Below are 115343 nucleotides of genomic sequence, written 5' to 3'. Positions count from 1 at the left end.
TTTGCTGGGAAAGTGGCGATATAACGCCGCTTCCGAAACGCCGACATTGGCGGCCAGCTTGGCGGTGGTGATACGCTGACTGCCATCGCCCGACTCCAGCATTTGCGCCAGCGCCTGCAAAATCTCTTCGCGACGATTCCGTTTCGCGACTTTTTTTTCTGCCATGACCTTCAACACCCCTGAAATTCACCAAAAACAGGCAATACTGCCTTATCTGCCACAGATAAAGCGGCCTGTGGCGACAAGAAATAAAAAGATGGCTATGCGAAAAGTGAGCGTATTACTGACGGCCAGAGTGACCGAAACCGCCTGCGCCGCGATCGCTGGCGTCAAAATCTTCCACCAGGTTAAATTCGGCCTGCACCACCGGTACAAACACCAGCTGAGCCAGGCGATCGCCAGGCTGCAGCGTGAAGCTATCCTGGCCACGGTTCCACACTGAAACCATCAGCTGGCCCTGATAGTCGGAGTCAATCAGGCCCACCAGGTTACCCAGTACGATGCCGTGTTTGTGACCGAGACCGGAGCGCGGCAGGATGACGGCAGCCAGCGACGGATCGGCAATGTGAATCGCCAGGCCGGTTGGCACCAGCGTGGTCATGCCTGGTGCGATTTCCAGTGCGTCATCAAGGCAGGCGCGCAGATCGAGACCCGCGGAGCCAGAGGTCGCATAGGTGGGTAGTGGGAATTCCTTGCCTACACGCGCATCAAGTATTTTTACGTCGATTTTTTTCATCATAACGGCTGACAATCTCGTCTATTAATTGTTGGCCAAGGAGCGTCTTATCACTGAGCGGTAAGACTTTCTCTCCCTCCTGCCAAAAAAGGTGAAGAGCATTGGTGTCGCTATTGAAGCCCTGCCCGGCCTGCGCCACATCATTGGCGCAAATCAGGTCCAGGTTTTTCCGCACCCGTTTTTGCCGCGCGTATTCTTCCACATTCTGGGTTTCGGCAGCAAATCCCACCACGAAAGGGCGCTGCACTTTGAGCGCCGCGACACCTGCGACAATATCCGGGTTCTTCACCAGCTGCAGCGTGACGTTATCATCGCCACCCTGTTTTTTAATTTTCTCTGCGGCAATGTTTGCCGCCCGGTAGTCTGCCACGGCTGCGCTGGCAATGAAAATATCTTGTTGGCTGATTTGCGCCATCACCGCCGCTTCCATCTCCAGGGCGCTGTTGACATCAATGCGCGTCACGCCGGCGGGCGTGGCTAAGTTCACCGGACCGGAAATCAGCGTCACGTTTGCGCCGCGCTTCGCCGCTGCCGCGGCAACCGCATAGCCCATCTTGCCGGAGCTGTGGTTACTGATATAGCGCACCGGATCCAGCGCTTCACGCGTCGGACCGGCGGTGATCATAATGTTGAGATGTTGCAGATCGTTGACGGGCGCGGCCCACTCCAGCGCATGCGCAACGATGGCCAGCGGGTCCAGCATGCGGCCCGGTCCGATATCACCGCACGCCTGGCTGCCGCTGTCCGGTCCCCAGATCAGCACGCCGCGCTGTGCCAGACGCTGCAGATTCTCCTGCGTTACTGCCGCGCGGTACATCTGCTGGTTCATGGCCGGCACGATGGCGACCGGTGCCGCGCTGGCCAGGCAGGCGGTGGTGACCAGATCGTTTGCCATGCCGGCGGTAATGCGTGCAATCAGATCGGCGGTTGCGGGCGCGAGTACGATCAGGTCGGCCCATTTTGCCAGTTCGATATGGCCCATCGCCGCTTCGGCCGCCGGGTCGAGCAGGTCATCAAACACCGGATAGCCGGAAACCGCCTGCAGGCTGAGCGGCGTAATAAAGGCTTTGGCTGCATCGGTCATCATCACGCGGACATCCGCACCACGGTCACGCAGACGGCGCACCAGTTCCGGTGCTTTATAGGCCGCGATGCCGCCGCTGACGCCCAGCAGAATTTTCTTTCCGGCTAATCCCATCATGTTGTTTGCCTCACTTCAACGCAGAGTGCCGCGCCTGGCGCGACAGATGCAGGCAACTTTATCACAAAATCGGCGACCCGCCTTTTCACTGCCTGCGCCCTTTGCGAGCCGGCTCTGGAATTTGTCACGCGCCGCTGGTGGCCAGCAATGCACCGGCGCAGAATGGCGGCATTGCAGGGAGGGCGGAACGATGACGGAACTGGCACCACGGGAAAAACTGACGCTGCTGGGCGCCGAGGCGCTAAGCGATGCCGAACTGCTGGCGATCTTTTTACGCACCGGCACGCGCGGCAACAGCGTGATGGGGCTGGCGCGGCTGATGCTGAATGAATTCGGTTCGCTGTATCGCATCATGACCGCCAGTAAAGAGGAGCTGGGGCAGATAAAGGGCGTCGGCAGCGCCAAAATGACGCAACTGCACGCCATTGCGGAACTGGGGCGGCGCTTTTTTGCCAGCCAGCTGGCGCGCGAAAATGTGATGGAGAATCCGCAGGTCACGCGCCACTACCTGCAAAGCGTGCTGGCACATCAGGAGCGTGAAATCTTTATGGCGCTGTTTCTGGATAACCAGCACCGCGTTTTGCAGGCGCAGAAGATGTTTTCCGGCTCTATTGCCAGCGTGGAAGTGCATCCGCGTGAAATCGTGCGTGAGGCGCTAAAGCTCAACGCGGCGGCGGTGATACTGGCGCACAATCATCCGTCCGGCATGGCGGAACCGAGCCGTGCCGATCGCGAGATTACCAGCAAGGTGGCGCAGGCCTGCGCGCTGCTGAATATCCGCTTATTAGATCATCTGGTGATTGGTCACGGCGAGTTTACCTCTTTCGCTGAGCGCGGCTGGCTATAATTCGCGGCGTCAACTGGGCAGAAATCCGGCGTTTTTGCGCGATCCGGAGGGATCTTTATCTGTTCGGGACTTGAGCACTTCGGCTTAGCGGCGTATACTACGCCACCTTTGAGAATCTCGGGTTTGGCGTTTGGGCCAGCTTAGCGGGTTCACATGGAACTCGCCTGGGCGGGCTAAGGCCTGACGAGGCGGCCAAAACCTAGTTTTTAAAGCTCGAGCTGATTTGATTTTTGGAGAATAGAAATGTCACGAGTCTGCCAGGTAACTGGAAAGCGTCCGGTGACCGGTAACAACCGTTCCCACGCAATGAACGCGACGAAACGCCGTTTCCTGCCGAACCTGCACTCTCACCGTTTCTGGGTTGAGAGCGAGAAGCGCTTCGTTACTCTGCGTGTATCTGCTAAAGGTATGCGTGTTATTGATAAAAAGGGCATCGATACGGTTCTGGCCGAAATCCGCGCCCGTGGTGAGAAGTACTAAGGAACTGAATCATGGCTAAAGGTATTCGTGAGAAGATCAAGCTGGTTTCCTCTGCTGGTACAGGTCACTTCTATACCACCACGAAGAACAAACGTACTAAACCTGAGAAACTGGAACTGAAAAAGTTCGATCCGGTTGTACGTCAGCACGTGATCTACAAAGAAGCCAAAATTAAGTAATTTTGGTGTTCTTGCGAAAAACCCGGCTCCGGCCGGGTTTTTTGTTTCTGCGCTACGTTGAGGAGATGAGATGCCTGAATTACCTGAGGTAGAAACCAGCCGACGCGGTATAGAACCTCACCTGGTGGGAGAAACCATTCTGCATGCCATTGTGCGCAATCCGCGTCTGCGCTGGCCGGTTTCCCATGAAATCCACGCGCTGAGCGACCAGCCGGTGCTCAGCGTACAGCGCCGCGCCAAGTATCTGCTGCTGGAGCTGCCGCACGGCTGGATCATCATTCATCTTGGCATGTCCGGCAGCCTGCGCGTCCTGCCTGGCGAACTGCCGGCTGCGAAGCACGACCACGTCGATTTGGTGATGAGCAATGGCAAAGTGCTGCGCTATACCGATCCGCGGCGTTTTGGCGCCTGGCTGTGGACTACCGATCCGGAAGGCAGCAGCGTGCTTGCGCACCTTGGTCCGGAACCGTTGAGCGATGCCTTCAGCGGCGGGTATCTGTATGAAAAGTCGCGCGGCAAACGCACGGTGATCAAGCAGTGGCTGATGGATAACAAAGTGGTGGTGGGCGTGGGTAACATCTATGCCAGCGAATCGCTGTTTACCGCCGGGATCTTACCCGATCGTCCGGCGATGAGCCTGAGTGAAGCGGAAGCCGAACTGCTGGCGAACACCATCAAAGCCGTGCTGCTGCGTTCGATTGAGCAGGGCGGCACCACGCTGCGTGATTTCCTGCAGACCGACGGTAAGCCAGGCTATTTTGCGCAGCAGCTGCAGGTGTATGGCCGTACCGGCGAGCCCTGTCGCGCCTGCTGTACGCCGATCCTCAGCGGTAAACACGGTCAGCGCAGCACCTTCTGGTGTCCACGCTGCCAGCGCTGATTACGGCTGCGCCAGCTTCGCCAGCAGCGCCTGATGCACCACGGCAGGCAGAAATGCCTGCACATCGCCCTGATGGCGCGCCACTTCCTTGACCAGCGACGACGAAACAAATGAGAAACCTTCGGACGGCATCAGAAACACGCTCTCCAGCGTGGGCAGCAGATGACGGTTCATGTGCGCCAGCTGCAGCTCATACTCAAAGTCCGATACCGCACGCAGACCGCGCACCAGCACGTTCGCGTTCTGCGCCAGGGCAAAATTCGCCATCAAATCGCTAAAGCCAACCACCTCAACATTTGGCAGATGGGCCGTAACCTGGCGCGCCAGATCGACACGTTCATCAAGGCTAAACAGCGGCTTCTTACCCGGGCTGGCGGCAATCGCCAGCACGATGCGATCAAACATCTGCGCGGCGCGCGTGACGATATCCAGATGGCCCAGCGTCATCGGGTCAAACGTGCCGGGATAAATCGCTTTAGTGCTCATACGCGGCCCTGTGTTGAGGTGTGATGCAGCGCCCAGAGCGCCGAGTATTTGTTAAAGGTGTATTGTGCGTTGACCACCGCCAGAATCCAGCCCTGTTTACCATCGAGAAAACCGGCGCGCAGCAGCAGCGTTTTGAGAAACGCGCCCGCGGTGTGGCCGAAAACAGACAAGACACCGCAGCGCTTGCCGCGCTGAAAGCGCTCCTGCGCCCAGGCTTCGGCATAGTTCATTTGCTTGCGCTGAAACGCGATCAGGTCACGACAGGTCAGGTGCTGCAAATCACCCGGCAGCGCCACCACCGGCGAGCCCTGTGTTTCCAGCGATTCGTGCACCAGATTGTCGTTATAGCCCAGATGGCGCGGATAAAGGCGCAGTACGCGATCGGGATACCAGCCGCTATGGCGCATAAAGCGGCCGAGAAACAGATTACTGCGCCCGAGGCTATAAACCTTATCGCTGGGTGGCTGTGTTAGCACCTGCTCAATGGCACGGCGCAGTTCTGGCGTAACCCGTTCATCGGCATCCAGCATCAGAATCATATCGCCGCTGGCAAAGGCCTGGGCACGCTGACGCTGCTTACCAAAGCCGGCCCAGCCGTCTGCCTGATAGACCTGCGCACCGTGCGCGCGTGCCACCTCTATGGTCGCATCGCTGCTGCCCGAATCCAGTAGAATGATTTCATCTGCCCAGCTGACGGAAGCCAGCGCCTCCGGAAGGAGTTCAGCTTCGTTTTTGGCGATCATCACCACGGAGAGACGTTGGCGTTGCGACATGCGTTAATGAGCTCGTGGAGGCAGATGCGGTTCGAGTAACTGTAGCAGACGCTGCAGTGCGCCCTGATTCTGGTGCAGCACGTCTACCGCGTGGCGGCCGTAGTAGCGGCGATAATCGTCATCCTGCAGCAGGTTCGCCACTTCTTTTTCCAGCGACACCACATCAGTAACGGTAATCAGCCCTTCCGCCTGTTGCAGACGGGCGCAGATATCTTTGAAGTTCCAGATGTGCGGGCCCATCAGCACCGGAATGGCATGCGCAGCGGGCTCGAGCGGATTGTGGCCGCCGCGCTCCACCAGGCTGCCGCCAACAAAGGCCAGATCGGCGATGCCGTACAGCAGCATCAGTTCGCCCATGGTATCGCCAATCACTACCTGCGTAGCGCTGGAGGGGATCTCGCCGCTGCTGCGCAGGGTAAAGCTGAAGCCGCGTTTTTGCGTCAGGTTGCAGGCATCTTTAAAGCGTTCCGGATGGCGCGGCACCAGAATCAGCAGCAGATCCGGGAACTGTTGCAGCAGGCGGCGATGGGCGTCGAGCACGATGGCCTCTTCGCCTTCGTGCGTGCTGGTGGCGATCCACACCGGCCGGCGCGATGCCCACTGGCGGCGCAGTGTCACCGCGCGTGCCGCCAGCTCCGGCGTAACGGAGATATCAAACTTAAGACTGCCGGTCACGGCCAGGTGCGAGCGCTTCAGGCCAAGGCTGAGGAAACGATCGCCGTCCTCAACGTTCTGCGCGGCGATCAGCGTAATGCGCTGCAGCAGGTCACGCATGAAACCGCCGAGCTTTTTATAACCTCTGGCGGAGCGTTCAGACAGGCGCGCATTGGCAATCACCAGCGGAATCTGGCGCTGATGCAGAATGCGAATGATGTTCGGCCACAGCTCGGTTTCCATGATAATCACCAGCCGCGGGTCGACGGTATCGAGGAAACGGTTAATTGAGCCGGGCAAATCGTACGGCAGATAGACGTGGTGCACGTCTTTGCCAAACGCCGACTGAGCACGCTCGGAGCCGGTGGGCGTCATGGTGGTCACGGTAATGGGCAGCGTCGGATAGCGATGACGCAACGCGCGCACCAGCGGCACGGCGGCGAGCGTTTCACCGACCGAAACCGAGTGCAGCACGATGCCGTGCGGTGCCACTTTACCGCTGCAGTAGCCGTAGCGTTCCGCCCAGCGTTTACGATAGGCCGGTGCTTTTCGACCGCGCAGCCACAGGCGCAGCCAGATCAGTGGCTGAATCAGATAAAGCAGGGCTGTATAGAGAGTCGTCATAGTTAAGGTTACGACCAGTTCGCGTCAAAAAACACAGGAAAGGCGGCATGTTAACAGAAACTGACCGCCTGCTCATACCACTTCGTCAACGGGTTTGCAGGACGTGCTGATAAAGCGAAGTCAGCGCCTGCGCCAGTCTTTGCGGACCATAAGGTTCAATTTTGCGACGTGCGGCTTCGCCCAGCGCCGGATTGTGCGAAAGTGCGGGCGTTGCGATTACCGCTTCGTTTAACGCTTTGATATCCAACGCATCGCAGACAAAACCCTCTTCACCGTTGGTGATAAATTCTGCGCCGCCGCAGCCGGTGCTGGTAATGATTGCCAGCCCGCAGGCCATCGCCTCGAGAACCACATTGGGGAACGGATCGTACAGCGTTGGCAACAGCAGCGCATCGGCAGCGTGATAAAACGGCTGAACGTCCTGCTGCACGCCCGCAAAGCGCAGGCGGTCAAGACAGTTAAGCTGGTTCGCCAGCTGCTGATAGCGCGCCAGCTGTTTGTCCTGGCCGACCACCACCAGGTAGCGATCGCTATTAGCGACCGCTTCGATAGCGGCCTTTAGCCCTTTGCGTTCGAAGCCGGAGCCGACGTAGATCATCACCGTGGCGTCCTGCGGCAGGTTGAGTCGCTGACGCGCGGCGTGACGCAGCGTGACGCTGGCAGGCTGAAAACGCTGGCTATCGATGGCATTGTGAATCACGTGGATTTTGCTGGCATCCAGCGCGAAGTGACGCAAAATATCCTGCTTCACCATGTGTGAATTACAAATCACCGCTTTCAGCGAGGGCGCGTTGAACATCTCCGCTTCCGCCTGCAGCACATAGCGATGGTACGGGCTCAGGCTGGCGCTCAGCCGCTGCCACGGCGAAACAATGCGCGCGCGCTGCTCCAGCCATACGCGATGCACGCCGTCGCCGGCGCGGAAAATATCGCAGCCGGCGATGCGCTCGTGGCTCTGTACGATATCGAACTTTTCCCGCTCCCAGCAGGCGCGCGCCGCGCGGGCAAAGCCGCGTTCACGCGAAATGCGGCCGAATTTTGCCGGATTGCAGATGTGCAGGTGCCAGGCCGGGTTCGGCGTGCCCTGCCAGCTGCGGGTAATGATGTTGAGATCGAGCTGCTCGCCGTCCAGCGCTTCCAGCGCGCGTGAGATAAAACGCTCGGCACCGCCGTCCGGCCGGTATTTCTGCCGGACAATCGCCAGCCGTAACTTAGTCATGCAAAAGGCTCCTGGCGGCGGCAAGCACGTCCTCAACCGGGATGGCAGACAGATAGCGCTGCTCGGTATTGGTATTGATCGAATCCGGTGACGGCAGCGGCGCATAGTCGCCCGCCCAGATAACGCGGTTATTGTCGCCCCACGGGCGCCAGTGCTGCAGCTTGGTCGGGCCGAACAGCGCCAGGCACGGCGTCTGCAGCGCCGCGGCCATGTGCATTGGTGCGGAATCGACGCCAATAAACAGCTGTGCCGCGTCGATCAGCGCCGCCAGCTGCGGCAGCGAGAGCTGGCCCGCCAGCGACACCACGTTCGGCGTGCGGCACAGCGACTGGATATGGGCGATCATCGCCAGCTCTTTCTGATCGGGCGCGGCGGTCAGCACCACGCTGCGACCATCAGCGGCCAGTGCATCTATCAGCTGCGCCACCTTTTCATCTTCCCAGCACTTAAAAACCCAGCGCGAGGTGGGCTGCAGCACCACAAACGGGCCGGTAATCGACTGCTGAGCGAGGACATCCTGCACTTTTTGCTGGTCGGCGGTGCTGAAATGCATGGAGGCTGTCGCCCCGGCGGTGGGAATGCCGAGCGGCTGCAGCGCCGTCATGTTTTGTTCCACGGTATGCAGCTGATGGTGACGGTCGGTGGAAACCAGCTGGTTATGACACCAGCGCCAGAACACGTTGTCGCGCTTGCGGTACGCAAAGCCAATACGCACCGGCGCACCAGACAGGCCGGTAATAATGGCGCTGCGCCACTGATCGGCCAGATTAATCACCACATCGTAATGGCAGGCGCGCACCGCCCGCACCAGCGCGACCTCATGGCGAAACTTCTGCCAGCCGCCTTCCTTTTTCCAGTTGCGATCGATGATATGCAGCTGACGGATCGCCGGATGCGCTTCCAGCATCGGGCGCGTCTCTTTATACAGCAGCACATCAATGTTAGCCTGCGGATAGCGCTGGCGCAGCGCATTGATGGCAGGCGTGGTCAGCAGCATATCGCCATGATGACGCAGCTTTATCAGCAAAATATTTTGCGGTGCAAAGTGGGCTGGAATCGGGCTTGCCATACTCAAATCATCTCAAAATTCAGTGAGCTGATTGTAGGGCAAACCCTGGAGGGGTTAAAGCCGCGGCGGGCGCTTATTTATTGCGCCAGCGATAAATGCGGCTCAGCCACAGCAGCAGCTGATACCACTGACGCGCGCCGCGCGCATTGCGCAGCATGCGTTTGTGCGTCTGGCTGCTAAACAGATCGGCGATCATTGCCTGGCGCGCTGCGGCGTCCGGTTCGCGCCGGATAGCGTGGCACACGCTAAGCGCTTCGCGGGTAATCTGCGCGTGGAAGCTCGGGTAAATCTTCACCTTGTGACGATAGCGCGTATTAATCTCTTCCAGCATGCGCGCGATTTTCAGGTAGTGACGCTGATAGTCGACGTTGTGCTGGCCGGTGCGCTTGCGGTTGCTGATCGACGCATCGTGCATGTAGTAGCGATACAGCACCCGATCGGTGTAGCGCACGCGCTGTACGTTGAGCATGAACTCAGTGGTCCACGGGATGTCCTGATGATGCAGACCGGGTTCAAACTGCAGATTAAGCTGTTCGATCAGCTCACGGCGGTAGATACCGAGCCACACGACGTGCAGGTAACGCCGGGTTTTCAGCGCCTTGTCGAGCCACTCCGGCCCGCTTAACACGCCGGTGCTGGTGAGGCGATCCCGCGGAATCATCGGCTTAATTGTCTGGCTGGCCTTGAAAAACCACTCGGCGTTGCACTGCGCAGCGTCCAGACGATCGCGCTCCGCCATGTCGACCAGCGTCTGGTACATCGCCGGGTCCATGGTGTCGTCGGCGTCGGGAAAGCTGACGTATTTACCCCGCGCCACGGCCAGCCCGGCATTACGCGCACGCGACACGCCACCGTTCGGCTGATGAATCACCTGAATATGCTGGTACTGCTGCGCCAGCGCGTCGGCGCGCTCGCCGGAACCGTCGGTGGAGCCATCGTCAACAATGATGATCTCCAGCGACGTCAGGGTTTGCGCCAGCAATGCATTGATACAGCCAGTAAAATCAGCACCAGCGTTAAACATCGGGATAATGAGACTGAGTAGCGGGGATGAGTTATCGGGCTGCGCTGTCATGTTCTTCGTTGTTCCGTCGCGCCAGGCGCTGCTGCTGCCGGGTGCGGATAAAATCATGGATATCATTTAGCTTGCGTTCATCCAGCTCGAACAGCTGTTCAACCGGATGGGCAAATTTGTATTGCGCAGCGAACACAAACGAAGAGGGCGCGATGTGGTTCGGGCCAATTAAGAGCACGTCACCCAGCGGCCTTTGCTCCTCTACGCAGCAGGGACCATAAATTAAAATCACCGGTACCTGTTGCGCGTCGGCAATATACACATTGCCGGAATCCGAGGCGATATAGAAATCCATCTCGTTAATGGCGGCAGGCAGCGCCTCGAGCGGAATTTTACCTACCAGACTCACCAGATTGTTTCGCTGACCGGCAACTTTAAACAACTCCTGAACGCGTGATTGTTCATTCGGTGCGCCGAAAGCAAAAAAAGTGCAGGGGAGATCGCTCAGGTGGTCGAAAAGCCGACACCAGATTAACGGCGGAATGGTTTTGGCCTGATTTCCTGCCGTTACGCTAATACCAATACGGATGCCCGGCGCCTGCGTAATTTCCGCGGGCAGCGTTTCCGGTTGCCACAGTGGCAGGGTGGCATGTTTGGGATAACTCTCTTTGGTAAAAGAGCGATCGGCCAGTTTCAGGTAATTTTCCAGCGTTAAGGTATTTTTCTCGTGATAAACCACGCCGCTGGCCGTTAAATAAAACAGGCCCTGATAGCCTTTGCGCCGATAGCTGGAAAGAAATTGTTTGTTGCTGGCATTGCAGCAGGCGGCAATAAATAAATTGAGATTGGTGGGATGCAGCAAATAAATATTGTCGTAGCGATTGAGCAGCTGCCATACCAGTTTTATTTTTTTCATCAAACCGGAGCGATGATCTTCGATATACCAGATGTGCTCCAGCGTGGCGTCACGTTCAGCCAGCGGGGCGACACTATAGCTCAGCAGGGCATCGCTTTTTCCCAGGTGGGATAATAACGGCGTGATATTAATATAGTCGCCGATTTTAGCGGTTTGTATCACCAGGTTTTTACCGGTGCGGCCATGGACAAACTTCATCACCCATTTGACCGGCGAAAAAAGAATAAACAGTAGTACGTACGTCAAGTAGTCATCCCCATGATTCGGTCACACCGTCATGGGGGACCTGTTAACCTGAAACGTGCTGCGTGGTTGAAAATGACGTCTCCGCCACCTGAATAAGCTGCAGGTATTGCTGGCAAACAACGCTCAAACTATAAATGCTTAAGTCCAGATGTTGCAACCTGGGGGGAGTTGTATAAATTTCTCGCATTTTTTCTGCCAGCGATGTTGCATTCATCTCTGCCAGACCGCGTGACAGTTCGCCGGTGAGGATCGAAACAGGACCGCCCGGACAGCGCGTACTGACCACCGGGGTGCCGCAGCTCAGGGCTTCGACCAGCACATTACCAAAACCTTCACTGTCGGAACTGACCACCAGCAGGCGCGCGTGCCGTATCCAGGGATACGGGTTGCGCTGAAAACCCTCGAAGCGCACGCGCTCCGCAATGCCTGAATTCTGCGCCTGCTCACGCAATTTTTGCGTTATTTTTTCGCTTCCCTGTCCCAGCAAAACCAGCGGCGCGGTGATGCCACTCAGGGCATAGGCTTCGAGCAGGCGGTCATGGCGTTTGGTTTCATGGAAGCGTCCCACGTGCACCAGGAAATCGGTGCCGGCTAACGGGCAGGGTTCAGCGGCCAGCCGGGCGAGGCTGTCAAAATCGAAAGGATTGGCGATCACTTTGGCCTGGCGGGGCTGTACGCCAATGTTTTGCACCATATCGTCGATGACGTACTGCGAAACCCCGACGATTTGGCGATCCTGATAAACGTGACGGATTTTCAGCCGCTTCAGCCACAGCGAGAAGCCGGTTTTACGTGCCAGATACGAAGCAGAAAACACGCCGTGCAGACAGAACCAGGTCCTGTCTCCATCGAGCGCAGGCGTTTGCCTGACAATGCGGTCAGTTTTATGCAGATGAGAGAGGATCAGATCAAATTTGCCGTGACGCGCTTCACTGTCGCGCACCGCACGATCCAGCAGACGCGCGCGGCGCCATGTTTCTGTCAGCTTGCGCCACGGGTGGTTACAGCGATCAAGAATCACCTGGTAATCCACGCCAGCCGGAATAGGGTAATCACATACCTTCCGCAATGAGAAGATCGAAACCTGGTGTCCCTGACTGAGGAAGCCCCCCGCCAGAGTCAGTACGACTTTTTCGGCGCCGCCGCCCGGCAGGCCATCAATCACCATTAAAATGCGTTTCGACAAAATTTTTTACCCCTACATGCCAGTCTGCTGTAAAGACTTAGCTGCTATCATTCCCGGTGCTATCAGGACTTAATATAAGAAAATTCAATTAATTATTTTTATGGCCAGGTAATTTTACACGAACGTGCGCTCGGTTAATTGCTAAAATTCAGGCCAGTGAAGAGTTTAAATTATTCTAGTTTAACTAATCTTATACCGCTATCGACTTCCCCCTGAACCCGTATGGGAAAAGTTTGCGCCCGTCAGGAGCGTTGCGTACCATAGCGATTATAACACTGTAATTCACCGGATAAGTTATGGAAAAACCTGCCTTTTTAATTACCCTTGATACCGAAGGGGATAACCTGTGGCGCAATCGCAGCGGCAAGGTCACTACCCATAACGTCCGGTTTTTACCGCGCTTCCAGGCGCTGTGTTAGAAATACGCTTTTAAACCGACCTGGCTGACCAACTATGAGATGGCCAGTGACCCGGCTTATGTCGAGTTCGGGCGCGATCTGCTGGCGCGCGGTCAGGGCGAAATCGGTATGCATTTACATGCCTGGTACAGTCCACCTGAATATGCGCTGACCGACGATGAGTGGCGTTACCAACCTTATCTGATCGAATATCCTGAAAACGTCCTGCGCGATAAAGTCGCCTATATGACCGATCTGCTGGAGAACGCTTTTCAGCGTAAAATGACCAGCCACCGCGCCGGCCGCTGGGCATTCAATGAAGTGTACGCCCGCGCCTTGATCGATCAGGGCTATCTGGTTGACTGCTCGGTTACGCCGCGCGTGAACTGGCGTAATGCGCAGGGTGCACCGCAGGGACAGGGCGGAACGGATTACAGCCATTTCCCCGATCGCGCTTATTTCCTCGATGAACACGATATTTCCAAACCGGGCAACGGTCCGCTGCTGGAACTGCCGATGAGCATTCAGTATCGCTACGGCACACTGACCAATCAGCTTAAAAAAATGTGGAATGGCATCCGCGGCAGGCAGCGCGGACCGTCAGTGAACTGGCTGCGTCCGGTGGGGGGGAATCTGGCCCAGATGAAACAGGTGGCAGAACAGACGCTCGCACAGGGCAACGACTATGTGGAGTTCATGCTGCATTCATCCGAGTTTATGCCAGATGGCAGCCCCACGTTTAAAACGGAGGCTGATATTGAACGCCTGTATGACGATCTGGAAGGCCTGTTCAGCTGGCTGGCGACCCGGACGCAGGGCATGACGCTCACGGAGTTTGCCCGGCTGAAGCAACAGCAGCGCTAAGCCGCCCAATCGCGTTACAGCGCGATCTCAGCCAGCATGGCCATCACGTCGTCAGGCTGAATGCCTGCCATGCTGCTGCCCTGAGCGGGCCGTAACGCATGCTGATTCCTGCCATAGCCACCAATCAGACCCGGGTCAGTCGGGCCGAACAGGGTGATGTTGGGGCGATCCAGCGCGGCGGTCAGATGGCTCAAACCGGTATCCACTGAGACCACCGCACGGGCGCCCGCCAGCTGCTGCGCCACCTGCTCCAGCGTCAGCTTCGGCAACACCTCTGCATGATCAAACCCTGCTGCCAGCCGCTGCGCGCGCTGGTGCTCGTGTTCGGCGCCCCACGGCAGCCTGACGTGCAGGCCAGTGGGCTGAACCCGCGCGATGAGCTGGCGCCAGTGATCTTCCGGCCAGTGTTTGTTGTCGCGCGTTGTGGCGTGCAGAAACACCAGGTACGGTTGGCTATCCTGCGGTTGCGCCGCGAGAAAATGACCGGCAATGGCATAGTCGCCCTGCGTGGCCGGTTTATCATAGCCCAGACTTTTGGCGAACAGTTCGCGCGTGCGTTCCACGGCGTGCTGCTGCTTACCAATCTCATGACGCTTGTCATACCACCAGCTGGCGAACGGTTCACGTGCGCTGCGGCTGTCCTGACCATGTTTGATGCCTTTGGCGAGGCGCGTCACCAGCGCGGCGCTTTTAATCAGCCCCTGGGCATCAATCACCACGTCGTACTGACGTGATTGCAGCTCGCGTTTGAATTGCACGCGCTCTTCGCGCTGCTGGCTGCCAAACCAGTGTTTGCGCCAGCGACGAATCGCCACCGGCAGGACTTTATCGACGGCCGGATGCCAGCCGGGGATCTGCGCAAAATTCTCTTCCACCACCCAGTCGAAGCGAATGCCGGGAATCGCCTGCATCGCGTCGGTCAGCGCCGGCAACGTGTGCAGCACATCACCCATCGACGAGGTTTTAACAATCAAAACGTGCATGGTTACTCCTGCACCGGATGCAGCAACTCGTTGAGTTCCTGATGCACGCGTGCCGGTTGAATATCAATCAGGCTCTGATGATAGCCCTCTGCGGCATCGCCTTTGCGCACTTTGTGGTAGCCGGTAATCAGGCGAATGATGCGCGCCTGATGGGACAGCGGCGGCGTGAAATCCGGGCTGCTCGGGCCATACAGCGCCACCAGCGGCCGGTTGAGCGCGGCGGCAATGTGCATCAGTCCGGAATCATTGCTGACGACCGCAGCACAGTGGGCGATCAGAATCACCGCCTGCTCCAGCTGCGTTTCGCCCGCCAGATTGCGGCAGTGCGCGCGTGCCGTGTCCGGCAGCGCCTGCAGGATCGCCTCGCCGGTTTCCCGATCTTTAGCCGAGCCAAACAGCAGCACCTGATAGCCTTCAGCAATCAGCTGTTCTGCCAGCGCGGCGTAGTGATAGTGTGGCCAGCGCTTCGCGGGACCAAATTCGGCACCGGGGCAGAAGCCGATGGCCGGGCGATCGGCCGACAGCGCAAACTGCGCTGCGGTCATGCGTTTTTCATCGTCGTCGACGCGCAGCTGCGGCCACAACAGCGGCTGCGGCAACTGTGCTGCCGCCGCAACCGGCTGGTCATAGCCCAGCGCCACATAGCGCTCCACCATTAAGGGAAACGCGGCTTTGTCCAGCACACGCACGTCATTCAGCACGCCATAGCGCATTTCACCGCGCCAGCCGATGCGGCGTTTGATGCCGGCAAAAAACGGCACCAGCGCCGATTTAAACGAGTTTGGCAGCACATAGGCGCGATCGTAACCGCTGGCCCGCAGCGCTTTGCCCAGGCGACGGCGCTCACCCAGCGCCAGCGCACCGTGGCCAAGCGGCATCGCCAGCGCCTGATTCACTTCCGGCATGCGTGACAGCAGCGGCCGGCACCAGGCCGGCGCCATCACATCAATTACCGCCTCAGGGTGCGCCTGTTTCAGCGTGCGATAGAGACTTTGCGACATCATCATATCGCCGACCCAGGAGGGGCCAATAACCAGAATTTTCATCGCCGGTGCCGGTTTCCTTATGCGTGACGGTTCAGCCAGGCCATGTATTCGCCCACGCCCTGCGCAACGGTTTTAAACGGTTTGTCATAGCCCGCGGCGCGCAGTTTGCTGAGATCCGCCTGCGTAAAGGCCTGGTAGCGCCCTTTCAGTTTGTCCGGGAACGGGATGTATTCGATCTGGCCTTGCTGGTGGAACTTCAGCACCGCATCCGCCACTTCCTGAAAAGATTCGGCGCGGCCGGTACCACAGTTATAGATGCCGGAAACGCCGTTTTCCCAGCACCACAGATTGACTGCCACTACATCATCAACGTGGATGAAGTCACGACGGAAGCTGTCGCTGCCCTCGAACAGCTTAGGATTTTCACCGTTGCTGATTTGCGTATTGAGGTGGAACGCGACGCTCGCCATGCTGCCTTTATGGCCTTCACGCGGCCCGTACACGTTGAAATAGCGGAAGCCGCACACTGGCGAATCTGCTTCCGGCAGAATCTGGCGGACATAGTGGTCGAACAGCATTTTTGAGTAGCCGTACACGTTGAGCGGCTGCTCGTACTGGCGCTCTTCAATGAAGTTCTCGTTACGCCCGCCGTAGGTGGCGGCCGATGAGGCATACAGGAACGGAATTTCACGTTCGAGGCAGAAGTGCAGCAGATCTTTTGAGTACTGATAGTTGTTATCCATCATGTACTTACCGTCCCACTCGGTGGTGGCTGAACAGGCACCTTCATGGAACACCGCTTCAATCGGACCCAGATCTTCACCCGACATGATGTAGGTGAGGAACTCCTCTTTATCCATGTAATCCGCGATGTCCAGATCCGCGAGGTTCACGAATTTGGTGCCATCTTTCAGATTATCCACCACCAGGATATCGGTATGACCGCGATCGTTGAGCGCTTTCACAATGTTGCTGCCAATCATGCCCGCGCCGCCGGTTACGATAATCATATGCTTTGCCTTTAAACAGTTGGGGTGAAACAGGAGGTTTCACGCACGAATACCTAACATCATAACATTTCAGCCCGATGCGGACAGCCAGATGACGCCGATCGCGCTGCACAAATCCTGCGCGCCGCGTGAACTATGCTGCAAAACGGAGATTTCCCTGGCTGAATTGTCGTCCATTCGCTTTTCGATCAGTAATATGTGCCAAAATTTTGCTATCTGAGGAGCAGAATCATGTCCGATCAGTTCTATTCACAAATCCGGCAACAGCTTGAGACAACGCGGCAGGACGGATTGTTCAAACAGGAGCGCACCCTGACCTCGGCGCAGCAGGCGGAAATCAACGTCGCCAATAGCCCGCCGGTGATCAACTTCTGCGCCAATAATTATCTCGGCCTTGCGAACCATCCGGCGCTGATTCAGGCCGCCAAAGACGGCATGGACACGCATGGTTTCGGCATGGCGTCGGTGCGTTTTATCTGCGGCACGCAGGACAGCCATCAGCTGCTGGAACGCCGGCTGGCGGAGTTCCTCGGCATGGAAGAGGCCATCCTGTTCTCCTCATGCTTCGACGCCAACGGCGGGCTGTTTGAGACCCTGCTGGGCGCGGAAGACGCGATTATCTCGGATGCGCTCAACCATGCGTCAATCATCGACGGCATCCGCCTGTGCAAAGCCCAGCGCTATCGTTACGCCAACAATGATATGGCTGAGCTGCGCGCGCGCCTGCAGGAGGCCCGTGACAAGGGGGCGCGCCACCTGCTGATTGCCACCGACGGCGTGTTCTCCATGGATGGCGTGATCGCTAACCTGCAGGGCATTTGCGACCTGGCCGATGAGTTTAATGCGCTGGTGATGGTGGATGACTCGCACGCGGTGGGCTTTGTCGGCGCAAGCGGACGCGGCACGCATGAATACTGCGGCGTGATGGATCGCGTGGATATTCTGACCGGCACGCTGGGTAAAGCGCTGGGCGGTGCGTCCGGCGGTTACGTGGCGGCAAAACGCGAGGTGGTTGAATGGCTGCGTCAGCGCTCGCGCCCTTATCTGTTCTCTAACTCGCTGGCACCGGCGATTGTGGCCGCATCGCTGCGCGTGCTGGATCTGCTGAACGAAGGCGATGGGCTGCGGCAGCGGCTGTGGGAAAACGCCCGCTTCTTCCGGGAAAAAATGACCGCCGCGGGCTTTACGCTGGCCGGTGCCGATCACGCCATCATTCCGGTGATGCTGGGCGATGCCAAAGTGGCGCAGCAGTTTGCCAGCCTGCTCCAGCAGGAAGGCATCTACGTTACCGGCTTCTTCTATCCGGTGGTGCCGCAGGGCCAGGCGCGCATTCGCACGCAGATTTCTGCCGGCCACACTCAGGCGCAACTGGAGCACGCGGTGGCGGCCTTCACGCGCATCGGACAACAGTTAGAGGTTATCACTGCAGGAGCCAACGGATGAAAGCATTGGCTAAACTGAAAGCGGAAGAGGGGATCTGGATGGTGCACGACGCGCCGGTGCCGGAGCCCGGTCATAACGATCTGCTGATTAAAATCCGCAAAACCGCCATTTGTGGCACCGATGTGCACATCTATAACTGGGACGACTGGTCGCGCAAAACCATTCCGGTGCCGATGATCACCGGCCACGAATACGTGGGCGAAGTGGTCGGTATCGGTCAGGAAGTGAAGGGGTTCGCCATCGGCGATCGCGTATCGGGTGAAGGTCACATCACCTGCGGCCACTGCCGCAACTGTCGCGCCGGCCGTACCCATTTATGCCGTAATACCGTGGGTGTCGGGGTTAATCGTCAGGGCTGCTTCGCTGAATATCTGGTGATCCCGGCGTTTAACGCGTTCAAAATTCCCGACAATATTTCCGACGAGCTGGCGGCGATTTTCGATCCATTCGGTAACGCGGTGCATACCGCGCTCTCGTTTGATTTGGTGGGAGAAGATGTGCTGATCTCCGGTGCCGGACCGATTGGCATTATGGCGGCATCGGTGTGTAAGCACGTCGGCGCGCGAAACGTGGTGATCACTGACATCAATGAGTATCGCCTCGGGCTGGCGCGTGAAATGGGCGTGACGCGCGCGGTCAACGTGGCGCAGCAGAATCTGCGCGAGGTGATGACGGAACTGGGGATGACCGAAGGCTTTGATGTCGGACTGGAGATGTCCGGCGCGCCGCCGGCGTTTCGTACCCTGCTGGAGACCATGAATCACGGCGGACGCATTGCGCTGCTGGGCATTCCGCCGGGTGAGATGTCGATTGACTGGAATCAGGTTATCTTCAAGGGGCTGTTTATCAAGGGGATTTACGGCCGTGAGATGTTTGAAACCTGGTACAAAATGGCCGCGCTGATTCAGTCCGGCCTCGATCTGACCCCAATCATCACGCATCGCTATCACATCGACGACTTCCAGCAGGGCTTCGACGAGATGCGTTCCGGGCGTTCAGGCAAAGTGGTGCTGAGCTGGGATTAAACGACACACCGGCCTGCGGGCCGGTGACGCTCAGGATTGCTGTTTTTCCGCATCGGTCAGGTAACGCACCTTTCGCGTGTAGTCCTGGCCTTTGAAGCTCAGCGGCTGGTGCGGATCCTGCAAATATTTTTGCCATTCACTTAAGGGAAAGCCGCCATGCGCGCCAATCACCTGCGGTGGAATCACGGCCGACTGACCACCAATGCGTTTCGACACCGGCCAGTTAGCCCATTCGCCCAGATTGACCGTGCGGACATCCAGCAGGTCGAGCAGGGCAGCGAGCGGTAGCTGATCGGTTGGCGGCTGGTCGTCGTTCATCAATTCCCAGGTATCATTAAATAACGTCAGCCACAGCGGACAAATACGCTGCCATGTGCGACGGGAGGCCGCCAGGTAGGCGCCATTCACGTGATCCTGCAAATAAGGGCGAACGGTGTGGTGGTAATAGGCCGGAATATGTTCTTCTGGTGCGCCGGCCAGTTTGGCGATCATCTTGCCCTGACGGAAGCTGCTATACAGATGATGCTCACGCATCGCAATATCCGGCGTTTTCAATAAATTGAGATCGGAATCGATCATCAATATACCTTCACCGGTCGCCTGCAAGGGGGCCTGAAGTTTTATCAGGCGGCTGCGGTAGATCTGTTTATAACGGTAGTTTTCTTCTCGAAACGGCACTTCCAGCGTCACCACGCGCACGCGTGCCGGCAGCGGCGGAAAAGCGCTGGAAGGCTGATCGCTGACGATGACAATTTCGCTGATGGTGTCGGCGCAGCGGCTGGCAAAATAAGCGCTGAGCACCGCTTCTTCAATGTAATCAGCGCCGGTACAGGGAATGACCACAGAACTGACGGCAATTGTGCCCTGCGCATCCGCCTGCGTGGCGGGAATGTTGTGGCGCGAGAGAATATAGCGACGGTGTTTATTTAAAAAATCAAACATGCTTTTTTCTCTCCATGACGTTTTCCAGAATGTTTTCCACGCCCGACACGTAATGTTCAATGCTGTAGCGCTCGCGCACCCGGGCGGCGGCGGCGGCGATTAAACGCTGACGCAGTACAGTATCCTGCCACAGCGCGCTAAGATGCTGACTAAGCTGTTGCGTATTGCCATAGTCAAACAGTAAACCGGTCTCGCGGTGTTGAATTAATTCCGACGTACCGACGACATTCGAACCTATCACCGCCGTATTCACCAGCATCGCTTCCAGCACCACGCGCGGCAGCCCTTCACTGGCTGAGGCGAGAATAAACGTATCGAATGCCGCCAGATAATCCAGCGCGTTATTTTGAAAGCCGGTAAAAATAACCTGCGCGGCAATCCCTTCTTTTTGTGCCAGCTGCTGTAAGTGCTGCTGCTCCGGGCCGGCACCGACGATCACCATTTTCCATTTAGCGGCAGGATGCGCGCGGCTGAATGCACCTAGCGCCTGCAAAATATGATGGTTGGATTTACGCGCAATCAGGGAACCGATGGAGCCGAAAATAAAGGTATCCGCGGGATAATCAAAGCGCTGACGCACCGCCTCACGCACCGGCAGCGGCTGATGAATATCGATAGCGTTGGATACGGTAAAGCAGCGCTGCGCATCAACACCGCTTTCGCTTAAGGTGCGGTGTACGCCCTGTGACACGGCAATCACCGCATCACAATGCCGATTAATCATGTTGACCAGCGCATTATTGAGTAACGGGTCAATGCGGCAGTGCTGAATTAACGCCACGTGAGTCTGTTCAGCGGCGAGATAGCCTTCAACGTTGGTGCTGGGCTGATTATTCATGTACAGCGCATCATAGCCACCGTCGCGTAAAATCGTCGCGATTTGGCGGGCGTTAGGCTGCATGCGCCACTGGCGATCGATGTGGTCGATGGCGCTTTTTTTCACCGCGCGGTTAAAAAACAGCAGGGTGCGCAGCAACTCTTTGGTGATTTTTGCCCAGAGCGGCTGGCGGCGCTGCGCAATAAATAGCACCGGAATGCCGATCGCGTCTAATACCGAGGCAATGGTCTCCTGATTGCCACGCGCATAATTCTGATAAAAACAGCAGGTGATAGCGAAACGCTGGCGATCGATGCGCTTGAGTAATTCCAGCATGCTGTTGGTGCCGCCGCCCCATTCGCGCCCGGTATCCAGCAGCAGAATTTTCTTTCTGGTTGACGTCATCTGTTCCGATATCCTTGCGCGGAAAAGGTGTGGCGTTAAATAAGGCGCAGCCCGCTGCGCCTGATAATCAGAATAGCTGTTTAAGCGACTGCACGAGTGAACTGCCGGTAATGCTCTCTGTCACCACCTCCACCGCACGACTCTGCGGTACGGCAGGCAGCGGCTGGCCCGGCTTACACACGCCAGGCGCGCGGAATACCGGGGTACGCGGTTGCACCGGCGTGCTGGCCGGCGGCGTAGCGCCCTGGCGCAGCGGTTCGTTGAGCAACTGGCTGGGGCGGACGAGGGTGATATCGCCCGGTAGCGTCGGCAACATCTGCTGCAACACCCGTACCGTGGTGGGATGCGGATGGCCAATGGCGATAGCGTAGCCATCACGCTGTGCCAGCTTCACTGCGCGGGTGAACTGGGTGCGAATCGCCGCTTCATTCTGGCTGTCGTCGAGGAATACGCGCCGCTTCAGCACCTTAACCTGCGTGCCCTGCGCGGCCGGAACCGACTGGCTGTTGCCAATGGTCATGCTATCGAGGAAGTAGTAGTTGTAGTGATTGAGCACCTGCATCACTTTCTGCATGCCGGGCAGGCTGGAGGTCATTTTGCTGCCCATATGGTTGTTCAGGCCAACCGCATACGGCACTTTGTTGCTGGCTTCACGCACGATGCGCGCGATCTCTTCGCTGCTCATCTCCGGCGTCAGCGTGTCCTTCTCCAGCGGCTGTTTGCTCAGCGGCGCCATCGGCAGGTGAATCAGCACTTCATGACCGCCCTGATGCGCTTTGGTTGCCATATCACGCGCATGAGGCGCGTTGGGTAGCACCGCTACAGAAATCGCGGCAGGCATCTGCAGCACTTTATTCTCTTCAGCCGGGCGGTAGCCGAAGTCGTCAATGACGATAGCCAGTTTTCCCGCATGGGCGGCAAAGGTGAAAAACAGCCCGCACAGGGCGGCGCTAAGCTTTTGGGACTGAAACAACACTTATCTTCCTAACCACGGCAGTGGGTTGACGGCCTGTCCCTGACGACGAATTTCAAAGTAGAGCGAGGGCGTGCCGCGGCCGCCGCTGGTGCCCACGAGGGCGATAGGCTGTCCTGCCTTCACCTGCGCACCGACGCTCACCAACGCGCTCTGATTGTAGCCATAAAGGCTCATATCGCCTTTACCGTGTTCGACGACCACAACCAGGCCGTAGCCTTGCAGCCAGTCGGCCATCAGCACGCGACCATCAGCAATGGCTTTGACTTCAGTGCCTTCCGGCGCATCAATCACCAGACCTTTCCAGCGCAGTTCGCCCTGCATTGCTTCACCAAAGCGATGTTCAATGCGACCGCGCACTGGCCAGATGGCCTGTCCGCCCGGCCGGCCAAGGCCGCCGGTGCGCGCCATCAGCTCGCGCTCGCTTTGCGTAGGGGAATAGCTGGAGCCTTTGGCTTTTGCCTGGGCCTGACGCTGGCGCACTTTTTCCGCCTCGCGCGCTTCGCGTTGCGCCCGTTCGCGCGCCTCACGTTCGGCTTTAGCGATTTTGTCCTGCAGGCGGCTTTCGTTCTGGCGCATTTCGACCAAATCGGCCTGATCCTTCTCCAGCGCGCTCTCCAGTGCGGACAGCGTTTTCTTGCGTGCGGCGCTGGCGGTTTCCAGCTTGTTCTGTTGCGTCTGCTGCTGCGCTAACAGCGACTTTTGCTGCTCCTGCTTGCCCTGCAGCGCCTGACGCTGCTGCGCCAGCTCCTGCTGAGTCTGCTTAAGCTCGTCGATGTTTTTCTGCCGGGCGGCATTGAGGTAGCCAAAATAGGCCAGAATGCGTTCGCTGCGCTGTGCTTCTTCACCGCCGAGCAGCAGCTGTACGCCGTTGTGCTGGCCCTGACGAAACGCGGCATCCAGCTGCTGCGCCAGCAGTTTTTCCTGCTGCGCCTGCTGCTTTTCCAGCCGGGCAATGGCGGCGGTGGTTTGGGCGATTTCGCCGTTCAGCGCGCTCAGGCTATTGCGGGTTTCACGCAGCTGGCGACTGGCCTGGGCAATCACCTTTTCCTGACTCTGCAGCTGATCGAGCAGCTTACTGCGCTGCAACTTCTGCGCTTTAACGCTTTTCTCTTTTTCGGCGATGTCCTGCTGAATGGACTTAAGCTGCGTTTTGCTGTCATCGGCGCTATGCGCGGCGACGGGCAACAGCAACGCACCCGCACAAAGCAGGCTGAGGGAGATATCGGACCAGCGAAATGACAACGGAGATGCCGGGTCGTTGTAACGGGTCCTTGTGTGTGTAACGGTCGCTTTTCCCTTCATAGTCGATAATTATTCCACGATGAACAGCCGCTTACCAGTTATCCCGGCCGGGTTTTGCTTTACGAAAGATGTCGGCCACAGCTTACCGGGATAAAGATTGTCTCAATTTTGCGATTAGAACACTTTTTTTGGAAAATGACGCACAAATCGTAACTCTGCCCGCTTCGCGACTGTACATGCGAAGTGGCGCAGGTATACTCAGAACCCTTGTTTTAGCTTATTAGCCCCGGTCTGGAGTCGTTACCCCTCATGCAAGAAATTATGCAGTTTGCAAGCAATCACCCCATCCTTAGTCTGGCATGGGTCGCTTTACTTATTCTGGTGATTGTAACCACCGTTAAAGGTATGTTCTCTAAGGTAAAAACCATCAGCCGTGGCGAAGCAACCCACCTGATCAACAAAGAGGACGCGGTGGTGGTAGACGTTCGTTCACGCGACGACTATCGCAAAGGACACATTTCAGGGGCTATTAACATCGCCGCAGCCGATATCAAAAAAGGCAGCTTCGGCGAGCTGGAAAAGCACAAGTCGCAGCCCATAATTGTGGTATGTGCCACCGGCCAGAGCGCCGCAGAACCGGCAGCCACCCTTAGCGCAGCGGGTTTTGACAAAGTGACCGTGCTGAAAGATGGTGTGAGCGGCTGGAGTGGCGAAAACCTGCCGCTGGTTCGCGGTAAATAACTTCCTGAGGTATCACCGCATGGCTAATGTTGAGATTTACACCAAAGTGACCTGTCCTTACTGCCACCGGGCGAAGGCGTTGCTGGATCAAAAAGGCGTGTCATACCAGGAGATTCCCATTGATGGGGACGCGGTAAAGCGCGAAGAGATGATCAAACGCAGCGGCCGCACCACGGTGCCACAGATCTTTATTGACGCGCAGCACATTGGCGGCTGTGACGATCTCTACGCGCTGGACGGGCGTCAGGGACTCGATCCCTTGCTCCGCGCATAACATTTTCGACCGACAATTTTCATTTAAAGGATTCAGTAACATGTCAGAGCATAGCAGCAACGAAATGCAGTTCCAGATTCAACGCGTTTACACCAAAGACGTCTCATATGAAGCGCCAAACGCACCTCAGGTTTTCCAGAAAGAGTGGGAACCGGAAGTGAAGCTGGATCTGGACACCGCCTCTTCTCAGCTGGCGGATGAAGTGTATGAAGTCGTGCTGCGCGTTACTGTCACCGCCACCGTGGGCGAAGACACCGCGTTCCTGTGCGAAGTACAGCAGGCCGGTATCTTCACCATCAGCGGTATCGAAGGCACGCAGATGGCACATTGCCTCGGCGCTTACTGCCCGAACATTCTGTTCCCGTATGCGCGTGAATGTGTCACCAGCCTGGTGTCACGCGGTACCTTCCCTCAGCTCAATCTGGCGCCGGTCAACTTTGATGCGCTGTTCATGAATTATCTGCAGCAGCAGGGTGAAGGCGAAGCGCCACGTCAGGATGCCTGATGACTACACTCAACGCTTCGATTAGCGTCATCGGTGCCGGCTCGTACGGCACCGCACTGGCCATTACGCTGGCCCGTAATGGCCACCCGGTGCTGCTGTGGGGTCATAATCCGCAAAACGTGGCGCAGCTGCAGGCTGACCGATGCAATAGCGCTTTCCTGCCCGATGTTCCTTTCCCCGATAATCTCGTTCCTGAAGCCGATCTGGCCCGCGTCGTCAGCGCCAGCCGCGATCTGCTGGTGGTAGTGCCAAGCCATGTGTTCGGCGACGTGCTGATGCAGCTCAAACCGCTGCTGCGTGCCGACTCACGCATTGTCTGGGCGACCAAAGGACTGGAAAAAGAGACCGGACGGTTGCTGCAGGATGTGGCGCGCGAAATCCTCGGCGACAGTATTCCGCTGGCGGTGATTTCCGGCCCGACCTTTGCCAAAGAGCTGGCGGCCGGTTTGCCGACGGCGATTGCGCTGGCGGCCACTGACGCGCAGTTTGCCGACGATCTGCAGCAAAAGCTGCACTGCGGCAAAAGCTTCCGCGTTTACAACAATCCGGACTTTATCGGCGTGCAGCTGGGCGGCGCAGTGAAAAACGTCATTGCGATTGGTGCCGGGATCTCCGACGGCATTGGCTTTGGTGCCAACGCGCGTACGGCACTCATCACCCGCGGTCTGGCGGAGATGAGCCGTCTCGGTGCTGCGCTGGGTGCCGATCCGACGACCTTTATGGGCATGGCGGGTCTTGGCGATCTGGTGCTGACCTGTACCGATAATCAGTCGCGCAACCGCCGTTTCGGCATGATGCTGGGGCAGGGCGAAAGCGTGGATGAGGCGCAACGCATTATCGGACAAGTTGTAGAAGGCTACAGAAACACCAAAGAAGTCAAAGCGTTAGCTGCGCGTGTGGGCGTGGAAATGCCAATAACCGAGCAAATTTATCAGGTATTATATTGCGAAAAATCGGCGCGAGAGGCAGCATTGAGCCTGCTTGGTCGTACAAGGAAGGACGAGAACAGCCAAAGCTAAAGCAGGACGCTTAAGCATTATCACCTGTAGCGCCTCATCGGGCGCTTTTTTATCGGGAGCAAACAGCAATGTCGTCTGAAGAGTTAGAACTGGTCTGGAACCATATCAAAGCCGAAGCCAGAGCGCTGGCCGATTGTGAACCGATGCTGGCCAGTTTTTACCATGCGACCTTGCTCAAGCACGAAAATCTCGGCAGCGCGCTCAGCTACATGCTGGCTAACAAGCTCGCTAACCCGATCATGCCCGCTATTGCCATCCGCGAAATTGTTGAAGAAGCCTATCGTCAGGATCCTGAGATGATTGTCTCGGCCGCGTACGATATTCAGGCGGTGCGTCAGCGCGATCCGGCGGTCGACAAATATTCCACGCCGTTACTCTATCTGAAAGGCTTCCACGCGCTGCAGGCGTACCGTATTGGTCACTGGCTGTGGAAAGAGGGACGGCGCGCGCTGGCGGTGTATCTGCAAAACGAAATCTCGATCTCATTCGCCGTGGATATTCATCCGGCGGCGCGCATCGGGCGTGGCATCATGCTGGATCACGCCACCGGTATCGTGATTGGTGAAACGGCTGTGGTGGAAAATGACGTCTCCATTCTGCAGTCGGTCACGCTGGGTGGTACGGGTAAAACCAGCGGCGATCGCCATCCGAAGATCCGTGAAGGGGTGATGATTGGCGCAGGGGCCAAAATCCTTGGCAATATTGAAGTCGGGCGCGGTGCCAAAATCGGTGCCGGTTCGGTGGTGTTGCAGCCGGTGCCGCCCCATACCACGGCGGCCGGCGTGCCGGCGCGCATTGTCGGCAAACCAGCCAGCGACAAACCGTCGATGGATATGGATCAGCACTTCACCGGCGCCGGGTTTGAGTACGGCGACGGCATCTAGCCTTTGATCAGCGCGCCCGCATAATCCAGCTGGCGCCACGCCTCATACACCACCACTGAAACCGCATTCGACAGGTTCATGCTGCGGCTCTCCGCGCGCATCGGAATGCGGATCTTCTGTTCTGCCGGTAACGCATTAAGAATTTCTGGCGGTAAGCCACGGCTCTCCGGGCCAAACAGCAGATAGTCGCCCGGCTGATAGCTGACGGCGCTGTGCGCCGGTGTGCCTTTGGTGGTCAGCGCGAATAAGCGCTGTGGCGCTTCTGCCGCCAGAAAAGCGGCATAGCTGGCGTGCTTTTTCAGCGCGGTATATTCATGGTAATCCAGTCCGGCGCGGCGCAGGCGTTTATCATCCCAGGCGAAGCCTAACGGCTCAATCAGGTGCAGCTGAAAGCCGGTATTGGCGCACAGGCGGATGATGTTGCCGGTATTTGGCGGGATTTCAGGTTCAAATAAGACGATGTTTAGCATAAGGCCCCCGGAAACGAGGGCCGCAGCATAGCAAATTATTGCCGGGCGGAGTACAGCGGCAGCCACAGCGTCAGGCGCAGACCGCCTAACGGGCTGTCATCGGCTTTCACCCAGCCGCGGTGCTGTTGCACGGCGGTTTCGACAATCGCCAGCCCGAGCCCGGTGCCGCCGGATTCACGGTCACGCGCTTCATCGGTGCGGTAGAACGGACGGAAAATCTGCTCGCGATCTTCCGGGCTGACGCCGGGACCGTCGTCGTCCACGTGCACGGTAATGCCCTGAATATCCACCGCAAAGCTAACGCTGATGTGCGTGTGTGAATAGCGCAGCGCGTTACGCACAATGTTCTCCAGCGCGCTTTCCAGCGCATGCGGGTTGCCGTACAGCGGCCATGGACCGGGCGGATAGGGCACGTCCATGGTTTTACCCATCTGCTCCGCTTCGAATTTGGCATCTTCCAGCACGCCATTCCACAGCTGGTTGGCCTTCATCGCTTCGCTCACCAGCGCGTTCTTGTGCTGGGTGCGCGACAGTACCAGCAAGTCGTTGATCATGCCGTCCAGACGCTGCGCTTCGGTCTCAATGCGCTCCAGCTCTTTGCCTTCGCCATGACGCCGGCGCAGTAGCGCCGTCGCCAGCTGCAGACGCGTCAGCGGCGTGCGTAATTCATGGCTGATATCCGACAGCAGACGCTGCTGTGCCGTCATCATGCGTTCGAGCGCGCTCACCATCTGGTTGAAACTGGAGCCGGCAGCGAGAAATTCCTGCGGGCCCGATTCCAGTTCCGGATGCTGACGCAAATTTCCGCTAGCCACTTCATCCGCGGCATGTTTTAGTTTGCGTGCCGGACGCGCCAGGCTCCACGCCAGCCACAGCAGCAGCGGTGAGCTGATTAACATCGTGACGATGAGCAGCAGCAGAGGACGGTCAAACAGCAGGTTGACGAAATCGAGCTGGGAACTGGTGGCGGGACGGATCAGATACAGCTGGTAATTGTCTTCGCCGTCGCGCACCGCGAAGGGACCGACCATCTCGACGCGGCCATACTTTTTCTTCTGCGGATGATCGGCATTATCAGACTGGCCGATAAAGTTGCGGATCACCTGCATTTCATTGTGCTGCGCACCGATCACCCGTCCTTCGCTGGTCACCAGCAGCAGGCGCTGACCGGGCGGTGCCCATTTGTCGATGGCGCGAAACAGCCGGCGCCACCACATCAGGTCGTTGGGCGGATCCTGTGACAGCTCCGCCTCAACGTGTTGCTCAATCATGGTACCCTGGCGCTGTTCGCTCTCCATCAGTGAGGTCATCTGGCGCGAATCGAGTTTGGGCACCATCAGTACCAGCATCAACACCAGCGCCAGGGTGAGCCAGAAGATGGCGAAGATGCGGGTAGTCAAACTTCCAATCATGATGCCGAAACCATCAGATAGCCGCGTCCGCGCAGAGTTTTGAACCACGGATGACCATCACGACGTTCCGGCAGCTTACGACGCAGGTTAGAGATGTGCATATCAATAGCGCGGTCAAACGGCGTCAGGCGCTTGCCCAGCACTTCCTGGCTGAGATGCTCGCGTGACACCACCTGGCCAAGATGCTGCGCCAGTAAGTAGAGCAGGGTGAACTCGGTGCCGGTGAGATCCAGCGTTTCGCTGTCGAAGCTGGCTTCCTGACGGCCCGGATTCAGGCGCAGGCAATCCACTTCCAGCGTCGGTGAGCTGTTATCGTGCTGTTGCTGCTGTTCGCTCCAGTTTGAACGGCGCAGAATCGCACGGATACGCGCCACCAGTTCGCGATCGTTGAACGGCTTTGGCAGATAGTCATCCGCGCCCAGTTCCAGGCCCAGAACGCGGTCCAGCTCGCTACCGCGGGCGGTTAGCATGATGACAGGGGTTTGATGTTGCTGGCGTAGCTCTTTTAACGTGTCGATACCGTTCTTCTTCGGCATCATGACATCGAGCAAAAGCAGGTCGACGGTGTTGTCCAGCAGATTGAGCGCCTGCTCGCCATCGCTGGCGACAATCACCTCAAAACCTTCCATTTCAAGCAGTTCTTTAAGCAGCGAAGTCAATTCGCGGTCGTCATCAACCAACAGGATTTTATTCATTTTTTGTTGCCCTCCGCAGGCAAAATACCGTGTTCCTATAGTGGCAATCCAACGCTTTACGTAGTTTTACACCCCCTGACGGATGTTTGCAGCTGTCGCCGTACACTAGCTCTCGTTGAATCGCAAAACGGAACGAACCGGGAGTAAACGATGCGCTACTTAACCGCCGTCGTCTTTGCCTCAGCGATGGTTCTCAGTCACGCCAGCGCAGAAGCAGCAGACACGACGACGATTGACGAGATGCATCATAACGGCGGATTGACGACAGGCAGTATGACGCAAAATCCGCAAAGCCACATGTTCGATGGCATTGAGCTGACTGAACAACAGCGGCAACAGATGCGCGACCTGATGCAGCAAGCGCGCCATGAACGCCCGGTGTTAAGCGTTCAGGACATAGAAACTATGCATGACCTTGTCATTGCAGACAAATTTAACGAATCGGCTATCCGCCAGCAGGCAGAGAAACAGGCCCGCGAGCAGGTAGAACTGCAAATCGAGATGGCCCGGGTTCGTAATCAGATGTATCACCTGCTAACGCCTGCACAGCAAGCGACATTGCAGAAGAATTTTGAGCGGCGCCTGAGTGAAGCGCGTCGGCTCTCCGGATTGCAGCCATCATCACCGCTGCAAGCAGTGAGTAGTACCAGCAGTAACCAGTAACATAGTATCCCTGTTTTCCTTGCCATAGACACCATCCCTGTCTTCCCCGCCATGATGGCGGGGTTTTTTTTGCCCTGAATTCGCGGGCAAACTGCATCCGTTTCGCTATCCTGTCACGCAGTCTGCACGGGACGGTGATAAACTTGAGCCATTTTCCACTGCATGGCGTGCTGCAGCGCCTGACGAGGCAAGGCATGGAACCTTCCTACGCAAAACTGGTAAACCGCGCGGCGCTGGCGGCGACCACGCTGGCAACGCTGTTGCTGATCGTGAAAATTTTCGCCTGGTGGTACACCGGTTCGGTCAGCGTGCTGGCGGCGCTGGTGGATTCGCTGGTCGATATCGCCGCGTCACTGACCAATCTGCTGGTGGTGCGCTATTCACTGCAGCCTGCCGATGACGATCACACCTTTGGTCACGGTAAAGCGGAATCGCTGGCGGCACTGGCGCAAAGCATGTTTATCTCCGGATCGGCGCTGTTTCTGTTTCTTACCGGGCTGCAGCATCTGGCCACGCCGGAAACGCTGCGCGCGCCGCTGGTGGGCGTAGTCGTGACGCTGATCGCCCTCAGCTCCACGCTGGTGCTGGTCGCTTTTCAGCGCTGGGTGGTGCGGCGTACCCGCAGCCAGGCGATTCGCGCGGACATGCTGCATTATCAGTCGGATGTGGTGATGAACGGTGCGATTCTGGTGGCGCTGGGCTTAAGCAGTTATGGTTTTAAGCGTGCGGATGCGCTGTTTGCGCTCGGCATCGGCGTATATATCCTCTATAACGCGCTGCGCATGGGCTATGAAGCGGTGCAGTCGCTGCTGGATCGTGCGTTGCCGGAGCAGGAAAAACAGGCGATTATCGCGCTGGTAAGCCACTGGCCCGGCGTACGCGGTGCCCATGCGTTACGTACGCGGCAGTCCGGCCCGACGCGGTTTATTCAGCTTCATCTGGAGATGGACGATCATCTCCCGCTGGTGCAGGCGCATCAGGTGGCGGATCAAATTGAGCAGGCATTACGGCAAAAATTTCCCGGCTCAGATGTGATCATTCATCAGGACCCCTGTTCTGTCGTGCCGCAAAATCAGCAGGGGTTTTTTCAGTTTTAGCCGTTATAAAACATAGCATTGCGTGAAAAAAATGACGTAACGCTAACAACTCTGTAAAAAATTAGCGAAAACTTGTCTGACCTGAATCAATTCAGCATCAAGCCTTTGATATACTATCTGCAACTATTAAGCCGTGCGATCGCGAGCTGGTCCACACCGATCGACAGGCAGGAATAATCCTTAGTTTTGAACAATCCAGAGGTTGTCATGATCAAAAAAATCGGAGTACTGACCAGCGGCGGCGACGCCCCAGGCATGAACGCAGCCATTCGCGGAGTTGTCCGTTCCGCGCTGAGTGAAGGCCTTGAAGTTTTTGGTATTTATGACGGCTATCTGGGTTTGTACGAAGACCGCATGATCAACCTCGACCGCTACAGCGTGTCGGACATGATTAACCGCGGCGGCACCTTCCTCGGTTCGGCGCGTTTCCCGGAGTTCCGCAACGAAGAAGTGCGTCAGGTCGCGATCGAAAACATGAAAAAGCGCGGCATTGATGCGCTGGTGGTAATCGGCGGTGACGGTTCTTACATGGGTGCCAAACGCCTGACCGAAATGGGTTTCCCGTGCATTGGCCTGCCGGGCACCATCGACAATGACGTCGCCGGTACCGATTACACCATCGGTTATTTCACCGCGCTGGAAACCGTAGTTGAAGCGATTGACCGTCTGCGCGACACCTCTTCTTCGCATCAGCGTATCTCCATCGTAGAAGTGATGGGCCGCTACTGCGGTGACCTGACCTTAGCGGCGGCCATCGCCGGTGGCTGTGAGTTCATCGTGCTGCCTGAAATCCCTTACACGCGCGAAGAGCTGGTGGCAGAAATCCAGGCTGGCATCGCGAAAGGTAAAAAACACGCCATCGTGGCGATCACCGAACACATCTGTGACATCGACGATCTGGCGCACTTTATTGAAGCGGAAACCAAGCGTGAAACCCGTGCCACCGTGCTCGGCCACATCCAGCGCGGCGGTGCGCCATGCGCTTACGACCGCATTCTGGCATCACGCATGGGCGCTTATTCAATTGAGCTGCTGCTGCAGGGCTACGGCGGTCGCTGCGTAGGTATTCAGAACGAGAAGATGGTACATCATGACATCATCGACGCTATCGAAAACATGAAGCGTCCGTTCAAGCGCGACTGGCTGGATACCGCGAAAAAACTCTACTAATCAACGATAAATCGGGCGCGATCGCTTTCGCGCCCTTTTTTATGCCTTGCTATATTCTCCATAGTTATAACAGCTTATTTTTAATTCTTTAATCCATGGATTGCTTTGTGTCAGTCTTGTTCTATAACGACCTCGGGAGAGCAAGCAATGAACAAGTGGAGTATTGGTGTCACCCTGTTACTGGCTTCAACCAGTGTTCTGGCAAAGGATATTCAGCTGTTAAACGTCTCTTACGATCCAACCCGTGAGCTGTACGAGCAGTACAACAAAGCGTTTAGCGCGCACTACAAGCAGGAAACCGGTGACAACGTGGTGATCCGCCAGTCGCACGGCGGTTCGGGTAAGCAGGCGACGTCCGTGATCAATGGCATCCGCGCAGATGTGGTGACGCTGGCGCTGCAGTCCGACGTGGATGCTATTGCTGACCGTGGTCGTATCGATAAAAACTGGATCAAGCGTCTGCCGGACAACTCGGCACCTTATACTTCCACCATCGTGTTCCTGGTACGCAAAGGCAATCCTAAAGGCATTCATGACTGGCCGGATCTGATTAAGCCAGGCGTTTCCGTTATCACGCCAAACCCGAAAACCTCCGGCGGCGCACGCTGGAACTATCTGGCGGCCTGGGGCTGGGCGCTGGACCAGAACCACGGTGACCAGGCCAAAGCGCTGGCTTACGTCCGGGCGCTGTTCAAAAACGTTGAAGTGCAGGATTCCGGTGCACGTGGCGCGACCAACACCTTCGTTGAGCGCGGTATCGGTGATGTGCTGATTGCATGGGAAAACGAAGCCTATCTGGCCGTTGATAAGCTGGGCAAAGACAAGTTTGAAATCGTTACGCCGAGCGAATCGATCCTCGCCGAACCGACGGTCTCCGTGGTCGATAAAGTGGTGGATGAACAGGGCACGCGTAAGGTGGCGGAAGAGTATCTGAAATATCTCTACTCACCGGAAGGCCAGACCATCGCGGCGCAAAACTTCTATCGCCCGCGCGATCCTGAGGTGGCGAAGAAGTTTGCCAGCAGCTTCGCGCCGGTTAAGCTGTTCACCATTGATGACAAGTTTGGCGGCTGGAGCAAAGCGCAGAAAGCACACTTTGCCGACGGTGGCAGCTACGATCAGGTCATGAAACCGTAACCGCGTTTTCATCATGACGAAACGGTCAGCCCTGCGCTGGCCGTTTTGCTTTACGGCGCGGAAAAAGCCGTGACTTTCCGCTGGCGACAGGTGAGGATGCTGACAGCTCATCACTGAGGATCTGGCCATGCAGGCGCGCCGCCGTAGTGTTACGTTGCTGATTATCGCGTTCATCCTTCTGATTGCCGGACTGATCGCCGGTGCGGTGCATTTGCATAAAAACGCCGACGCGCTATGGCAGATTGTCAGCGAAAAGTGCGTACCGGACATGACGCAACGCGGTAATCCTGCCCCCTGTCAGCAGGTCAATCTGGCGCAGGGTTACGTTACGCTCAAAGATCTGAATGGCCCGCTGCAATATCTGCTGATGCCGATAGCAAAAATCACCGGCATGGAGAGCCCAATCCTCCTCGAACCCACCACGCCGAACCTGTTTGCTGCCGCCTGGCAGCAGCGCCGCCTGCTGGCGCAGAAGCGCGGTGCGCCTGTCGACGACCGCGTGCTGTCGCTGGCTATCAACGCGCAGTATGGTCGTACGCAGAATCAGCTGCACATTCATATCTCCTGCCTGCGACCGGATGTGCGTCAGCAGCTGGATACGCTGGCGCCGAAGCTGAATGCGCAGTGGCAGACGGCAACGCTGCTGCGGCATACCTGGCTGATTCGCACGCTGAGCACTGCCGAACTGGCGCAGCAGAGCGTATTTATCCGGCTGGCTGAGGAGGTGCCGCATGCGCGCGGTGAGATGGGCAAATACGGGCTGGCGCTGGCCCGGTTGCCGGATGGACGCCTGGCGCTGCTGGCGCTGGAGCGCAACTGGCTGAAGCTGAATCGCGGTTCGGCGGAAGAACTGCAGGATCACCAGTGCCGTTTGCTGGAGTGAGTGGCACCGCGACCGATTAAGGCAATAAAAAAGGCGGCTCATCAGCCGCCTTTCTCTGCGTGAGAAACTTACGCGTTTTTCGCTGCTGCAGCGGCTTTGACGATCACCGCGAAAGCGTCGGCTTTCAGAGATGCACCGCCCACCAGCGCGCCGTCGATGTCCGGCTGGGTGAACAGTTCTGCGGCGTTTTTGTCGTTAACCGAACCGCCGTACTGAATGATTACCTGCTCAGCGATAGCGGCATCTTTCTTCGCGATGTGGTCGCGAATGAATTTGTGTACTGCCTGCGCCTGCGCTGGGGTCGCTGATTTGCCGGTACCGATGGCCCAGACTGGCTCATAGGCGATAACCGCGTCTTCGAAGGCCGCTGCACCCTGGGTTTCCAGCACGGCGTCGATCTGACGTGCGCACACTTCTTCAGTTTTGCCGGCTTCATTCTCGGCTTCGGTCTCACCGATGCACAGCACCGGTACCAGGCCTGCGGCCTTCAGCACGGCGAATTTCTTCGCGATGAACTCGTCGCTCTCTTTATGGTAGGTGCGGCGCTCAGAGTGGCCGATGATGATGTATTTCGCGCCGATGTCTTTCAGCATCTCGGCAGAGGTTTCACCGGTGAAAGCGCCAGACAGGTTCACGTCAACGTTCTGCGCACCCAGCGCAATCTGGCTGCCGGAAATGGCGTGTTTGGCCTGATCCAGATAGATCGCCGGCGGAGCAATCGCCACACCGCAGCCTTCCACACCTGACAGCTCTTTGCGCAGGCCTTCAATCAGCTCGCCCGCCATGTGCTTGCTGCCATTCAGTTTCCAGTTACCCATAACCAGTGGATGTCGCATTCTTTCCTCCGCATAACGCGATTCATGAAATAGCGCTGCCATCGGGGCAGCGATGTCTGCCAGACAGTATAGAGATCAAATGGGGCGCTGGCTTTGCTTTTCGTCATTTTTGCCGGGGAGATCAGGGGCTAGCGAGCGCCAGTTTAATGGGCTCAACGGCGAAGGTCAGTCCCTTGTCGCCGTTGTCTGCGACCACAAAGCGCAGTGCACCTTCGGTGCGGGAAAAATAGCGTGCGCCCTTGCCGGCGCTGAGCAGGCCATCGAGCTTCTTGTGTCCCTCTTCCGCTGACAAACCGGGCACAAAAAAGCGCAGTAGCGCAGTCATGTAATCCATGGCGCGTGTCTGTGCCGCTTTCATATCCGGGCCCGGCACCGGCAGCCAGGTAATCTGCAGCGTTTTAATCTTGCCGGTGCCCTGTTCCAGCGCGGTAGAGGCATACAGCGTTTCGCTGATTTTGCTGGCGGCACGTGTCAGGTGACTCTTGTCATCGCGGTTATCGATGGCGCGATACTCCTGCAGCGGCAGGTCAGGATTGGCGGCGTTGTACTTTTCGCGGAACTGCGCGATGGTCATATCAAAGGTGGGCGCACCCGCCAGCAGATACGGCGCCGCAGGCAGGTGATCGTTGCGATCCTGCGCGGGCGCGTCCTCCGCCCAGGCGGGAAATGTCAGTGCGACGCTGAGCAGCAGCGCGACTGGCAGATTCTTCATTGCTTCGGCCCTAAATCATTCACTTAGCCCACGATTAGAACGGTTTTTACCGCTGAAAGTCAAAACCCGCGCCGGGAAAAATCTGACATTTTGCTGCCGGCACGATTACCAGTAATGCTCGCTGGTCATGTGACCGGGTTTACGTTTGAAATGCTTACGCATATCGCGGGTCTCTTTCAGCAATTGCTGGGTATCGCGCACCATCTGCGGGTTACCGCACAGCATCACGTGGCTGGTATCGGCGAGCATCGGCAGGCCCACGGCGTTTTCCAGTTCTCCGCTCTCGATCAGCTGCGGTACGCGGCCATGCAGTGAACCGGGCATCTGCTCGCGGCTGACCACCGTCTGAATGTGCAGCTTGCCCTGATAACGCTGCTGTAGCTGCTGCATCAGCGGCAGAAAACTCAGGTCGGCGGCATAGCGCGCAGCGTGTACCAGCACAATGTTGTCGAAGCGTTCCAGCCCTTCGCCCTGTTGCAAAATCGACAGATACGGGCCGATCGCCGTGCCGGTCGCCAGCATCCACAGCGTCTGGCAGTCGGGGATCTCATCCAGCACAAAGAAACCGGCCGCCTCTTTGGTCACCATCACCTGATCGCCGGGCTGCAGCGCCTGCAAACGCGGGCTGAGCTTCCCTTCCGGCACTGTTACCAGATAGAACTCCAGCAGCGGATCCTGCGGCGCGTTAACGTAGGAGTAGGCGCGCTGCACGCGCTCGCCGTCGACTTCCAGCGCCAGCTTGGCAAACTGGCCGGCGGTAAAAGGGTCGATGGGCGCCGTGACGCGCAGGCTGAACAGTGCATCGGTCCAGTTTTTCACTTCTTTTACTTCTGCATTGACCCACTCTGCCATGTCCGCTCCTGATGATTGATAATTGGTCTCTTTCTATCTTCGTCAGCCCGGCACCAGATTTCCAGCCCCGCAGCCGGTAAAGGGCTCTCTGCGACAAATCGTCCGCACACATCAGCAACTGTAGCGGCCACGTTACAGCCTGGTACAGAAGCTTGACGGTGCCTGAGCTATCGCTTTACGCACGCCTCTCGCTTTGTGCGCAATTCCTGATATTTTTGCCGCCATAACTCTCCGGCAGCCCTGTTTAGTGCTGTCATTACTTTGTTTCTCAGGCAGACATTTTGTTCCATGATGATGAGTAATACGCAAAACCGCTTCCTGCTGTTCATGCTGATCGTGCTGGTGGCGGTCGGGCAGATGGCGCAGACCATCTATGTGCCCGCGATGGCGAATATGGCAGAGGCGCTTAACGTACGCAGCGGCGCTATGCAGCAGGTGATGGCGGCCTATCTGATGACCTACGGCGGATCGCAGCTGATCTACGGGCCGCTGTCGGACAGCATTGGCCGGCGTCCGGTGATCCTCGCGGGCATGACGATCTTTGCGGCGGGCGCGCTGATCGCCCTGTTTGCGCCGTCGCTGAGTGTGCTGGTACTGGGCAGTGCGGTGCAGGGACTGGGTACCGGCGTGGCTGGCGTGATGGCGCGCACCATGCCGCGCGATCTTTACTCCGGCATTGCGCTGCGCCAGGCCAACAGCCTGCTTAACATGGGCATTCTGGTCAGCCCGCTGCTGGCGCCGGTAATCGGCGCGCTGCTGACCCATCTGTTTGGCTGGCACGCCTGCTTTGCTTTCCTGCTGCTGCTGTGTGTTGGCGTAACGGCGGCGATGGCCCGCTGGCTCCCGGAGACCCGTCCGGTGGATGCGCCCGCGACACCGTTTCTGCGCCGCTACATCACGCTGCTCAGCGACGGCAACTTTGTGCGTTATCTGCTACTGCTGATCGGCGCGCTGGCGGGCATTGCGGTATTTGAGGCCAGCTGTGGCGTACTGATGGCGGGCGTGCTGGGCCTGGACGGGCTGACGGTGAGTATTTTGTTTATCCTGCCGATTCCGGCGGCGTTTTTTGGTGCCTGGTTTGCCGGCCGCGAGCAGAAATCCTGGCATACGCTGATGTGGTATGGCGTGAACAGCTGCCTGCTGGCGGGACTGCTGATGTGGCTGCCGGCGTGGTTTGGCGTGATGAATATCTGGACGCTGCTGGTACCGGCCGCGCTGTTCTTCTTCGGCGCGGGCATGCTGTTTCCGCTGGCAACTTCTGGCGCGATGGAGCCCTACGCGTGGCTGGCCGGCAGTGCCGGTGCGCTGATTGGGGGGCTGCAGAATCTGGGTTCCGGCGTGGTGGCGTGGCTCTCAGCGCTGCTGCCGCAGCACGATCAGTCGAGCCTCGGCATGCTGATGTTTGTGACGTCGCTGGTGATGCTGCTGTGCTGGTGGCCGCTCTCGCGTCATCCGGAGAGCGGCAAACAGACGGTTACAGGATAAAAGGGTGCAGCGCCGCGTCTTTGCGGTCCAGATAGTGGATCGACTGAATGCGGCGAATGGTGCGCGATTTACCGCGCACCAGCAGCGTTTCGCTGGTGGCGATATTGCCCTGGCGCGTGATGCCCTTTAGCAGATCGCCCGTGGTGATGCCGGTCGCCGCGAAAATCACGTTATCGTTACGCGCCATCTGTTGCAGCGTCAGCACTTCCCCGGCGTTGATACCCATTTCGGCACAGCGCGCCAGCTCCTGCTCACCCAGACGGCGGTTTTCGGCCGAATCTCCTTTGACCTGATGACGAGCCAGCAGGCGCGCCTGCATGTCGCCATCCATGGCGCGGATCACCGCCGCCGACACCACGCCTTCTGGCGCACCGCCGATGCCATACAGCACGTCCACTTCGCTGTCCGGCATACAGGTAAGAATCGAGGCCGCCACGTCGCCGTCCGGGAAAGCAAACACGCGCACGCCCAGCTGCTGCAGCTGCGCGATGACCGCATCGTGACGCGGTTTGGCGAGAATCGACACCGTCAGCTGGCTGAGCGGTTTATTGAGCGCCTGCGCAATCGCCTGCAGATTGGTGGCGAGCGGCAGGTTGAGATCGATAGCGCCGCGCGCGCCCGGACCGACAATCAGCTTTTCCATATACATATCAGGTGCGTGCAGGAAGCTGCCTTTATCGCCCACCGCCAGCACCGCCAGCGCGTTGGCCTGGCCCATCGCAGTCATACGCGTGCCTTCGATAGGATCAACTGCAATGTCCACCGCATCGCCGTGGCCGGTACCGACTTTTTCACCAATGTAGAGCATCGGTGCTTCGTCTATTTCGCCTTCGCCAATCACGATCTGGCCGTCGATATTGATGGTGTTGAGCATAATGCGCATGGCGTTGACAGCGGCGCCGTCGGCGGCATTCTTGTCGCCGCGTCCTAACCAGTGATAGCCCGCTAACGCAGCGGCTTCGGTCACACGGGAAAATTCAATCGCGAGTTCTCGTTTCATGGTCTGCACCTGACAAAAAACAGGCGGGCAGTGTAGCACAGCGGGGCAGGGGGACGGGAAAAACCCGCGGCAGGGCGCCGCGGGTCAGCACAGTGTTACTCTTCTTCTTCCCACGCCTGGGCGCGCGCCACGGCTTTTTTCCAGCCGGCATAGCGCACGTTGCGTTCGGTGGTTTCAATGCTTGGACGGAACTCGCGTTCCACCACAGCTTTAGCACGAACTTCTTCCAGATCGTTCCAGAAGCCGACCGCCAGACCGGCGAGGTAAGCCGCACCCAGCGCAGTCACTTCGCGCACTTCCGGACGCTCCACGCGCGTGCCGAGAATATCGGACTGGAACTGCATCAGGAAGTTGTTGGCCACCGCACCGCCATCCACGCGCAGCGACTGCAGGCGGGTATCGGCATCGTTCTGCATCGCTTCCAGCACATCACGCGTCTGGTAAGCGATGGACTCCAGCGTGGCGCGAATGATGTGGTTGGCATTGGCACCACGGGTCAGGCCGAAGATTGCGCCGCGCGCATACGGGTCCCAGTACGGTGCGCCGAGACCGGTAAAGGCCGGCACCATGTACACGCCATTGGTGTCTTTGACTTTCATCGCGAAGTATTCGGAGTCGCCCGCATCGCTGATCAGCTTCATCTCATCGCGCAGCCACTGAATGGACGCACCACCGATGAACACGGCACCTTCCAGCGCGTAGTTCACCTCGCCGCGTGGACCGCAGGCGATGGTGGTCAGCAGACCGTGAGTAGAAGTAACCGCTTCGGTACCGGTGTTCATCAGCATAAAGCAGCCGGTGCCGTAGGTGTTTTTCGCCATACCAGGCTGCACACACAGCTGACCATACAGCGCAGCCTGCTGGTCACCGGCGATACCGGCGATAGGAATACGCGTGCCGCCCTTACCACCAATGTTGGTCTGGCCGTAGATTTCGGACGATCCTTTCACTTCCGGCAGCATTTCACGCGGAATATCCAGAATCTCCAGCATGCGCGCATCCCACTCCAGCTTGTGGATGTTGTACATCATGGTACGCGATGCGTTGGTGTGATCGGTGATATGCACGCGGCCCTGGGTCATTTTCCACACCAGCCAGGTGTCGACGGTACCGAACAGCAGTTCGCCGCGTTTCGCCCGCTCGCGTGCGCCTTCCACGTGGTCGAGAATCCATTTCACCTTGGTGCCGGAGAAGTACGGGTTAATCACCAGACCGGTGGTGTGCTGGATGTACTCTTCCAGACCCTCTTTCTTCAGCTTGTTACAGTAGTCGGCGGTACGCGGATCCTGCCAGACGATGGCGTTGTAAATCGGTTTGCCGGTCTCTTTGTCCCAGACAATCGCGGTTTCACGCTGGTTGGTGATACCGATGGCGGCGATCTGGTCAGAACGGATATCAGCGTGCGCCAGCACTTCCACCAGCGTGGAGCTCTGTGAGGCCCAGATGTCCATCGGATCGTGTTCAACCCAGCCGGCTTTCGGGTAGATCTGGGTGAATTCGCGCTGTGAGACGGCGACGATGTTGGCGTCATGATCGAGCACCACGGCACGTGAGCTGGTTGTGCCCTGATCGAGCGCGACAATATATTTTTTATCAGTCGTAGTCATTATGGTTTCCTGATGATTAACGATGAAACTTACGCTTTACGCTGCTCAGCGCGCGCGACCGGTTTTTCTGTTTTACTGGTTTCTGCAAGGTTGCCCGGCAGGTGACGGCCAATCAGCGCACGGTAACCGAAGGCTCCGAGGCAGGCACCGACCAGCGGGCCAAAAATTGGCACCAGGAAGTAAGGAATATCTTTACCACCGGTGAACGCCACGTTACCCCAGCCCGCGAAGAAGGCGAACAGCTTCGGACCGAAGTCACGCGCCGGGTTCAGGGCGAAGCCGGTCAGCGGACCCATGGAACCGCCAATCACCGCCACCAGCAGACCAATCAGCAGCGGCGCCAGCGGGCCACGCGGTACGCCGTTGCCATCGTCGGTCAGCGCCATGATCACCGCCATCAGCACGGCAGTAATCACCATTTCTACCAGGAACGCCTGCGCCACGGTGATGTGCGGGTTCGGATAGGTGGAGAAGATACCGGCCAGATCGAGGCTTTGCACGCTGCCGCGTACCATCTGGTGGCTGGCTTCGTAATCAAAGAACAGATTGTAGTAAAGACCGTAGACCAGCGCCGCCGCACAGAACGCGCCAGCGATTTGCGACACAATATAAGGTAAAACTTTGCGGCCTTCGAAGTTGGCGAACAGGCACAGGGCAACCGTGACTGCCGGATTGAGGTGAGCGCCGGATACGCCTGCGCTCAGATAAACCGCCATGGAGACAGCAAGACCCCAGATGATACAAATTTCCCACTGGCCGAATGCGGCACCGGCCAGCTTCAGCGCCGCCACACAGCCGGCACCAAAAAAGATGATCAAACCGGTACCGAGAAACTCGGCGATGCACTGACCTTTGAGTGTGTTCGTTGTCTGACTCATAATGGAATTCCTGAAGCGAGGTTAAATTTTATCAGTTTTTGTTCTCAATCCTTGAGTCGCCCAGCTCTAATGTAGGGTTGATGTGAATTTATCGTTAACGAGCATAAACGAGAAATAGCGAAATCGAATTTTGTGTGCCGTGTCATAAAAATGCGCGTTTTCGCGTCTTTTGCCTGTGTTTAGGGCCAAAAACCCCCGCTGCGCTGCACCCCGCGCGTGTGACCGCGCGCAAAATGCGCGAAGTTGCGCGTTTTCCAGGTATAAACTGAAAAGTGTTACAGACTTCCCTCGCAGGCCTTGTGCTGCTGGACTTGCCGGGTGTGGCTACATACAATCGGGACATCGTGGCTGGACGCACTATTTTAAGGCACGCCCGGTCTATCAACGCCTTGCACGATTTAGGAGAGGTCAGAAAGATGTCATTTGAAGTATTCGAGAAACTGGAAGCGAAAGTACAGCAGGCGATTGATACCATCACCCTGCTGCAGATGGAAATTGAAGAGCTGAAAGAGCAGAACAATAACCTGAAAAATGAAATGAGCCAGGCATCCGGCAATCACGAAGCGCTGGCGCGTGAAAATCAGCACCTGAAAGAAGAGCAGCATGTATGGCAGGAGCGCCTGCGTGCACTGCTGGGAAAAATGGAAGAAGTTTAAGCCTCAGCGCTTAAACCAACGGGTGCCGCGGCACCCGTTTTTGTTTGTCGCTTACTCGATGTCGAGCGCGTCTTCAGACAGGATCATACCGGTGTTGTCGGCGTAGAGATGATCGCCGGAGAAGAAGGTGACGCCGCCGAAGTTAACCCGCACGTCGCTCTCGCCGATGCCTTCGCCTGCGGCGCCAGCCGGAATGGCTGCAATCGCCTGAATGCCGATCTCCAGCTCTTCCAGCTCATCGACCTGGCGAACCGAGCCGTACACCACGATGCCTTCCCACTCGTTTTGCGCCGCCAGTCTTGCTAACTGTGCGTCAACCAGCGCGCGCCGCACTGAGCCGCCACCATCGACCAGCAGCACGCGACCGCGACCGTTCTCTTCGAGCAGGTCATACAGCAGGCCGTTGTCTTCGAAACATTTCACTGTGGTAATTTGACCACCGAATGAGGTGCGCCCACCAAAGTTCGAAAAAAGCGGTTCAACAACGTTCACTTCTTCATGGTAGATGTCGCAGAGTTCAGATGTATCGTATTTCATAGGGATGTCGTCTGTTTGCCACAGGAGGGGTAAGTATATCGCTATCTGACGATTGTTGGCAAAATCATCAACCGCCAAAAAAAGCGCTGCATCAATATCCTGCGTAATATTTTGTCTGCGGCGGAGAGAACAGCGGCGCGTGGCGACAGCGCCGCAGGGGAAGCGTTACACGGCGGGCTTCTTGAAGGCCTGTTTGTGCGAGATACGGGAAATCAGCTCGGTCAGCGACAGCACCATGGTGGAGCGCACCATCTGCAGGTAGCGCTGCTGCTGCATGGCGCGCAGCGCGGCGTCGTCGCGGGTGAAATCGGGTTGCGGCGGCCAGGCCAGCACGCAGTGCAGTTCGCCGAACGGGCCGAGTATTTCATCGTCGGTAAAGCGGTAGTCGCTGGTGTCGTGATTCAGCTCCTCACGCAGCGCCAGCAGCAGCTCGCAGTCTTCGTATTCGTGGCGATTGATCACCCCCAGGCCGTAGATGAGCTTCAGGCGTACCGAGAGCTCGCCCAGCGGGCCGTCGCCCAGCAGCAGCGGTTCCACCGCATATTTCACCGCGTAGTCGTCTTTGCGAAAGACCTGCAGCACCAGCAGATTGACTGCTTCCGCCAGCAGTTCGACAGCGGCGATCAGGAAGCTTCTCACCGAACGACCGGCGTTCAGCCGCTCAAGCACCCGGTTTTCAAAAGCCTGCTTCTCTTCCATTATTGCCTGCATCATTCAGCTACCGTCGACGGGCACGCGGCTGCCGTGCCCGAATTGACCACTAAAGGGCGCGCATTATGCCATAGCGTGGTAAGCGCTCACCACTGAGCTCACCACTTCGCTATTGGCATCAAGGCCAGAAATCTCCGCCAGCGCCGCCTGTGGGCCTTTCTGCGCGATCAGTGACGCCAGCTCCTGCGCCTGCGGATCGGCTTCGCTGCGATAGTGCATCGCGGCGGCAATGCCCTGCACCAGGCTGGCGTGCGGCAGCTGATACTCCAGCGTGCCCAGCGTCGGCTTGATCAGGCGATCGCCGGCGCTCAGCTTGCGCAGCGGCTGACGACCCACGCGCTCGACGTCATCTTTCAGGTACGGGTTTTCGAAACGCGTGAGGATTTTCTGGATATACGCGGCATGTTTCTCTGCATCGAAACCATAACGCTTGATCAGCACCGCGCCGCTCTCCTGCATCGCGCCCTGCACCACGGCACGCACTTTCTGGTCGAGAATGGCTTCGCGAATGGTGGCGTGACCGGCGAGCTGGCCGAGATAAGCGGTAATGGCGTGGCCGGTGTTGAGGGTAAACAGCTTGCGCTCGACGAACGCCATCAGGTTATCGGTCAGCTCCATGCCAGGAATGTCCGGCAGCGCGCCTTTAAACTGGGTTTTGTCGACGATCCACTCGCTGAAGGTTTCTACGGTAACTTCCAGCGGATCGGTGCTGCCGGCTTCAGATGGCGGCACGATGCGGTCAACTGCCGAATCAACAAAGCCAACATGTTCTTCAACCCACGCATGATACTGCTGCGGCAGCGCCTTCAGTACGTGCTGCTTCAGCTGGCTGGTGCCGCGCACCATGTTTTCACAGGCGATGATATTCAGCGGACGGACATTACCGTTGTCACTGCGTTTGGCCAGACCCTGCGCCACGCTGCCCGCGATGCGCTCAAGGATCTGCGGACCAACCGCCGTGGTAACGATATCAACCTCAGCGATCAGCGTGACGATGTCGTCGCTGGTGCTGTTCACCGCGCTGACGCCGGTAACGATTTCAACCTGCGCCTGCTCGCCCACCACGTGAACCGGATACTCATGACGGGCGTTAAGGGCATCAAGCACCACCTGATTCACATCAGCAAACACCAGTTCGATACCGGCATCCGCCAGCAGCTTACCGATAAATCCACGGCCGATGTTACCTGCTCCAAAATGTAACGCTTTCATAAATTTGACCCATATCAAATGACGAAGGGGCGGGCATGTCCGCCCCGGAAAGTGGGGACGGGCTTGCCCGCCCCAGGGAAGTTAAAACCGCGAATTACGCGTTGGCAGTGCTGCCAGACAGCAGATCCAGCACATCCTGCACGCTGGTGGTGTTCGCCAGCTTCTCAATTACGCTGTCGTCGTCGAGCGCATTGGTCAGGCTGGTGATCACCTGAATGTGTTCGTTATTGCGTGCGGCAATACCAATCACCAGTCGCGCAACTTCGTCCGGCTCATCGCCAAACTGCACGCCGGCCGGATACTGGCAGAATACCACGCCGGTTTTCAGCACGCGGTCTTTGGCTTCGACGGTGCCGTGCGGCACAGCGATGGATTCACCGAGGTAGGTTGGCGTCAGCTGCTCGCGCGCCAGCATCGCTTCAACGTATTCCGGCTGCACGTAGCCGCCTTTCACCAACTGCTCGCCGGCGAAGCGAATCGCCTGCTCTTTATTGCTGGCGCTCAGGCCGAGGAATACGTTATCAGCGCCCAGTTTAAACAAGTGCGCGCTGCCGTCGTCATAGCTGTCTGCCAGCGCGGTCTGCACCGTTTCACGGTGGGCTTCGCTGCGGTTCGCCGCCACCAGACGCTCGGTAAGGTTGGTGTACAGCGCGCTGTCGAGGAAGTTGTTCAGCGAGATGTGCTGCGCCTGTGGCGCCTGACGCATCGCACGTTCGGTCAGATCGCGGTGAGTAATCACCAGATCAACATCGCCCGGCAGCGAGTTAATCGCGCTGTTGGTCACAGAGATATTGCTCAGGCCCGCATCCTGCACCTTCTTGCGCAGCACGCCTGCGCCCATCGCGCTGGAGCCCATACCGGCATCACAGGCGACGATGATTTTGCGCACGTGGCTGACGTCAACGCTGCTGGCATCGGCTACCACCGGTGAACCGGCAACGGCCTGGCCTTTTGACTGCGCTTTCATGTCTTTCATGCGCTGGGTCGCCGCTTCGATGTCGTCTTCTTCTTTTACTTTGCTGGTTTTCAGCAGAATCGAGGAGACCACGAAGGAGACGGCGAAAGCCGCAACGATAGCCGCGATATTAGCGAAGTAAGCGCCTTTTGGCGTCATCGCCAGTACGGCCAGAATCGAACCTGGTGAGGCCGGTGATACCAGACCGCCGTTCAGCAGCGTCAGGGTGAACACGCCGGTCATACCGCCGAGGATTACTGCCAGCAGCAGGCGCGGCGCCATCAGCACGTACGGGAAGTAGATTTCGTGGATACCGCCAAGGAAGTGGATGATCGCTGCGCCGCCCGCAGACTGCTTGGCGCTGCCGCGGCCGAAGATCATATAAGCAACCAGCACGCCCATACCCGGACCCGGGTTCGCTTCAATCAGGAAGAAGATCGATTTGCCCGCTTCGCTGGCCTGCTGGATACCCAGCGGCGAGAAGATACCGTGGTTGATGGCGTTATTGAGGAACAGGATTTTCGCCGGTTCAACAAAGATTGAGGTCAGCGGCAGCAGGTTGTTCTGCACCATCAGGTTTACGCCGGCGGCGAGAATGTGCGACAGACCTTCTACCAGCGGACCGATAGCGAGGAAGGCCAGCAGCGCCAGCAGCATACCGATAATACCGGCCGAGAAGTTGTTAACCAGCATCTCGAAGCCGCTTTTGATTTTGCCGTCAACCGCGCGGTCAAACGACTTGATCGCCCAGCCGCCCAGCGGACCGGCAATCATCGAGCCAAGGAACATCGGCATATCGGCACCGACGATCACGCCCATGGTGGTGATGGCACCGACCACGCCGCCGCGATCGCCACCCACCAGACGACCACCGGTGAAGCCGATGAGCAACGGCAGCAGGTAGGTAATCATCGGGCCGACCAGTTTGGCCAGCGTTTCGTTAGGAATCCATCCGGTTGGAATGAACAGTGCTGTGATGATACCCCAGGCGATAAACGCACCGATGTTTGGCATCACCATATTACTTAGAAAGCGACCAAAGCTCTGAACCTTGACCTTGACTGATGAGGACATAAACCCACCCCTTATTGAGACGCGCTGCAATAAGAGAGCGCGTTTGTTTTTGTTAAGACGTTACGGCGGGGGCCGTGGCATTACTGTATGCACGCGGACTCTAGCACTAGTTGATTACACTGCGTAGCGTCAGGAAAAAGTGTGATACATATCACGCTAAGTTGGGGTGGGCAGGGGGATTAAAGGTGACTTTGATCACAAAAATACCCTGTAAGAAAGCAACGCCGGCGAAAAAATGCGCGCAACAGCGGTAGAAATGTGACAAAAATCACCTTTCACCTGGGCCGATTTGTTTCACAAATGTGATTGAGATCACAAACTATTTTTGGTTGAAAATGCGCCAGATCACACTCTGTGCTGACAGAAAAAGTCGATGTAAGGAAGTGACGAAAATCTGAAAAAGCGGGCAGGGGAGAACTGCCCGCTGAGCGGCTTACTGCAAACCACCCTGTACGGCATTTTGTGCCTGGGTCAGCGCCTGCGTGTTGCTGGCGAGATTGCTCATCAGCGTGTTGTATTGCGTGGCCTGCTCCTGGGTCGGGAACTGAACGCCGCCGTCATTGAAGCTGACGCGTGCGCCCTGCGACTGCAGATAATCGCCGGCCTGAACTGCCGACTGGCTCAGCGCCTGCAGCTGCGGCAGCAGCGGGATCAGCGTGCTGGCTGGCTGCGTCACCACTTTGGCGTACACGCTGTCGTACACTTTCTTCAAATCGTCCGGCTGCTTCAGCGTGGCTTTGCTGCTGTCGGCCTGCATTTTGGCGCTCTGAATCTGCTGCGTCAGCACGCTCAGATTGCCGCTCGCCTGGCGCAGGCTGTCGCGGCGCGTCAGATAATCCTGCGGCACGCGAATGGCCGCCAGCTCATCAACCACCGGGCGCATGCCCTGATCCACCGCCTGATTCACCTGCTGCGAGAAGCCATACAGGATGGCGTAATCACTGGCGTAGTTACCGAAGGTTTGCTTCTGGTTTTCGCTCAGGCTGGGCAGATGTTCACCGCTGCGCATCACGGTGTTTTGCAGAAAATCAGTAAAGGCTTTGCGCTGATCGCCCTCTTTATCGCCGCAGGCGGTAAGCTGCAGCACAAGTAGCACGCCGGTCAGCAGCATGCCGCTACGCATCCAGATGCGGGAAATTCCTGACGCCATAATTCAACTCCTGTTGTGACGATGGCTAAATTCGATTCGCTGGGAAAGGTCCTAAAGAATAGTGCAATGGCACCGGCTGTACAACGGCTGGTCTGCAGTGCTTCACGCTGGTGCGTGCCTGCTGCACAATTGTGCAGCGCAGCCTGCCTGCAAGCGCAGCGCTGTGCAATAACGCATGTAATTCAGGCTGATAGCAACCTGGCATTGATATTGCCTGCTTTCTGGCAGATGCAGGAGCGATCGCGGGCAACCGACGTCGCCACACAATTTGCAATGGGTCACTAGGGTTCCGATCGCGAGATGCTGGTCCGAGAGTGACCGACCGTCCTCTGACGGTTACACGGCGGGAAAAAAGCCCGGGAGGAAAGCGAGAACGTTGCTCGCCGCCTCCTGCCTGATTTTCGTCCGTTAACGCCAGAGGAATCATCATGATTAAAGCCTGTCTGCGCCTGCTGCTGATTTGCAGCGTCGCCCTGTTCAGCGTTCCGTCGCTGGCCGCCGCTAAACCTTCCTTTAAGCTTTGCTGGTCCATCTACGCTGGCTGGATGCCGTGGGATTACGCCCAGCAAAGCGGCATTGTGAAAAAGTGGGCCGATAAGTACGGCATCGATATTCAGTTTGTGCAGGTTAATGACTATATCGAGTCGGTCAATCAGTACACCGCAGGTGGCTTTGACGGCTGCACCATGACCAACATGGATGCGCTGACCATTCCGGCCACTGGCGGCGTCGACAGCACCGCGCTGATTGTCGGCGACTACTCCAACGGCAACGACGGCATTCTGCTTAAAGGCGCGGACAGCGTCAGCGCGCTGAAAGGCAAACCCATCAACCTCGTCGAACTCTCGGTCTCACACTATCTGCTGGCGCGCGCGCTGGAGAAATCCGGCATGAGCGAGAAAGACGTCAGGGTGGTTAACACCGCCGATGCCGATCTGGTGGCGGCGTTTGGCACTGCTGACGTTAACGCCATCGTCACGTGGAATCCGCTGCTGGCGGAAGCAGAGAAGCAGCCGGACAGCCATCTGGTGTTCTCCTCAGCGCAGATCCCGGGCGAAATCCTCGACCTGCTGGTGGTCAACACCGCCACGCTCAACAAATATCCTCAGCTCGGCAAAGCGCTGACCGGCGCCTGGTACGAGACGCTGCACAGCATGGCCGGACAGAGCGACAGTGCCAAAGCGGCGCGCACGCAGATGGCGCAGGCATCCGGTACCGATCTGGCCGGTTTTGATCAGCAGCTTGCCGCGACACACCTGTTCAGCGATGCCAAAACCACGCTGGATTTTGTCGACAGCCCGCAGCTGAAAGCCACGATGCAGCTGGTGGCCGAATTCTCCTTTAAACACGGCCTGCTGGGCGAAGGCGCGCCGGGGGCCGATGCGGTAGGGGTCGCTACCCCGGCCGGTAACTGGGGCGATGCCGGCAACATCAAACTGCGCTTTACCGACACCTTCACCAAACTGGCCGCTGCCGGTCAGCTGTAAGCGAGGCGCTGCCGATGCGTAAATTGATCAACTACCAACCGCTGCCGCTCGGCCGCCTGCTGCTTGGCATTCTGCCGCTGCTGGCGGTGCTGCTGGTCTATCTGTTCGCGTCGGATGCGCGCCTCAGCCTGAACGCGGCAGACAAGCTGCTGCCGGGATTCAACGCCATGGGCGAGGCCATCAGCCGGATGGCGTTTCAGCCCAGCCCGCGCACCGGCGAATATCTGCTGTGGAGCGATACCGCCGCCAGCCTGCTGCGTTTGCTGAGTGGTGTCGCTATCAGCGCGCTGCTGGCGCTGGCAATTGGCCTGTTCACCGGCGCGCTACCGGTGGTGCGCGCGGTGCTGGCGCCGCTGGTGACGCTGTTTGCGCTGGTGCCGCCGCTGGCGATTCTGCCCATTCTCTTTATCTGCTTTGGCCTTGGCGAAGTCTCCAAAGTGGTGCTGATCGTTATCGGCATCACGCCGCTGATCGCCCGCGATCTGCAACTGCAGGTGCAGAAAATCCCGCAGGAGCAGCTGGTCAAAGCGCAGACGCTGGGTGCGCATAGCGCACAGATTCTGTGGCGGGTGATTCTGCCGCAGCTGATGCCGCGCCTGTGCGATGCGGTGCGGCTGTCGCTCTGTTCGGCGTGGCTGTTCCTGATTGCTGCCGAAGCGATTGCGGCCACGGAAGGCCTCGGTTACCGCATCTTCCTGATGCGCCGCTATCTGGCCATGGATGTGATTCTGCCGTACGTGGCGTGGATTACCCTGCTGGCCTTTGCCCTCGACCTGCTGCTGCGGCTCGTCAGCCGACGCTGCTGGCCGTGGTATCACGCCAAATAAGGAGCGTGCGATGCCCTTACTGCAACTGAAAAATCTGGAAAAACACTACGGCGATCAGGTGGTGCTGGAGCGGCTGAATATGCAGGTCGAGCGCGGCGAGTTCGTGGCGATTGTCGGCGCCTCAGGCTGCGGCAAAACCACGTTTCTGAATATGCTGCTCGGCACCGAAGTGCCGACCAAAGGCGAGCTGCTGCTGGATGGCGCACCGATTCCCGACGAGCCGGATGCCCATCGCGGCGTGGTGTTTCAGCGCTACTCGGTGTTTCCGCATCTGACGGTGCTGGGCAACGTAATGCTGGCTGACGAGTTCAGCAGCGCACGCTGGCTGGGACGCGTCTGGGGACGCAAACGTCAGGCGATTCGCCAGCGCGCGCAGGCAATGCTGGCGCAGGTCGGACTGGAACAGGCGCAGAGCAAATATCCGCATCAGCTGTCGGGCGGCATGCAGCAGCGTCTGGCCCTGGCGCAGGCGCTGATGAAACAGCCGCGCATTCTGCTGCTGGATGAACCTTTTGGCGCGCTCGATCCCGGTATTCGCAGCGAGATGCATCAGCTGATCACACAGCTGTGGCAGCAGCATCAGCTGACCATTTTCATGATCACCCACGATCTGAAAGAGGGCTTCAGCCTCGCGTCACGCCTGCTGGTGTTCGACAAACTGCGCCACGATCCGCACGCGCCGCAAGCCTGGGGCGCCACTATCACTTACGACCTGCCGCTGGATCGCACTCAGCCCGCCGCTGAAGTGCTGTCCGCAACGCAGGTGGCTTAAAGGAGAGCACGATGCAGCCATACCAAACCCTGCTGCCCGCCGGGGCGCACTGGTCTTTTGTCATGCGCAGCGGCAGCGCGCTGACGCTGACCGATGTGCAGGGCGGCGCCAGCGCCAGCCTGCTGTTTTATAACCCGGAAAACCTGCTCGAGCGCTATAACGCGCCGGATACGCTCAAGTGCCAGCACACTTTCCGGCTCACTGCCGGCCACTGTCTCTACTCGGACATGGGGCGCATTTTCTGCGGCATTGAACACGACAGTTTCGGCTGGCACGAGAGCGTGTGCGGCACGCTGAACGCGGCACAAACGACCGCGCGCTATGGGGTCAGCGACTATCAGCAGGCGCGCAACCTGCGCCATCAAAACGGCTACGACAGCTTCCTGGTCGAGCTGGCGAAATATGGACTTGGCCAGCGCGACATGGCGGCCTGCCTCAATCTGTTTGCGCAGGTACGCGCCGATGACAGCGGCCGCTTAACGCTGGAGCGGCAGGGCGAAGCCGGCGCGCAGGTTCGGCTGCGTTTCGCCATGGACACGCTGGTGCTGCTGCACACCTGTCCGCACCCGCTCAGCCCGGCAAGCGATTATCCGCGTCAGCCGCTGCAGCTGACGCTGGATGCGCAGCGCGCGCCGCTGCCGGAAATCTGTCTGCAGCGCGCGGAAAACCAGCGCGGCCTGCGCAATAACGCCCTCTATCAACTGCAGGGAGAAGTGTGATGATCAAAGAGAGTGAACGAAACCCGGCGCAGGCGCGTCTGCAGCAGCAGATCGACGCCGGTGATTACTGGCTGCAGCGCATTGCCGCCGGAGAAACGCTGCGCATTACCGATCTGGAAGGCAATCAGGCGGCGGATACGCTGTTTTTCAACGCCGACGATACCGCCGAGCGCTACAGCATGAGCGAGACGCTGCGCGGCCAGCACAACGTGTTTCTCACGGCCGGCAGCGTGCTGCGTTCTAATCTTGATCGGCCGATGCTGACCATCACCGCCGATACCTGTGGCCGTCACGATACGCTCGGCGGCGCCTGCTCGTGCGAGAGTAATACGGTGCGTTATGACCTCGAAAAGCGTCACATGCACTCCTGCCGCGACAGCTGGATGCTGGCGGTCGCCGCGCATCCGGAGTCTGGCCTGACGCGCCGCGATATCACGCACAACATTAACTTCTTTATGAATGTGCCGGTGACCCACGACGGCGGCCTGACGTTTGCCGATGGCATCTCCGCGCCGGGTAAGTATGTTGAGATGGTGGCGCAGATGAACATTCTGGTGCTGATCTCCAACTGTCCGCAGCTCAACAATCCCTGTAACGGTTACAACCCGACGCCGATTGCCGTCAGCGTGTGGTGATTCTCTGACGCAACGGGACGACCCGTTTTACGCCGTCACAGCTGGTGCAGGACGACCTGCCGCAATAAGAGTATTCAGTCATGATTGATCGCGTATTGATTGCCAACCGTGGCGCGATTGCCGTGCGTATCATCCGTACCCTGCAGGCCATGAATATCCGGGCGATTGCCGTCTATGCCGAAGCCGACCGCCATGCGCGCCACGTGCGGCTGGCCGATGAAGCCTGGTCGCTGGGCGAGGGCCAGGTGCGCGACACCTATCTCAACCAGGACAAACTGCTGGCGATTGCCGCGCAGAGCGGCGCACAGGCGCTGCATCCGGGCTATGGCTTTCTCAGTGAAAAACCGGAGTTCGTCACGCGCTGCGAAGCGGCGGGCCTGCATTTTCTCGGGCCGGATGCGGCGCAGATGCGGGCGTTTGGCCTGAAACATCGCGCGCGCGAACTGGCTGAGCAGAACGCGGTGCCACTGCTGCCGGGCAGCGGCCTGCTGACCTCCCTGCAGCAGGCACAGGCCGCCGCGCAACAGATTGGCTATCCGGTGATGCTGAAAAGCACCGCCGGCGGGGGCGGCATTGGGATGCAGCGCTGCAACAGCGCGGACGAGCTGGAGGAAGCCTTTACCCGCGTGAAGCGGCTGGCAGGTAACAACTTCGCCGACGATGGCGTCTTCTTAGAGAAATTTATCGCCCGGGCGCGGCATATCGAAGTACAGATTTTTGGCGATGGCCAGGGCGACGTGATTGCGCTGGGCGAACGCGACTGCTCGGCGCAGCGCCGTAATCAGAAGGTGCTGGAGGAAACACCCGCGCCGCGGCTCAGCGATGTGGTGCGCGCGCAGTTGCAGGCCACCGCCGTACGGCTGGCGCGCGCGGTTAACTATCGCAGCGCCGGCACGGTGGAGTATGTCTACGATGAGGTCAGCCAGCAATTCTGGTTCCTCGAAGTGAATACCCGCCTGCAGGTCGAGCATGGCGTCACTGAACTGGTATACGGCGTGGATCTGGTGCGCTGGATGGTCGAACTGGCGCAGCAGCGCCTGCCGCCGCTGGCGACGCTGCAACCGGTGGCGCAGGGCCATGCTATTCAGGTACGGCTGTACGCTGAGGATCCGGCGAAGCAGTTTCAGCCGAGCGCCGGACTGCTCAGCCACGTGCAGTTCCCGACGGCGCTCGATCACGCCACGCTGCGCATCGACAGCAGCGTAGAGAGCGGCATGGAGGTTTCACCGTTTTACGATCCGATGCTGGCGAAGATCCTCGTGCACGCGGCCGATCGCCAGCGCGCGCTCGACGGCATGATCGCGGCGCTGGCGCAGAGTGAGCTGTATGGCATCGAGACCAACCTGCGCTGGCTGCGTCAGCTCTGTACGCTGCCGGACGTGCAGCAGGGGCGCATCATTACCGCCACGCTCGGCAGCGTGGCGTGGCAGCCGCCGACGCTGGATATCCTCAGCGGCGGTACCCTCACCACGGTGCAGGATGCGCCGGGCCGCGTCGGCTACTGGCACGTCGGCGTACCGCCTTCCGGGCCGTTCGACAGCCGCGCCTTCCAGCTCGGCAATCGCCTGCTGGGTAATGAGGCCCAGGCGGCCGGGCTGGAAATCACGTTGCGCGGCCCGACGCTGCGCTTTAATCAGGCATGCAGCTTTGTACTGAGCGGCGCGCCGCTGGCGGCCACCCTCGACAGCCAGCCGCTGGCGATGCATCAGGTGCTGCATGCGCAGGCCGGGCAAACCCTGACGCTGGGCGACGTGCGCGACGGCTGCCGCAGCTATCTGCTGCTGGCGGGCGGGCTGGATACGCCGCGCTATCTGGGCAGCCGCAGTACCTTTACGCTGGGTAAGTTTGGCGGTCACGCCGGGCGGGCGCTGCGCGCCGGCGACGTGCTGCAGCTGGCCGCGCCGCGTCAGGCTGCGGCGGCGCGCCTGCCTGAGACACTGCTGCCGCCGCTTAACGGTGAATGGCAGCTGCGCGTTATTTATGGTCCGCACGGCGCGCCCGCCTTTTTTACCGATGACGATATAAGCGAATTTTTCGCTGCCGAGTGGCAGGTGCACTACAACTCCAGCCGCACCGGGATTCGGCTGATCGGCCCGAAACCTGACTGGGCGCGCAGCGACGGCGGCGAGGCGGGCATGCATCCGTCCAATATTCACGACAACGCCTATGCCTTTGGCACGGTGGATTTTACCGGTGATATGCCGGTGATCCTTGGTCCGGACGGCCCTTCGCTGGGCGGCTTTGTCTGTCCGGCGACGGTGATCGACGCCGATCTGTGGAAGCTGGGTCAGCTGAAAGCGGGCGATCGACTGCGCTTTGTGCCGATCGCCCTTGCTGATGCCGATCGTCTGGCGCAGGCGCAGCGTCACGAGATCGCGCATCTGCAACCGGAAGCGGTGTGCGTGGCGCCAGCACTGCCGCTGATCGATCCGATTTTGCACCAGCATGCAGCAACCGCCGGGCGGCCTGCACTGTGCGTGCGCGCCGCGGGAGACCGTTTTCTGCTGGTGGAGTATGGCGCGCTGACGCTGGACATTGCGCTGCGTTTCCGCGTTCACGCTCTCATGCAGTGGCTGGAGGCGCATCCGCTGGCGGGTCAGCTGGAGCTGACGCCCGGCATCCGCTCGTTACAGGTGCATTATGATGCGCAGCAGTGCGCAAGAAGTGAGCTGTTGGCGCAAATTTTGCACGCTGATAATCTGCTGGGCGACCTCGCCGACGCGGCTGTGCCATCGCGCACTGTGTGGCTGCCGCTCAGCTGGGATGATGCCGCCTGCCGTGAAGCCGTGACACGCTATAGCCAGTCGGTGCGTCCGAATGCGCCCTGGTGCCCGAGCAACATTGAGTTTATCCGGCGCATCAACGGGCTCGAAAGCGTGGAGGCGGTGAAACAGATTGTGTTCAGCGCCTCGTATCTGGTGATGGGGCTGGGCGATGTCTATCTCGGCGCACCGGTGGCGACGCCACTCGATCCGCGACACCGCCTGGTGACCACCAAATACAATCCGGCGCGCACCTGGACAGCGGAAAACTCGGTGGGCATCGGCGGCGCGTATCTGTGTGTTTATGGCATGGAAGGGCCGGGCGGCTATCAGTTCGTCGGACGTACGCTGCAGATGTGGAATCGCGATCGCCGCACCAGCGCCTTTACCCAGCCGTGGCTGCTGCGTTTCTTCGACCAAATCCGTTTTTATCCGGTCAGTGCCGACGAACTGCTGCAAATCCGCGAACGTTTCCCGTGGGGCGATTATCCGCTGCGCGTGGAAGCCGGTGAGTTCCGGCTCGCCGAGTATCAGGCGCTGCTGACTGCCCAGGCGACGGAGATCGACGCGTTCCAGCAGCAGCGTCAGCAGGCGTTTGACGCCGAGCTGGCACGCTGGCGCGCCGATGGCCAGTTCACCTTCGACAGCCAGCTGCAGGCGCAGAGCAGCGAGGAAGTGGTGGTGCCGGCGGGCTGCCACAGCGTCGAGAGCCAGGTGGCGGGCAGCGTGTGGCAATGGCTGGTGGCGGAAGGCAGTGATGTGACCGCGGGTGCCACGGTAGGCATTCTCGAATCCATGAAGATGGAAATCCCGATCGTGGCGCCGGTCAGTGGCAAAATCCACAGCCTGCAACGTCAGGCCGGGCAGCAAGTGCAGGCGGGTCAGTTACTTATGGTGATCGATCCGTTTGCAGTATAAGAAAGAAGAAAAAATAATCAGGAAACAGGCAGCAAAGCCGGGGATCTGACCCATACTTAGAGACCCGGTTCAATGTTGCATTGCCCTGACATCTTTTCGCAGTGTGCAACAGGCTGTGTCCCGTAACGGTTTCATTAAAACACTATTTTCGCCCTGATAAGGAAAAACTGTTTCGGGATACAGCCTGATAAGGCCGGTTTCAGCGCCTGGTGGCGCTTACCTCTCTACTTTCACGTGCTTCATAGTGAGTTTTAAGGAGTTCTCTATGGAAATAAAAGATCCAATGGTCGAATTACTCAGCAGTCTTGAGCAAATTGTTTTGACACGTGATGCACAGACTCCCGTATCAGAAATTGCACTCAATACCGTTTCCGTTCCCGAACCGCAGCGTTTACGCGAGATGACCGGCATGCAGGTGGATGAATTCGCCCGCGTGATGGGGGTGAGCGTCTCGTCAGTAAAAAGCTGGGAAGCGCAACGTACGCGCCCATCCGCCACGGCTCGCAAACTGATGAAACTGCTGCAGGCCAATCCGTATCTGGGCCGACAGCTGCTGGAATAACGCCGACTATCGGTTCTCTGTGACCCGCCTGCATGGCGGGTTTTTTTCAGCTTAAGCCACCGTATTTCGCCGCCTGTTTGACAAACCAGCTCTCCGGCACGCTGTACGGCGGTTTTGCCAGCTGCGCGATGCCCTGTTCAATGATGTGATTCGCCTGCTGCCACAAACGCCGATCGCCCTGCTGTAACAGCTGAATCTGAATCTGTTTCTCGACCAGGTAAACCCGGGCAAAGTTGGGATCGAACTGCACGATGGCACGGGTGTTATCGATGATATCGGCCAGCTTGATGGTTTGCGCCTCGGGCGAGGCTTCGGCAGTGTGGCGAAAGTGTGCCAGCTTACGGGCGGTACGGTTTTTCGCCTGCGGCTGGGCGCTGTCGGTAAGCATGTCCACCAGGTGTGCAACGCGCGCACCAAAGTGTTCTTCAATATCCTGTAAGGTACTGGCGGTGTCCTCCACCGTGTCGTGCAGCCAGGCGGCAGCGATCATCGCTTCGTCATCGCTTACGCTGCGCACCAGCTCCGCGACGGCAGCCGGATGCACAATATAGGGTTCGTCGGTGTATTTGCGACGCTGGCCCGCATCGGCATGTGCCTGAGTGGCATAACGGCGCGCCTGCTCTTCCAGTGAATCACGCATCTTCACACTCCAGGAAAAAGTTGCTTGCAATTATCTAGCGCGCTATCTATATTGAGTCGCATGAACAGTAATCAAGATGACAAAAAAGTGAAGCCTGCGCCACTCCAGCTTGATCAGCATCTGTGTTTCGCGCTCTATTCGGCGAACCTGGCGATGCATAAAGTCTATCGTCAACTGCTGGCGGCGCTGGAGATCACCTATCCGCAATATCTGGTGATGCTGGTGCTGTGGCATCAGGATGATCTGACGGTATCGGAGATTGGTGAAAAGCTGTTTCTCGATTCGGCCACCCTGACGCCACTGCTGAAACGACTGGAGAGCGCTGGTCTGCTGCGCCGCCAGCGTTCGCGTCAGGATGAGCGCCAGGTCGTGGTCACGCTGACCGACCAGGGGCGCGCGCTGCAGGAAAAAGCCGCCAGCATTCCGGAAGCGGTACAGTGTGCGACCGCCTGCGATACCGACACTATGGCGGCGCTGAAACAGCAGCTGGACGATCTGCGCGGCCACCTGAATCGCGCCACCTGAGCATCAGGGATGTCGCTGCGGCGGCATCCTGAGAGTGAAGTTTTCCCTTGTGCCTTATAAATAGCACGCGATTGTATAGCGAATAGTGAGGTTATGATGTCTTTAGAAAAAGTGATTTACACCGCCAAAGCCAAAGCAACCGGTGGCCGCGATGGCCGCGCCACCTCGTCTGATAACGTGCTGGACGTGAAGCTGGGCGTGCCAAAAGAGATGGGCGGCGCGGGCGGCGAGGTGACGAACCCGGAGCAGCTGTTTGCTGCCGGCTACTCTGCCTGCTTCCTAGGCGCGATGAAATTTGTCGCCGGCCGCGACAAAATCGCCATGCCAAAAGACGCGTGGATTGAGGGCGAAGTGGGGATTGGTCCTATCCCAACCGGTTTTGGCATTGAAGCAAAACTGAATATCCATCTGCCAGAGATGGACGCGGCGGAAGCGCAGAAGCTGGTTGATGCGGCACACATTGTTTGTCCGTACTCAAACGCGACGCGCGGCAACATCGACGTGACGCTGAATATCATCAACTAAGTTGATGCCTGCATAAAAGGCTCCTGCGGGAGCCTTTTTTATCACGAACACCATCCCGCATCCCACCGAACTAAAGAATTTTCTGGTCTTACCATTGGTTAAATGTTCTACTGCTGCGCTCCGTGCATCATCGTAATTATTTGGGTTCAGATTCGTCCCGATCCTACTCGCCAGGTCACGCTTTTCTGCTACGCAAGCGAACCTTACGCTCTTTGCACAGTCACATTTACGGTTGAAGCATCGACACCAGGTCGGGAACAGAAATTTATATGAATTACATTAAAAGTTTAACGCAGCAAAAGTTGTCGCTTTTGCTGGCGCTCTATCTTGGCATCTTATTGAATTTGCCAATCTTTTATCGCCGTTTTGACGGCTTCTTAACGAAATCCACCGTCACCAACTGGTTATCCGCCGCGGCGGAAGTGACCGCGGCCGTACTGCTGACCTTCTTCCTGATGCGACTGCTGTCGCTGGGTGGCAAATGGTTTTATCGCGTGATCGCCAGCCTGCTGGTGGTGATTTCGGTGGCCGCCGCCTATTACATGGCGTTCTTTAACGTGGTGATCGGTTACGGCATCGTGGCGTCGGTCATGACCACCGATGTCGATCTCTCTAAAGAGGTTATCGGGCTGCACTTTGTGCTGTGGATGGTGCTGGTGAGCGCACTGCCGCTGCTGCTGATCTGGCGCAATAACCTGAGCCTGACGCTGATTGAACAGCTGAAAACCCCCGGTCAGCGCCTGAAACCTACAGTGATCCTGTTGCTGAGCGTGGCGCTGGTATGGCTGCCGATTCGCTACTTCGACAAGCTGCAAAAAGCCAATGAAGAGCTCACCAATATCGATCTGCCAAGCTATGGCGGCGTAGTGGCGCACTCTTATCTGCCTTCGAACTGGATCGCGGCGCTAGGCCTGTTCGCCTGGACTAAGGTGGACGAGAAGCTGGACAGCCAGGAGTTGCTCGATCCGGCGAAGAAGTTTACCTATGTGGCGCCGCCTGGCATTGACGATACCTATGTAGTGTTTGTGATTGGCGAGACCACGCGCTGGGATCACATGGGCATGCTGGGCTATAACCGCGATACCACGCCGAAGCTGTCGAAAGAGAAGAATCTGGTGGCATTCCGCGGTGAATCCTGTGATACCGCCACCAAGCTGTCGCTGCGCTGCATGTTTGTGCGCGAGGGCGGCACGATGGATAACCCTGGCCGTACGCTGAAAGAGCAGAACATTTTTGCGGTGATGAAAGAGCTGGGCTTCACCTCCGAGCTGTTCGCCATGCAGAGCGAAGTGTGGTTCTACGACAACGCCGATGTGAATAACTTCTCGTTCCGCGAGCAGATTGGTTCTGAGAAGCGCAATCAGGGCAAAGCGGTGGACGATATGCTGCTGGTGCCGGAACTGCAGGCTTCACTGCAGCGCTTCCCGAAAGGCAAGCATCTGGTGGTGTTGCACACGAAAGGTTCGCACTATCTCTATTCGCAGCGTTATCCGCGCGAGTTTGCCCGCTATCAGCCTGAGTGTATTGGCGTGGACGATAAGTGCAGCAAAGCCCAGCTGATTAACGCCTATGACAACTCGATTCTGTATGTTGATACCATGCTGGACAGCGTGCTGGATCAGCTGCGTGATAAGAAAGCGATTGTGTTCTATGCCGCCGACCACGGCGAGTCGATCAGCGAAAATATGCACCTGCACGGTACGCCGCGCGAGATGGCGCCGCCGGAGCAGTTCCGCGTGCCGATGATTGTCTGGGCGTCCGATAAGTATTTGCAGGACCCGACTAACCGCAGCAACTTTGAGCGCTTACAGGCGCAGCAGCGCGTCGGCAAAACCCATCGTCACGTTGAGCTGTTCGACACCATTTTAGGGTGTCTGGGTTATACCTCGCCGGATGGCGGTATTAAAGCAGCGAATAACTGGTGCCAGGCACCTGCCACTGCCAGCAGTGCGAAAGCGCTGTAATTCGTGCCTGGATCTTATTGAGCAGGCAGGTGTTTAAGGCACTGCTTGCTTTCCAGGCAATCAGGCGGATTTTCGGGAAAAGGGATTGACGCTCTAAAGTCACGGCAGTAATATTCGCCCCCATCGGCGAGTAGCGCAGCTTGGTAGCGCAACTGGTTTGGGACCAGTGGGTCGGAGGTTCGAATCCTCTCTCGCCGACCATATTCGAAAAGCCCGCTTTGCAAAAAGCGGGCTTTTTTCGTTCGCAGCAAAAGAGGATGAGAACCTCCGAAGGAGGTTTGAGCCGAGCGAAGCGAGACAACGTTGCGTCAGCAACGGCCCGCAGGGCGCTTCTCGCAGAGAAGCGTAATCCTCTCTCGCCGACCATCATTCAAGAAACCTGCTTTGCAAAAAGCAGGTTTTTTTTCGTCTGTCGTTTTTGCAGTTTCAGGGTGAAATACGCGACCGCTCCGTAAAGACGCTGTCTCGTCCCTGATCGCTCGGCACACGCCATCCATGGCGTGTGACGCTTTACTCCACGGCCCCGCATTCCACCCTTTATCCGGCTTCGGTGATGACTGAAGGTTTACTGACTGCCGTGCACATCCCCCAGGTGCGTATAAATACGCACCCTACAAAAGTGCATAATCCTGTAGGGGCGCCATTCATGGCGACCGGACGGCCAAGCCGGAACCCACGCCCATCATTCATGGCGATCTGATGGCTTTCCCTGAACCAGACTCACATCCCGGCAGCGATCAAGCAAAGTCATCAATTTACGCGTTCCATTAATCATCACCGGGATAAACCGTATTATCCTTCAACACCGCTCTTCATCCCTTGCTGCATCAAAGCACCTCTCTTAATTCGCGACACATTCTGCTTATGACCGGCTTTTGCTTTTTGCTGATTTCTTATGCCATTACGCCAGCATATTTCGCTGCCTGAACGTCATAACGCACGGGGAATCGTTCAGATATTCAACATTTACCGACAACTTTAAGACGTTTTTTAACGGTGATAATCACTGTCATTAGGCGCTATTGCCAGAGAATCACACGGCATTGCGCGCTTTATCACCTTTTTAAATTTTGGCTTAGCGTGCAAACACTGTTTTTTATCGTTGCTTGCACTTACTCACACTCTGTGTAAATAACCCCACGTTGTATTGACGTTCATTGCAACTGTTGACAAATTGATGCGTCAATAAGATGCAGAGACGGCCAGCGCTGGCAGGTTCCACGGCGTCAGCGCTACAACAATAACCGCTCGCATTTTGGTCATTACATAACTGACCTGCCCGAACCGCATAAAAAAATCAGAGGTCGGGCGACGCACACAACATCACATCACAATGGAGCAAAACATGATCAACTCCCTGGCCAAATCCAGGATGCTGAAGGTCGGTCTTAGCCTGATTGCTATGACCGTGGCCGCGGGCGTTCAGGCGAAAACCCTCGTTTACTGTTCAGAAGGTTCGCCGGAAGGCTTCAACCCGCAGCTGTTCACATCCGGCACCACTTACGATGCCAGCTCAGTACCGATCTACAACCGTCTGGTTGAATTCAAAACCGGTACCACTGAGCTGCAGCCGGGCCTGGCAGAAAAATGGGACGTCAGCGAAGATGGTAAAACCTATACCTTCCATCTGCGTCATGGCGTGAAGTGGCAAACCACCAAAGACTTCAAGCCGACCCGCACCTTCAACGCTGATGACGTCGTGTTCTCCTTCGAGCGCCAGCTCGATAAAAACAACAAGTACCATGGTGTCTCTGGCGGCAGCTACGAATACTTCGAAGGCATGGACATGCCGAAGCTGATCGCCAAAATCGAAAAAGTGGATGACTACACCGTACGCTTCACGCTGACCCGTCCGGAAGCGCCGTTCCTCGCCGACCTTGGCATGGACTTCGCATCAATCCTGTCGAAAGAGTACGCCGACAACATGCTGAAAGCCGGCACGCCAGAAAAACTGGACCTCAATCCGGTGGGTACCGGTCCGTTCGTGCTGCAGCAGTACCAGAAAGACTCACGTATTCTGTACAAAGCCAACCCGGACTTCTGGGGCACCAAGCCAAAAATCGATCGCCTGGTGTTCTCCATCACGCCAGATGCTTCAGTGCGCTACGCCAAACTGCAAAAAGGCGAGTGTCAGGTGATGCCGTATCCCAACCCGGCTGATATCGCCAGCATGAAGAAAGACACCAAAATCAACCTGATGGAACAGCCAGGGCTGAACGTCGGTTACCTGTCTTTCAACACCGAGAAAAAACCGCTGGATAACGTCAAAGTGCGTCAGGCACTGACCATGGCGGTGAACAAACAAGCGATCATTGATGCGGTCTATCAGGGCGCCGGTCAGGCAGCGAAAAACCTGATCCCACCAACCATGTGGGGCTACAACAATGACGTCAAAGACTACGCTTACGATCCGGCCAAAGCCAAAGAGCTGCTGAAAGAAGCGGGCATGCCGGATGGCTTCAGCATTGACCTGTGGGCGATGCCGGTACAGCGTCCGTACAACCCGAACGCCCGTCGCATGGCGGAAATGGTTCAGGCTGACTGGGCGAAAATCGGCGTGAAAGCCAAAATCGTTACCTTCGAGTGGGGCGAGTACCTGAAGCGTGCTAAAGCCGGTGAACACCAGACCGTGATGATGGGCTGGACCGGTGATAACGGGGATCCGGATAACTTCTTCGCCACCCTGTTCAGCTGCGCGGCAGCGAAAGACGGTTCCAACTACTCACGCTGGTGCTACAAGCCGTTTGAAGATCTGATTCAGCCAGCGCGTGCTGAAGCCGATCACAACAAACGTATTGAGCTCTATAAGCAGGCGCAGGTGGTGATGCACGACCAGGCGCCAGCACTGATCATCGCGCACTCAACCGTGTACGAGCCAGTGAGCAAGAAAGTGAGTGGCTATGTGGTTGATCCATTAGGTAAACATCACTTCGAAAACGTCGACATCCAGGAATAACCTTTCGGATTATCGCGGTCAGGGCCAGCATGGCTGGCCCTCGGGCGGCACCTTCGCCGCCCGTACTCCGCACTTTATTTCCGGCTAATTTCTTATAAACCCTCAATACCTTGCGCTGATGCAGCGTGAAGTATGACGGGGATTTTGAAGCGCTTCTTGCGTCGCGTCCGGCTATGCCGGCTGCGGATTGTGAGCAATGTAGTCCATGGCGTTAGCGCCACGGAAAATGACTGAGAATCCGGCTTATGCTGCAATTCATACTCCGACGTCTGGGCCTTGTCATCCCGACGTTCATCGGTATTACATTATTGACCTTTGCCTTCGTTCACCTGATCCCCGGCGACCCGGTGCTGATCATGGCCGGTGAACGCGGCATCTCCCCCGAACGTCATGCGCAGCTGATGGCCCAGTTTGGTCTCGATCAGCCGATGTGGAAACAGTACATCACTTACATCAACGGCGTGCTGCATGGCGACCTCGGCATCTCGCTGAAAAGCCGCATCCCGGTGTGGGATGAGTTCGTGCCGCGCTTTAAAGCCACGCTTGAGCTGGGCATTTGCGCCATGATCTTCGCCGTTGCCGTGGGTATTCCGGTCGGCGTGCTGGCGGCGGTGAAACGCGGCTCAATTTTCGATCACACCGCCGTGGGCATCTCGCTGACCGGCTACTCAATGCCGATCTTCTGGTGGGGCATCATGCTGATCATGCTGGTGTCGGTGCAGCTCAACCTGACGCCGGTCTCCGGCCGCGTCAGCGACACCATCTTCCTTGACGACAGCCATCCGCTCACCGGCTTTATGCTGATTGATACGCTGCTGTGGGGCGAAGAGGGTGATTTCAAAGATGCGGTGATGCACATGATCCTGCCGGCCATCGTGCTGGGCACCATTCCGCTGGCGGTGATTGTGCGTATGACGCGCTCCTCGATGCTGGAAGTGCTGGGTGAAGATTACATCCGCACCGCGCGCGCCAAAGGCCTGACGCGCATGCGCGTGATCGTGGTGCATGCGCTGCGTAACGCCATGCTGCCGGTGGTCACGGTGATCGGTCTGCAGGTGGGCACGCTGCTGGCGGGCGCCATCCTCACCGAAACCATCTTCTCCTGGCCGGGACTCGGCCGCTGGCTGATCGAAGCACTGCAGCGCCGTGATTATCCGGTGGTGCAGGGCGGCGTGCTGCTGGTGGCAATCCTGATCATTCTGGTCAACCTGCTGGTTGATCTGTTGTACGGCGTGGTGAATCCGCGCATCCGTCATAAGAAATAAGGGGGAATCATGTCTGCTGTTGATCCCGCAAGCGTCACCGCTGCACCGAAGCCGATGACCCCGATTCAGGAATTCTGGCACTATTTTAAACGTAACAAAGGCGCGGTTATCGGCCTGGTTTACATCATTCTGATGCTGCTGATCGCCATCTTCGCCGATGTGCTGGCACCGCATGCCCCGGCTGAGCAGTTCCGCGATGCGCTGTTGCACCCGCCGGTGTGGCAGGAGGGCGGTAGCTGGAAATTTATTCTGGGCACCGATGACGTCGGCCGTGACATCCTGTCGCGCCTGATGTTTGGTGCGCGCCTGTCGCTGCTGGTGGGCTGCATGGTGGTAGTGCTGTCGCTGATTCTGGGCGTGATTTTCGGCCTGATGGCCGGTTATCTCGGCGGCGTGGTGGATGCAGTGATCATGCGCCTCGTCGACATCATGCTGGCGCTGCCAAGCCTGCTGCTGGCGCTGGTGCTGGTGGCCATCTTTGGCCCGTCGATTGTCAACGCCTCGCTGGCGATCACCTTCGTCGCGCTGCCGCACTACATTCGCCTGACGCGCGCAGCGGTGCTGGTGGAAGTCAATCGCGACTACGTAACCGCCTCCAGCGTGGCCGGTGCCGGTACGCTGCGCCAGATGTTCATCAATATTCTGCCTAACTGCCTGGCACCGCTGATCGTGCAGGCGTCGTTAGGTTTCTCCAACGCCATCCTGGATATGGCCGCGTTGGGCTTTCTCGGTATGGGGGCGCAGCCGCCGACGCCGGAGTGGGGCACCATGCTCTCCGACGTGTTGCAGTATGCGCAGAGTGCCTGGTGGGTCGTGACCTTCCCCGGAGTGGTCATCCTGCTGACGGTTCTGGCCTTTAACCTCATGGGCGATGGTTTGCGTGATGCACTCGACCCGAAACTCAAGCAGTAAAGAGGCACCGAGATGGCGTTATTAAATGTAGAAAAACTGTCGGTGCATTTCGGCGACGAAAAGGCACCGTTCCGTGCGGTTGACCGCATCAGCTACCAGGTAGAACAGGGCCAGGTCGTCGGGATTGTCGGCGAGTCCGGCTCCGGTAAATCGGTCAGCTCGCTGGCGATCATGGGGCTGATTGACTATCCCGGTCGCGTGAAAGCAGAGAAGCTGGAGTTCAATCAGCGCGACCTGCAGCGCATCTCCGAAAAAGAGCGCCGCCAGCTGGTGGGCGCAGAAGTGGCGATGATCTTCCAGGACCCGATGACCAGCCTCAACCCGTGTTACACCGTGGGCTACCAGATCATGGAAGCGCTGAAAGTGCATCAGGGCGGCAGCAAGCGCACGCGGCGTCAGCGTGCCATCGACCTGCTGGAGCAGGTGGGCATTCCCGATCCGGCATCGCGGCTCGATGTCTATCCGCATCAGCTGTCCGGCGGTATGAGCCAGCGCGTGATGATCGCCATGGCCATTGCCTGTAAGCCGAAGCTGCTGATTGCCGATGAGCCAACCACGGCGCTCGACGTGACCATTCAGGCGCAAATCATCGAACTGCTGCTGGAGTTACAGAAGCAGGAGAACATGGCGCTGATCCTGATCACGCACGATCTGGCGCTGGTGGCCGAAGCGGCGCAGCACATCATCGTGATGTACGCCGGTCAGGTGGTGGAGAGCGGCAAAGCGGTGGATATCTTTAAAGCGCCGCGTCACCCGTATACGCAGGCGCTGCTGCGTGCGCTGCCGGAGTTTGCCGCCGACAAAGCGCGGCTGGCGTCGCTGCCGGGCGTGGTGCCGGGCAAGTATGACCGCCCTAACGGCTGTCTGCTCAATCCGCGCTGCCCGTACGTGACCGACCGCTGCCGTACTGAAGAACCTGAGCTGCGCGATATTCCGGGCCGCCAGTCCAAATGTCACTTCCCACTGGATGATGCCGGGAGACCGACTTATGAGTCTTGATAACACGAAGCAGGATTACCTTCTGCAGGCGATTGACCTGAAAAAACACTATCCGGTGAAAAAGGGCCTGTTCGGCCAGGAGCGCCTGGTGAAGGCGCTGGACGGCGTCTCCTTTAACCTCGAGCGTGGCAAAACGCTGGCGGTTGTGGGCGAATCCGGCTGCGGTAAATCCACGCTGGGTCGCCTGCTGACGATGATTGAAACGCCGACCGCCGGCGAGTTGTACTGGCACGGGCAGGATCTGCTGAAACACGATCCGCAGGCGCAAAAGCTGCGCCGGCAGAAAATCCAGATTGTGTTCCAGAACCCGTATGGCTCGCTCAATCCGCGTAAGAAAATCAGCCAGATTCTGGAAGAGCCGCTGGTGATCAACACCGCGCTGAGCAAAGCGGAACGGCGGGAAAAAACGCTGGAGATGATGGCCAAAGTGGGCCTGAAAACCGAGCACTACGATCGCTATCCGCACATGTTCTCCGGCGGTCAGCGCCAGCGTATCGCTATTGCGCGCGGCCTGATGCTCGATCCGGACGTGCTGATTGCCGATGAGCCGGTCTCGGCGCTCGACGTCTCGGTGCGCGCTCAGGTGCTCAACCTGATGATGGATTTACAGCAGGATCTCGGCCTGTCCTATGTGTTCATCTCGCATGACCTGTCGGTGGTGGAGCACATCGCCGACGAAGTCATGGTGATGTACCTCGGACGCTGTGTGGAGAAGGGCAGCAAAGAGGCGATCTTCAGCAACCCGCGCCATCCGTATACCCAGGCGCTGCTGTCAGCCACGCCACGCCTCAATCCGGACGAACGCCGCGAGCGCATCAAACTGACCGGTGAGCTGCCGAGCCCGCTGAATCCGCCGCCGGGCTGCGCGTTCAACGCACGCTGCCGCCGTCGTTTCGGTACCTGCGTGCAGCTGCAGCCGAAACTGAAGCAGTATGGTGAGCAGCAAATCGCCTGCTTCGCCGCCGACCAGGATGAGAATCAGCCGGTGGCGACGCCGTAATTACGGCCAGCCAGTGCGAAAGGCTCCTGCGGGAGCCTTTGTTATTGGTGGCCTGATACATGAGTAAAATTAACCTGACGTGTCTTAATCGCCTGCGATGGCAGAAATGTATTACGCGACTGAATCTTTAAATCGCTGGTCCTGAACCACAGCGAAAAGGTTAAGGCAAATTCTGAATCCGTGCCGCATTGTGTGAGCGCCGTCACGGCCAGAGATAACTGCACATTTCAATGGTAAGTTGTTTATTATCAGTGCATTACTTTAATTATCTCCCGGCTGCTATTTCCGTTAATCGATTTTTATTAATCCTGCTCAATTAATCAGTGCATGCTTTTTGCATCTGTATATTTTCAATCTTTCAGATAAAACTCTTTTGTCGAATCTGCGGTTTTAATAATCAGAATTCTCTCACCGTGTCTTAACGTGTGTGTTATATTCGCGGAAATTACCCCTCCGCTTTAACAGGCTCTGATCATGAAGAACTACGACGATCTGCAGCGTTTCCAGGAAAAAACGCAAACGCTGGACATTGCTTTTAAGGATATGTCCGGGCAATCGCTGGAAGCCGATCACAGCCAGTGGGCGATCATCCGTCAGCTGGCGACGGATGATGAGCCGGAGCTGGGTAGCGGCCAGCGCGTCGATCTGCCGCAGCCGCAGCCGATTCGCGGCGATGAGTTTGTCGCGCCGCCGCAGGCTCTTAATCCGGCGCCCGTCGCCCGCAGTGAAAAGGCATCGCTGCTGCAGAGCCTTGCCGCCAGCGCGCCGGCACCCGACACAGAAACACCGCGCAGCGCGCTGTTTCCACCGGCAAGCAGCGCGCCCACTGCCGCGTCCGTGTCGTCGCTGGCACCGGCAGCCACGCACGTAGCGCGTCAGGCGGCCACTTCACTGTTCCCACCGCCGCCGGTCAGCGCGCCGGTCGCTGAACAGGCTGTTGCCCCTGCTGCCGCAGCACCGGCCACTGCGCCCGCCGTGGCGCAGCCGGAGCCTGCTACGCCCTCGCGCTTTGGCGCACTGTTCCGCTCGCGTGCGGCGGAACCGGTTCATTTATCTAAAGAAACACTGCTCAAACCGTTACTGGAGAAGATCGCGCTATGCCATTAGTTTGTGTGTGCTCGCCAAAAGGGGGAGTAGGAAAAACCACCATGGCGGCCAACCTGGCCTGGAGTCTGGCGCGTGCCGGCAGCAAAGTGCTGGCGATCGATTTTGACGTACAAAATGCGCTGCGCCTGCATTTTGGCGTACCGCTGCACGACAGCCGCGGCTTTGTGGCGCGCTCGGAAGAGCAGGCTGACTGGAGTCAGTCAATCCTTACCACCGGCAGCAACATCTTTGTCATGCCTTACGGTGAAGTGACCGAAGCGCAGCGTGAGCGCTTCGAACACAACCTGGCGCACGATGCCCATTTCTTAAAACGCGGCCTGGATACCGTCCTGAATTATCCGGGTCTGGTGATTATTGCGGATTTTCCGCCAGGGCCCGGTCCGGCGCTGAAAGCCATGCAGGCGCTGGCCGATATGCATTTAGTGGTGATGCTGGCGGATACCGCCTCGGTGGCGCTGCTGCCGCAAATTGAAAACCATCGCATGATTGGCCAGCCATTAAATAATCAGCACGGTCATTATTTCGTGCTCAACCAAAGTGATAATCGCCGGAATATCAGCCGTGAAGTGACCGCATTTATGCAGCAGCGGCTGGGCGATAATTTACTCGGCGTGGTGCACCGCGATGAAAGCGTGGCTGAGGCCAATGCCTCGCAGCAGTCAATCTATGATTTCAGCCCGGCTTCGGCAGCGGCGTTTGATATTGAACTGGTGGCAAAAAGGGTGGCGAATATCCTGAATATCAACGTAGGCAACGGCGAAGTTCAGGCACCGATCCGCAGTCATTATTAACAAGCCCGGCCGCCAGCGGCCTGGTTCAAATAATAACAACACAGCTTCTTCAGGGTGAATCATGAGTAAACTCGGGTTTTACCTGCTGCTGCTGGTGCTTGCACCGGTCGCTGCGGTAATCGTCATCACGCCTATGGATAGCCAGAAACAGTATATTTTTGGTTTGATCAGTATTGGCATGATGTTTTTACTGGGCTTCAGTAAAAGCCGTAAAATAACCATTGTGATGGTTTTTCTTTCCGCGCTGATGTCGACCCGATATATCTGGTGGCGCACCACGGAGACGCTGCAGTTTAATTCCGAGATTGAAGCAATTCTCGGTATCGGCTTATATCTGGCCGAGCTGTACGTGTGGCTGATCTTAATTCTCGGCTTCCTGCAAACCAGCTGGCCATTAAAACGCACCATCGAACCGCTGCCGGATGATACCCGCTTGTGGCCGACGGTCGATGTCTACGTGCCGACCTATAACGAAAGCCTCGACGTGGTGCGGGATACCGTGCTGGCGGCGCAGTGTATCGACTACCCGCGCGATAAGATCAAAGTTTACCTGCTGGATGATGGCAAACGCAGCGAGTTCGCGGTATTTGCCGCCGACGTTGGCGTCGGCTATATCACCCGCGACGATAACCGCCACGCCAAAGCCGGCAACCTCAATCACGCCATGAAAATCACCAAAGGCGAGCTGATTTGCGTGTTTGACTGCGACCACGTGGCGACGCGCACGTTCCTGCAGGCTACCGTCGGTCCGTTCCTGAAAGATCCGAAGCTGGCGCTGCTGCAGACGCCGCACTACTTTTACTCGCCGGATCCGTTCGAACGTAACCTGCGCGCTGCGCGCAGCATCCCGAATGAGGGCTCGCTGTTTTACGGCCCGGTGCAGCAGGGCAACGACAACTGGAACGCCACGTTCTTCTGCGGCTCCTGTGCGGTGATCCGCCGCAGCGCGCTGGAACAGATTGGCGGCTTCGCGGTGGAAACCGTCACCGAGGATGCGCATACCGCGCTGAAAATGCAGCGTCTCGGCTGGGGCTCGGCGTTCCTGGCAATTCCGCTGGCGGCGGGACTGGCGACCGAACGTCTGGGTCTGCACGTGATTCAGCGTACCCGCTGGGCGCGCGGCATGACGCAGATTTTCCGCGTCGACAATCCGCTGCTGGGCCGTGGGCTTAAGTGGCAGCAGCGTCTGTGCTACCTCAACGCCATGCTGCACTTCCAGTTCGGCCTGCCGCGCGTGGCGTTCCTCACTGCGCCGCTGGCTTACCTGCTGTTTAACCTGAATATTATCCACTCGTCGGCGTCACTCATCTTCGCTTACGTGCTACCGCATCTGGTGATGTCGCTGTACGTCAACTCGCGCATGAACGGCAAATTCCGCTACACCTTCTGGGGTGAAATCTACGAAACCGTGATGTGCTTCCACCTGGTGATTCCGACGCTGCTGACCCTGCTGTCGCCAAAGCACGGCAAATTCAACGTGACGGATAAAGGCGGTCTGCTGGACCAGGGCTTCTTTGACTTCCACATCGTGCGGCCTCACGTCATCGTTGCCGCGCTGCTGTCGATTGGCATCGTGGCCGGCGTGGTGCGCGCCGTGGCGCATGATTACTTCGGGGTGGACCCGTATGTGATTGCGCTCAACGTCGGCTGGGCGGTGTTCAGCCTGATCATCCTGATGGCGGCGATTGCCGTGGCGCGTGAAACCAAACAGGTGCGTAAAACCATTCGTATCGAGGTGCAGATCCCGGCGGTGATTCACTATGCCAGCGGCATCTCTTCGCGCACGCAAACCAGCGATCTATCGATGGGCGGCGCGCAGCTGGATGCGCCGGACAACCGGCATGAGCACGATGAAATCGAAGAGATCGATCTGCTGCTGAAATCGGGTGCCATCACCATTCCGGTGAGCAAGATCTCCGGTGATGAGGAGACCATTCGCCTGCGCTTTGGCGCGATGCCGCTGGCGCGCCGCCGTGAACTGGTGCGCGTGGTGCTGGCGCGGGCCGATGCGTGGATCCAGCCGGAATATAAGCAGGACAATCCGCTGGTGTCGCTCGGCACCATCATCCGTACCGTCTTTGAGCTGTTCTGGCTGAGCTGGAAAGATCGCCGTGAGGCGCGCAAGCGTGATGGCCAGGCAACGGCCAAAGAGGACAGCGCAGCATGAAAACATTGACGTACACGCTGCTGGCCAGCGCGCTGACCACCACGCTGCTGCTCGCCCCGGCCTGGGCAGAGACGCCGGCGGTAACCCAGGACAGCGCCGCGCTCTCTGAGGTACCGCCGCCGCAGGGGCTGGATGGCAGTGCCGATCCGCAGCTGAAGCAGGCGGCGGGCGACGCGCCGTACACGCCGGGCGATGCAGCGCCGCTGCAGGAAAATACAGCACCCGCACAGCCGGCAGAGTCAGCACCGCCGGCAGAGGCAGCACCGCCAGCAGCATCGGCTGCGCCTGACATCGCCATTCCGCAGGTGGCTGCGGAGGCACCGGCTGCCGCTGAGCCCGCTGGCGCGCTGTTAAACCAGCCGGTGAGCAGCACCATTTCGGTGGCGCAGATGGGGCAGCCGCGCGGCATCACCCTGACCGGCGGCCAGCTGCAGTCCGGTATTCTGTTTACCCTGCCGGGCGATGAGGTGATCACTAATGCGCGGCTCAACCTGTCGCTGCGCGTCTCTGCCGCGCTGGCGGCGCGCAACACGTCGCTGCAGCTGATGCTCAACGGCCAGCCGCTCGGCACGCTGCCGCTGGGTGCCAGCGACAGCGATGTCAGCGACTATCAGCTGGATATTCCGGCGGCGATGGTGGTTTCCAGTAATAACCTCAGCTTTAAAATTAACGATGCCGACAAGCTGCTGTGCGAAAAAGAGAGCGCGCAGCAGTATCAGGTCACCATTCTGCCGAAAACCACGCTCAGCCTTGAAGGCCAGCAGCTCAACATCGGCACCAGCCTGCGCAACTTCCCGCGTCCGTTTATTGATGTGCAGCGCATGACGCCCGCCAGCGTGACCTTTGGTTTTGCCGCTAACGTTTCGCCGGATAGCGTCAGCGCCGCCGCGCTGGTGGCTTCCTGGCTCGGCATTCAGTCGGATTATCGTGGCATCCGTTTCCCGGTGGTGCGCGGCGATCTGCCCGAGCACAACGGTATCCTGATCGGCCATCCGGGTGACAAAATCGGCAGCGTGACGCTGCCCGCAGCCCGTGGTCCGCTGCTGCAGGTGATCGATAACCCCAACAATCCGGTGTACAAACTGCTGCTGGTGGTCGGTGCAGATGATGCCCAGCTGCGTCAGGCGGCCAACCGGCTGACCACGCAGCCGCTGGCCACCGATGCCAGCAGCCTGAACGTACCGCCGCAGCCGATTGGCACGCGCAAACCGTACGACGCACCGCGCTGGATCAACACCAGCCGCCCGGTGCGCCTCAGCGAGCTGCTGCGTAAAGATCAGAGCCTGACCACCACCGGTATCTGGCACGATGCGCTGCGGGTTAACTTCCGCGCGGCGCCGGATCTGTTCCTGTGGGACGGCGACGCGATTCCGGTCAATCTGCATTACCGTTTCCCGTCGGAAAGCTGGATCGATGAAAACAATTCGTTCCTCAACGTCACGCTGAACGGCACTTTCCTGCGCAACCTGACGGTGAACAAAGTCGGGCTGCTGGAGAGCGCCTGGCACCGGCTGGGCGGGGATGCACGCCAGGAGCAGTACACGCTGAAGCTGGAGCCATACCTGATTTACGGCGACAACCAGCTGGCGCTCTACTTCAACATCAAGCCAAAGGCGGATGCGCCGTGCGGCGTGCTGCTCAACAACAATATCAAGAGCCGTATCGAAGAGGATTCGTGGATCGATCTGAGCCACACGCGCCACTTCACCATGCTGCCGAACCTGTCGTACTTCGTCGGTGCTTCGTTCCCGTTCTCGCGGCTGGCGGATTTTTCGCAGACCACGCTGCTGCTGCCGGAGGCGCCCGGTGATGCCGAGATCGCTACGCTGCTGGACATGGCCGCGCGCGCCGGTAACGCCACCGGCGTGCCGCTGGTGCAGAACCAGGTGTTGTTTGGTCTGCCGAACGGCGGCACCAATCTGACGCGCCTGCAGCACAGCGATGTGCTGGCAGTGAGCACCATGCAGCACAGCGCCTTCACGCAGCAGATGCTGGCCGGCACCGCTTACCAGACCAGCGGCAACACGCTGGGCGTAAAAGAGCCGACCACCGTCGATAAGCTGCGCGGCTGGCTGACCGGTGACTGGTCTCGCCAGCAGCTGGATGCCGATCGCTACTTCTCCTCAAATGAAGCGTGGCGCGGCTTTGTCAGCTATCGCTCACCGTGGAGCGCCGATCGTCTGGTGGTGATGACGGTCGCCACCAGCGATCAGCAGCTGCTGCGTTTGCACGATGATTTGAATTCGGCGCGCATCAACGCCGGCATCCGCGGTGATACCGCCATCATCACCGATGAGAACGGCATCCGCAGCTTCCGCGTCGGGCCGCAGTTCCCGAGCGGTGAAATGCCGTGGTACATGATGGTGGTGTGGTATGCCAACCAGCACTCGGTACTGATGGCGCTGGCGGCGCTGCTGCTGTCGGCGCTGATCGGCAGTGCGGCCTGGGTGATGCTGAAGCGCCACGCGTGGCGCCGTCTCCACCCGCAAGACGATAGCCACTCCGGCCGGAAGTAAGGATAAAAATAATGAAAAAACAGCTGATAAGTGCCGGTATTCGTCAGGCGTTGCTGCTGGGCGGCGCGCTGACCTTCTCACAGCCGCTGCTGGCGGCGGAGAGCACCAATCCGGCGTTACAGGCACTGTTCGACCAGGCGGCCTACTGGCATCAGAAAGCGCATGACGATCTGGCGAAAGCCTCGCTGCAAAAAATCCTGATGGTGGAGCCGAACAATACCCAGGCGCTGTATCTGCTGGCGCTCTATTCACAGCAAAGCGGCAGCGCGGCTGATGCGGCACAGTGGCGCGCCCGCCTGAGTGCGGTATCGCCCAACGATCCGCATCTGACGGAGCTGGACAACGCCCGGCAGCTGCAGAGCATACCGCAGGCGCAGCTGTCGCTGGCGCGTCAGCAGGCGCGCAGCGGTAACATCGCCGCCGCGCTGCAAACCTGGCGCAACACCTTCAGCGGCAACGAGCCGCCACCGAGCGTGGCGGCAGAATATTATCTGACCATGGCCGGCGACCGCACGCTGCTGCCCCAGGCGGTGGAGGCGCTGCGGCAGTTTGCCGCTGATCATCCGCAGGATACCGGCGCTCAGCTGGCGCTGGGCAAAGCGCTGACCTATCAGGAAGCGACGCGCCGCCAGGGCATTGATGTGCTGGCCAGCATGGCGGACGGTAATAAAGAGGCCGATCGCTCGCTGCGTCAGGCGCTGCTGTGGCTGGCGCCGCAGGCGTCGGACGCCGCGCTGTACCAGACCTGGCAGCAGCGCCATCCGCAGGACAGCGCCGTGGTGGATTACTACCGCAAAAATGTCGGCGGCGCGGAGAAGGGCGCGGGCTTTAGCGCGCTGAACAGCGGCGACGTCAGCGGTGCGCAGAATAACTTTGAAAAAGTGCTGCAGGCCAACCCGCAGGACGCCGATGCGCTGGCCGGTATGGGCTACGTGGCGCAGCGCGCCGGACGCTACGCCGAAGCCGCCGATTATCTGACGCGCGCCGCACAGCTGGGCGGCGATCAGAGCCAGCAGCGTCAGCAGCAGGCGGCCGACGCCCGCTTTTACGCGCAGCTGGCGAATGCCCAGCAGGCGCTGAAAAACGGTGACAGCGCGCAGGCGCTGGCGCTGAGTGAGCCGCTGACGCAGGCTGAGGGCGAAAAAGGTATATCGGCGAAGCTGTTCCGCGCTGATGTGCTGCGCCGCAGCAATCAGCTGCAGCAGGCGGAGCAAACCTACCGGGCCATTCTGCAGAGCGATGCCGATAACCGCAGCGCCAAAGAGGGGCTGTTTTACGTGCTGCGCCAGCAAAACCGCAGCGCCGAAGCCAATACCCTGCTGGCATCATTGCCCGACAGCGTGCGCCAGAGCGTGGCACCGCGCGGTAACAGCAGCGATCCGCTGCGTGCGCAGGCAAAACGCGAGCTGGCGGCAGGCAACCGCAGTGCGGCCATCGCCACGCTGAACAGCGCCATTCAGCGCTATCCCAGCGACGGCTGGCTGCGACTCGATCTGGCGCGCATCTACCGCGCGCAGGGCGATAGTTTACTGGCCGCCAACGTCATGCAACCGACCCTGCGCAGCGGTGCCAGCACCAGCGAGCTGTACGCCGGTGCGCTTAACGCCAGCGAGAGCGGTGCCTGGCAGCAGGCCAGCCAGCTGCTGGCGCGCATTCCCAACGGCAGCAAGAACAGCGAGATGCGCGAACTGGCGCAGCGCGTGAATTTCAATCTGCAAATGGCCACCGCCGATCGCTATCTGGCGCAGGGTTCTGACGCGGCAGCGGCCAATACGCTGCGCGCGCTGGCCGCCACGCCGCCAGCCAATCCGGTCGATGCCGGTAATCTGGCGCAGAAACTGGCCAAAGCCGGCGATCTCACCACGGCGGTGACGGTGGTGCGCGGCAACATGCAGCGTGGCGTGCAGGGCAACGCCGGTGATTACGCCGCGCAGGTGGCGGTGCTGAATCAGGCGGGACTGACGACCGAAGCGCAGAGCTTCCTCAGCAGTCCGGAGCTGCAGGCGCGCAGTACGCCCACGCAGCTGGCCGGCATCCGCAACGGTTATGTCATCAATGAAGTCGATCGCCTGCGCGAGCAGAAGCAGTACGCCGCCGCCTATGACAAGCTGGTGGGTGCGCTGCAGCACGATCCGCAGAACCGCGATCTGATGTTTGCCATGGCGCGTCTGTATCAGTCCGGCAAGATGAACAAAGAAGCGGGCGTGGTGTATGACTATCTGCTGACGCAGGATACGCCCACTCAGGATGCGCGCACCGGTGCTATTGATGTGGCGCTGGCGCAGAACGACGTCGACAAAGCGAACACCTTAACCCGCGGCCTGCGCAATGAGCAGACGCCGGATCGCCTGTTACTGCTGGCGCGCGTGGCGGAAGCCAACGGCGAGCACAGCCAGGCGATGAGCTACCTGCGCAGCGCGCGCGGCCAGCTGATTGGTCTGCAGGGCGCACAGAGCGGCAGCGTGCCGACCGTTGGCGGTCTGGCGCTGGCGGACAATCCGTTTATCAACCGCAGCACCTCGCCGGTGTCCGGTTCGCCTTCCAGCTATGGCACGGTAATGCCGTGGCAAACGGCACCGGCCACCAGCAGCAGCGCGCAGGACGTCACGCTGGCGAGCACCACGCCGGAGGTCCGGCAGAGCCAGACGCTGCGCCAGATTGACGAGATGATGGACAATCTGCAGGAGAAAACCGGCACTTGGGTACAGGGGCAGATGCAGGTGCGCGGACGCGACGGCGAATCGGGGCTCAGCAAGCTGACCGAAGCCAAAGCGCCGCTGACCTTCTCGACCGTGCCGTTCGGCGAGTCGCGCTTCGACTTTACGATGACGCCGGTGTCGCTCACCGCTGGCAGTGCGGCCGGTGATGCGTGGCGTCGCTTCGGCAGCAACGCGCTGGTGCAGGGCAATGTGGTGGCATCCGGCGCGGCGAAAATAGACGACACGCCGTCTTCGTCGACCGATTCGCAAAAGGCCACCGGCGTGGAACTGAATATGGCGCTGAAGGGCGACAGCTACAAAATCGACCTCGGCAGCACGCCGCTCGGCCAGGATCTCAGTACGCTGGTGGGCGGCGTGCAGTGGTCGCCGAAGCTGACCGATTTCCTGACGCTGATCCTCACCGGTGAACGCCGCGCCATGACTGACAGCCTGCTGTCGTACGTTGGCGTGGAGGACAAGACCAGCGGCAAGCGCTGGGGGCGCGTCACCAAAAACGGCGGCAACGCCATGCTGAGCTTCGATAACGGCGACGCGGGTTTCTACGTCGGCGGCGGCGCTTACAGCTATCTGGGCGAGAACGTGGCGAGCAACAACAGCGTGCAGGCCACGGCGGGCGCTTACGTGCGGCCTTACCACTACGACGACCGCGAGCTGAAGGTCGGCATGAGCCTGTCGTGGATGGATTTCTCCAAAAACCTGAGTTACTTCAGCTACGGTCAGGGCGGCTATTTCAGTCCGCAGAATTATGCCGCGGTGTCGTTCCCTGTCGACTTCAGCCGCAAGTTTGATGACCTGAAAGTCAACGTTGGCGGTTCGGTCGGCTATCAGTCGTACAGCCAGGACAAGAGCGCGTATTTCCCCAACGATCCGTCGCTGCAGTCCCAGCTGCAAAGCCTCGCCGATCAGGGCTTTGTCAAAAGCGCCTACTACAGCGGTGAGAGCAAAAACGGCATCGGCTATAACCTGCACGCCGGTGCCGATTATAAGATTAATAAAGATGTCACCATCGGCGGCCAGCTCGGCTATGACACCTTTGGCGATTACAACGAAAGCACAGCCAATCTGTACTTCCGTTATCAGTTTGGAGACAACTAATGAGTGAGCAACCGGGCGCACGCATCAGCCATCCGTATCAGCCGGGCTGGTTTGATCTGGTCAGCGTGATGATTGAGAGCATGCTGGACAACGCTGGCGCGGAGGCGGAAGCCTTCCTCAACGGCGTGGGCGAATTGCTGGCAACGCGCTATCCTTTGCCGGAGGCGCGCACCGTGCAGGATCTGGAGCGCGAAATTAATCTCCAGCTGGCGCGCTTTAACTGGGGCTTTGTTCAGCTACAGCCGCAGCAGAACGCGATTATGCTTGAGCACCATGCACTGCCGCAGGGTGACAGCCAGCTTGATGCAGAACGCTGGCAGCTGGCGCTGAGCGCAGTGCTGGCCGGCGTGTACGCGCAGTGGCTACGTGCGCAGGGTGGTAGCGCGGCGGTACCGCTGACGCTGGAAAAAATCGACGGCGGCACGCTGCATTATCGATACCAATAGGAAGCTGTGATGAGAGTGATGCGGTTCTGGCGTCAGTGGATGCTGTGTTTCATGGTGATATTTTTCAGTGCTCAGGCGGCCGCTGATGGCTGGAGCAGTTACAAAAGCCGCTTTATGAGCAGCGACGGCCGCATCAGCGATACGGCCAATAACAACGTCAGCCACACCGAAGGTCAGGGCTACGGCATGCTGCTGGCGGTGGCGTATAACGATCGCGCCACCTTTGATTTGCTGTGGCAGTGGACGCGTACCCATCTGCGCAATCCGCAGAATGACCTGTTCTACTGGCGCTATACGCCAGGCGCAGCCGATCCCATCGCCGATAAAAATGATGCTTCGGACGGGGATGTGCTGATCGCCTGGGCGCTGCAGCGCGCGGCGCAGAAGTGGGGCGGTGATTATCAGCAGGCGTCGGATCGCATTCAGCGCGCGGTCATCAAGCTAACGGTGATCGACTACGCCGGCCGCAAGGTGATGCTGCCGGGCGCGCAGGGCTTCAATAAAACCAGCTATGTGGTGCTTAACCCTTCCTATTTCCTGTTCGCCGCATGGCAGGAGTTTGCGCAGCACAGCCATCTGCGCGTGTGGAACACGCTGATTGATGATGGCCTTGCGCTGCTGGGCGACATGCAGTTTGGCAAAACCGGCCTGCCGCTGGACTGGGTGGCGCTGAACGCCGATGGCTCCGTCGCGCCGGCGGTCGGCTATTCCAACCGCTTCAGCTATGACGCGATTCGTATTCCGCTTAATATCTGGTGGTACGATCCGCAAAGCCTGCGGCTGGTGCCATTCCAGCGCGTCTGGCAGGGCTACGCGCGCGACACCACGCCAGCGTGGTTTGATGTGCTGGCCAATACCCCGGCACCTTACAATATGGAAGGTGGCCTGACCGCGGTGCGCGACCTGACGCTCAACCAAACCGGCTACCTCAGCGACCGCCTGGCGCCGGAGCAAAACTATTTCTCCGCCAGCCTGCAACTGCTGACCTGGCTGGCTTATCAGGAGAAGCGATAGCCGAACGCTACCTGCACCCGTCGGGATTTATACCGGAGCGCATCAAAGCGCACCCTGTAAAAACCACGCAACTATCTTGTAGGGTCGCCATTTATGGCGACCTTTTCATTTTCGTGTGCTTATTTAAAATCCGCATACGGTTCCAGTGGCTGTGGTGGCATATCCATGTCGCCGTTCCAGCCGGCCATTGAGTAGCGCACATACAGCAGCCCGTGGCTTGGGGTGTAATCTTTCGCCTGCTGAATGTCCATGGCTAAACCCAGCGACCAGTGCGGCGTGATGCGCCGCTCTACCAGCGCCTGCAGTGTATAACCGAAACCGCGCCCTGAACTGCTATCCGATGGCGGATTGCTGGCCAGCGTAAAGCCGGGATTCACCGGGTAGCGCGCCTGAGCGTTAGTGGTTGACTGTGACCACGACACCGAGCCACCGAGTTCATACGACCAGTTTTCGGTGCGCTGACGCCAGGTCAGCGGCACCGCCAACGAGAAGTAGCGCTGCGGGCTGTAATAGCCGCCCTGGCCAAAGGTGTAGTCGCTCAAATCTTTCTGATAGTGCCACAGCATACTGTTCAGGCCGATGGTGGCGCGCTGGTTGTCGCTATTGATCAGCTTGTAGTAATAGCCTGCCATCAGCCGTTCGCGGCTGTTGTCCGCCACGTTTTCACCGCTGATTTGATGGGCGCTGAGATCGGCCCACACCCCGTGCGCGCCGCCCCGATCGTAACTCAGGCCGATGCCGCCGCCGGTCGCGACGACGCCGCCCCAGTTTCTGCCGCCGTTGGTGGTCGGATCGCGCGCGCCGGCGTAAGCCAGCAGCGAACTGGAGATCGGGCGACGTGAAGCGGTAAAGGTCACCCCGAGATCGTCGATGTCAGTTTTCCAGCTTACGCCGCCGACCCAGTTAGTGACGGTAAAACCGAGCGGCGTGGTGCCGATATCGGCTGACCAGCGATCGTTGTGCCAGCCGACGCCCAGCGCGGTGCCTTCGTCCCGCTGGGTGAAATCGCGCCGGCAGCCCCCGGCGTTGGCGTCGTTACAGCTGCCGAACAGTTCACTGTGGCTGCCATCCGTGGTGGAAAACGTCCCGGCAGACACCTGTACGTGATCAACGCGCACAAAGCTGCGGCCATCGGCCAGCGGGGTTTCCGCCTGCAGCATGGTGGTATGGGCGGTAAAGTCAGAGGTGCCTCCGTTGCCCTTATCGCGCGAGTAGTCCTGTTCCAGCGTCACAGTGGTGTCCTGCTGGCGATACAGATCAGCGGCGTCGCTGCGAATGCTGCGCTTCAGCCAGTCGTCCTGTGCCTGCGTGCGCGTCAGCCGGGTATAGCGGGCGTTATCGTCTGGCAGCGCAGGGGTGATGCCGCTGGCGACCATCGCCGCGCGGTAATCCTGCTGTGCCAGCGCGGGCTGGCGCTGCTGTCTCTCCAGCCGCGCGGCATCACGCAGCACCAGCGCTTTTTCCTGTGACGGCGCGACAGCGGCGGCGCGGGTTTTCAGCGCGCTGAACAGCTGCTGCGCTTTGAAGAGATCGCCGCTGTTTTGCCAGGCGAGCGCCACGCGCCGGCCGCTGTTCAGGCTCTGCTGCGCCACGCTGTCTGGCAGGCTGTGCAGCGCTGCGCGCGCTTCGGTGGTGCGCTGCAGCGCCAGCAGCGCCTCGATGCGGCCGAGCGCGGCATCGTTGTTGCTGGCGTCCTGCTGCAGCACCTGCTGATAACCGGCCAGCGCTGTTGTGGCATCGCCCCGCTCCAGCGCCCAGTCGGCCAGCGTAATGTCGCGGCGCGGCGAGGCCGGCTGCTGTTGCAGCAAGCGGATGGCGGCGGCTTCATCACCGCGGGCGCGTAGCTCCCCGGCACGCCCGAACGCCTGGTTTTGCGCCAGGCGATCCGCCAGTTCATGCATGTTGCTGTCCCAGCGGGCGGTGGGTAAACGGTGCAGCGTGGCCAGCGCGGCGGCATCGTCGTCGCCGGATGACTGCCACAGTGCCGTGGCATACAGCGCGGCTGGCTGCTGCGGCTGCTGGCGCACCATCGCGGCCATTACCGCCGCGCCTGCCTGGTTGTCACCGCTGCTGCGTAGCGCATTGGCCAGCCGCCAGGCCAGCCAGACATCATCCGGTCGCGCCTGAGCCGCCTCACGGTATTTCGCTACCGCCTGCGGCCATTGCTGCTGCTGCGCCAGCGTATCTGCGTCGGCCAGCAGGCTCTCAATACGTAAATTGCTCAGGCGCTGCTGCGCCGTGCCGTTACTGCGGTCAAGGCGCAGCGCCTGCTGCCAGTACTGTCGGGCTAACGCGCTGTTTTTACGCGCCTGCGCCACATCACCGAGGCCGATGAGCGCCCAGCTGTCATTGCTGTCGATGGCCTGCGCGCTGCGGTACTGCCGCTCAGCGCCGGACAAATCCCCCTGCTTCAGCGCCGCGTCGCCGCTGTCGATAGCCAGCCAGTAACGATTGGTCTGTAACAGGGACTGCCACTTGCCGATTTGCGTGCTGGCCTGGCCCGCCTGAATCGCTTTCTGTAGCCAGCTGATGGCGGCGGCGCGGTGACCGGCACGCGCCTGTGCCTGGCCCATAGCACCGAGCAGTTCGGCGTCGTCCGGATTGGCCTTCAGCGCCGCCTGTAATGCGCCGATTGCCGCCGCGCCGCCGCCAGCTTCGACCAGCGCCAGGCCGCGCATGCGCTGGCGGAAGGCCGGATCGGCCAGCATTTTTTGCTGACGCGCCAGCTCATCCGCTCCGCGCTGTTGCGCATCGCCGCTGGTGAACACCTGCAGATACTGCTGCAGGCTGGCAACGCTGCGCTCGCTCACCGGCTGGTTCTGGATCTGCTGCAGCCACAATTCAGACGCGGCATCGCGGCCGCCGTCGCGGTTGGCCAGCTGACGCAGCTGGGTCACCGCCTGATCCGGCTGATTATTATCAAACGCCATGCGCGCCAGCTGTAGCTCGACGCCGATATTGCCCGGATAACGCTGCTCCAGCGCCTGCAACTGACGCCAGGCGAGCGGCTGCTGGCCCGGCAGGCGCGCCACCAGTCGCCAGTACTCCAGTTCGGTGTTTACATCGGGAAAGACGCCGTGAAATAGCGCATCCCACGCTGCTTTGGCCTCCGGCAGCCGTCCGGCGGTGGCCAGCAGCCGCGCCTGCTGCAGCTGCTGACGTCCTTCGGGGCTCATCAGGCGCAAACCTGCCGCAGATTCGCGTGTGGCTGCGTCATCCGGCGCAGCCTTTTGCAGCGCATCGAACAGCTGCTGCGCTTTGGCCTGATCGCCCTGACGCAGCGCCATACGAATGCGTGCCGCCAGCACCTGCGGGTTATCCGGATCGATTTTTTCCAGCCGGTACAGCGACTGCTGCACCAAATCGTATTTGTTGGTGGATTCGCCGGTACGAATCTGCATCAGCAGCCACGCTACCGGCGCCACCTGCGGACCGGGCGCGGCCGCCACGCTGCCGGCCAGCGCACTGGCGATCAGCAGCGCAAGCGGTAACTTATTCATCGTCATCCAGCTCAGCCAGGCGACGACGGCTTACCATGCGCATCAGGCGCCAGGCCATCAGGGCGAACAGGATCACCACCAGCACGGCACACACGGCCAGCCATACCGGATGGGTGGCCAGCAGATTCCACAGCCGCTCCCACCACGGCAGATGCCCGACAAAGTAGGTATCGCCCACGCGCACGCTGTTGACGCCGGACTCCCGGACGATGCTGACAGAACCGAACATCGCCGCGCGTTTGCCGCTGTCGCGCAGCGCTGCATTCAGCAAATCCCAGCCGTGCGGGCTGTCAGCCAGCAGCGCCACCACGCTGCGCTGATCGTGGAACGGCGACTGGAAGCCAACCAGGGCGCCGATCGGACCGCGCGAACTGATGCCGGTCTGGCTTTCGGCAGTGCGCTCGCTGGCTGACAGTGGCACGTTGGGCGCGCTGCCCGGGCGCGATGGCATGTTGAGGGTGCTGCGCGTGCGATCCACCAGCAGATTGATCGCCGTGTCCGCCTGCAGATCCGGCGGAATGCTGCCGATCAGCAGCAGATCGGCATCGTGGTCTTTCGCGTTGCGCCAGTCATCGCTCATCTGCACGCGCAGTGCCGGATAGCCGGTCTGGGCGCCGATCGCCCCCAGCGCGTCAAGCAGCGTACTGACTTCGCCGCTCTCCGGTTTTGCCGGCACCAGCACCAGGGTTTGCGCCAGATCGGCGAAGCGGCTGAACGGGAAGCCAGCGCTGGCAAACGCGCCGAGCGAGGGCATTTCGATGTAGTGACGATAGCCGGAGAAATCGATGCTGGAGCGATCGTCGATCACCACATGATGCGCGACGGGGGTGACGGTCTCACAGCGGCCATCTGCAGTGCCGCCGATAAAGGTATTGGCGTAGTCAAAATCAAAGCGCAGCTGGTTCACCACACCGAGACGCAGTGCCGGAATGGTCAGCTGACGGCTGTTGTCCTGCAGGCCCTGCATCAGCGGAATGCGCATCAGCTGCTGGCCCGCGCCATCTTTACTGGTCAGCGGATAATCCTGCATGAACTGGTTATTGAGATGCACCGCCAGCCGTGAGCCGTCCTGCTGCACCGGTGAGGTGTAGCGATAGATCAGGTCCATATCAATGCCGCGTGCGCGCACCAGGAACAGATCCGGCGGCAGGTTGAGCGTCAGGCTAATCGGGTTGGGTTGCAGGCCATCAGCCTGCAGCTGGTTCTGATACTGCGTCAGTTCACCAAAGGTGGTGCGGCGATCGGTGCGAACCCAGTTTGGCGCATCGTACGGCTGGCGCGGGGCCAGCAGTTTCACGCTGTCGATGGTGGCGCGCTCGCCGCGCAGCAGCAGTTCACCCTGCGCAATGCCCTCTACTGCGGTGATCAGATCGTTATCGTCGCGGCCGAGAATCAGCAGCATCTTCTGATAGGGATTGTCCGGCTGGCTGACCATTTCCACGGTGGGTTTGTCCACCGGCGGCAGCGTTTGCAGGAAGTCAGGCCGGCGATCGTTGGTGGCGAACACCACCGCATGCTGCCCTTCCGGCAGCTGGTTATACAGCACCGGGAAGGACTGGCCGCGCCACTGCGCCTGGCTACCGAACCACGAGGCCAGCAGGCCTGCCGCACGCTGTTGCTGCACATCCGGCTGGCCGCTGAACACCATCGGCAGCTGCAGCGGCCGGTTGTCGCGCGCGTCAAAGAATGGCTCCGGGAAATGGGAGAGATCGTTTTTCAGCGGCAGCTTCTGCAGCGTCAGGTCCAGTTTGCTCGCTTTACCGATATCCAGCCAGATGGTGCTGTTGGCCGGATTTTCACACACGTTGGCGTAGTGGCCGACCAGTTCCAGGCGGATGCGGTTGAAATCGCTAATGTAGCGCGGGTCGATCGCCAGCTGCGTCTGGTTCTCTTTGCCGAGCTGATCGGCGGTGACGGTGACCAGGCCCACCAGTTCATCGTTGAGATACACCTTGAGCTGCGACTGCGTCGGCAGCAGCGCCGGCGAAGGCCGGTAGTTGAGCGTCAGCAGCGCGCGCGTGACCACTTCGTCGCTGCGCACGCCGAACTCAATCTGGCTGGTGGGGACGGTGCCGCGCAGCGTCATGCTACCCGGCGGCGGTGCCACCTGGGTAAACAGCAGCTGGCTATCGCGCAGCGGGGCGCTGGCATCGAGCGGTTGGTTCACGTCGGGCAGCGGCGCAGAGGTTGCCGCAGGCGGTGCATCAGGAAGTGCCGCCTGCGCCAGAGACGCCGTGCCCAGCAGCAGGGCGGTGAACCAACTCAGTTTTCTCGTCATGGTCATATCATCAGCTTAGGTAAAATCAGTGTTGAGCGTTGCCGGTCGCGGACGGACGTTGTGCGGCAACAGCGTTGCCAGCCAGTGCAGTCCGGCGGTCAGGCCACGGAACAGGCGGCGCAGCGGTGCCGGACCATACTCCGCCAGCCGCAAATAGCCTTTGAAGCCGAGCAGCATAATGTCCGCCAGGCTCTGCACCGGTTTATCCTCCGGAAAACCGTCCTGCCACAGCGCCCAGGTATCGGCGCGCGCAAAGGTGCACTGAATAAATTCGATGTGCTGGCGGGTGGAGAGCTGGTGCAGGCGGATACCCGCGCGGCGGCCAAATACGCGCTGTACCTGGCACGGGAAGCTGAACTCCTGCTGTCCGCGCCGCAGCAGCAGCGAGACGCTTTCGTTCTCGCGCAGTGCATCCGGCTCGCGCAGTTCGACGCCCACGCCGCCGTCAGAGTAGTCGCGCAGCGTGCACGGCAGCATGTGACCATCGGCGCGTGCCAGCGCCGCCGGCATGGCGATCTCCACGCGGTGCGCTTCACGGATTTGACGCGCTTCCACCGATACCGCCACCGCGCCGCCGAGAATAATCATGTTGTAAACCACCCACACCAGACTGACCCAGATGGTGAGCAGCTCATTGGCCGGGCCGTGCGCCATGCGCCAGAAGCCCATGCCGATACCGGCAATGTTCAGCAGCACCAGCAGCATATAGGGTTTGGTGATCACCCAGTCGAGATGGCGCTCTTCTACCAGGCCCCCTTTGGCGGTCACGTTGAATTTGCCTTTGTGCGGATTAAACAGCGCGACCGTGGTGGGGCGGGCGATGTACCAGGCGAGCACGGTTTCATACACCTCGCTCCAGAACGAGTGGCGCCAGCGCCCCTGGATGCGCGAGTTGGTCAGACTGGTATGCACCATGTGCGGCAGCACGTAGATGGCGATGGCCAGCGCGGGCGCATAGATGATGTAGGCATGGCACAGCAGAAACGCCAGCGGCGCCAGCAGAAAGATCAGCCGGGGAATACCGGCAAGAAAGTGCAGCATGGCGTTGGCGTAACACAGCCGCTGTACCAGCTTCAGCCCTTTGCCAAACAGCGGATTATCGAGACGGAAGATCTGCACCATGCCGCGCGCCCAGCGGATGCGCTGGCCAATATGCGCTGACAGACTTTCGGTCGCCAGCCCGGCAGCCTGAGGAATGCGGATGTAGGCCGAGGTGTATCCGCGGCGGTGCAGTCGCAGCGAGGTGTGCGCATCTTCGGTAACGGTCTCTACCGCGATGCCGCCAATCTCATCCAGCGCGCTGCGGCGCAGCACTGCGCAGGAGCCGCAGAAAAAGGCGGCATCCCAGGTGTCGTTACCATCCTGCACCAGACCGTAAAACAGCGAGCCTTCATTCGGCGTCTGGCGGAAACGGCCGAGGTTGCGCTCAAACGGGTCTGGCGAGAAGAAGTGGTGCGGTGTCTGCAGCATGCCCAGCCGGTGATCTTTCAGGAACCAGCCCATGGTGAGCTGCAGGAATGAGCGCGTCGGCACGTGGTCGCAGTCAAAAATCGCCACGTATTCGCTGCGGCAGGTGGTTTTCAGCGCATGGTTGATGTTGCCGGCCTTGGCGTGTTCGTGGCTGGGGCGCACCACGTAATTGACGCCCACGCTGGCGGCAAACTCGCGAAACTCCTCGCGCGTGCCGTCATCAAGAATATAGATGTTGAGTTTATCCTGCGGCCAGTCGATACCCAGCGCAGCATAGATGGTGGGTTTGACCACGCTGAGCGGCTCGTTGTAGGTCGGCACCAGAATATCGACGCTGGGCCAGCTGGCGATCTCCGGCGGCATGGAGACCGGCTGGCGGTTGAGCGGCCACAGCGTCTGGAAATAGCCCAGCACCAGTACCGTCCACGCGTAGGTTTCCGCGCCAATCAACAGCAGGCCAAACGTCAGGCTGAGCGGATCGTCCCAGTTAAGGGTTTCCGTATAGCGCCACCACAGATAGCGGCAGGAGATGGTGAGCGACAGCACGATCAGCATGATGGTCACCAGCCGGCCCGGCATACGGCGCACCAGCATGGCCAGCGCCCACAGCAGCAGCACAAACACAAACTGCGTGGTGATATCAAACGGCTGCGAGATGCACAGCAGCGCCAGCAGGCTGGCGGCGATCGCCACTACGATGAACAGCAACTGACGCACGCGCCGTGGCAGGCGCTGCAGCCAGCGTTCGCTGCGCTGCGGTACGCCGCTGTGCTCCAGCCGCGCCGGCAGCTGCGCCAGCCATTGATACAGCTGCTGGCGCCAGCGGAACAGCGAGCCAAAGGCGTTAAAACGTTTACGCTCGCTGCGCGCGCTGCCGTCCAGCGGCAGCATGATAAGCAGCCACAGGCTCTGGAGTGCATAGCGCACAATATCCAGCGGACGCGGGCGCAGCGGAGAGATATGCGGGAAGTAGCGCTGACGCTGCTGCAGCACGCGCCGCCACGCCGGCGTTTCCAGCCGCAGCAGCGACCAGGCGAGCACGCACCACAGCAGATGCAGCGCGACCGTTAACCGCCCGGCGCCGTGCTGACGCGCCAGGTGCGCGCGCTGCTGCAATGCCTGCGAGGCCTGCGGCACCAGCAGCCAGCGCAGCGCATTCATGCGCCACCTCCGGCGACATGCAGCAGCAGCCAGTTGGCCAGCGTATTGATCTCTTCGCTGGCCAGCGCATGCGGACGCCAGGCGCCCACCGGCTGTTTCATCATCAGCGCTTCCGCCAGCGCTTCATCGCGATGAATAACCTGTGGAATCAGGTTCTTAAGCGAGCGCAGCCACAGCTGATGCAGATCCTGCTGCAGCTGGCTGTTGGCGTTGAACTGGTTAATCAGAAACAGCGTCTGCGGCGAAAAGTGCGCGCGGTGCAGGCGCAGCTGGCAGTTGGCATCCAGCGTTAACAGCTGAAGCAGCCGATCGGCGGCCGGGATGAACGCCAGCTGCCACGGCAGCAGATCCGCCGGAAGGTCGAAAATAATCCACTGATAGCGCTGTTTCAGGGCCGGCAAAGCCTTAAGCAGCGGTTGTGCAATTTCCGCTGTCGCTGCGTTTAAGGATAAGGTCTGCTGATGCGTGAGCGTGCCAGACGGCAGAAAATCCAGCCCCGGCTGATAGCGCAGCGCGCTGTGCTGCCACGGCTGGTTATCCAGCTGCGCACGCAGCCAGCCGTGCGGCGTGTCGAGCGGCAGATTAAAGTGGGCCGCCAGTTGATTGGCTGGCGAAAGGTCGATAAGCAGCACCGACTGCTGCAGCGCGTTTAGCGCCCAGCCCAGCGCGGCACTGAGTGCCGTCGCGCCGCACCCGCCGCGCAGCCCCTGTAAGGCGAGAACCGGCATTAGCGTGGTGACTCCGGTCCCTGCGTGCATTCCTGCAACAACGGCCAGCGCGACAGCAATTGTTGCAGACGCGCTTCACGGGCAATATCAATATAGCGAAACGCCTTCAGTGAAAAGGCGTCACTCAGGGCGTTAATATCATCCTGATCTTCGCTGCCGACAGCGATCAGTGAAAAAGCATTTTCAGTTTTCATTACTTTTTTGCCACCAAAGAAACGACAACGGATAAAGAGGGGTGATATTTTTCTTGTCGCGTATAAAACCGCAGCCAGCGATTTCTGACCCGGCAAAGTCAAACAGTCTGGCGCGTGCGCAGCTTTTTTTATTTCAGCAGTTCCAATCGTTGCCGTCTATATTAAACTAGCCTGGATTGTACAGATCGCGACGCTAATATGAAAAATCTTTATACGCTTGGCCTGCAGCAGGTACAACAGGAATTAATCGCCCTGCAGTCGCCGGGATTTTACTGGATAACCTGCCAGCGGCCCGAAGACGCACGAACGCTGTTACGTCAGGTGGTTAGCCAGCAAAAGGCGGCCACGCTGGTGAGCGCGGATGCATCCCCGCAGACGCTGTTAACGCCCGATCCGCCCGGCGGTCCGGCACGTATTCCCTTATTTTCGCTGCCTGCCAATAAAGCCAGCCTGCAACATCTGGCCAGCGATATGGCGCGCGTAATGAATAAACGTAGCGGTCTGGTCATGTTTTATAGTCAGGCGGCGCTGTGGAACAAATTATCCCCGGATGAACTGACCGTGTGGATAAAAGGCTTGCGCCGGGTTCTGTTAAAAAAACAAATGACGCTGCTAATGATCACCTGCGGAACCGCAATTATTCCCCTGCGAAATCATCTGCAGCGTTATTTTCGTCAGCTTGATGGTGTCGCTCATTTAGAATTTCAGCAGGATAGCTGGCAATATCGAATTAACTGGTGGTACTCCGCCGATAAATTGCTGGCCGACCGCGCTATCCGCCTGAACTGTATTGATAATCAGTTTATTGCGCAGGCTGAAGCCGCCGCGTCGCAGCCGCTGAGCCTCAATGATGAAAACCAGTTTCTGGCCCAGCAGGATGTACTGGAAGGGGCGCCGCCGCTTTCTGCGCAGTGGCAACTGTTCAGCGATAACGAGAGCGTGTATGCGCGCGGGCAGCAGGCTAACGCCGCCACGGTCATCTTTAGCCTGGCCCACAATCAGGATGTACCGACTCTGGCGAGCATGGTCCATGGTTTGCGGCGATCGCGCGGCAACGCGCTGAAAATCGTGGTGCGGGAACTCGGTACCAGCCTGCGCTACAGTGATGAACGTTTGCTGCTGGCGTGCGGCGTTAACAGCATTGTCCCAACGGCGGCGCCGCTGTCGCGCTTGCTGACCGCGCTGGAAGGCGTGCAGGGCCAGCAGTTTACCCGCCACGTGCCGGCCGATCTGCCGGCGCTGGTGCAGGCGCTACAGCCGCTGCAGCAGAAAGGCTATTTGCCGCTGGAGCGTTTCTGTGCGGCGGTACAGCAGTTGATGAACAATACGCTGCTGCCGGAAAACGACAAAGGGCTGATGGTGGCGCTGCGCCCGGTGCCGCAGCTGTCGCCGCCGCAGGTGCTGACGCTGTGTAAACCACGTCGTTTTGGCGACCTGGTGACGCTGGTTGACGATCGGCTCTATTTATTCCTCTCTTCCTGCCGCTTTAACGACCTGGACATTGCCCTGAAATCGATATTTTCCCTGCCGCACGACGAGCTGTTCAGCAACCGCATGGTGTGGTTTGCCGACAATCAGATTTTGTCGGAGGTGAATAAAGTGCGGCAGCTGACGCCGGTGGCGCAGTTCGAACCGCTCAGGGTACCGGCCGCTGCGCAACCAGCCGCGCCGGCAGCGGCCGCGCCGCGCAGCCCTCAGACGCCGCAGCCAATCATCATAGATCTCGGGGAACCGCACGTATGACGCTGATGGATGGTGTGCAGGTGGCGATCCTGCTGTTACTGATTTTGCTGTTCCTGAAATCGCTGTGGCGACGCTGGCTGCCGCAGCGCAGCACCAGCCTGCTGATGCGCCTGTTACCTGCCCGCGCCCTCAAATCGGAAGGGCAGTGGCAACGCCAATCGACCAAAACGGATAAACATGGATAACACACCTTCGACGCTGCACGCGGCGCGCTGGCGCGGCCTCGGCGGCTGGAACTTTTACTTTCTGATCAAATTTGGTCTGTTGTGGTACGGCTATCTCAACTTCCATGCACTGAGTAATCTGGTGTTTCTGGCGTGGCTGCTGTTTCCGCTGCCGTCAGCGCGGCTGCATCGTCTGCGCCAGTGGGTTTCGCTGCCGATTGGCTTCGCGCTGTTCTGGCACGATACCTGGCTGCCGGGTCTGAACTCGCTGCTCAGCCAGGGCAGCCAGGTGGCGGGATTCTCGCCGGCCTATCTGCTGGATTTGCTGCAGCGCTTTATTAACTGGGAGATGATCGGCGCGGCCTTTGTGCTGCTGGTGATTTACCTGTTCGTGGCGCAGTGGATTCGCGTCACCGTGCTGGTGTCGCTGGCGCTGATCTGGCTGAACGTGCTGACGCTCGCCGGCCCGGCGGTCAGCCTGCTGCCCAGCAAAGCCGCCGCACCGCCGGTGGCGCTGAACGACAAACCGGCCGCCAGCCCGGCCGCGGCGGGACTCGATCAAAGCGCACCGCCCACCAGCGCCAACCTCACCGCGTGGCTGAATCGCTTTTACGACAGCGAACGCCAGCGCGTCACGCACTTCCCGGATGCGCTGCCCGCCGATTCCCAGCCGTTCGATATTCTGGTGATCAACATCTGTTCGCTGGCGTGGTCGGACATTGATGTGGCGCAGCTGCGCGACCATCCGCTGTGGAAGCACTTTGATATCGTGCTGAACAACTACAACTCTGCCACCGGCTACAGCGGTCCGGCCGGTATTCGCCTGCTGCGTGCCAGCTGCGGCCAGACCTCACACAGTAACCTGTATAAAGCCACCGACCAGCGCTGCTATCTGTTTGATAATCTGGCGAAGCTTGGCTTTAAGCAGCAGCTGATGATGGACCATACCGGCGTGTTCGGTAACTACCTGAAAGAGCTGCGCGAGGACGGCAACATGCAGGCGCCGCTGATGTCGCAGGCCGGGATTGCGCCAGAGCTGACGTCTTTTGATGGTTCGCCGGTGTACAACGACGGGCAGCTGATGCAGCGCTGGCTTGATGATCGCAGCAAAAGCAGCGATGCGCGCAGCGCCACCTTCTACAACCTGATTCCGCTGCACGACGGTACGCGCGAGCTGGGCAGCACCCGCACCGCCGAGTGGCAGCCGCGCGCACGGGTGCTGTTCGACCAGCTCGATACCTTCCTGACCAATCTGGAGAAGTCGGGACGCCGGGTGATGGTGCTGGTGGTGCCGGAGCACGGTGCGGCACTGCAGGGGGATAAAATGCAGATGTCCGGGCTGCGCGACATTCCGAGCCCGGGCATCACCCACGTGCCGGTTGGCATTAAATTTGTTGGCATGAAAGCGCCGCATCAGGGCCAGCCGCTGACCATCGATACGCCTGTCAGCCTGCTGGCGATTTCCGAGCTGGTGTCGCGGGTGGTGGACGGTCAGGTGTTTAACGCACCGAACGTCAACATGTCGGTGCTGGCGGATAACCTGCCGCAGACGCCGGTGGTGTCGGAAAATGATAACGCCGTCGTGATGATGTACCAGGGCAAACCGTGGATTCGCCTTAACGGCGGCGACTGGGTAGCCTATCCGCAGTAAAACCTGAGCGGCAAACGGTGCGGGCTGGCGCGCACCGTTTTGTCTCTGCGCCGCTAATGGCTGACAAAATGCTGAAACCGCGCGTAAAGCGGGGCAGTTGCGTGATTTTCGCCTTTATCCCGGCGCAAAAAAATGCTGACCTGGGATATACTTGCTGCGCATTCCGGCAACTGTCACGGCCCCCGGCGGCCAGGAGAGGTTTTGTTGCGCGTCAGTCGTTCGTTAACGATAAAGCAGATGGCCACCGTGTCCGCCGTGGCGCTGGTCACCATCTGTATTTTTATCGTCATCCAGTTATTCCATTTTGTGCAGCAGCGCAGGGTGGATTACGCCCAGCAGATGGAGAACGTCGCGCATACCGTGCGCCAGCCGCTGTCCGAAGCGGTGCTCAAAGCCGATATCCCGCAGGCCGAACGCATTCTGAATACCCTTAAGCCGGCGGGCATTCTGTCGCGCGCCGATGTGGTGCTGCCGAACGCCTTCCAGGCGCTGCACGCCGACTTCGCGCCGGAGAAGCCGGTGCCGCGCTTTGTCGCCCGGCTATTCGAACTGCCGGTGCAGATTACGCTGCCGCTCTATTCGGTCGAGCGCAGCGGGCTGCCGAAGCCGATTGCCTATCTGGTGCTGCAGGCTGATTCGTCGCGCGTTTATCAGTTCCTGCTCAGCACGCTGTCCACCATGATCACCACCTATCTGCTGCTGGCGCTGATTCTGTCCGTGGCGATCAGCTGGTGTATCAACCGGCTGATCGTGCATCCGCTGCGTAATATTTCGCGTGAGCTGCAGGAGCTGCCGCCGCCCGCCATTCTCACTCATAAGCTGGCGCTGCCGCACAATCATCGCGACGATGAGATCGGCATGCTGATTCGCAGCTACAACCGCAATCAGCAGGTGCTGGAGTCGATTCACGATGAGATGAGCCGGCTGACCACCCATTTCGCGGTGACCGATTTGCCCAACCGCGCGCTGTTTCTGGCGCTGCTTGATCAGCACATCCGCCATCGCCACAGCCAGCAGCCGTGGGGGCTGATGGTGATCCGCATCGAAACCCTGCAGGAAGCCAATGGCGTCCTGAGCGATGAGCAGCGCGATACGCTGATGCTGACGCTGGTGGAAAAAATCCGCAGTACCATTGATGACCATACCCTGCTGGCACAGACCGGACCGAGCGACTTTGCGCTACTGATGAAGCGTGCGCACAACCCGTTTCGCGCCATGCGGCTGGCGCGCAACCTGATGCTACGCATCAACCAGCCGGTGAACCTGTATCAGCTGCAGCTGCGCCCCAACGCCAGCATTGGTCTGGCGCTGCATGATGACAACACCGTGTCCGCTGGCGAACAGCTGGCGCGCGCCACGTCGGCGATGATGTCGGCGCGCCATCAGGGTAAAAACCAGATTCTGTTCTTTGACCCGGCGCTGACCGAGCGGGCGCAGAAGCGCTTAACCCAGGAGCACGACATCCTGCAGGGCCTGCAGGATGGCCAGTTTGCGCTCTATCTGCAGCCGCAAATCAATATGGCCACTGGCGAGCTGGCCGGCGCAGAAGCGCTGCTGCGCATGCGTATGCCGGACGGCAGCTACGGGTTATCCGAAGAGTTCATCGCCAGCGCCGAAGAGATTGGCGTCATCTCCGCGCTCGGCCGCTGGGTTTTTGAAGAGGCGTGCCGCATTATCGCTGGCTGGCAGCGCCACGGCATCAATCTGCCGCTCAGCGTGAATATCTCCGCAGTACAGCTGCGCGATGCCAGCGTGGTGAGCCACCTGCAGGGGCTACTGGAGCGCCACCGCATTGCGCCGGGTAACTTCGTGCTGGAGATCACCGAAACCGCGCAGATTGGCGATGCTGAACAGGCGATGGCGCTGCTGCGCTCGCTGCAGCAAACCGGGGTGGCGGTCGCGCTGGATGATTTCGGCATGGGCTATTCCAATCTCAACTACCTGCATCAGTTCAAAGCGCTGCCGGTCAATAAGCTAAAAATGGATCGCAGCTTTGTCGCCGCGCTGCCGGATGATGACACCATGGTGCGCATCGTGGCGGCGATTGCCGATATCATCCACCTCGACGTGATAGCCGAAGGCGTCGAAACCGCCGAGCAGCGCGACTGGCTGCTGGCGCGCGGAATTACCATCGGGCAGGGCTACTTATATGCTGAAGCCCTGCCGTTATCGGTGTTTAACCAGCGCTGGCTGGCCAGCTCGTCACCGTCTGAATAATCACCTTATTTATTGATTTTCCTTGCAGAATTGCACCGTTATGGGGTGCTGAAGCGTTTCAGTTCATAGTTAGAGTTTTGTAACTTTTGTAAGGAATGTAAGGGTATACTAATCCTGTTAACAGAGTGTTATTTTCCTCGCCATCGGTAAGGTCATACGCTTCCAGGCGGCTTGCCGCATGCGTTTCTCCATAACAATGGCGGTGAATGCCGTCTATACCTGGACACCTGTTATGAAACTGTTCAAAAGCCTCTACTTTCAGGTGCTGGTTGCCATCGGCATCGGCGTCCTGTTAGGCCACTACTACCCTGAGTTAGGCGCGCAAATGAAGCCGCTTGGCGATGGCTTCGTTAAGCTGATCAAGATGATCATCGCCCCCGTGATTTTCTGTACGGTGGTGACCGGTATTGCCGGCATGGAGAGCATGAAAGCAGTTGGACGGACCGGCGCAGTAGCGCTGCTCTATTTCGAAATTGTCAGCACCATCGCGCTGATTATCGGTCTGGTGGTGGTCAACGTGATCCAGCCGGGCGCGGGAATGAACGTCGATCCGGCGACGCTGGATGCCAAAGCGGTTGCGGTCTACGCGCAGCAGGCTGAGCAGCAGGGCGTGATTGCCTTCCTGCTGGACGTGATCCCGAACAGCGTGGTCGGTGCCTTCGCCAGCGGTAACATCCTGCAGGTGCTGCTGTTCGCTATCCTGTTTGGCTTTGCGCTGCATCGCCTCGGTAACGCCGGCACCGTGATGTTCAACGTCATCGAGAGCTTCTCGAAGGTGATTTTTGGCGTGATCAACATGATCATGCGTCTGGCGCCGATTGGTGCGTTCGGCGCCATGGCGTTCACCATCGGTAAATATGGTGTCGGATCGCTGGTGCAGCTCGGTCAGCTGATCATCTGCTTCTACATCACCTGCGTACTGTTCGTGGTGATTGTGCTGGGCATTATTGCCCGCTGGGCCGGCTTCAACATCTTCAAGTTTGTTGCCTACATCAAAGAAGAGCTGCTGATTGTACTGGGAACGTCTTCGTCCGAGTCGGCGCTGCCGCGCATGCTGGACAAGATGGAGAAGCTGGGCTGTAAGAAATCGGTGGTCGGGCTGGTGATTCCAACTGGCTACTCGTTCAACCTCGATGGCACGTCGATTTACCTGACCATGGCGGCGGTGTTTATCGCTCAGGCGACCAACGCCCACATGGATGTCTTCCACCAGATCACGCTGTTAGTGGTGCTGCTGCTCTCCTCCAAAGGCGCGGCAGGGGTGACCGGCAGTGGCTTTATCGTGCTGGCGGCTACGCTGTCGGCGGTGGGACATCTGCCGGTGGCCGGTCTGGCGCTGATTCTCGGCATTGACCGCTTCATGTCGGAAGCCCGTGCGCTCACCAACCTGGTGGGTAACGGTGTGGCGACTGTGGTGGTGGCGAAGTGGGTCGGCCAGCTCGATGAAGCGCAGATGAAAGCGACGCTTTCTTCAGCGAAAAAGGTCAATAACGCTTCACAGACCAGCGCGTAATCCTCTATTTGCGTTAATTTGTCGTGAAATGCCCGCTGTCGCTTGCCCTGACAGCGGGCATTTGCATAATAACCCCATTGATTTTTTTCCCGATTTTTTTCCTCGTCGCGCGACATCCTGGCCTTCCTGTGGTCAAAGAGTCTGTCGTTGTATAAACGTGGCGGCAGCCTGCCGCCGTGGTTCGCTGAAAAGCGACCGCCTATGGCGCGCACGAGCGTTTATCTGTTTGAGTAGGGGTTCACATGCAGGGCACCAGAATTCGGCTTTTGGTTGGCGGATGGCTGCTTGCGGCATCTGGCTTCGGCGTCCACGCCGAAACACTTCAGCCTGATCCCGCCTGGCAGGAAGGCAAACTGGACAATGGTTTCAGCTGGCAGCTGCTGACCACACCACAACGTCCGAGCGATCGCATCGAGCTGCGCCTGATAGTTAATACCGGTTCGCTGGTGGAAAGCGCCCAGCAAACCGGGTTCAGCCATCTTTTACCGCGTCTGGCGATGGTACATAACACCGCGCTGGATACCAATCAGCAGCGCGCACTGTGGCAACAGGCGATGGATCCACAGCGACCGCTGCCGCCGGCCATCTCGTCTTATGATTTCACCCAATACAATCTCAGCCTGCCGAACAACCGGCCGGAGCTGCTGAAAGAGGCGCTCAGCTGGCTGGCGGCCACCGCCGGTAAAATGACCATCAATGAGCAGGTGGTGTCGACCGCGCTGACCGCCACCGATCCCATCGCGACCTGGCCGCCCAATACGCAGGATGTGTGGTGGCGCTATCGTCTGAAAGGGTCGACCATGCTAGCGCATGATCCGGGCGAACAGCCGCGCGCGCCGGTGGATATCGCGCAGCTTAATGCCTTTTACCAGCAGTGGTACACGCCGGACGGCATGACGCTGTACGTGGTGGGCAACGTGGATAGCCGCAGCATGGCGGAGCAGATCAACAAAGCGTTCTCGCCACTGCAAGGCAAACGGGTGGCGCCCGCGGCGCTGCCCACGCTGTCGCCGCTGCCGCATCAGCCAATCAACCTGGTTAACGGCGGCATGATGCAGGATCGCCTGTCGCTGGTGTGGGATACGCCATGGCAGCCGATCCGCGACTCGCAGAATCTGCAGCGCTACTGGCAGAGCGATCTGGCGCGCGAAGCGCTGTTCTGGCACGTCCAGCGCGCGCTGGCCGACAGCAAAGCGCAAAGCGTGCAGGTTGGCTTCGACTGTCGCGTGCTGTATCAGCGTGCGCAGTGCGCCATTAACATGGATTCGCCTAACGCGTCGCTGGCGCAGAACCTGAACCAGGTGGCGCGTGAGCTGGCCACCGTGCGTGACAAAGGTCTGCCGCAGGAGGAGTTTGATGCGCTGATGGCGCAAAAGCTGCTGGAACTGAACAAACTGTTTGCCACCTACGCGCGCACCGACACCGATATTCTGATGGGGCAACGTCTGCGCTCGCAGCAGAATTCCGTGGTGGATATCGCGCCGGAGCAGTACCAGAAACTGCGTCAGGCGTTTCTCAGCGAGTTAACGCGCGACCAGCTCAACCAGGAGTTGCGTCAGCAGTTAACGCAGGAGCTCACCATGGTGCTGATTCAGCCGCAGGGTGAGCCCGAAACCAACGTCAGGATGCTGCAGGACAGCTGGGACAAGGTGATGAAGGTTCCGGATGCGCCTGCCGCCGCCGCTACCCCGGATGAGGCTAAACCCGAAAATAATGGCAGCGCGAGCGCGACCGATCAGGCTCAACCCTCGTCATGACCCAGGGCGCATGAATCCCCGCAATAAGGTGCGCTGCAGTAAGGCGGCACGGGTGTCATCCTCAGAAGCTTACGTAAGCGACCGGGATGAACGCGCGCCGCCAGCGCCGCTGCGGTTCAAAGTAGCAGGGGCATCAGGTCTTTGCGCGCAGCCATTCGGTCACCAGCATCGGCCAGCTGGCCAGCGGCAGATCCGCCACGCCACGAATCCCAAAGCCGTGGCCGCCTTTCTGATAAAAGTGAATTTCCGCCGGCACCTTGTGCTCCCGCAGGGCACTAAAAAACACCATGCTGTTATTAACGGAAACCGTCTCATCGTCAGCGGCGTGGATCAGCAGCGTCGGCGGCGTCTGGCCGTGCACGCGCGTCTCCAGCGAATAAGCATCAATGCTTTTCTGATCCGGCCACGCGCCCAGCAGGCGGGTGCGTGAACTTTCATGCGCCAGACCGTCGCGCATGCTGATGACCGGATAGAGCAGCACCATTGCATCAGGCCGCGGTGACAGGCTGTCGGCCTGATCCTGCAGCGGATAGATTTTTTCGCCAAAGCGGGTGCCGAGGCTGGCGGCCACGTGTCCGCCGGCGGAAAAGCCCATCATCACGATGTACTTACCGTTCAGGCCGCGCTGTGAGCGCTCGCGCAGCACGCGCACCGCACGCTGGGCATCGGCCAGCGGCGCATCCGGTCCTTCATGATGGCCGTCGTACGGCAGGCGATAGGTCATTACCGCCAGCGTGTAACCCATCGAGGTGAAAAAGGTGGCGAGGGCGCTGCCTTCGCGGTCGATCAGTACGCGCTGATACCCGCCGCCCGGTGCCACCAGCAGGGTGATACCGTTTGAGGTTTCCGGATGCCAGATCGCCATCTCCGGGCAGCGCACACCGGTGGCGGCGCGGTCGTAAGGTTCGAACTCTCTGGCCAAATCGACGATCTGCGGCTGAGCGCGCGAGTCACTCGCGCCTGGCGCGTCGCCGTGCGGCCAGATATTGATAATTTCTGTGTGCATAAATCTGTCCTGAGCGAGTCATGTTGTCGTTATTGTGTTCGCGGTCGACCTGACAGCTTCCTGCTGTGGTTGATTAAAACATGGTCTTTTTTCGCGCGATCGTCCAGCCGAAAACCGCCGGCGTCGCCAGTTTCGGACTATGCCTGGCGGTCGGGTTTATCGTCGTAATGCATTGAATTTAAATCAGTCTGATTAGCGGCATTTAAGTGGTGAGCGTCAGGCAGAGAGGAGGCTGGATGGCGTGCGTCGTTAGTAAAAATTGCCCGGTGAATCTGCGTCATTAAGCCAAATTTTCGCGGTGATATTTTTCAGCGTAATAATCAATTTCTCGTCAGGGCAGAGGGGAAATTGTCGCGACGCGCAGCAGGCAGCGCGGCGCGACAATCGTGTGCGGTGTTAAACGGTTTTTGGCATCGCGCTGTGCGGAATAATCGCGCCGCGATGCTGGATCACCGTACTGGCGGTGAGATGGCCGCGCGCTGCGGCCTGCTCCACGCTGCCACCCGCGAGGCGCACGGCCAGATAACCGGCGCTGAAGGAGTCACCTGCGGCGGTGGTATCGACAATCTGCGCCGGAGCCAGTTTGATGGCCGCAACATCCCGCAGCGGCTCGTCGCCGTGCGCCACCAGGCAGGAGTCGGCACCACGTTTGATCACAATCTCCTGCACGCCGGCGGCGCGCGTGCGCGCAATCACGTCCGCCAGCGGCTGTTCGCCCCACAGCAGGTGTTCATCATCCAGCGTCAGAAAGGCGATATCGGTGTGGCGTAGCATCGCCGCATACGCCTGCTGCGCACTGGCGCTATCCGCCCACAGACGCGGCCGATAGTTGTTGTCAAAAATCACGGTGCCACCGTTTTGCCGGCAGGCATTGAGCAGCGCCATCAGCTTTTCGCGGCTGGCCTCAGGCAGGATCGCCAGGCTGATGCCGCTCAGGTAGAGATAGTCGTAATGCGCCAGCTGCTGACAGATGGCCCCGGCCTGCGGGCTATCCAGCCAGAAGCGCGCGGCAGCATCGCTGCGCCAGTACCAAAAGGTGCGCTCGCCGTGGGCATCGGTTTCGATGAAGTAAAGCCCGGGCATTTTGTCCGGCAGGCGCTGCACCAGCTGCGTGTGCACCTGCTCCTGCTGCCAGGCCGCGATCATCTGGTCGCTGAAGCTGTCGGTGCCAAGTGCGGTGACATACTCCACACGCAGCTGGCTGGGATCGCTCTGCCGTGCCAGATAGACTGCGGTATTCAGCGTATCGCCGCCAAAGCCGCGTTTGATGTTCTCACCTTTTTCGGACAGCTCAATCATGCATTCGCCAATAATGGCGATGGTTTTCTGCGTCATGGTGTTTGGCCTGTAGTGAATGCTGCGCTCTAGTCTCGCGTCTGGTATGGCAGTCGTCAATGCTTTTTAAAACGCTGTTTTAATTTGCCTTAAGGCGTAAAACCGCGCTTCTGCACCGATTTAGCGGCCAAACCGGGGGTTGTTTTGCCGATTAAGCCGCAGACACGCTGCTAGACTCAACAGCTCGTGTGGCTGCGCAGACCAATAAAGTTATCCAGGGGAGAGCCGATACTTGCCACTGAGATGCTATTTGCAGGCACTCAATACCAACCAGGAAAACACCATGGTGATGAAGAATTTGAGTCATCGGCTGCCTTTTTCTCCCGAACTTGAGCAACAACAGGAAACCCGTCTCTACTGGCAGCAGTGCCAACGGTGCTACACTTTCCAGCCGATTTACCAGGTTTCTGGCCGCTTACTGGCTATTGAACTGCTTACCGCCGTGGTGCATCCCGCCGCACCGGAGCAAAACGTGTCACCCGAAGACTATTTCGAGGCGCTGACCATTGCCCAGCGTCTCGACATCGTCCAGGAGCAGCTTGAACTGTTATTACAGTGGGCTTCCTTCTTCAGCCAGCGTCAGCTGGTGGCCTCCGTCAATATTGATGGTCCCACGTTACTGGCCATTCAGCAGCATGCGCCCGTGCGCGCGCTGATCGTCCAGCTGCCGTGGGTGCGCTTCGAACTGACCGAACATCACGCGCTGCCGCAGGAAGAGATGGTGGCGCAGATGCCGGAGCTGGGCCCGCTGTGGCTGGATGACTTTGGGTCCGGCATGGCCAACTTCTCCGCGCTGACCGAACTGCGCTACGACTACATCAAGCTTTCGCGCGAGCTGTTTATGCTGCTGCGCGCCAGTGATGAAGGGCGCTCGCTGTTCTCCATGCTGCTGGCGCTGATCAACCGTTACTGTAACGGCGTGATCGTCGAAGGGGTGGAAAACGAGGAGGAGTGGCAGCAGGTACGCAACTCGCCCGCCATGGCCGCACAGGGCTATTATTTTTCACGTCCGCTGCCGTTTAACCAGCTGGAAAACCTGGTACTTGAGCTTCCGTAATTCCGTTCTGCCACGTCTCGACTATCTTTAAGGAGACGTGGAAGGGCAAGGAGGAGGCAAAATGTCGCGTACAGGAAAAATAATTAGCTGGGTGGTCGGGATTTTATTGTTGCTGGTTGTGGTGGTCGTGGTGATTATCGCCACCTTTGACTGGAACCGCCTGAAGCCAACCATCAACCAGAAAGTCTCGGCAGAACTGAACCGACCGTTCGCTATTCGCGGCGATCTTGGCGTGGCCTGGGTGCGCAATCGCGAAGAGCCAGGCTGGCGCAGCTGGGTACCGTGGCCGCAGGTGCACGCTGACGATGTTATGCTCGGTAATCCGCCCAGCGTGCCGGAAGTGACGATGGTGCATTTGCAGCGGGTGGAAGCCACGCTGGCGCCGCTGGCGCTGCTGCACAAAGAGATTTACCTGCCGTGGATTAAGATGCAGCAGCCGGATGCGCGACTGGTGCAGACCGCCGATAAGAAAAATAACTGGACCTTCAACCTCGCCAGCAGCGAAAACAGTGACCCCAACGCGCCGCCTTCGGCATGGTCATTCCGCCTTGATAATATCCTGTTCGATCAGGGACAGCTGCGCTATCGCGACGCCATCAACAAAGCCGATGTCACGGTGAAGATCAATCCGCTGGGTAAACCGGTGCCGTACGCGCAGGTCGCGGGCGGTAACGACCAGCAAAAAGGGGCCGGCGATTTTGTGTTTGGCTGGCAGGCAAGCGGGACCTACAACAACCAGAAACTCGATGGCGACGGTAAGATTGGCGGTATGTTGTCGCTGCGCAGCAAAACCACGCCGTTTCCGTTACAGCTCGACGTACGCAACGGCACCACACGTGTGCGCGTGGATGGCACCCTGCAGGATCCGCTCAATCTCGGCGGGCTGGATGTGCGGCTGCGTTTCTCCGGCGACACGCTGGCAAATCTGTACGGCTTAACCGGCGTGCTGCTGCCGGACACGCCACCGTATGAAACTGACGGCCATCTGATTGCGCGTTTCAATGAAGAGAAAGGGCCGCTGTTCCGCTACGAAAAATTCAACGGTCATATTGGTGACAGCGATATTCACGGCTCGCTCAGCTATCGTCAGGGCAAACCGCGTCCGACGCTGAGCGGCGAGCTGACGTCGAACCAGCTGCGTATGGCGGACCTTGGGCCGCTGATTGGGGTTAACTCCGGCAAGGGCAGTGAAAAAACGGCGCAGGCCAAAGCGCAGCGCGGTGAGGCCAGCACCCAGCCGGCGGATCGCGTGTTGCCACATGACAAGTTCGATACCAAAAACTGGGATGTGATGGACGCTGACGTGAAGTTCAGCGGCAAGCGTATCGAGCACAGCAGCAAGCTGCCGCTCAGCGATCTCTATACCCATCTGCAGCTGAAAAATGGCGACCTGCTGCTGGATCCGCTGCGCTTCGGCATGGCCGGCGGCAGCATTAATTCGACCATCCATCTGGAGGGCGATCGCTCACCGATGCGCGGCCGCGCCGACCTGCATGCGCGCAAGCTGCAGCTGCGTCAGCTGTTCCCGGATGTCACCGCCATGCAGCGTAGTCTCGGCCAGCTCAACGGGGATGCCAGCCTGACCGGCACCGGCAATTCGGTGGCCGACCTGCTGGGCACCAGCAATGGCGAGCTGAAACTGTTGATGAACGATGGCCTGATCAGCCGCAGCCTGATGGAGATTGCCGGGCTGAACGTTGGTAACTATGTGGTGGGTAAACTGTTTGGCGACGATGAGGTGCGCATCAACTGTGCCGCGACCGACCTGAATATCCGTCAGGGACTGGCGACGCCGCGGCTGTTCGTGTTCGATACCGAGAACGCGGTGATCAACGTTACCGGCAACGCTAACTTTGCTAATGAGCGCTTGGATCTGTCGATCAATCCGGAGAGCAAGGGCATTCGTATCATTACGCTGCGTTCGCCGCTGTATGTGCGCGGCACCTTCAAAAACCCGGATGCCGGAGTCAAAGCCGGTCCGCTGCTGGCGCGCGGTGCCGCAGCCGTCGCGCTGGGGGCCGTGGTCGCGCCGGCGGCCGCACTGCTGGCGCTGATTTCGCCGAGCGACACCGATGATAATCAGTGCAGCAACGTGCTCCAGCAGATGAAAAGCAAAAAGTGATCAGTTACGCCACAGCACTTTGATGATGTGGTAGCCAAAAGCGGTTTTCACCGGTCCGTAAGGTTGCAGCAGCGGGCAAGTGAACACCGCTTTATCAAACGCCGGCACCATCTGCCCTTTGCGAAACTCCCCCAGATCGCCCCCGTTACGCCCGGACGGGCAGGTCGAGTGTTTTTTTGCCAGTTGCTGAAAGTTCGCGCCCTTTTCCAGCTGCGCCAGCAGCGCTTTCGCCTGCGCTTCCTGTTTCACCAGGATATGTAAAGCCGCCGCGGTTTTCGCCATGATGGTGTTCCCGTTATGTATAATGTGCGACGCATTATAGCGTAGTGCGCTTCAGTTGTAGGGTCGCCATTGATGGCGACCTTTGCGCTCAGGTGCGCATCAATGCGCACCCTACGGCGCGATGTAAATCTTCCTGTCTGATTAAATTGAGTGATGTTTTTCTATGCGTCTTAATCCCGGCCAACAACGTGCTGTCGAATTTGTCACCGGTCCCTGTCTGGTGCTGGCCGGTGCGGGTTCCGGTAAAACCCGCGTGATCACCAATAAAATCGCCCATCTGATCCGTGAATGCGGCTATCAGGCGCGTCATATCGCGGCGGTGACCTTCACCAATAAGGCGTCGCGCGAAATGAAAGAGCGCGTGGCGCAAACGCTGGGACGCAAAGAGGCGCGCGGCCTGATGATCTCAACCTTCCACACGCTGGGCCTGGAGATCATCAAGCGCGAATACAAGGCGCTCGGCATGAAATCGACCTTCTCGCTGTTCGACGATCAGGATCAGCTGGCGCTGCTTAAGGACCTGACCAAACAGTGGCTGGAAGAAGATAAAACCCTGTTGCAGCAGCTGATTTCCACCATCTCCAACTGGAAAAACGACCTCGTTGACCCGCAGGGCGCGGCCGGCCTCGCCAAATCACAGCGCGACCAGATTTTTGCCCACTGCTACGCGCTGTACGATCAGCATCTGAAAGCCTGTAACGTGCTGGATTTCGACGATCTGATTCTGCTGCCGACCCTGCTGCTGCAGCGGAATCAGGAGGTGCGCGAACGCTGGCAACAGCGCATCCGCTATCTGCTGGTGGATGAGTATCAGGACACCAACACCAGCCAGTATGAGCTGGTGAAGTTGCTGGTCGGCGCCCGGGCGCGCTTTACCGTGGTCGGCGATGACGATCAGTCTATCTACTCGTGGCGCGGCGCGCGGCCGCAGAACCTGGTGCTGCTGAAAGAGGATTTCCCGGCGCTGGAAGTGGTGAAGCTGGAGCAGAACTACCGCTCGACGCAGCGTATTCTTAAATGCGCCAATATCCTCATCGCCAACAATCCGCACGTGTTTGAAAAGCGGCTGTTCTCTGAGCTGGGCGAGGGCAGCGAGCTGAAAGTGCTGAGCGCCAACAACGAAGATCACGAAGCCGAGCGCGTGGCGGGCGAGCTGATTGCCCATCACTTTATTAATAAAACCCAGTACAAAGATTACGCCATTCTTTATCGCGGTAACCATCAGTCGCGCGTATTTGAAAAGCTGCTGATGCAAAACCGTATTCCTTATCGCATCTCCGGCGGCACGTCGTTCTTCTCGCGGCCGGAAATCAAAGATTTGCTGGCCTATCTGCGCGTGCTGACCAATCCGGAAGATGACAGCGCGTTTCTGCGCATCGTGAACACGCCACGCCGCGAGATCGGCCCGGCAACGCTACAGAAGCTGGGTGAGTGGGCCAATCTGCGCAACAAAAGCCTGTTTAACGCCAGCTTTGATATGGGGCTGGAACAGACGCTTTCCGGGCGCGGGCTGGAGCATCTGCAGCGCTTTACCCACTGGCTGAATGAAATCGTTCAGCTCACCGAGCGTGAACCGGTGAATGCGGTGCGCGACCTGATTCGCGGCATCGACTACGAAAGCTGGCTGTTCGAAACCTCCCCCAGCCCGAAAGCGGCGGAAATGCGCATGAAGAACGTCAATACGCTGTTTCAGTGGATGACCGAAATGCTGGAGGGCGACGAACTTAACGAGCCGATGACGCTGGCGCAGGTGGTGACGCGCTTTACCCTGCGCGACATGATGGAGCGCGGTGAGAGCGACGAAGAGCTCGATCAGGTCCAGCTGATGACGCTGCACGCCTCGAAAGGCCTGGAGTTCCCCTATGTCTATCTGGTGGGCATGGAAGAGGGGCTGCTGCCGCATCAGAGCAGTATCGATGAGAACAATATCGAAGAGGAGCGTCGCCTGGCCTACGTGGGCATCACCCGCGCGCAGAAAGAGCTGACTTTTACCCTGTGCCGCGAGCGCCGTCAGTACGGCGAGCTGGTGCGTCCGGAACCAAGCCGCTTCCTGCTGGAATTGCCGCAGGATGATGTGGCGTGGGAGCGTGAGAAAAAGGTGATCAGCGCAGAAGAGCGAGTGAAAACCGGGCAAACGCGCGTCGCCGGCTTACGTGCGATGCTGGAGAACGCGAAGAAGGGGTAATGGTTTCGTCACAGCCGCAAGCCTGGCCTGTGGCGAAATCTGTTGCGCGCGCCGCAGAGGCAAAGCGCCCGGCAAAGCAAAGTTCACTCGCGTAAAAGCGCAGTTGCCGGGCGTTTTTCAATGCAGCAGCAGGTTCGATCAGGAAATCGTCAGCAGCCAGTGCACATACGACTGGTAATGGCTCTCCTGCTCCAGCAGCTCGGCGCGCAGCGGATGCGCAGCCAGCCAGCCTGCCGGCAGCGTCAGATGCAGCGCATCATCATCCGCCTGCAGACGCACCGCCGGCAGCGTGTCGTCGCGCCGCCGGCTGGAGAAGATGATTGCCAGCCGCAGCAGACGGCTCAGCCGCTCTGCCATGCGCGGCGGCACGGCGTTTTGCTGCGTCAGCAGCGCCAGATCAATGCTGCCGCTCTGGTTCTGCAGCAGGCAGGCCAGCATTTTTTTCTGTGCGGGGGTGAAACCAGGAAGATCGAGATGGCGAATCAGATACGCGGCGTGCTGCGGTGCCTGGCGGAAATCGACGCTCAGGCCAATTTCGTGGATTGAACAGGCGCTGAGGAGTAAATCGCGACATCGCTGATCCAGCTTCCAGCTGCTGCTCACCTGACGGAAAAAGCTCTCTGCCAGCTGGCGCACGCGGCCCGCCTGCTCAACATCAATGGCGAAACGACGCTGAACGTTCTGCAGCGTGCGGCTGCGAATATCGCGGTCAATCGGCAGATGCAGCATGCCGTACACCAGCCCTTCGCGCAGTGCGCCGCCGGCCAGCGTCATGCTCTCAATGCTCAGCTCGTGGAAAATGGCGATCAGAATCGACAGGCCGCTGGGAAACACCAGCGCGCGCTCCAGCGTCAGCCCTTCAATCTCCAGCTCCTCCAGCTTGCCGCACTGAATGGCACGCTGCTTGAGCTGCTGCAGTTTGCTCAGGGTGATGCGCTCATCCATGCCCTGCGCCACCATGATCTCCTGCAGTGCCTGGACGGTGCCGGACGCGCCCACGCAAATCTGCCAGCCTTTCTCTCGCAGTGCCGGCGCAATCGGACGGATCATTTCACGTGCGGCCTGTTCGGCCTGGGCAAAGTTCTCTTTGGCGAGATGACGATCGCTGAAGAAGCGCTCCAGCCAGGTCACACAGCCCATCGACAGGCTAAACAGCGTCGTGGCGTGCGCACCTTCGCCGGTCACCAGCTCGGTGCTGCCGCCGCCGATATCGACCACCAGCCGCTGGTCAGAGCCGCCGGTGGTGTGCGCAACACCCTGATAGATCAGGCGCGCTTCTTCCTCACCGCTGATGACGTTCACCGCGCAGCCGAGAATCTGTTCCGCCTGAGTCAGGAAATCCTGCGCGTTACTGGCAATGCGCAGCGTGGCGGTTGCCACCACGCGGATTTGTTCCGGGGGAATGTCCTGCAACTGCTCGGAGAACAGACGCAGGCACTGCCAGCCGCGCTGCATCGCCTCAGCCGAGAGATGGTTGGCCGCATCAAGACCTGCCGCCAGACGCACCTTGCGTTTAATTCGCGCGACGGTCTGAATACTGCCGGACACTTCGCGCACCACCAACATATGAAAGCTGTTAGAACCTAAATCAATCGCAGCATAAAGTGACGATGCGCTTAGCATGTGTGCTTAACCCGAACGTTTACGGTTGTTGTTGCGCGGGGCACCGCCGCGACGGTTGCTGTTGTTGCCACCGCGACGTGGACCGTTGCCCGAGCGGTTACGCTGCAGGCGTTTCGGTGGCGGCAGGTCGCTCAGCAGGGCGTCGCTGTTGTACTTGCTCACCGGAATACCGTGACCGATGTACTCTTCAATCGCCGGCAGGTTGAGCGCGTACTCTTCACAGGCCAGGCTGATGGAGTGACCGCTGGCGCCAGCACGACCGGTACGGCCAATGCGGTGCACGTAATCTTCGCGATCGTCCGGCAGGTCGTAGTTGAAGACGTGCGTAACTGCCGGGATGTGCAGGCCGCGCGCGGCGACGTCGGTGGCAACGAGGATATCCACATCACCTTTGGTGAAGTCGTCCAGAATGCGCAGGCGTTTTTTCTGCGCCACGTCGCCGGTCAGCAGGCCTACGCGGTGACCATCGGCAGCCAGGTGGCCCCAGATATCTTCACAGCGGTGCTTGGTGTTGGCGAAGACGATGGCGCGATCCGGCCACTCTTCTTCCAGCAGGGTCTGCAGCAGACGCATCTTCTCTTCGTTCGAAGGGTAGAACAGCTCTTCTTTAATACGGTGGCCGGTTTTCTGCTCGGGCTCAACTTCAACATATTCGGCGTTGTTCATGTGCTCGAACGCCAGTTCACGTACGCGATAAGAAAGCGTGGCCGAGAACAGCATACTCAGGCGCTGGGTGGCCGGCGGCATGCGGCGGAACAGCCAGCGAATGTCTTTAATGAAGCCGAGATCGAACATGCGATCCGCTTCATCCAGTACCACGACCTGAATGGCGCCGAGGTTGATGTGATTTTGTTTGGCGTAGTCAATCAGGCGTCCGGTGGTGCCCACCAGAATATCGACGCCGTCTGCCAGCACTTTCAGCTGCTTGTCATAGCCATCGCCGCCATAGGCGAGGCCCAGCTTCAGACCGGTGGCCTGCGCCAGCGGCTCGGCATCGGCATGAATCTGCACCGCAAGCTCACGCGTCGGTGCCATGATCAACGCGCGTGGCTGATTAACCTGGCGGCCTTCAGCAGCAGGATGAGAAAGAAGATAATGAAACGTTGACGTCAGGAACGCCATCGTTTTGCCGGTACCGGTTTGCGCCTGACCCGCGACATCACGCCCTGAAAGCGCAAAAGGCAACGCGAGCGCCTGAATCGGCGTGCAGTTATGAAAGCCTTTCTTATCAAGGGCTTCCACTACCTGTGGGTGCAGGGCGAAGTCGGAAAACTTCTGTTCTGTTAAGTGTGTTTTGCTCATAGTGTGGTAGAATATCAGCTTACTATCGCTTTACGAAAGCGTATCCGATGAAATAAAGTCAACCTACGTTGGTATATTTTACGCCAATTCGCCAGGCATAATCTTTGGAGTTAAACATGAGCAGCGATAAAATCGTTCACCTGACCGATGACAGTTTCGACACTGACGTGCTGAAAGCCGACGGTGTGACGCTGGTAGATTTCTGGGCTGAATGGTGTGGTCCTTGCAAAATGATCGCCCCGATTCTCGACGAAGTCGCAGAAGAGTACGACGGTAAGCTTACCATCGCCAAGCTGAACATTGATGAAAACCCAGGTACTGCGCCAAAATACGGTATTCGCGGTATCCCGACCCTGCTGCTGTTCAAGAACGGCGAAGTGGCGGCGACCAAAGTGGGTGCGCTGTCTAAAGGTCAGCTGAAAGAGTTCCTGAACGCTAACCTGGCCTAAGCCCGGCGCGGTGTTTGTTCGGCAGTGGTGAATTTTTTCGCCACTGCTGGACGTCTCCCTTCAGGCGTGTTAAGTTGACCTCACTGCATTACGCACTTACCTTGTAGTTTGCATCTAAAGTTTTCCCTTGTCAGACCCAGCTCGCATTGAACGTTTTCGTGGTTTGGCAATCTGACGGCTAGCACATTCGGCATCACCTTTCGACCGTCTCCTCGCTTCCTATCGCCACATCTGACGATAACCGTCGAGCAGCGTTGAAAAAGAGCCATTAACAGGCATGGAATTTTTGCCATACCATTCACGACAAACATTTCGAGAATTACCCCGAGTTTAAGAACCCATCACTATGAATCTTACCGAATTAAAGAATACGCCGGTTTCTGAGCTGATTACTCTCGGCGAAAATATGGGGCTGGAAAACCTGGCGCGTATGCGCAAACAGGACATTATTTTCGCCATCCTGAAACAACACGCGAAGAGCGGCGAAGACATCTTCGGTGATGGTGTGCTGGAGATACTGCAGGATGGATTTGGTTTCCTCCGCTCCGGAGACAGCTCCTACCTCGCCGGTCCCGATGATATCTACGTTTCTCCCAGCCAAATCCGCCGCTTCAACCTCCGCACTGGTGACACCATTTCTGGCAAAATCCGCCCACCGAAAGAAGGTGAACGCTATTTTGCGCTGCTGAAAGTTAACGAAGTTAACTACGACAAGCCAGAAAACGCCCGTAGCAAGATTCTGTTTGAAAACCTGACGCCGCTGCACGCGAACAACCGTCTGCGCATGGAGCGTGGTAACGGTTCGACCGAAGACCTGACGGCGCGCGTGCTGGATCTGGCATCGCCAATCGGTCGTGGTCAGCGTGGTCTGATCGTCGCACCGCCGAAAGCCGGTAAAACCATGCTGCTGCAGAACATCGCGCAGAGCATCGCGTACAACTATCCTGACTGCGTGCTGATGGTGCTGCTGATTGACGAGCGTCCGGAAGAAGTAACCGAAATGCAGCGTCTGGTGAAAGGCGAAGTTATCGCGTCTACCTTTGACGAACCGGCCTCGCGTCACGTGCAGGTTGCAGAGATGGTGATCGAGAAGGCTAAGCGCCTGGTCGAGCACAAAAAAGACGTTATCATCCTGCTGGACTCCATCACCCGTCTGGCGCGCGCCTACAACACCGTAGTGCCGGCGTCGGGTAAAGTCCTGACCGGTGGTGTTGACGCCAACGCCCTGCATCGTCCGAAGCGTTTCTTCGGTGCGGCACGTAACGTGGAAGAGGGCGGCAGCCTGACCATCATCGCCACCGCGCTGGTTGATACCGGTTCGAAGATGGACGAAGTGATTTACGAAGAGTTTAAAGGTACAGGTAACATGGAACTGCACCTGTCACGTAAAATCGCTGAGAAGCGCGTGTTCCCGGCTATCGATTACAACCGTTCCGGTACGCGTAAAGAAGAGCTGCTCACCTCTCAGGAAGAGCTGCAGAAGATGTGGATCCTGCGCAAAATCATCCATCCGATGGGTGAAATTGATGCAATGGAGTTCCTCATCAATAAACTGGCAATGACCAAAACCAACGACGAATTCTTCGATATGATGAAACGCTCGTAATCTGTTGCCGCCGGTAACGGCCTGAGCCAGCCGGCTAACGGCACAAAATGCCAGGATTTATGACTAACGCCACGTCTTAACGTGGCGTTTTTCATTTGTGGGCATTAGGATTATGCCTGTCAGGAAGCAGACATATTGACTGAGGCAGCAAAGCGGCGGTTTTTTCAGCAAACGCACGCGCTGCGACAGAATTCAGACCAGGGATATACAGCAATGGCGGGAAAATTGCTTATTGTTGTCCATGATTTTAGCTGAGAGCGTTAACGTGAATTTACTCACTATGAGTACTGAGCTTGGTTTAGTTTTTCTTTTTTCTTTAGCGTTCCTGTTTTTTGCTCGTAAAGCGGCTAAAAAAATTGGGCTTGTGGACACGCCGAATTCCAGAAAACGACACCATGGCGCCATTCCGTTAGTCGGCGGTATCTCCGTGTATGCGGGGATTTGCTTCGCCTTTGCCATCTCAAATTATTATCTGCCGCACGCCGTACTGTACCTTTTCTGCGCCGGGGTACTGGTGCTGGTCGGCGCGCTCGATGACCGCTTTGATATCAGCGTCAAAATCCGTGCCGTGGTTCAGGCGGCGATCGCCATCGTGATGATGGTCGGGGCAAAACTCTATTTACTGAGCCTGGGGTTTATCATAGGTCCGGTCGAGCTGATCGTCGGGCCTTTCGGCTATGTGCTGACGCTGTTCGCGGTATGGGCAGCGATCAATGCTTTCAATATGGTGGACGGTATTGATGGTCTGCTGGGTGGCTTATCCTGCGTCACCTTCGCCGCGATGGGCATCATCCTCTATTTTGACGGACAGACCAGCCTGGCGATGTGGTGCTTCGCGATGATCGCCGCCACCATTCCCTACATTCTGCTTAATCTCGGCTTTTTAGGCCGCCGTTATAAAGTGTTTATGGGTGATGCCGGCAGTACCATGATCGGCTTCACTATCATCTGGATTCTGCTGGAAACGACGCAGGGCCTCAGCCATCCCATCACGCCAGTCACCGCCCTGTGGCTGATTGCTATTCCGCTGATGGACATGGTGGCGATCATGTATCGTCGCCTGCGCAAGGGCATGAGCCCGTTCTCGGCCGATCGTCAGCATATCCATCACCTGATCATGCGGGCCGGTTTTACCTCCCGGCAGGCATTTTTATTGATTACCGTGGCCGCCGCGCTGCTGGCCGGGATTGGCGTGCTGGGCGAATATCTGGCATTTATTCCCGAGTGGGTCATGCTGGCGCTGTTCCTCGCTGCTTTCCTCCTTTACGGTTATTGCCTGAAACATGCATGGCGCGTCGCGCGCAAAATCCGTCGTATCAAACGTCGCTGGCAAAGCAGCGGCGAAGAGAAAAAATAATTACCCAGATAAGTACCCGGATAAGGACACTTTTGTTATGACCTCTGTCGTTGTGGAGAACGAACTGGATGTACGCGGCCTCGGCTGCACGCTGTGGCGCGGCAAAGGCTGGATTATTGGCCTGGCGCTGCTGTTTGCGCTGCTGGCGTGGCTGGCTTCCATGTTAATGAAGCAATCCTGGAGCGCCACGGCGGTGACCGATCGGCCGACGGTGAATATGCTGGGCGCATTCTTTGTGCAGCAGCAGTTCCTCAATAATCTGGATGTGCGCAACGAGACCGTCAGCCTGAATACGCCTGCGCCGACGGTGATGGATGAGGTCTATCAGGAGTTCACCATGCAGCTGGCGTCGTGGGATACGCGTCGCGATTTCTGGCTGCAGACTGATTACTATAAGAGCCGCAAAAGCGGTAATGCGCACAATGATGCCGCGCTGCTCGACGATCTGATCACCAACATTCAGTTCACCCCGGCCGATGCCACTCACAATACGCTGGATAACATTAAGCTGATTGCGGAGACTGCCGGCGACGCCAACAATCTGCTGCGGCAGTACATTGCCTATGCCAGCGAACGCGCCGCGCGCCATCTCAACGATGAGCTCAAAGGTGCGTGGCAGGCGCGCAGCGTGCAGCTGCAGGCGCAGGTCAGTCGTCAGCAGGAAGTGGCGCAGGCGGTGTTTGATCGCCGCCGCCAGCGCATTGAGCAGGCGCTGAAAGTGGCCAGCCAGCAGGGCATTAAAGAGAACCGCGCGCCGGTCAGCGGAGAAGCGCTGCCGGACAGCGATCGCTTCCTGCTGGGGCAGCAGATGCTGCAGGCGCAACTGGATACCCTGCAAGCCAGCGGACCTGCTTACGATTTAAGCTATGATCAAAACAGGGCGATGCTCAACACACTGCAGGCCGGGCCGCGTCTGGATAAACCGTTCCAGACCTACCGTTACCTGCGCACGCCGGAAGAGCCGGTCAGCCGCGATAGCCCACGTCGTCTGTTTATGATGGTGATGTGGGGCGCGATCGGTGCGCTGGTGGGTGCCGGCGTAGCGCTGGTGCGTCGTCCGCGTGCAACATTCGCCAACCGTCACTAAGAGAATCTGCGTGAAAGTTCTGACTGTATTTGGCACGCGCCCTGAAGCGATCAAAATGGCTCCGCTGGTGCAGGCACTGGCGCAGGATGCTGCCTTCGAATCGCGCCTGTGCGTGACGGCACAGCATCGTGAAATGCTTGACCAGGTACTGCGCCTGTTCCGGCTGCAGCCCGACTATGACCTCAATATTATGCGGCCCGAACAGGGGCTGACCGAGATCACCAGCCGCATTTTGCAGGGCATGAAAACCGTGCTGGCGGACTTCCAGCCAGACGTCGTGCTGGTACACGGCGATACCACTACTACCTTTGCCGCCAGCCTGGCCGCGTTTTACCATCAGATTCCGGTGGGCCACGTTGAGGCGGGTCTGCGGACCGGTAACCTGATGTCGCCGTGGCCGGAGGAGGCCAACCGCACCCTGACCGGTCATCTCGCCAGCTATCACTTCACGCCGACAGAAAATTCGCGGCAAAACCTGCTGCGCGAAAATCTGCCTGATGCGCGCATTTTCGTCACCGGCAATACGGTGATCGACGCGTTGCTGTGGGTACGCGATCGCGTGCTGGATGATGCCGATCTCAATGCCCGCCTGGCGGCGCGTTACCCGTTCCTTGAGGCCGACAAAAAGCTGATTCTGGTTACCGGCCATCGGCGCGAAAGCTTTGGCGAAGGCTTTGAACGCATCTGCAGCGCGCTGGCGCAGCTGGCGCGTCAGCATCCGCAGCTGCAAATCGTCTATCCGGTGCACCTCAACCCTAACGTCAGCGAGCCGGTGAACCGTATTCTGAGTGGTATCAACAACATCATTCTGATTGAGCCGCAGGAGTACCTGCCGTTTGTCTGGCTGATGAATCGCGCCTGGCTGATTCTTACCGATTCCGGTGGCATCCAGGAAGAGGCGCCGTCGCTGGGCAAACCGGTGCTGGTGATGCGCGAAACCACCGAGCGGCCGGAAGCGGTCGCGGCCGGTACGGTGAAGCTGGTCGGCACCGACGTGAATAAAATTGTTGCTGAAGTCAGCCTGCTATTGCAGGACGACGAGGCGTGGCAGGCGATGAGTCGCGCGCACAATCCGTATGGCGACGGCCATGCCTGCGCGCGCATCCTGCAGGCACTTAAACAACACAGAGTTTAACTATGCGTTTTTCAACCATTTCCGTTATCGGACTGGGCTACATTGGGCTGCCGACGGCAGCCGTTTTTGCTTCGCACGGGAAACAGGTCATCGGCGTGGATATCAATGCGCGCGCGGTGGAAACCATTAATCGCGGCGAAATTCATATCGTCGAGCCTGAGCTGGGCGACGTAGTACGTGCAGCGGTGCACAACGGCAACCTGCGCGCCACCACCCAGCCTGCAGCTGCCGACGCCTTTCTGATTGCCGTGCCGACGCCGTTTGTCGGCGATCATCAGCCGGATCTCAGCTACGTACAGGCGGCTGCGCTGTCGATTGCGCCGGTGCTGAAGGCCGGCGATCTGGTGATCCTCGAATCAACCTCGCCGGTGGGCGCTACTGAACAGATGGCGCAATGGCTGGCGGCGGCGCGCCCGGATCTGCGCTTCCCGCAGCACGGCGAGCAACCTGACGTGTTTATCGCTTATTGCCCGGAGCGCGTGCTGCCGGGGAAAGTGATGGTCGAGTTGCTGGAAAATGACCGCGTGATTGGCGGCATGACGCCGGCCTGTTCAGCGCGCGCCAGCGAACTGTATCGCATTTTCCTGCGCGGCGAGTGCGTGGAGACCAACGCGCGCACCGCAGAGATGTGCAAGCTGACGGAAAACAGTTTCCGCGATGTGAACATCGCCTTTGCCAACGAACTGTCGCTGATCTGCGCCGAACAGGGGATCAACGTATGGGAACTGATTGCGCTGGCGAACCGCCATCCGCGCGTCAATATCCTGCAGCCGGGACCGGGCGTTGGCGGGCACTGCATTGCGGTCGACCCGTGGTTTATCGTGGCGCAAAACCCGCAGCAGGCACGGCTGATCCGGACCGCGCGTGAGGTTAACGATGC

At 58.8% G+C, this 115343-nt stretch carries 98 protein-coding genes, 1 tRNA gene, 1 other RNA gene, 1 pseudogene and 1 riboswitch (2 of these 102 running past the window's edge); of the genes and pseudogenes, 58 read left to right on the top strand and 43 right to left on the bottom strand.

Going from position 1 to position 115343, the window contains the following annotated elements:
* The 3 genes from slmA to coaBC form a co-directional block, all read right to left on the bottom strand.
* On the bottom strand, positions 1-165 hold the beginning of the coding sequence (slmA, locus tag AC6I8F_RS19070; RefSeq protein WP_021507079.1) for a nucleoid occlusion factor SlmA. Its footprint begins 432 nt before the window's first position; only the first 165 of its 597 coding nucleotides appear in the window; the start codon lies at positions 163-165; its stop codon lies off the left edge, out of view.
* A gap of 115 nt (positions 166-280) precedes the next feature.
* Positions 281-739, bottom strand: a complete 459-nt coding sequence (gene dut / locus AC6I8F_RS19065; protein ID WP_031279631.1) for a dUTP diphosphatase — start codon at positions 737-739, stop codon at positions 281-283.
* Positions 708-1937 carry a bifunctional phosphopantothenoylcysteine decarboxylase/phosphopantothenate--cysteine ligase CoaBC gene (coaBC, locus tag AC6I8F_RS19060; RefSeq protein WP_497998099.1) on the bottom strand — a complete coding sequence of 410 codons (1230 nt, stop codon included), beginning with the start codon at positions 1935-1937 and terminating at the stop codon, positions 708-710. Before coaBC ends, dut begins: the two co-directional genes overlap by 32 nt.
* Positions 1938-2127: 190 nt before the next feature.
* On the opposite strand from coaBC, the gene radC reads away from it, so the two are divergent.
* From radC to mutM, 4 genes are all read left to right on the top strand, one after another.
* Entirely contained in the window at positions 2128-2784 is a 657-nt protein-coding gene (gene radC / locus AC6I8F_RS19055) for a RadC family protein (RefSeq protein ID WP_021507076.1), read from the top strand.
* A 243-nt stretch (positions 2785-3027) separates the two neighbouring features.
* The gene (gene rpmB / locus AC6I8F_RS19050; protein ID WP_010616494.1) at positions 3028-3264 is read left to right on the top strand and encodes a 50S ribosomal protein L28; all 237 of its coding nucleotides are present in this window, start codon (positions 3028-3030) and stop codon (positions 3262-3264) included.
* Between the two features lie 11 nt (positions 3265-3275).
* A complete protein-coding gene (gene rpmG / locus AC6I8F_RS19045) occupies positions 3276-3443 on the top strand; it encodes a 50S ribosomal protein L33 (RefSeq protein ID WP_001051798.1) in 168 nt (55 codons plus the stop codon).
* A gap of 70 nt (positions 3444-3513) precedes the next feature.
* Positions 3514-4323 carry a bifunctional DNA-formamidopyrimidine glycosylase/DNA-(apurinic or apyrimidinic site) lyase gene (gene mutM, locus AC6I8F_RS19040; protein ID WP_498028355.1) on the top strand — a complete coding sequence of 270 codons (810 nt, stop codon included), beginning with the start codon at positions 3514-3516 and terminating at the stop codon, positions 4321-4323.
* Here mutM and coaD read toward each other — a convergent pair whose 3' ends face one another.
* The 8 genes from coaD to AC6I8F_RS19000 form a co-directional block, all read right to left on the bottom strand.
* The gene (gene coaD / locus AC6I8F_RS19035; RefSeq protein ID WP_498028354.1) at positions 4324-4809 is read right to left on the bottom strand and encodes a pantetheine-phosphate adenylyltransferase; all 486 of its coding nucleotides are present in this window, start codon (positions 4807-4809) and stop codon (positions 4324-4326) included.
* Positions 4806-5582, bottom strand: coding sequence for a glycosyltransferase family 2 protein (locus AC6I8F_RS19030; RefSeq protein WP_498028353.1), 777 nt, complete (start codon positions 5580-5582; stop codon positions 4806-4808). The genes coaD and AC6I8F_RS19030 overlap by 4 nt, the downstream gene beginning before the upstream one ends.
* A 3-nt stretch (positions 5583-5585) precedes the next feature.
* On the bottom strand, positions 5586-6860 hold the full coding sequence (gene waaA / locus AC6I8F_RS19025; protein WP_021507071.1) for a lipid IV(A) 3-deoxy-D-manno-octulosonic acid transferase: 1275 nt from the start codon (positions 6858-6860) through the stop codon (positions 5586-5588).
* An 85-nt stretch (positions 6861-6945) separates the two neighbouring features.
* Entirely contained in the window at positions 6946-8079 is a 1134-nt protein-coding gene (locus AC6I8F_RS19020; RefSeq protein ID WP_413676076.1) for a glycosyltransferase family 4 protein, read from the bottom strand.
* Positions 8072-9148 (bottom strand): putative lipopolysaccharide heptosyltransferase III, encoded by a 1077-nt coding sequence (gene rfaQ, locus AC6I8F_RS19015; RefSeq protein WP_166712395.1) that lies wholly within the window; start codon positions 9146-9148, stop codon positions 8072-8074. Before rfaQ ends, AC6I8F_RS19020 begins: the two co-directional genes overlap by 8 nt.
* Before the next feature lie 73 nt (positions 9149-9221).
* Positions 9222-10223 carry a glycosyltransferase gene (locus AC6I8F_RS19010; RefSeq protein WP_343464616.1) on the bottom strand — a complete coding sequence of 334 codons (1002 nt, stop codon included), beginning with the start codon at positions 10221-10223 and terminating at the stop codon, positions 9222-9224.
* Positions 10204-11325 (bottom strand): glycosyltransferase family 9 protein, encoded by a 1122-nt coding sequence (locus AC6I8F_RS19005; protein WP_058759423.1) that lies wholly within the window; start codon positions 11323-11325, stop codon positions 10204-10206. Before AC6I8F_RS19005 ends, AC6I8F_RS19010 begins: the two co-directional genes overlap by 20 nt.
* Before the next feature lie 43 nt (positions 11326-11368).
* Positions 11369-12493: a glycosyltransferase gene (locus AC6I8F_RS19000; RefSeq protein ID WP_058759422.1), complete on the bottom strand. Its 1125-nt coding sequence runs from the start codon at positions 12491-12493 to the stop codon at positions 11369-11371.
* Between the two features lie 314 nt (positions 12494-12807).
* Here AC6I8F_RS19000 and AC6I8F_RS18995 point away from each other — a divergent pair.
* Positions 12808-13773, top strand: a pseudogene (locus AC6I8F_RS18995) (polysaccharide deacetylase family protein).
* Positions 13774-13787: 14 nt separating this feature from the next.
* Here the strand turns inward: AC6I8F_RS18995 and rfaC are convergent.
* The 3 genes from rfaC to rfaD are packed head-to-tail and all read right to left on the bottom strand — an operon-like array spanning position 13788 to position 16752.
* Positions 13788-14756 (bottom strand): lipopolysaccharide heptosyltransferase RfaC, encoded by a 969-nt coding sequence (gene rfaC, locus AC6I8F_RS18990; RefSeq protein ID WP_166712389.1) that lies wholly within the window; start codon positions 14754-14756, stop codon positions 13788-13790.
* Between the two features lie 2 nt (positions 14757-14758).
* Positions 14759-15802, bottom strand: coding sequence for an ADP-heptose--LPS heptosyltransferase RfaF (rfaF, locus tag AC6I8F_RS18985; protein WP_058781669.1), 1044 nt, complete (start codon positions 15800-15802; stop codon positions 14759-14761).
* A 17-nt stretch (positions 15803-15819) separates the two neighbouring features.
* A complete protein-coding gene (gene rfaD / locus AC6I8F_RS18980) occupies positions 15820-16752 on the bottom strand; it encodes an ADP-glyceromanno-heptose 6-epimerase (RefSeq protein WP_021507062.1) in 933 nt (310 codons plus the stop codon).
* A gap of 231 nt (positions 16753-16983) precedes the next feature.
* On the opposite strand from rfaD, the gene AC6I8F_RS18975 reads away from it, so the two are divergent.
* Complete coding sequence (locus AC6I8F_RS18975; protein ID WP_021507061.1) at positions 16984-18195, top strand: glycine C-acetyltransferase; 1212 nt, start codon at positions 16984-16986, stop codon at positions 18193-18195.
* Positions 18192-19220, top strand: a complete 1029-nt coding sequence (gene tdh, locus AC6I8F_RS18970) for an L-threonine 3-dehydrogenase (RefSeq protein ID WP_021507060.1) — start codon at positions 18192-18194, stop codon at positions 19218-19220. The genes AC6I8F_RS18975 and tdh overlap by 4 nt, the downstream gene beginning before the upstream one ends.
* 30 nt (positions 19221-19250) lie before the next feature.
* Here tdh and AC6I8F_RS18965 read toward each other — a convergent pair whose 3' ends face one another.
* From AC6I8F_RS18965 to envC, 4 genes are all read right to left on the bottom strand, one after another.
* Entirely contained in the window at positions 19251-20162 is a 912-nt protein-coding gene (locus AC6I8F_RS18965) for a hypothetical protein (RefSeq protein ID WP_021507059.1), read from the bottom strand.
* Positions 20155-21384 (bottom strand): glycosyltransferase, encoded by a 1230-nt coding sequence (locus AC6I8F_RS18960; RefSeq protein ID WP_136546190.1) that lies wholly within the window; start codon positions 21382-21384, stop codon positions 20155-20157. Before AC6I8F_RS18960 ends, AC6I8F_RS18965 begins: the two co-directional genes overlap by 8 nt.
* A gap of 67 nt (positions 21385-21451) precedes the next feature.
* Positions 21452-22357, bottom strand: a complete 906-nt coding sequence (locus AC6I8F_RS18955) for a divergent polysaccharide deacetylase family protein (RefSeq protein WP_498028809.1) — start codon at positions 22355-22357, stop codon at positions 21452-21454.
* A gap of 3 nt (positions 22358-22360) precedes the next feature.
* Positions 22361-23662 (bottom strand): murein hydrolase activator EnvC, encoded by a 1302-nt coding sequence (gene envC / locus AC6I8F_RS18950; RefSeq protein ID WP_031279626.1) that lies wholly within the window; start codon positions 23660-23662, stop codon positions 22361-22363.
* Positions 23663-23911: 249 nt separating this feature from the next.
* Between envC and AC6I8F_RS18945 the strand changes: the two genes are divergently transcribed.
* The 5 genes from AC6I8F_RS18945 (at position 23912) to cysE (ending at position 27025) form a co-directional block, all read left to right on the top strand.
* Positions 23912-24343 (top strand): rhodanese-like domain-containing protein, encoded by a 432-nt coding sequence (locus AC6I8F_RS18945; RefSeq protein ID WP_058759412.1) that lies wholly within the window; start codon positions 23912-23914, stop codon positions 24341-24343.
* A gap of 19 nt (positions 24344-24362) precedes the next feature.
* On the top strand, positions 24363-24617 hold the full coding sequence (grxC, locus tag AC6I8F_RS18940; protein ID WP_010616518.1) for a glutaredoxin 3: 255 nt from the start codon (positions 24363-24365) through the stop codon (positions 24615-24617).
* A gap of 40 nt (positions 24618-24657) precedes the next feature.
* Positions 24658-25122, top strand: coding sequence for a protein-export chaperone SecB (gene secB, locus AC6I8F_RS18935; RefSeq protein ID WP_498028352.1), 465 nt, complete (start codon positions 24658-24660; stop codon positions 25120-25122).
* Entirely contained in the window at positions 25122-26141 is a 1020-nt protein-coding gene (gpsA, locus tag AC6I8F_RS18930) for an NAD(P)H-dependent glycerol-3-phosphate dehydrogenase (protein ID WP_215800491.1), read from the top strand. Before secB ends, gpsA begins: the two co-directional genes overlap by 1 nt.
* Before the next feature lie 68 nt (positions 26142-26209).
* Positions 26210-27025 carry a serine O-acetyltransferase gene (gene cysE / locus AC6I8F_RS18925; protein WP_498028351.1) on the top strand — a complete coding sequence of 272 codons (816 nt, stop codon included), beginning with the start codon at positions 26210-26212 and terminating at the stop codon, positions 27023-27025.
* On the opposite strand, the gene trmL is transcribed toward cysE, so the two are convergent.
* The 3 genes from trmL to cpxR are packed head-to-tail and all read right to left on the bottom strand — an operon-like array spanning position 27022 to position 29602.
* Positions 27022-27495 (bottom strand): tRNA (uridine(34)/cytosine(34)/5-carboxymethylaminomethyluridine(34)-2'-O)-methyltransferase TrmL, encoded by a 474-nt coding sequence (gene trmL, locus AC6I8F_RS18920; RefSeq protein WP_021507051.1) that lies wholly within the window; start codon positions 27493-27495, stop codon positions 27022-27024. The two genes, cysE and trmL, sit on opposite strands and share 4 nt — an antisense overlap.
* Before the next feature lie 35 nt (positions 27496-27530).
* The gene (gene cpxA / locus AC6I8F_RS18915) at positions 27531-28907 is read right to left on the bottom strand and encodes an envelope stress sensor histidine kinase CpxA (protein WP_031279625.1); all 1377 of its coding nucleotides are present in this window, start codon (positions 28905-28907) and stop codon (positions 27531-27533) included.
* A complete protein-coding gene (gene cpxR / locus AC6I8F_RS18910; protein WP_007885339.1) occupies positions 28904-29602 on the bottom strand; it encodes an envelope stress response regulator transcription factor CpxR in 699 nt (232 codons plus the stop codon). The genes cpxA and cpxR overlap by 4 nt, the downstream gene beginning before the upstream one ends.
* A 150-nt stretch (positions 29603-29752) precedes the next feature.
* On the opposite strand from cpxR, the gene cpxP reads away from it, so the two are divergent.
* The 5 genes from cpxP to AC6I8F_RS18885 all read left to right on the top strand — a co-directional run bounded on the left by cpxP (position 29753) and on the right by AC6I8F_RS18885 (position 34552).
* Positions 29753-30265 (top strand): cell-envelope stress modulator CpxP, encoded by a 513-nt coding sequence (gene cpxP, locus AC6I8F_RS18905; RefSeq protein WP_260641753.1) that lies wholly within the window; start codon positions 29753-29755, stop codon positions 30263-30265.
* Between the two features lie 194 nt (positions 30266-30459).
* Positions 30460-31362: a CDF family cation-efflux transporter FieF gene (gene fieF / locus AC6I8F_RS18900; RefSeq protein WP_058775485.1), complete on the top strand. Its 903-nt coding sequence runs from the start codon at positions 30460-30462 to the stop codon at positions 31360-31362.
* A 207-nt stretch (positions 31363-31569) separates the two neighbouring features.
* Positions 31570-32532 carry a 6-phosphofructokinase gene (gene pfkA, locus AC6I8F_RS18895; RefSeq protein ID WP_021507047.1) on the top strand — a complete coding sequence of 321 codons (963 nt, stop codon included), beginning with the start codon at positions 31570-31572 and terminating at the stop codon, positions 32530-32532.
* A gap of 147 nt (positions 32533-32679) precedes the next feature.
* Entirely contained in the window at positions 32680-33669 is a 990-nt protein-coding gene (locus tag AC6I8F_RS18890; protein WP_021507046.1) for a sulfate ABC transporter substrate-binding protein, read from the top strand.
* A gap of 127 nt (positions 33670-33796) precedes the next feature.
* Complete coding sequence (locus tag AC6I8F_RS18885; protein ID WP_058771029.1) at positions 33797-34552, top strand: CDP-diacylglycerol diphosphatase; 756 nt, start codon at positions 33797-33799, stop codon at positions 34550-34552.
* A gap of 68 nt (positions 34553-34620) precedes the next feature.
* On the opposite strand, the gene tpiA is transcribed toward AC6I8F_RS18885, so the two are convergent.
* From tpiA to fpr, 3 genes are all read right to left on the bottom strand, one after another.
* Positions 34621-35388, bottom strand: a complete 768-nt coding sequence (tpiA, locus tag AC6I8F_RS18880; protein ID WP_058771030.1) for a triose-phosphate isomerase — start codon at positions 35386-35388, stop codon at positions 34621-34623.
* A 121-nt stretch (positions 35389-35509) separates the two neighbouring features.
* A complete protein-coding gene (locus AC6I8F_RS18875) occupies positions 35510-36100 on the bottom strand; it encodes a YiiQ family protein (RefSeq protein WP_058771031.1) in 591 nt (196 codons plus the stop codon).
* Positions 36101-36205: 105 nt separating this feature from the next.
* Positions 36206-36952, bottom strand: coding sequence for a ferredoxin--NADP(+) reductase (fpr, locus tag AC6I8F_RS18870; RefSeq protein WP_021507043.1), 747 nt, complete (start codon positions 36950-36952; stop codon positions 36206-36208).
* Between the two features lie 291 nt (positions 36953-37243).
* On the opposite strand from fpr, the gene emrD reads away from it, so the two are divergent.
* Positions 37244-38437, top strand: a complete 1194-nt coding sequence (gene emrD, locus AC6I8F_RS18865; protein ID WP_274526771.1) for a multidrug efflux MFS transporter EmrD — start codon at positions 37244-37246, stop codon at positions 38435-38437.
* Here the strand turns inward: emrD and glpX are convergent.
* The 3 genes from glpX to AC6I8F_RS18850 form a co-directional block, all read right to left on the bottom strand.
* Complete coding sequence (glpX, locus tag AC6I8F_RS18860) at positions 38427-39437, bottom strand: class II fructose-bisphosphatase (RefSeq protein ID WP_021507041.1); 1011 nt, start codon at positions 39435-39437, stop codon at positions 38427-38429. The genes emrD and glpX overlap by 11 nt on opposite strands.
* 95 nt (positions 39438-39532) lie before the next feature.
* Positions 39533-41044: a glycerol kinase GlpK gene (gene glpK, locus AC6I8F_RS18855; RefSeq protein ID WP_021507040.1), complete on the bottom strand. Its 1512-nt coding sequence runs from the start codon at positions 41042-41044 to the stop codon at positions 39533-39535.
* A 29-nt stretch (positions 41045-41073) separates the two neighbouring features.
* Positions 41074-41922: an MIP/aquaporin family protein gene (locus tag AC6I8F_RS18850; RefSeq protein ID WP_021507039.1), complete on the bottom strand. Its 849-nt coding sequence runs from the start codon at positions 41920-41922 to the stop codon at positions 41074-41076.
* 416 nt (positions 41923-42338) lie between these two features.
* Here AC6I8F_RS18850 and zapB point away from each other — a divergent pair, with 416 nt between their 5' ends.
* Positions 42339-42578, top strand: a complete 240-nt coding sequence (gene zapB / locus AC6I8F_RS18845; RefSeq protein WP_021507038.1) for a cell division protein ZapB — start codon at positions 42339-42341, stop codon at positions 42576-42578.
* Between the two features lie 51 nt (positions 42579-42629).
* Here the strand turns inward: zapB and rraA are convergent, their stop codons facing one another.
* From rraA to AC6I8F_RS18820, 5 genes are all read right to left on the bottom strand, one after another.
* Complete coding sequence (rraA, locus tag AC6I8F_RS18840) at positions 42630-43115, bottom strand: ribonuclease E activity regulator RraA (RefSeq protein ID WP_021507037.1); 486 nt, start codon at positions 43113-43115, stop codon at positions 42630-42632.
* Positions 43116-43280: 165 nt separating this feature from the next.
* Positions 43281-43829, bottom strand: coding sequence for a mannitol operon repressor MtlR (gene mtlR, locus AC6I8F_RS18835; protein WP_193717991.1), 549 nt, complete (start codon positions 43827-43829; stop codon positions 43281-43283).
* 60 nt (positions 43830-43889) lie between these two features.
* Positions 43890-45038, bottom strand: coding sequence for a mannitol-1-phosphate 5-dehydrogenase (gene mtlD, locus AC6I8F_RS18830; protein WP_021507035.1), 1149 nt, complete (start codon positions 45036-45038; stop codon positions 43890-43892).
* A 94-nt stretch (positions 45039-45132) separates the two neighbouring features.
* Positions 45133-47067: a PTS mannitol transporter subunit IICBA gene (locus AC6I8F_RS18825; RefSeq protein WP_058771034.1), complete on the bottom strand. Its 1935-nt coding sequence runs from the start codon at positions 47065-47067 to the stop codon at positions 45133-45135.
* 433 nt (positions 47068-47500) lie between these two features.
* Positions 47501-48217, bottom strand: a complete 717-nt coding sequence (locus tag AC6I8F_RS18820) for a DUF3053 domain-containing protein (protein WP_010616539.1) — start codon at positions 48215-48217, stop codon at positions 47501-47503.
* 270 nt (positions 48218-48487) lie between these two features.
* Positions 48488-48582, top strand: a riboswitch (guanidine-I (ykkC/yxkD leader).
* Positions 48583-48645: 63 nt separating this feature from the next.
* On the opposite strand from AC6I8F_RS18820, the gene AC6I8F_RS18815 reads away from it, so the two are divergent.
* The 7 genes from AC6I8F_RS18815 (at position 48646) to AC6I8F_RS18785 (ending at position 56899) form a co-directional block, all read left to right on the top strand.
* Positions 48646-49704 (top strand): putative urea ABC transporter substrate-binding protein, encoded by a 1059-nt coding sequence (locus tag AC6I8F_RS18815; protein WP_058758070.1) that lies wholly within the window; start codon positions 48646-48648, stop codon positions 49702-49704.
* Positions 49705-49718: 14 nt separating this feature from the next.
* Positions 49719-50531: an ABC transporter permease gene (locus tag AC6I8F_RS18810; RefSeq protein WP_058771035.1), complete on the top strand. Its 813-nt coding sequence runs from the start codon at positions 49719-49721 to the stop codon at positions 50529-50531.
* Between the two features lie 10 nt (positions 50532-50541).
* Positions 50542-51303 (top strand): ABC transporter ATP-binding protein, encoded by a 762-nt coding sequence (locus AC6I8F_RS18805; RefSeq protein ID WP_498028350.1) that lies wholly within the window; start codon positions 50542-50544, stop codon positions 51301-51303.
* Between the two features lie 11 nt (positions 51304-51314).
* Entirely contained in the window at positions 51315-52022 is a 708-nt protein-coding gene (locus tag AC6I8F_RS18800) for an urea amidolyase associated protein UAAP1 (protein ID WP_498028349.1), read from the top strand.
* The gene (locus AC6I8F_RS18795; protein ID WP_021507029.1) at positions 52022-52657 is read left to right on the top strand and encodes an urea amidolyase associated protein UAAP2; all 636 of its coding nucleotides are present in this window, start codon (positions 52022-52024) and stop codon (positions 52655-52657) included. Before AC6I8F_RS18800 ends, AC6I8F_RS18795 begins: the two co-directional genes overlap by 1 nt.
* A gap of 80 nt (positions 52658-52737) precedes the next feature.
* Positions 52738-56337 carry an urea carboxylase gene (uca, locus tag AC6I8F_RS18790; protein WP_498028348.1) on the top strand — a complete coding sequence of 1200 codons (3600 nt, stop codon included), beginning with the start codon at positions 52738-52740 and terminating at the stop codon, positions 56335-56337.
* Positions 56338-56602: 265 nt separating this feature from the next.
* On the top strand, positions 56603-56899 hold the full coding sequence (locus tag AC6I8F_RS18785; RefSeq protein ID WP_021507026.1) for an HTH-type transcriptional regulator: 297 nt from the start codon (positions 56603-56605) through the stop codon (positions 56897-56899).
* Positions 56900-56945: 46 nt separating this feature from the next.
* On the opposite strand, the gene AC6I8F_RS18780 is transcribed toward AC6I8F_RS18785, so the two are convergent.
* Positions 56946-57539, bottom strand: coding sequence for an HD domain-containing protein (locus AC6I8F_RS18780; RefSeq protein WP_021507025.1), 594 nt, complete (start codon positions 57537-57539; stop codon positions 56946-56948).
* Positions 57540-57599: 60 nt separating this feature from the next.
* Between AC6I8F_RS18780 and AC6I8F_RS18775 the strand changes: the two genes are divergently transcribed.
* The 17 genes from AC6I8F_RS18775 (at position 57600) to AC6I8F_RS18695 (ending at position 79541) form a co-directional block, all read left to right on the top strand.
* Positions 57600-58064, top strand: coding sequence for a MarR family winged helix-turn-helix transcriptional regulator (locus tag AC6I8F_RS18775; protein WP_498028347.1), 465 nt, complete (start codon positions 57600-57602; stop codon positions 58062-58064).
* A gap of 96 nt (positions 58065-58160) precedes the next feature.
* Positions 58161-58589 carry an organic hydroperoxide resistance protein gene (locus AC6I8F_RS18770; RefSeq protein WP_021507024.1) on the top strand — a complete coding sequence of 143 codons (429 nt, stop codon included), beginning with the start codon at positions 58161-58163 and terminating at the stop codon, positions 58587-58589.
* Between the two features lie 269 nt (positions 58590-58858).
* A complete protein-coding gene (gene eptB / locus AC6I8F_RS18765) occupies positions 58859-60553 on the top strand; it encodes a kdo(2)-lipid A phosphoethanolamine 7''-transferase (protein ID WP_104094238.1) in 1695 nt (564 codons plus the stop codon).
* A gap of 124 nt (positions 60554-60677) precedes the next feature.
* A tRNA-Pro gene (locus AC6I8F_RS18760) sits at positions 60678-60754 on the top strand.
* A gap of 35 nt (positions 60755-60789) precedes the next feature.
* A non-coding RNA gene (locus tag AC6I8F_RS18755) (RtT sRNA) lies at positions 60790-60919 on the top strand.
* 979 nt (positions 60920-61898) lie between these two features.
* Positions 61899-63509 carry a dipeptide ABC transporter periplasmic-binding protein DppA gene (gene dppA / locus AC6I8F_RS18750; protein WP_021507022.1) on the top strand — a complete coding sequence of 537 codons (1611 nt, stop codon included), beginning with the start codon at positions 61899-61901 and terminating at the stop codon, positions 63507-63509.
* 245 nt (positions 63510-63754) lie between these two features.
* Positions 63755-64774 carry a dipeptide ABC transporter permease DppB gene (dppB, locus tag AC6I8F_RS18745; protein WP_021507021.1) on the top strand — a complete coding sequence of 340 codons (1020 nt, stop codon included), beginning with the start codon at positions 63755-63757 and terminating at the stop codon, positions 64772-64774.
* Positions 64775-64783: 9 nt separating this feature from the next.
* A complete protein-coding gene (gene dppC, locus AC6I8F_RS18740; protein WP_021507020.1) occupies positions 64784-65686 on the top strand; it encodes a dipeptide ABC transporter permease DppC in 903 nt (300 codons plus the stop codon).
* 12 nt (positions 65687-65698) lie between these two features.
* Positions 65699-66685, top strand: a complete 987-nt coding sequence (gene dppD, locus AC6I8F_RS18735) for a dipeptide ABC transporter ATP-binding protein (protein WP_021507019.1) — start codon at positions 65699-65701, stop codon at positions 66683-66685.
* Positions 66675-67685 carry a dipeptide ABC transporter ATP-binding subunit DppF gene (gene dppF, locus AC6I8F_RS18730; RefSeq protein ID WP_498028346.1) on the top strand — a complete coding sequence of 337 codons (1011 nt, stop codon included), beginning with the start codon at positions 66675-66677 and terminating at the stop codon, positions 67683-67685. The genes dppD and dppF overlap by 11 nt, the downstream gene beginning before the upstream one ends.
* A 474-nt stretch (positions 67686-68159) precedes the next feature.
* Positions 68160-68792: a cellulose biosynthesis protein BcsO gene (bcsO, locus tag AC6I8F_RS18725; RefSeq protein ID WP_059010818.1), complete on the top strand. Its 633-nt coding sequence runs from the start codon at positions 68160-68162 to the stop codon at positions 68790-68792.
* A complete protein-coding gene (gene bcsQ, locus AC6I8F_RS18720; protein ID WP_031279622.1) occupies positions 68783-69583 on the top strand; it encodes a cellulose biosynthesis protein BcsQ in 801 nt (266 codons plus the stop codon). The genes bcsO and bcsQ (AC6I8F_RS18720) overlap by 10 nt, the downstream gene beginning before the upstream one ends.
* Before the next feature lie 61 nt (positions 69584-69644).
* Positions 69645-71750 carry a UDP-forming cellulose synthase catalytic subunit gene (bcsA, locus tag AC6I8F_RS18715; RefSeq protein ID WP_021507015.1) on the top strand — a complete coding sequence of 702 codons (2106 nt, stop codon included), beginning with the start codon at positions 69645-69647 and terminating at the stop codon, positions 71748-71750.
* The gene (gene bcsB, locus AC6I8F_RS18710; protein ID WP_498028345.1) at positions 71747-74266 is read left to right on the top strand and encodes a cellulose biosynthesis cyclic di-GMP-binding regulatory protein BcsB; all 2520 of its coding nucleotides are present in this window, start codon (positions 71747-71749) and stop codon (positions 74264-74266) included. The genes bcsA (AC6I8F_RS18715) and bcsB (AC6I8F_RS18710) overlap by 4 nt, the downstream gene beginning before the upstream one ends.
* An 11-nt stretch (positions 74267-74277) precedes the next feature.
* Entirely contained in the window at positions 74278-78081 is a 3804-nt protein-coding gene (locus tag AC6I8F_RS18705) for a cellulose biosynthesis protein BcsC (RefSeq protein ID WP_498028344.1), read from the top strand.
* On the top strand, positions 78081-78527 hold the full coding sequence (bcsD, locus tag AC6I8F_RS18700; protein ID WP_058758083.1) for a cellulose biosynthesis protein BcsD: 447 nt from the start codon (positions 78081-78083) through the stop codon (positions 78525-78527). The genes AC6I8F_RS18705 and bcsD overlap by 1 nt, the downstream gene beginning before the upstream one ends.
* A gap of 9 nt (positions 78528-78536) precedes the next feature.
* Entirely contained in the window at positions 78537-79541 is a 1005-nt protein-coding gene (locus tag AC6I8F_RS18695) for a family 8 glycosyl hydrolase (RefSeq protein ID WP_031279620.1), read from the top strand.
* A gap of 119 nt (positions 79542-79660) precedes the next feature.
* On the opposite strand, the gene bcsC is transcribed toward AC6I8F_RS18695, so the two are convergent.
* The 5 genes from bcsC to bcsR are packed head-to-tail and all read right to left on the bottom strand — an operon-like array spanning position 79661 to position 88872.
* Complete coding sequence (gene bcsC / locus AC6I8F_RS18690; RefSeq protein WP_498028343.1) at positions 79661-83041, bottom strand: cellulose synthase complex outer membrane protein BcsC; 3381 nt, start codon at positions 83039-83041, stop codon at positions 79661-79663.
* Positions 83034-85319: a cellulose biosynthesis cyclic di-GMP-binding regulatory protein BcsB gene (bcsB, locus tag AC6I8F_RS18685; RefSeq protein WP_498028342.1), complete on the bottom strand. Its 2286-nt coding sequence runs from the start codon at positions 85317-85319 to the stop codon at positions 83034-83036. Before bcsB (AC6I8F_RS18685) ends, bcsC begins: the two co-directional genes overlap by 8 nt.
* A gap of 15 nt (positions 85320-85334) precedes the next feature.
* Entirely contained in the window at positions 85335-87950 is a 2616-nt protein-coding gene (gene bcsA / locus AC6I8F_RS18680; protein ID WP_058758087.1) for a UDP-forming cellulose synthase catalytic subunit, read from the bottom strand.
* Positions 87947-88678 (bottom strand): cellulose biosynthesis protein BcsQ, encoded by a 732-nt coding sequence (bcsQ, locus tag AC6I8F_RS18675; protein WP_104189225.1) that lies wholly within the window; start codon positions 88676-88678, stop codon positions 87947-87949. Before bcsQ (AC6I8F_RS18675) ends, bcsA (AC6I8F_RS18680) begins: the two co-directional genes overlap by 4 nt.
* Positions 88678-88872 (bottom strand): cellulose biosynthesis protein BcsR, encoded by a 195-nt coding sequence (gene bcsR / locus AC6I8F_RS18670; RefSeq protein WP_021507005.1) that lies wholly within the window; start codon positions 88870-88872, stop codon positions 88678-88680. The genes bcsQ (AC6I8F_RS18675) and bcsR overlap by 1 nt, the downstream gene beginning before the upstream one ends.
* 198 nt (positions 88873-89070) lie before the next feature.
* On the opposite strand from bcsR, the gene bcsE reads away from it, so the two are divergent.
* From bcsE to AC6I8F_RS18640, 6 genes are all read left to right on the top strand, one after another.
* Complete coding sequence (bcsE, locus tag AC6I8F_RS18665) at positions 89071-90615, top strand: cellulose biosynthesis protein BcsE (protein WP_262264941.1); 1545 nt, start codon at positions 89071-89073, stop codon at positions 90613-90615.
* Positions 90612-90800, top strand: coding sequence for a cellulose biosynthesis protein BcsF (gene bcsF, locus AC6I8F_RS18660; RefSeq protein ID WP_010617915.1), 189 nt, complete (start codon positions 90612-90614; stop codon positions 90798-90800). Before bcsE ends, bcsF begins: the two co-directional genes overlap by 4 nt.
* Positions 90793-92430, top strand: a complete 1638-nt coding sequence (gene bcsG, locus AC6I8F_RS18655) for a cellulose biosynthesis protein BcsG (RefSeq protein WP_104189219.1) — start codon at positions 90793-90795, stop codon at positions 92428-92430. Before bcsF ends, bcsG begins: the two co-directional genes overlap by 8 nt.
* Positions 92431-92634: 204 nt before the next feature.
* Positions 92635-94647 (top strand): biofilm formation regulator HmsP, encoded by a 2013-nt coding sequence (gene hmsP / locus AC6I8F_RS18650; protein WP_021507002.1) that lies wholly within the window; start codon positions 92635-92637, stop codon positions 94645-94647.
* Positions 94648-94879: 232 nt separating this feature from the next.
* Entirely contained in the window at positions 94880-96160 is a 1281-nt protein-coding gene (locus AC6I8F_RS18645) for a dicarboxylate/amino acid:cation symporter (protein WP_031279619.1), read from the top strand.
* 242 nt (positions 96161-96402) lie between these two features.
* Positions 96403-97917: a M16 family metallopeptidase gene (locus AC6I8F_RS18640; RefSeq protein WP_166712355.1), complete on the top strand. Its 1515-nt coding sequence runs from the start codon at positions 96403-96405 to the stop codon at positions 97915-97917.
* Between the two features lie 133 nt (positions 97918-98050).
* Here AC6I8F_RS18640 and AC6I8F_RS18635 read toward each other — a convergent pair whose 3' ends face one another.
* Together AC6I8F_RS18635 and kdgK are read right to left on the bottom strand one after the other, a co-directional pair.
* Positions 98051-98923 carry an alpha/beta hydrolase gene (locus AC6I8F_RS18635; RefSeq protein ID WP_058758092.1) on the bottom strand — a complete coding sequence of 291 codons (873 nt, stop codon included), beginning with the start codon at positions 98921-98923 and terminating at the stop codon, positions 98051-98053.
* Positions 98924-99319: 396 nt separating this feature from the next.
* Positions 99320-100258, bottom strand: a complete 939-nt coding sequence (gene kdgK, locus AC6I8F_RS18630; protein ID WP_498028341.1) for a 2-dehydro-3-deoxygluconokinase — start codon at positions 100256-100258, stop codon at positions 99320-99322.
* A gap of 283 nt (positions 100259-100541) precedes the next feature.
* Here kdgK and pdeH point away from each other — a divergent pair, with 283 nt between their 5' ends.
* Both pdeH and AC6I8F_RS18620 read left to right on the top strand, forming a co-directional pair.
* Positions 100542-101315 (top strand): cyclic-guanylate-specific phosphodiesterase, encoded by a 774-nt coding sequence (gene pdeH / locus AC6I8F_RS18625; RefSeq protein WP_021506997.1) that lies wholly within the window; start codon positions 100542-100544, stop codon positions 101313-101315.
* Positions 101316-101376: 61 nt separating this feature from the next.
* Complete coding sequence (locus tag AC6I8F_RS18620; RefSeq protein ID WP_058775505.1) at positions 101377-103437, top strand: AsmA family protein; 2061 nt, start codon at positions 101377-101379, stop codon at positions 103435-103437.
* On the opposite strand, the gene ppiC is transcribed toward AC6I8F_RS18620, so the two are convergent.
* The gene (gene ppiC / locus AC6I8F_RS18615; RefSeq protein WP_058758095.1) at positions 103438-103719 is read right to left on the bottom strand and encodes a peptidylprolyl isomerase PpiC; all 282 of its coding nucleotides are present in this window, start codon (positions 103717-103719) and stop codon (positions 103438-103440) included.
* Positions 103720-103882: 163 nt separating this feature from the next.
* Here ppiC and rep point away from each other — a divergent pair, with 163 nt between their 5' ends.
* On the top strand, positions 103883-105904 hold the full coding sequence (gene rep, locus AC6I8F_RS18610; protein ID WP_058758096.1) for a DNA helicase Rep: 2022 nt from the start codon (positions 103883-103885) through the stop codon (positions 105902-105904).
* A gap of 138 nt (positions 105905-106042) precedes the next feature.
* Here rep and ppx read toward each other — a convergent pair whose 3' ends face one another.
* Positions 106043-107527, bottom strand: a complete 1485-nt coding sequence (ppx, locus tag AC6I8F_RS18605) for an exopolyphosphatase (RefSeq protein WP_031279616.1) — start codon at positions 107525-107527, stop codon at positions 106043-106045.
* A 6-nt stretch (positions 107528-107533) separates the two neighbouring features.
* Positions 107534-108829 (bottom strand): ATP-dependent RNA helicase RhlB, encoded by a 1296-nt coding sequence (rhlB, locus tag AC6I8F_RS18600; RefSeq protein WP_031279615.1) that lies wholly within the window; start codon positions 108827-108829, stop codon positions 107534-107536.
* A gap of 116 nt (positions 108830-108945) precedes the next feature.
* Here rhlB and trxA point away from each other — a divergent pair, with 116 nt between their 5' ends.
* From trxA to wecC, 6 genes are all read left to right on the top strand, one after another.
* The gene (trxA, locus tag AC6I8F_RS18595) at positions 108946-109278 is read left to right on the top strand and encodes a thioredoxin TrxA (RefSeq protein ID WP_021313352.1); all 333 of its coding nucleotides are present in this window, start codon (positions 108946-108948) and stop codon (positions 109276-109278) included.
* Between the two features lie 346 nt (positions 109279-109624).
* Complete coding sequence (gene rho, locus AC6I8F_RS18590) at positions 109625-110884, top strand: transcription termination factor Rho (protein WP_021506991.1); 1260 nt, start codon at positions 109625-109627, stop codon at positions 110882-110884.
* A 280-nt stretch (positions 110885-111164) separates the two neighbouring features.
* Positions 111165-112241, top strand: coding sequence for a UDP-N-acetylglucosamine--undecaprenyl-phosphate N-acetylglucosaminephosphotransferase (wecA, locus tag AC6I8F_RS18585; RefSeq protein ID WP_021506990.1), 1077 nt, complete (start codon positions 111165-111167; stop codon positions 112239-112241).
* 37 nt (positions 112242-112278) lie between these two features.
* Positions 112279-113328, top strand: coding sequence for an ECA polysaccharide chain length modulation protein (gene wzzE / locus AC6I8F_RS18580; RefSeq protein WP_021506989.1), 1050 nt, complete (start codon positions 112279-112281; stop codon positions 113326-113328).
* A 10-nt stretch (positions 113329-113338) separates the two neighbouring features.
* On the top strand, positions 113339-114463 hold the full coding sequence (gene wecB, locus AC6I8F_RS18575) for a non-hydrolyzing UDP-N-acetylglucosamine 2-epimerase (protein ID WP_166712334.1): 1125 nt from the start codon (positions 113339-113341) through the stop codon (positions 114461-114463).
* A gap of 2 nt (positions 114464-114465) precedes the next feature.
* Positions 114466-115343: the 5' portion of a UDP-N-acetyl-D-mannosamine dehydrogenase gene (wecC, locus tag AC6I8F_RS18570; RefSeq protein ID WP_498028340.1), read on the top strand. 382 nt of this gene lie beyond the right edge of the window; only the first 878 of its 1260 coding nucleotides appear in the window; its start codon is at positions 114466-114468; its stop codon lies beyond the right edge, outside the window.

Source organism: gamma proteobacterium symbiont of Axiagastus rosmarus (assembly GCF_059730925.1).
Note: the sequence above shows the minus strand (reverse complement) of the source record. Positions and strands in the feature narration are given on the sequence as shown.

Bases quoted from the DNA above. Each gene is read 5' to 3' on its own strand.
- dut (WP_031279631.1), bottom strand. From the start codon at position 739: ATGATGAAAAAAATCGACGTAAAAATACTTGATGCGCGTGTAGGCAAG.
- coaBC (WP_497998099.1), bottom strand. From the start codon at position 1,937: ATGATGGGATTAGCCGGAAAGAAAATTCTGCTGGGCGTCAGCGGCGGC.
- radC (WP_021507076.1), top strand. From the start codon at position 2,128: ATGACGGAACTGGCACCACGGGAAAAACTGACGCTGCTGGGCGCCGAG.
- rpmB (WP_010616494.1), top strand. From the start codon at position 3,028: ATGTCACGAGTCTGCCAGGTAACTGGAAAGCGTCCGGTGACCGGTAAC.
- rpmG (WP_001051798.1), top strand. From the start codon at position 3,276: ATGGCTAAAGGTATTCGTGAGAAGATCAAGCTGGTTTCCTCTGCTGGT.
- mutM (WP_498028355.1), top strand. From the start codon at position 3,514: ATGCCTGAATTACCTGAGGTAGAAACCAGCCGACGCGGTATAGAACCT.
- coaD (WP_498028354.1), bottom strand. From the start codon at position 4,809: ATGAGCACTAAAGCGATTTATCCCGGCACGTTTGACCCGATGACGCTG.
- AC6I8F_RS19030 (WP_498028353.1), bottom strand. From the start codon at position 5,582: ATGTCGCAACGCCAACGTCTCTCCGTGGTGATGATCGCCAAAAACGAA.
- waaA (WP_021507071.1), bottom strand. From the start codon at position 6,860: ATGACGACTCTCTATACAGCCCTGCTTTATCTGATTCAGCCACTGATC.
- AC6I8F_RS19020 (WP_413676076.1), bottom strand. From the start codon at position 8,079: ATGACTAAGTTACGGCTGGCGATTGTCCGGCAGAAATACCGGCCGGAC.
- rfaQ (WP_166712395.1), bottom strand. From the start codon at position 9,148: ATGGCAAGCCCGATTCCAGCCCACTTTGCACCGCAAAATATTTTGCTG.
- AC6I8F_RS19010 (WP_343464616.1), bottom strand. From the start codon at position 10,223: ATGACAGCGCAGCCCGATAACTCATCCCCGCTACTCAGTCTCATTATC.
- AC6I8F_RS19000 (WP_058759422.1), bottom strand. From the start codon at position 12,493: ATGGTGATTGATGGCCTGCCGGGCGGCGGCGCCGAAAAAGTCGTACTG.
- rfaC (WP_166712389.1), bottom strand. From the start codon at position 14,756: ATGCACGTTTTGATTGTTAAAACCTCGTCGATGGGTGATGTGCTGCAC.
- rfaF (WP_058781669.1), bottom strand. From the start codon at position 15,802: ATGAAAATTCTGGTTATTGGCCCCTCCTGGGTCGGCGATATGATGATG.
- rfaD (WP_021507062.1), bottom strand. From the start codon at position 16,752: ATGATTATCGTAACCGGCGGCGCGGGCATGATTGGCAGCAACATTGTG.
- AC6I8F_RS18975 (WP_021507061.1), top strand. From the start codon at position 16,984: ATGTCCGATCAGTTCTATTCACAAATCCGGCAACAGCTTGAGACAACG.
- tdh (WP_021507060.1), top strand. From the start codon at position 18,192: ATGAAAGCATTGGCTAAACTGAAAGCGGAAGAGGGGATCTGGATGGTG.
- AC6I8F_RS18965 (WP_021507059.1), bottom strand. From the start codon at position 20,162: ATGTTTGATTTTTTAAATAAACACCGTCGCTATATTCTCTCGCGCCAC.
- AC6I8F_RS18960 (WP_136546190.1), bottom strand. From the start codon at position 21,384: ATGACGTCAACCAGAAAGAAAATTCTGCTGCTGGATACCGGGCGCGAA.
- envC (WP_031279626.1), bottom strand. From the start codon at position 23,662: ATGAAGGGAAAAGCGACCGTTACACACACAAGGACCCGTTACAACGAC.
- AC6I8F_RS18945 (WP_058759412.1), top strand. From the start codon at position 23,912: ATGCAAGAAATTATGCAGTTTGCAAGCAATCACCCCATCCTTAGTCTG.
- grxC (WP_010616518.1), top strand. From the start codon at position 24,363: ATGGCTAATGTTGAGATTTACACCAAAGTGACCTGTCCTTACTGCCAC.
- secB (WP_498028352.1), top strand. From the start codon at position 24,658: ATGTCAGAGCATAGCAGCAACGAAATGCAGTTCCAGATTCAACGCGTT.
- gpsA (WP_215800491.1), top strand. From the start codon at position 25,122: ATGACTACACTCAACGCTTCGATTAGCGTCATCGGTGCCGGCTCGTAC.
- cysE (WP_498028351.1), top strand. From the start codon at position 26,210: ATGTCGTCTGAAGAGTTAGAACTGGTCTGGAACCATATCAAAGCCGAA.
- trmL (WP_021507051.1), bottom strand. From the start codon at position 27,495: ATGCTAAACATCGTCTTATTTGAACCTGAAATCCCGCCAAATACCGGC.
- cpxA (WP_031279625.1), bottom strand. From the start codon at position 28,907: ATGATTGGAAGTTTGACTACCCGCATCTTCGCCATCTTCTGGCTCACC.
- cpxR (WP_007885339.1), bottom strand. From the start codon at position 29,602: ATGAATAAAATCCTGTTGGTTGATGACGACCGCGAATTGACTTCGCTG.
- cpxP (WP_260641753.1), top strand. From the start codon at position 29,753: ATGCGCTACTTAACCGCCGTCGTCTTTGCCTCAGCGATGGTTCTCAGT.
- fieF (WP_058775485.1), top strand. From the start codon at position 30,460: ATGGAACCTTCCTACGCAAAACTGGTAAACCGCGCGGCGCTGGCGGCG.
- pfkA (WP_021507047.1), top strand. From the start codon at position 31,570: ATGATCAAAAAAATCGGAGTACTGACCAGCGGCGGCGACGCCCCAGGC.
- AC6I8F_RS18890 (WP_021507046.1), top strand. From the start codon at position 32,680: ATGAACAAGTGGAGTATTGGTGTCACCCTGTTACTGGCTTCAACCAGT.
- AC6I8F_RS18885 (WP_058771029.1), top strand. From the start codon at position 33,797: ATGCAGGCGCGCCGCCGTAGTGTTACGTTGCTGATTATCGCGTTCATC.
- tpiA (WP_058771030.1), bottom strand. From the start codon at position 35,388: ATGCGACATCCACTGGTTATGGGTAACTGGAAACTGAATGGCAGCAAG.
- AC6I8F_RS18875 (WP_058771031.1), bottom strand. From the start codon at position 36,100: ATGAAGAATCTGCCAGTCGCGCTGCTGCTCAGCGTCGCACTGACATTT.
- fpr (WP_021507043.1), bottom strand. From the start codon at position 36,952: ATGGCAGAGTGGGTCAATGCAGAAGTAAAAGAAGTGAAAAACTGGACC.
- emrD (WP_274526771.1), top strand. From the start codon at position 37,244: ATGATGAGTAATACGCAAAACCGCTTCCTGCTGTTCATGCTGATCGTG.
- glpX (WP_021507041.1), bottom strand. From the start codon at position 39,437: ATGAAACGAGAACTCGCGATTGAATTTTCCCGTGTGACCGAAGCCGCT.
- glpK (WP_021507040.1), bottom strand. From the start codon at position 41,044: ATGACTACGACTGATAAAAAATATATTGTCGCGCTCGATCAGGGCACA.
- AC6I8F_RS18850 (WP_021507039.1), bottom strand. From the start codon at position 41,922: ATGAGTCAGACAACGAACACACTCAAAGGTCAGTGCATCGCCGAGTTT.
- zapB (WP_021507038.1), top strand. From the start codon at position 42,339: ATGTCATTTGAAGTATTCGAGAAACTGGAAGCGAAAGTACAGCAGGCG.
- rraA (WP_021507037.1), bottom strand. From the start codon at position 43,115: ATGAAATACGATACATCTGAACTCTGCGACATCTACCATGAAGAAGTG.
- mtlR (WP_193717991.1), bottom strand. From the start codon at position 43,829: ATGATGCAGGCAATAATGGAAGAGAAGCAGGCTTTTGAAAACCGGGTG.
- mtlD (WP_021507035.1), bottom strand. From the start codon at position 45,038: ATGAAAGCGTTACATTTTGGAGCAGGTAACATCGGCCGTGGATTTATC.
- AC6I8F_RS18825 (WP_058771034.1), bottom strand. From the start codon at position 47,067: ATGTCCTCATCAGTCAAGGTCAAGGTTCAGAGCTTTGGTCGCTTTCTA.
- AC6I8F_RS18820 (WP_010616539.1), bottom strand. From the start codon at position 48,217: ATGGCGTCAGGAATTTCCCGCATCTGGATGCGTAGCGGCATGCTGCTG.
- AC6I8F_RS18815 (WP_058758070.1), top strand. From the start codon at position 48,646: ATGATTAAAGCCTGTCTGCGCCTGCTGCTGATTTGCAGCGTCGCCCTG.
- AC6I8F_RS18810 (WP_058771035.1), top strand. From the start codon at position 49,719: ATGCGTAAATTGATCAACTACCAACCGCTGCCGCTCGGCCGCCTGCTG.
- AC6I8F_RS18805 (WP_498028350.1), top strand. From the start codon at position 50,542: ATGCCCTTACTGCAACTGAAAAATCTGGAAAAACACTACGGCGATCAG.
- AC6I8F_RS18800 (WP_498028349.1), top strand. From the start codon at position 51,315: ATGCAGCCATACCAAACCCTGCTGCCCGCCGGGGCGCACTGGTCTTTT.
- AC6I8F_RS18795 (WP_021507029.1), top strand. From the start codon at position 52,022: ATGATCAAAGAGAGTGAACGAAACCCGGCGCAGGCGCGTCTGCAGCAG.
- uca (WP_498028348.1), top strand. From the start codon at position 52,738: ATGATTGATCGCGTATTGATTGCCAACCGTGGCGCGATTGCCGTGCGT.
- AC6I8F_RS18785 (WP_021507026.1), top strand. From the start codon at position 56,603: ATGGAAATAAAAGATCCAATGGTCGAATTACTCAGCAGTCTTGAGCAA.
- AC6I8F_RS18780 (WP_021507025.1), bottom strand. From the start codon at position 57,539: ATGCGTGATTCACTGGAAGAGCAGGCGCGCCGTTATGCCACTCAGGCA.
- AC6I8F_RS18775 (WP_498028347.1), top strand. From the start codon at position 57,600: ATGAACAGTAATCAAGATGACAAAAAAGTGAAGCCTGCGCCACTCCAG.
- AC6I8F_RS18770 (WP_021507024.1), top strand. From the start codon at position 58,161: ATGTCTTTAGAAAAAGTGATTTACACCGCCAAAGCCAAAGCAACCGGT.
- eptB (WP_104094238.1), top strand. From the start codon at position 58,859: ATGAATTACATTAAAAGTTTAACGCAGCAAAAGTTGTCGCTTTTGCTG.
- dppA (WP_021507022.1), top strand. From the start codon at position 61,899: ATGATCAACTCCCTGGCCAAATCCAGGATGCTGAAGGTCGGTCTTAGC.
- dppB (WP_021507021.1), top strand. From the start codon at position 63,755: ATGCTGCAATTCATACTCCGACGTCTGGGCCTTGTCATCCCGACGTTC.
- dppC (WP_021507020.1), top strand. From the start codon at position 64,784: ATGTCTGCTGTTGATCCCGCAAGCGTCACCGCTGCACCGAAGCCGATG.
- dppD (WP_021507019.1), top strand. From the start codon at position 65,699: ATGGCGTTATTAAATGTAGAAAAACTGTCGGTGCATTTCGGCGACGAA.
- dppF (WP_498028346.1), top strand. From the start codon at position 66,675: ATGAGTCTTGATAACACGAAGCAGGATTACCTTCTGCAGGCGATTGAC.
- bcsO (WP_059010818.1), top strand. From the start codon at position 68,160: ATGAAGAACTACGACGATCTGCAGCGTTTCCAGGAAAAAACGCAAACG.
- bcsQ (WP_031279622.1), top strand. From the start codon at position 68,783: ATGCCATTAGTTTGTGTGTGCTCGCCAAAAGGGGGAGTAGGAAAAACC.
- bcsA (WP_021507015.1), top strand. From the start codon at position 69,645: ATGAGTAAACTCGGGTTTTACCTGCTGCTGCTGGTGCTTGCACCGGTC.
- bcsB (WP_498028345.1), top strand. From the start codon at position 71,747: ATGAAAACATTGACGTACACGCTGCTGGCCAGCGCGCTGACCACCACG.
- AC6I8F_RS18705 (WP_498028344.1), top strand. From the start codon at position 74,278: ATGAAAAAACAGCTGATAAGTGCCGGTATTCGTCAGGCGTTGCTGCTG.
- bcsD (WP_058758083.1), top strand. From the start codon at position 78,081: ATGAGTGAGCAACCGGGCGCACGCATCAGCCATCCGTATCAGCCGGGC.
- AC6I8F_RS18695 (WP_031279620.1), top strand. From the start codon at position 78,537: ATGAGAGTGATGCGGTTCTGGCGTCAGTGGATGCTGTGTTTCATGGTG.
- bcsC (WP_498028343.1), bottom strand. From the start codon at position 83,041: ATGAATAAGTTACCGCTTGCGCTGCTGATCGCCAGTGCGCTGGCCGGC.
- bcsB (WP_498028342.1), bottom strand. From the start codon at position 85,319: ATGACGAGAAAACTGAGTTGGTTCACCGCCCTGCTGCTGGGCACGGCG.
- bcsA (WP_058758087.1), bottom strand. From the start codon at position 87,950: ATGAATGCGCTGCGCTGGCTGCTGGTGCCGCAGGCCTCGCAGGCATTG.
- bcsQ (WP_104189225.1), bottom strand. From the start codon at position 88,678: ATGCCGGTTCTCGCCTTACAGGGGCTGCGCGGCGGGTGCGGCGCGACG.
- bcsR (WP_021507005.1), bottom strand. From the start codon at position 88,872: ATGAAAACTGAAAATGCTTTTTCACTGATCGCTGTCGGCAGCGAAGAT.
- bcsE (WP_262264941.1), top strand. From the start codon at position 89,071: ATGAAAAATCTTTATACGCTTGGCCTGCAGCAGGTACAACAGGAATTA.
- bcsF (WP_010617915.1), top strand. From the start codon at position 90,612: ATGACGCTGATGGATGGTGTGCAGGTGGCGATCCTGCTGTTACTGATT.
- bcsG (WP_104189219.1), top strand. From the start codon at position 90,793: ATGGATAACACACCTTCGACGCTGCACGCGGCGCGCTGGCGCGGCCTC.
- AC6I8F_RS18645 (WP_031279619.1), top strand. From the start codon at position 94,880: ATGAAACTGTTCAAAAGCCTCTACTTTCAGGTGCTGGTTGCCATCGGC.
- AC6I8F_RS18640 (WP_166712355.1), top strand. From the start codon at position 96,403: ATGCAGGGCACCAGAATTCGGCTTTTGGTTGGCGGATGGCTGCTTGCG.
- AC6I8F_RS18635 (WP_058758092.1), bottom strand. From the start codon at position 98,923: ATGCACACAGAAATTATCAATATCTGGCCGCACGGCGACGCGCCAGGC.
- kdgK (WP_498028341.1), bottom strand. From the start codon at position 100,258: ATGACGCAGAAAACCATCGCCATTATTGGCGAATGCATGATTGAGCTG.
- pdeH (WP_021506997.1), top strand. From the start codon at position 100,542: ATGGTGATGAAGAATTTGAGTCATCGGCTGCCTTTTTCTCCCGAACTT.
- AC6I8F_RS18620 (WP_058775505.1), top strand. From the start codon at position 101,377: ATGTCGCGTACAGGAAAAATAATTAGCTGGGTGGTCGGGATTTTATTG.
- ppiC (WP_058758095.1), bottom strand. From the start codon at position 103,719: ATGGCGAAAACCGCGGCGGCTTTACATATCCTGGTGAAACAGGAAGCG.
- rep (WP_058758096.1), top strand. From the start codon at position 103,883: ATGCGTCTTAATCCCGGCCAACAACGTGCTGTCGAATTTGTCACCGGT.
- ppx (WP_031279616.1), bottom strand. From the start codon at position 107,527: ATGCTAAGCGCATCGTCACTTTATGCTGCGATTGATTTAGGTTCTAAC.
- rhlB (WP_031279615.1), bottom strand. From the start codon at position 108,829: ATGAGCAAAACACACTTAACAGAACAGAAGTTTTCCGACTTCGCCCTG.
- trxA (WP_021313352.1), top strand. From the start codon at position 108,946: ATGAGCAGCGATAAAATCGTTCACCTGACCGATGACAGTTTCGACACT.
- rho (WP_021506991.1), top strand. From the start codon at position 109,625: ATGAATCTTACCGAATTAAAGAATACGCCGGTTTCTGAGCTGATTACT.
- wecA (WP_021506990.1), top strand. From the start codon at position 111,165: ATGAGTACTGAGCTTGGTTTAGTTTTTCTTTTTTCTTTAGCGTTCCTG.
- wzzE (WP_021506989.1), top strand. From the start codon at position 112,279: ATGACCTCTGTCGTTGTGGAGAACGAACTGGATGTACGCGGCCTCGGC.